Origin of the sequence: Streptococcus sp. CL9.43 (genome assembly GCF_049737935.1) — a bacterium.
GTDB classification, from domain to species: Bacteria; Bacillota; Bacilli; order Lactobacillales; family Streptococcaceae; genus Streptococcus; species Streptococcus infantis_I.
The window spans coordinates 115,099-230,441 of record NZ_JBKOTS010000001.1; the positions used below are offsets into that span (position 1 = coordinate 115,099).

General features: G+C 38.8%; 101 protein-coding genes and 1 other annotated feature (1 of these 102 running past the window's edge). Of the genes, 22 read left to right on the top strand and 79 right to left on the bottom strand.

Features of this window, described 5'->3' with window-relative positions; genetic code table 11:
- A protein-coding gene (gene rplJ / locus ACLNCS_RS00605) for a 50S ribosomal protein L10 (RefSeq protein WP_006152070.1) crosses the window boundary here: on the bottom strand, positions 1–215 show its start. Its footprint begins 286 nt before the window's first position; the window shows 215 of its 501 coding nt (coding positions 1–215); the start codon lies at positions 213–215; its stop codon lies off the left edge, out of view.
- A gap of 37 nt (positions 216–252) precedes the next feature.
- Positions 253–388: a sequence feature (ribosomal protein L10 leader region), on the bottom strand.
- A gap of 634 nt (positions 389–1,022) precedes the next feature.
- Here rplJ and ACLNCS_RS00610 point away from each other — a divergent pair.
- Positions 1,023–1,550 carry an ECF transporter S component gene (locus tag ACLNCS_RS00610; RefSeq protein ID WP_414312465.1) on the top strand — a complete coding sequence of 176 codons (528 nt, stop codon included), beginning with the start codon at positions 1,023–1,025 and terminating at the stop codon, positions 1,548–1,550.
- 10 nt (positions 1,551–1,560) lie between these two features.
- Positions 1,561–2,076, top strand: coding sequence for a transcription repressor NadR (locus ACLNCS_RS00615; protein ID WP_414261687.1), 516 nt, complete (start codon positions 1,561–1,563; stop codon positions 2,074–2,076).
- Here the strand turns inward: ACLNCS_RS00615 and ACLNCS_RS00620 are convergent.
- The 5 genes from ACLNCS_RS00620 to uvrB all read right to left on the bottom strand — a co-directional run bounded on the left by ACLNCS_RS00620 (position 2,073) and on the right by uvrB (position 6,513).
- Complete coding sequence (locus tag ACLNCS_RS00620; RefSeq protein ID WP_424846689.1) at positions 2,073–2,540, bottom strand: 8-oxo-dGTP diphosphatase; 468 nt, start codon at positions 2,538–2,540, stop codon at positions 2,073–2,075. The two genes, ACLNCS_RS00615 and ACLNCS_RS00620, sit on opposite strands and share 4 nt — an antisense overlap.
- A gap of 19 nt (positions 2,541–2,559) precedes the next feature.
- The gene (locus ACLNCS_RS00625; RefSeq protein WP_424846691.1) at positions 2,560–2,994 is read right to left on the bottom strand and encodes a hypothetical protein; all 435 of its coding nucleotides are present in this window, start codon (positions 2,992–2,994) and stop codon (positions 2,560–2,562) included.
- Positions 2,995–2,996: 2 nt separating this feature from the next.
- Positions 2,997–3,518, bottom strand: a complete 522-nt coding sequence (locus ACLNCS_RS00630; RefSeq protein ID WP_424846693.1) for a hypothetical protein — start codon at positions 3,516–3,518, stop codon at positions 2,997–2,999.
- Positions 3,519–3,627: 109 nt separating this feature from the next.
- Positions 3,628–4,482, bottom strand: coding sequence for a hypothetical protein (locus ACLNCS_RS00635; RefSeq protein WP_424846695.1), 855 nt, complete (start codon positions 4,480–4,482; stop codon positions 3,628–3,630).
- A 42-nt stretch (positions 4,483–4,524) separates the two neighbouring features.
- A complete protein-coding gene (uvrB, locus tag ACLNCS_RS00640; RefSeq protein WP_424846697.1) occupies positions 4,525–6,513 on the bottom strand; it encodes an excinuclease ABC subunit UvrB in 1,989 nt (662 codons plus the stop codon).
- 179 nt (positions 6,514–6,692) lie between these two features.
- On the opposite strand from uvrB, the gene ACLNCS_RS00645 reads away from it, so the two are divergent.
- The 3 genes from ACLNCS_RS00645 (at position 6,693) to zwf (ending at position 10,514) form a co-directional block, all read left to right on the top strand.
- The gene (locus ACLNCS_RS00645; protein WP_424846699.1) at positions 6,693–8,138 is read left to right on the top strand and encodes an amino acid ABC transporter substrate-binding protein/permease; all 1,446 of its coding nucleotides are present in this window, start codon (positions 6,693–6,695) and stop codon (positions 8,136–8,138) included.
- Positions 8,138–8,878 (top strand): amino acid ABC transporter ATP-binding protein, encoded by a 741-nt coding sequence (locus tag ACLNCS_RS00650; protein WP_424846701.1) that lies wholly within the window; start codon positions 8,138–8,140, stop codon positions 8,876–8,878. Before ACLNCS_RS00645 ends, ACLNCS_RS00650 begins: the two co-directional genes overlap by 1 nt.
- A gap of 148 nt (positions 8,879–9,026) precedes the next feature.
- Complete coding sequence (gene zwf, locus ACLNCS_RS00655) at positions 9,027–10,514, top strand: glucose-6-phosphate dehydrogenase (protein ID WP_424846703.1); 1,488 nt, start codon at positions 9,027–9,029, stop codon at positions 10,512–10,514.
- A 38-nt stretch (positions 10,515–10,552) separates the two neighbouring features.
- Here zwf and ftsY read toward each other — a convergent pair whose 3' ends face one another.
- From ftsY to rnc, 7 genes are all read right to left on the bottom strand, one after another.
- Complete coding sequence (gene ftsY / locus ACLNCS_RS00660) at positions 10,553–11,911, bottom strand: signal recognition particle-docking protein FtsY (RefSeq protein ID WP_424846705.1); 1,359 nt, start codon at positions 11,909–11,911, stop codon at positions 10,553–10,555.
- A gap of 3 nt (positions 11,912–11,914) precedes the next feature.
- A complete protein-coding gene (locus tag ACLNCS_RS00665; RefSeq protein ID WP_424846707.1) occupies positions 11,915–12,733 on the bottom strand; it encodes a Cof-type HAD-IIB family hydrolase in 819 nt (272 codons plus the stop codon).
- Entirely contained in the window at positions 12,733–13,524 is a 792-nt protein-coding gene (locus ACLNCS_RS00670) for a Cof-type HAD-IIB family hydrolase (protein ID WP_424846709.1), read from the bottom strand. The genes ACLNCS_RS00665 and ACLNCS_RS00670 overlap by 1 nt, the downstream gene beginning before the upstream one ends.
- A gap of 121 nt (positions 13,525–13,645) precedes the next feature.
- Positions 13,646–14,224, bottom strand: a complete 579-nt coding sequence (locus ACLNCS_RS00675) for an HD domain-containing protein (RefSeq protein ID WP_424847159.1) — start codon at positions 14,222–14,224, stop codon at positions 13,646–13,648.
- Positions 14,225–14,404: 180 nt separating this feature from the next.
- Positions 14,405–15,064 carry a trimeric intracellular cation channel family protein gene (locus tag ACLNCS_RS00680; RefSeq protein WP_006148259.1) on the bottom strand — a complete coding sequence of 220 codons (660 nt, stop codon included), beginning with the start codon at positions 15,062–15,064 and terminating at the stop codon, positions 14,405–14,407.
- An 89-nt stretch (positions 15,065–15,153) separates the two neighbouring features.
- Positions 15,154–18,693 carry a chromosome segregation protein SMC gene (gene smc / locus ACLNCS_RS00685; RefSeq protein WP_424846712.1) on the bottom strand — a complete coding sequence of 1,180 codons (3,540 nt, stop codon included), beginning with the start codon at positions 18,691–18,693 and terminating at the stop codon, positions 15,154–15,156.
- Positions 18,684–19,382 carry a ribonuclease III gene (rnc, locus tag ACLNCS_RS00690; RefSeq protein ID WP_070459554.1) on the bottom strand — a complete coding sequence of 233 codons (699 nt, stop codon included), beginning with the start codon at positions 19,380–19,382 and terminating at the stop codon, positions 18,684–18,686. Before rnc ends, smc begins: the two co-directional genes overlap by 10 nt.
- Positions 19,383–19,535: 153 nt before the next feature.
- Between rnc and ACLNCS_RS00695 the strand changes: the two genes are divergently transcribed.
- A complete protein-coding gene (locus ACLNCS_RS00695) occupies positions 19,536–19,868 on the top strand; it encodes a putative DNA-binding protein (RefSeq protein WP_045615678.1) in 333 nt (110 codons plus the stop codon).
- An 11-nt stretch (positions 19,869–19,879) separates the two neighbouring features.
- The gene (gene ffh / locus ACLNCS_RS00700) at positions 19,880–21,445 is read left to right on the top strand and encodes a signal recognition particle protein (RefSeq protein WP_070459557.1); all 1,566 of its coding nucleotides are present in this window, start codon (positions 19,880–19,882) and stop codon (positions 21,443–21,445) included.
- 24 nt (positions 21,446–21,469) lie between these two features.
- On the opposite strand, the gene ACLNCS_RS00705 is transcribed toward ffh, so the two are convergent.
- The 6 genes from ACLNCS_RS00705 to ACLNCS_RS00730 form a co-directional block, all read right to left on the bottom strand.
- Complete coding sequence (locus tag ACLNCS_RS00705; RefSeq protein WP_070459560.1) at positions 21,470–22,363, bottom strand: RluA family pseudouridine synthase; 894 nt, start codon at positions 22,361–22,363, stop codon at positions 21,470–21,472.
- Positions 22,353–22,814: a signal peptidase II gene (lspA, locus tag ACLNCS_RS00710; RefSeq protein WP_070459565.1), complete on the bottom strand. Its 462-nt coding sequence runs from the start codon at positions 22,812–22,814 to the stop codon at positions 22,353–22,355. Before lspA ends, ACLNCS_RS00705 begins: the two co-directional genes overlap by 11 nt.
- Positions 22,811–23,719 (bottom strand): LysR family transcriptional regulator, encoded by a 909-nt coding sequence (locus ACLNCS_RS00715; RefSeq protein ID WP_004252592.1) that lies wholly within the window; start codon positions 23,717–23,719, stop codon positions 22,811–22,813. Before ACLNCS_RS00715 ends, lspA begins: the two co-directional genes overlap by 4 nt.
- Positions 23,720–23,875: 156 nt before the next feature.
- Positions 23,876–24,481, bottom strand: a complete 606-nt coding sequence (gene sodA / locus ACLNCS_RS00720; protein ID WP_004252591.1) for a superoxide dismutase SodA — start codon at positions 24,479–24,481, stop codon at positions 23,876–23,878.
- 69 nt (positions 24,482–24,550) lie between these two features.
- Positions 24,551–25,588 (bottom strand): DNA polymerase III subunit delta, encoded by a 1,038-nt coding sequence (gene holA / locus ACLNCS_RS00725; RefSeq protein ID WP_004252589.1) that lies wholly within the window; start codon positions 25,586–25,588, stop codon positions 24,551–24,553.
- 32 nt (positions 25,589–25,620) lie between these two features.
- Positions 25,621–26,556, bottom strand: coding sequence for a dihydroorotate oxidase (locus ACLNCS_RS00730; RefSeq protein WP_004252587.1), 936 nt, complete (start codon positions 26,554–26,556; stop codon positions 25,621–25,623).
- A gap of 228 nt (positions 26,557–26,784) precedes the next feature.
- Between ACLNCS_RS00730 and gdhA the strand changes: the two genes are divergently transcribed.
- Positions 26,785–28,131 carry an NADP-specific glutamate dehydrogenase gene (gdhA, locus tag ACLNCS_RS00735; RefSeq protein ID WP_424846718.1) on the top strand — a complete coding sequence of 449 codons (1,347 nt, stop codon included), beginning with the start codon at positions 26,785–26,787 and terminating at the stop codon, positions 28,129–28,131.
- A gap of 83 nt (positions 28,132–28,214) precedes the next feature.
- Here the strand turns inward: gdhA and ACLNCS_RS00740 are convergent, their stop codons facing one another.
- From ACLNCS_RS00740 to budA, 14 genes are all read right to left on the bottom strand, one after another.
- Positions 28,215–28,670, bottom strand: coding sequence for a hypothetical protein (locus tag ACLNCS_RS00740; protein ID WP_025170560.1), 456 nt, complete (start codon positions 28,668–28,670; stop codon positions 28,215–28,217).
- Positions 28,671–29,312 (bottom strand): hypothetical protein, encoded by a 642-nt coding sequence (locus tag ACLNCS_RS00745; RefSeq protein ID WP_424846720.1) that lies wholly within the window; start codon positions 29,310–29,312, stop codon positions 28,671–28,673.
- Positions 29,309–29,596 (bottom strand): hypothetical protein, encoded by a 288-nt coding sequence (locus tag ACLNCS_RS00750; RefSeq protein ID WP_004252581.1) that lies wholly within the window; start codon positions 29,594–29,596, stop codon positions 29,309–29,311. Before ACLNCS_RS00750 ends, ACLNCS_RS00745 begins: the two co-directional genes overlap by 4 nt.
- Positions 29,597–29,861: 265 nt before the next feature.
- On the bottom strand, positions 29,862–30,905 hold the full coding sequence (locus ACLNCS_RS00755; RefSeq protein ID WP_025170559.1) for an SPFH domain-containing protein: 1,044 nt from the start codon (positions 30,903–30,905) through the stop codon (positions 29,862–29,864).
- A 192-nt stretch (positions 30,906–31,097) separates the two neighbouring features.
- Positions 31,098–33,716: an alanine--tRNA ligase gene (gene alaS, locus ACLNCS_RS00760; RefSeq protein ID WP_004252578.1), complete on the bottom strand. Its 2,619-nt coding sequence runs from the start codon at positions 33,714–33,716 to the stop codon at positions 31,098–31,100.
- Positions 33,717–33,730: 14 nt separating this feature from the next.
- Positions 33,731–34,216 (bottom strand): LURP-one-related/scramblase family protein, encoded by a 486-nt coding sequence (locus tag ACLNCS_RS00765; protein ID WP_004252577.1) that lies wholly within the window; start codon positions 34,214–34,216, stop codon positions 33,731–33,733.
- 261 nt (positions 34,217–34,477) lie between these two features.
- Positions 34,478–34,741 carry a hypothetical protein gene (locus ACLNCS_RS00770; RefSeq protein ID WP_025170558.1) on the bottom strand — a complete coding sequence of 88 codons (264 nt, stop codon included), beginning with the start codon at positions 34,739–34,741 and terminating at the stop codon, positions 34,478–34,480.
- A 150-nt stretch (positions 34,742–34,891) separates the two neighbouring features.
- Complete coding sequence (locus tag ACLNCS_RS00775) at positions 34,892–35,962, bottom strand: ABC transporter substrate-binding protein (protein ID WP_424846724.1); 1,071 nt, start codon at positions 35,960–35,962, stop codon at positions 34,892–34,894.
- Complete coding sequence (locus tag ACLNCS_RS00780; RefSeq protein WP_424846726.1) at positions 35,959–36,732, bottom strand: ABC transporter permease; 774 nt, start codon at positions 36,730–36,732, stop codon at positions 35,959–35,961. Before ACLNCS_RS00780 ends, ACLNCS_RS00775 begins: the two co-directional genes overlap by 4 nt.
- A complete protein-coding gene (locus tag ACLNCS_RS00785; protein ID WP_000754114.1) occupies positions 36,729–37,535 on the bottom strand; it encodes an ABC transporter permease in 807 nt (268 codons plus the stop codon). Before ACLNCS_RS00785 ends, ACLNCS_RS00780 begins: the two co-directional genes overlap by 4 nt.
- A complete protein-coding gene (locus ACLNCS_RS00790; protein ID WP_424846729.1) occupies positions 37,516–38,673 on the bottom strand; it encodes an ABC transporter ATP-binding protein in 1,158 nt (385 codons plus the stop codon). The genes ACLNCS_RS00785 and ACLNCS_RS00790 overlap by 20 nt, the downstream gene beginning before the upstream one ends.
- Positions 38,674–38,807: 134 nt before the next feature.
- Entirely contained in the window at positions 38,808–39,713 is a 906-nt protein-coding gene (gene murB / locus ACLNCS_RS00795) for a UDP-N-acetylmuramate dehydrogenase (RefSeq protein ID WP_070678065.1), read from the bottom strand.
- A 118-nt stretch (positions 39,714–39,831) separates the two neighbouring features.
- The gene (locus tag ACLNCS_RS00800) at positions 39,832–40,581 is read right to left on the bottom strand and encodes a YhfC family intramembrane metalloprotease (RefSeq protein WP_070678062.1); all 750 of its coding nucleotides are present in this window, start codon (positions 40,579–40,581) and stop codon (positions 39,832–39,834) included.
- 12 nt (positions 40,582–40,593) lie between these two features.
- Positions 40,594–41,322 (bottom strand): acetolactate decarboxylase, encoded by a 729-nt coding sequence (gene budA / locus ACLNCS_RS00805; protein WP_424846732.1) that lies wholly within the window; start codon positions 41,320–41,322, stop codon positions 40,594–40,596.
- A gap of 285 nt (positions 41,323–41,607) precedes the next feature.
- On the opposite strand from budA, the gene ACLNCS_RS00810 reads away from it, so the two are divergent.
- Entirely contained in the window at positions 41,608–42,936 is a 1,329-nt protein-coding gene (locus ACLNCS_RS00810; protein WP_074324890.1) for a PLP-dependent aminotransferase family protein, read from the top strand.
- 117 nt (positions 42,937–43,053) lie between these two features.
- On the opposite strand, the gene ACLNCS_RS00815 is transcribed toward ACLNCS_RS00810, so the two are convergent.
- The 25 genes from ACLNCS_RS00815 to ACLNCS_RS00935 all read right to left on the bottom strand — a co-directional run bounded on the left by ACLNCS_RS00815 (position 43,054) and on the right by ACLNCS_RS00935 (position 69,404).
- A complete protein-coding gene (locus ACLNCS_RS00815; RefSeq protein ID WP_004252563.1) occupies positions 43,054–43,869 on the bottom strand; it encodes an ABC transporter substrate-binding protein in 816 nt (271 codons plus the stop codon).
- A 157-nt stretch (positions 43,870–44,026) separates the two neighbouring features.
- Positions 44,027–44,680 (bottom strand): phosphate signaling complex protein PhoU, encoded by a 654-nt coding sequence (gene phoU / locus ACLNCS_RS00820; RefSeq protein WP_004252561.1) that lies wholly within the window; start codon positions 44,678–44,680, stop codon positions 44,027–44,029.
- 10 nt (positions 44,681–44,690) lie between these two features.
- Positions 44,691–45,449: a phosphate ABC transporter ATP-binding protein PstB gene (pstB, locus tag ACLNCS_RS00825; RefSeq protein ID WP_004252559.1), complete on the bottom strand. Its 759-nt coding sequence runs from the start codon at positions 45,447–45,449 to the stop codon at positions 44,691–44,693.
- Between the two features lie 12 nt (positions 45,450–45,461).
- Positions 45,462–46,265 carry a phosphate ABC transporter ATP-binding protein PstB gene (gene pstB / locus ACLNCS_RS00830; protein WP_004252558.1) on the bottom strand — a complete coding sequence of 268 codons (804 nt, stop codon included), beginning with the start codon at positions 46,263–46,265 and terminating at the stop codon, positions 45,462–45,464.
- Between the two features lie 10 nt (positions 46,266–46,275).
- Positions 46,276–47,160, bottom strand: coding sequence for a phosphate ABC transporter permease PstA (gene pstA / locus ACLNCS_RS00835; protein ID WP_004252556.1), 885 nt, complete (start codon positions 47,158–47,160; stop codon positions 46,276–46,278).
- The gene (gene pstC, locus ACLNCS_RS00840) at positions 47,150–48,067 is read right to left on the bottom strand and encodes a phosphate ABC transporter permease subunit PstC (protein ID WP_004252555.1); all 918 of its coding nucleotides are present in this window, start codon (positions 48,065–48,067) and stop codon (positions 47,150–47,152) included. Before pstC ends, pstA begins: the two co-directional genes overlap by 11 nt.
- Positions 48,067–48,945 (bottom strand): phosphate ABC transporter substrate-binding protein PstS, encoded by an 879-nt coding sequence (locus ACLNCS_RS00845; protein ID WP_424846741.1) that lies wholly within the window; start codon positions 48,943–48,945, stop codon positions 48,067–48,069. Before ACLNCS_RS00845 ends, pstC begins: the two co-directional genes overlap by 1 nt.
- 109 nt (positions 48,946–49,054) lie before the next feature.
- Complete coding sequence (locus ACLNCS_RS00850) at positions 49,055–50,368, bottom strand: RsmF rRNA methyltransferase first C-terminal domain-containing protein (RefSeq protein WP_424846743.1); 1,314 nt, start codon at positions 50,366–50,368, stop codon at positions 49,055–49,057.
- Between the two features lie 6 nt (positions 50,369–50,374).
- Positions 50,375–51,142, bottom strand: coding sequence for an inositol monophosphatase family protein (locus ACLNCS_RS00855; RefSeq protein ID WP_004252551.1), 768 nt, complete (start codon positions 51,140–51,142; stop codon positions 50,375–50,377).
- Complete coding sequence (locus ACLNCS_RS00860) at positions 51,132–51,410, bottom strand: UPF0223 family protein (protein WP_004252549.1); 279 nt, start codon at positions 51,408–51,410, stop codon at positions 51,132–51,134. The genes ACLNCS_RS00855 and ACLNCS_RS00860 overlap by 11 nt, the downstream gene beginning before the upstream one ends.
- On the bottom strand, positions 51,411–51,812 hold the full coding sequence (locus tag ACLNCS_RS00865; RefSeq protein WP_006148218.1) for a Spx/MgsR family RNA polymerase-binding regulatory protein: 402 nt from the start codon (positions 51,810–51,812) through the stop codon (positions 51,411–51,413).
- A 137-nt stretch (positions 51,813–51,949) separates the two neighbouring features.
- A complete protein-coding gene (locus tag ACLNCS_RS00870) occupies positions 51,950–52,582 on the bottom strand; it encodes a TIGR01906 family membrane protein (RefSeq protein WP_074324893.1) in 633 nt (210 codons plus the stop codon).
- The gene (locus tag ACLNCS_RS00875) at positions 52,572–53,345 is read right to left on the bottom strand and encodes a TIGR01457 family HAD-type hydrolase (RefSeq protein WP_074324894.1); all 774 of its coding nucleotides are present in this window, start codon (positions 53,343–53,345) and stop codon (positions 52,572–52,574) included. Before ACLNCS_RS00875 ends, ACLNCS_RS00870 begins: the two co-directional genes overlap by 11 nt.
- A gap of 10 nt (positions 53,346–53,355) precedes the next feature.
- Positions 53,356–54,093, bottom strand: a complete 738-nt coding sequence (locus ACLNCS_RS00880) for an acyl-ACP thioesterase domain-containing protein (protein ID WP_424846747.1) — start codon at positions 54,091–54,093, stop codon at positions 53,356–53,358.
- Between the two features lie 4 nt (positions 54,094–54,097).
- Positions 54,098–55,228, bottom strand: a complete 1,131-nt coding sequence (hemW, locus tag ACLNCS_RS00885) for a radical SAM family heme chaperone HemW (protein WP_074324896.1) — start codon at positions 55,226–55,228, stop codon at positions 54,098–54,100.
- Positions 55,229–55,313: 85 nt separating this feature from the next.
- Positions 55,314–55,709: a YtxH domain-containing protein gene (locus ACLNCS_RS00890; protein WP_074324897.1), complete on the bottom strand. Its 396-nt coding sequence runs from the start codon at positions 55,707–55,709 to the stop codon at positions 55,314–55,316.
- A gap of 14 nt (positions 55,710–55,723) precedes the next feature.
- On the bottom strand, positions 55,724–56,107 hold the full coding sequence (locus ACLNCS_RS00895) for a DUF948 domain-containing protein (RefSeq protein WP_024053556.1): 384 nt from the start codon (positions 56,105–56,107) through the stop codon (positions 55,724–55,726).
- 1 nt (position 56,108) lies between these two features.
- The gene (gene lgt / locus ACLNCS_RS00900) at positions 56,109–56,897 is read right to left on the bottom strand and encodes a prolipoprotein diacylglyceryl transferase (RefSeq protein WP_074324898.1); all 789 of its coding nucleotides are present in this window, start codon (positions 56,895–56,897) and stop codon (positions 56,109–56,111) included.
- Complete coding sequence (hprK, locus tag ACLNCS_RS00905; protein ID WP_074324899.1) at positions 56,890–57,825, bottom strand: HPr(Ser) kinase/phosphatase; 936 nt, start codon at positions 57,823–57,825, stop codon at positions 56,890–56,892. Before hprK ends, lgt begins: the two co-directional genes overlap by 8 nt.
- 179 nt (positions 57,826–58,004) lie before the next feature.
- Positions 58,005–59,870 carry an LPXTG cell wall anchor domain-containing protein gene (locus ACLNCS_RS00910; RefSeq protein ID WP_074324902.1) on the bottom strand — a complete coding sequence of 622 codons (1,866 nt, stop codon included), beginning with the start codon at positions 59,868–59,870 and terminating at the stop codon, positions 58,005–58,007.
- Positions 59,871–60,095: 225 nt separating this feature from the next.
- Entirely contained in the window at positions 60,096–60,272 is a 177-nt protein-coding gene (gene rpsU, locus ACLNCS_RS00915) for a 30S ribosomal protein S21 (protein ID WP_000048054.1), read from the bottom strand.
- Positions 60,273–60,501: 229 nt separating this feature from the next.
- Entirely contained in the window at positions 60,502–62,295 is a 1,794-nt protein-coding gene (locus ACLNCS_RS00920; protein WP_424846751.1) for an Ig-like domain-containing protein, read from the bottom strand.
- 270 nt (positions 62,296–62,565) lie between these two features.
- Complete coding sequence (locus ACLNCS_RS00925; RefSeq protein ID WP_424846753.1) at positions 62,566–65,586, bottom strand: Spy0128 family protein; 3,021 nt, start codon at positions 65,584–65,586, stop codon at positions 62,566–62,568.
- Between the two features lie 278 nt (positions 65,587–65,864).
- Positions 65,865–66,572 carry a glucosamine-6-phosphate deaminase gene (locus ACLNCS_RS00930; RefSeq protein ID WP_074325032.1) on the bottom strand — a complete coding sequence of 236 codons (708 nt, stop codon included), beginning with the start codon at positions 66,570–66,572 and terminating at the stop codon, positions 65,865–65,867.
- A gap of 150 nt (positions 66,573–66,722) precedes the next feature.
- On the bottom strand, positions 66,723–69,404 hold the full coding sequence (locus ACLNCS_RS00935) for a GbpC/Spa domain-containing protein (protein WP_424846756.1): 2,682 nt from the start codon (positions 69,402–69,404) through the stop codon (positions 66,723–66,725).
- Between the two features lie 251 nt (positions 69,405–69,655).
- Here ACLNCS_RS00935 and ACLNCS_RS00940 point away from each other — a divergent pair, with 251 nt between their 5' ends.
- On the top strand, positions 69,656–73,636 hold the full coding sequence (locus ACLNCS_RS00940; RefSeq protein WP_424846758.1) for a glycoside hydrolase family 66 protein: 3,981 nt from the start codon (positions 69,656–69,658) through the stop codon (positions 73,634–73,636).
- Between the two features lie 148 nt (positions 73,637–73,784).
- On the opposite strand, the gene ACLNCS_RS00945 is transcribed toward ACLNCS_RS00940, so the two are convergent.
- The 8 genes from ACLNCS_RS00945 to ACLNCS_RS00980 form a co-directional block, all read right to left on the bottom strand.
- Positions 73,785–80,798, bottom strand: coding sequence for an SspB-related isopeptide-forming adhesin (locus ACLNCS_RS00945; RefSeq protein ID WP_424846760.1), 7,014 nt, complete (start codon positions 80,796–80,798; stop codon positions 73,785–73,787).
- A 379-nt stretch (positions 80,799–81,177) separates the two neighbouring features.
- Entirely contained in the window at positions 81,178–84,354 is a 3,177-nt protein-coding gene (gene carB, locus ACLNCS_RS00950) for a carbamoyl-phosphate synthase large subunit (RefSeq protein WP_424846762.1), read from the bottom strand.
- 448 nt (positions 84,355–84,802) lie between these two features.
- On the bottom strand, positions 84,803–85,882 hold the full coding sequence (locus ACLNCS_RS00955) for a carbamoyl phosphate synthase small subunit (protein ID WP_070677882.1): 1,080 nt from the start codon (positions 85,880–85,882) through the stop codon (positions 84,803–84,805).
- Positions 85,883–85,931: 49 nt separating this feature from the next.
- Positions 85,932–86,855, bottom strand: coding sequence for an aspartate carbamoyltransferase catalytic subunit (locus ACLNCS_RS00960; protein ID WP_074324593.1), 924 nt, complete (start codon positions 86,853–86,855; stop codon positions 85,932–85,934).
- A gap of 17 nt (positions 86,856–86,872) precedes the next feature.
- Positions 86,873–87,394 carry a bifunctional pyr operon transcriptional regulator/uracil phosphoribosyltransferase PyrR gene (pyrR, locus tag ACLNCS_RS00965; RefSeq protein WP_004252509.1) on the bottom strand — a complete coding sequence of 174 codons (522 nt, stop codon included), beginning with the start codon at positions 87,392–87,394 and terminating at the stop codon, positions 86,873–86,875.
- A gap of 209 nt (positions 87,395–87,603) precedes the next feature.
- Positions 87,604–88,233 (bottom strand): endonuclease III, encoded by a 630-nt coding sequence (gene nth, locus ACLNCS_RS00970; RefSeq protein WP_004252508.1) that lies wholly within the window; start codon positions 88,231–88,233, stop codon positions 87,604–87,606.
- Positions 88,234–88,776, bottom strand: coding sequence for a YceD family protein (locus tag ACLNCS_RS00975; protein ID WP_004252506.1), 543 nt, complete (start codon positions 88,774–88,776; stop codon positions 88,234–88,236).
- 120 nt (positions 88,777–88,896) lie between these two features.
- Positions 88,897–89,166: a hypothetical protein gene (locus tag ACLNCS_RS00980; protein ID WP_004252503.1), complete on the bottom strand. Its 270-nt coding sequence runs from the start codon at positions 89,164–89,166 to the stop codon at positions 88,897–88,899.
- 323 nt (positions 89,167–89,489) lie between these two features.
- Between ACLNCS_RS00980 and ACLNCS_RS00985 the strand changes: the two genes are divergently transcribed.
- Positions 89,490–89,819: a hypothetical protein gene (locus ACLNCS_RS00985; RefSeq protein ID WP_004252501.1), complete on the top strand. Its 330-nt coding sequence runs from the start codon at positions 89,490–89,492 to the stop codon at positions 89,817–89,819.
- 242 nt (positions 89,820–90,061) lie between these two features.
- Positions 90,062–91,621, top strand: a complete 1,560-nt coding sequence (locus tag ACLNCS_RS00990; protein ID WP_424846766.1) for an ATP-binding cassette domain-containing protein — start codon at positions 90,062–90,064, stop codon at positions 91,619–91,621.
- 43 nt (positions 91,622–91,664) lie between these two features.
- Here ACLNCS_RS00990 and htpX read toward each other — a convergent pair whose 3' ends face one another.
- Together htpX and ACLNCS_RS01000 are read right to left on the bottom strand one after the other, a co-directional pair.
- Positions 91,665–92,564 carry a zinc metalloprotease HtpX gene (gene htpX / locus ACLNCS_RS00995; RefSeq protein WP_424846768.1) on the bottom strand — a complete coding sequence of 300 codons (900 nt, stop codon included), beginning with the start codon at positions 92,562–92,564 and terminating at the stop codon, positions 91,665–91,667.
- 1 nt (position 92,565) lies between these two features.
- Positions 92,566–93,126 (bottom strand): LemA family protein, encoded by a 561-nt coding sequence (locus ACLNCS_RS01000; RefSeq protein ID WP_004252496.1) that lies wholly within the window; start codon positions 93,124–93,126, stop codon positions 92,566–92,568.
- A gap of 94 nt (positions 93,127–93,220) precedes the next feature.
- Between ACLNCS_RS01000 and rsmG the strand changes: the two genes are divergently transcribed.
- Positions 93,221–93,934 (top strand): 16S rRNA (guanine(527)-N(7))-methyltransferase RsmG, encoded by a 714-nt coding sequence (gene rsmG / locus ACLNCS_RS01005; RefSeq protein ID WP_004252494.1) that lies wholly within the window; start codon positions 93,221–93,223, stop codon positions 93,932–93,934.
- Between the two features lie 312 nt (positions 93,935–94,246).
- Positions 94,247–95,530, top strand: coding sequence for a uracil-xanthine permease family protein (locus tag ACLNCS_RS01010; RefSeq protein WP_004252492.1), 1,284 nt, complete (start codon positions 94,247–94,249; stop codon positions 95,528–95,530).
- A 78-nt stretch (positions 95,531–95,608) separates the two neighbouring features.
- On the opposite strand, the gene ACLNCS_RS01015 is transcribed toward ACLNCS_RS01010, so the two are convergent.
- The 5 genes from ACLNCS_RS01015 to ACLNCS_RS01035 all read right to left on the bottom strand — a co-directional run bounded on the left by ACLNCS_RS01015 (position 95,609) and on the right by ACLNCS_RS01035 (position 101,390).
- A complete protein-coding gene (locus ACLNCS_RS01015) occupies positions 95,609–96,520 on the bottom strand; it encodes a DMT family transporter (RefSeq protein ID WP_424846771.1) in 912 nt (303 codons plus the stop codon).
- A 9-nt stretch (positions 96,521–96,529) separates the two neighbouring features.
- A complete protein-coding gene (locus ACLNCS_RS01020; RefSeq protein WP_074324601.1) occupies positions 96,530–97,462 on the bottom strand; it encodes a serine hydrolase domain-containing protein in 933 nt (310 codons plus the stop codon).
- Positions 97,459–98,184 (bottom strand): CppA N-terminal domain-containing protein, encoded by a 726-nt coding sequence (locus ACLNCS_RS01025; RefSeq protein WP_074324602.1) that lies wholly within the window; start codon positions 98,182–98,184, stop codon positions 97,459–97,461. Before ACLNCS_RS01025 ends, ACLNCS_RS01020 begins: the two co-directional genes overlap by 4 nt.
- Before the next feature lie 148 nt (positions 98,185–98,332).
- Positions 98,333–99,151, bottom strand: a complete 819-nt coding sequence (locus ACLNCS_RS01030) for an endonuclease/exonuclease/phosphatase family protein (RefSeq protein WP_424846774.1) — start codon at positions 99,149–99,151, stop codon at positions 98,333–98,335.
- 52 nt (positions 99,152–99,203) lie between these two features.
- Positions 99,204–101,390, bottom strand: coding sequence for a PTS transporter subunit IIBC (locus ACLNCS_RS01035; RefSeq protein ID WP_424846776.1), 2,187 nt, complete (start codon positions 101,388–101,390; stop codon positions 99,204–99,206).
- A gap of 192 nt (positions 101,391–101,582) precedes the next feature.
- On the opposite strand from ACLNCS_RS01035, the gene ACLNCS_RS01040 reads away from it, so the two are divergent.
- The 5 genes from ACLNCS_RS01040 to ACLNCS_RS01060 are packed head-to-tail and all read left to right on the top strand — an operon-like array spanning position 101,583 to position 106,287.
- Positions 101,583–102,530: a TIGR01212 family radical SAM protein gene (locus tag ACLNCS_RS01040; protein ID WP_390899505.1), complete on the top strand. Its 948-nt coding sequence runs from the start codon at positions 101,583–101,585 to the stop codon at positions 102,528–102,530.
- A complete protein-coding gene (locus ACLNCS_RS01045) occupies positions 102,514–103,071 on the top strand; it encodes a tRNA (mnm(5)s(2)U34)-methyltransferase (protein WP_314944119.1) in 558 nt (185 codons plus the stop codon). The genes ACLNCS_RS01040 and ACLNCS_RS01045 overlap by 17 nt, the downstream gene beginning before the upstream one ends.
- Positions 103,064–103,318, top strand: coding sequence for a hypothetical protein (locus tag ACLNCS_RS01050; protein WP_006151534.1), 255 nt, complete (start codon positions 103,064–103,066; stop codon positions 103,316–103,318). The genes ACLNCS_RS01045 and ACLNCS_RS01050 overlap by 8 nt, the downstream gene beginning before the upstream one ends.
- Positions 103,319–103,329: 11 nt before the next feature.
- A complete protein-coding gene (locus ACLNCS_RS01055) occupies positions 103,330–105,384 on the top strand; it encodes a cation:proton antiporter (RefSeq protein ID WP_247912592.1) in 2,055 nt (684 codons plus the stop codon).
- Positions 105,385–105,423: 39 nt separating this feature from the next.
- On the top strand, positions 105,424–106,287 hold the full coding sequence (locus ACLNCS_RS01060; RefSeq protein ID WP_004252475.1) for a YihY/virulence factor BrkB family protein: 864 nt from the start codon (positions 105,424–105,426) through the stop codon (positions 106,285–106,287).
- 227 nt (positions 106,288–106,514) lie between these two features.
- Here ACLNCS_RS01060 and ACLNCS_RS01065 read toward each other — a convergent pair whose 3' ends face one another.
- Both ACLNCS_RS01065 and ACLNCS_RS01070 read right to left on the bottom strand, forming a co-directional pair.
- Complete coding sequence (locus tag ACLNCS_RS01065; protein WP_424846780.1) at positions 106,515–107,456, bottom strand: ATP-grasp domain-containing protein; 942 nt, start codon at positions 107,454–107,456, stop codon at positions 106,515–106,517.
- 14 nt (positions 107,457–107,470) lie between these two features.
- A complete protein-coding gene (locus ACLNCS_RS01070; RefSeq protein WP_424846782.1) occupies positions 107,471–108,721 on the bottom strand; it encodes a dicarboxylate/amino acid:cation symporter in 1,251 nt (416 codons plus the stop codon).
- Positions 108,722–108,966: 245 nt separating this feature from the next.
- Here ACLNCS_RS01070 and ACLNCS_RS01075 point away from each other — a divergent pair, with 245 nt between their 5' ends.
- The 3 genes from ACLNCS_RS01075 to ACLNCS_RS01085 all read left to right on the top strand — a co-directional run bounded on the left by ACLNCS_RS01075 (position 108,967) and on the right by ACLNCS_RS01085 (position 112,012).
- On the top strand, positions 108,967–109,326 hold the full coding sequence (locus tag ACLNCS_RS01075; protein WP_424847161.1) for a DUF3397 domain-containing protein: 360 nt from the start codon (positions 108,967–108,969) through the stop codon (positions 109,324–109,326).
- 109 nt (positions 109,327–109,435) lie between these two features.
- Positions 109,436–111,106 carry an N-acetylmuramoyl-L-alanine amidase gene (locus tag ACLNCS_RS01080; protein ID WP_424846784.1) on the top strand — a complete coding sequence of 557 codons (1,671 nt, stop codon included), beginning with the start codon at positions 109,436–109,438 and terminating at the stop codon, positions 111,104–111,106.
- Between the two features lie 165 nt (positions 111,107–111,271).
- Positions 111,272–112,012, top strand: a complete 741-nt coding sequence (locus ACLNCS_RS01085; protein ID WP_424846786.1) for a hypothetical protein — start codon at positions 111,272–111,274, stop codon at positions 112,010–112,012.
- Positions 112,013–112,173: 161 nt separating this feature from the next.
- On the opposite strand, the gene ACLNCS_RS01090 is transcribed toward ACLNCS_RS01085, so the two are convergent.
- The 4 genes from ACLNCS_RS01090 to ACLNCS_RS01105 all read right to left on the bottom strand — a co-directional run bounded on the left by ACLNCS_RS01090 (position 112,174) and on the right by ACLNCS_RS01105 (position 115,276).
- The gene (locus tag ACLNCS_RS01090) at positions 112,174–112,488 is read right to left on the bottom strand and encodes a hypothetical protein (RefSeq protein ID WP_424846788.1); all 315 of its coding nucleotides are present in this window, start codon (positions 112,486–112,488) and stop codon (positions 112,174–112,176) included.
- Between the two features lie 188 nt (positions 112,489–112,676).
- Positions 112,677–113,462, bottom strand: a complete 786-nt coding sequence (locus ACLNCS_RS01095) for an ABC transporter permease (protein WP_223333237.1) — start codon at positions 113,460–113,462, stop codon at positions 112,677–112,679.
- Between the two features lies 1 nt (position 113,463).
- A complete protein-coding gene (locus tag ACLNCS_RS01100) occupies positions 113,464–114,282 on the bottom strand; it encodes an ABC transporter permease (protein ID WP_424846791.1) in 819 nt (272 codons plus the stop codon).
- A gap of 1 nt (position 114,283) precedes the next feature.
- Positions 114,284–115,276 (bottom strand): ABC transporter ATP-binding protein, encoded by a 993-nt coding sequence (locus ACLNCS_RS01105; RefSeq protein ID WP_424846793.1) that lies wholly within the window; start codon positions 115,274–115,276, stop codon positions 114,284–114,286.
- Between the last annotated feature and the right edge of the window lie 67 nt (positions 115,277–115,343).

A 115,343-nucleotide genomic window follows, 5' to 3' on the forward strand; every position in this document is an offset into this window, starting at 1 on the left:
TCTTCAAGACCAGCTTTTTCAGCTGCACGACGTAAGATTGAGTTTTTAATAACTTTATACTCAACTTCGCTTCCACGAAGCTCACGACGAAGAACTGTATCTTGTTCAACTGTCAAACCACGAGCGTCTACAACGACGATTGATGCAGCAGCTTTCATTTTCTCAGCTACTACGTCAACTAGTTCCGCTTTCTTAGCAATAATTGCTTCACTCATTAGTGTGTTCACCTCCGTAATTATTTTGCTTGGGAATTTTTCCAAAAGAAAAACGCGCCCAAACCTAGACACGAAAGTACAATACGCTTCTTTTTACATGATACGTTTTGTCCTCGGTAGGATATTTATGAGTCTTGCTCCCCTACTGTCTTAGGCAGTTTTTTCAAACCGTTTATAAGTATATCACAAGAATTCTATCAAAGCAAGTATTTTTTTAAAAAAATTTGAGTTTTTCCTCAATTCTACTGCCACTTAGAGAAGAATATTTAAATATTTTCTCAGTAAATGGAAAAGATTGGTACCAAGGTATTATAGATTAAGAGCGCATGAAAGATCAACATTAATACATGAAATATGAATGGAGTATTTTCCGTGGTTTGAATGTCCTGATTAGATTTTTGACTGTCTAAGAAAAAAGTTAATGACAAGAAAAGTAGGATTATGCCATAAATAATACTAATGTGATAAAGAATGAGCCCTATGATACTGAAATAGAGGAAAACGAAAATGGGAATCGAGAAAACAATCAGAGCTAAGGAACCAAATGCGATACTTATTATCGAAATCATTAAGAAACTATAGGCTGTAAATGTAGTAAATTTTGATACTTGGAATCCTGTTTTTTTCTGCTTGGATAAATAATGAATGATAAAAATCGGATAAAGAATATCTATCATCTCAATCCCCCAATTTCTAAGAAACTATACTATAGTTTAACTATTTTTTCCTCAAAAATCAATTTCTCTCTTGACGAGAAACATTATTTAGTGTACTATACAACTGTATATACACAAAAAAGGAGTTATTATGAATATACAAAAGAAAACCCAATTCATGACTTTAACCGCATTGCTAACCGCTATCGCTATTTTGATTCCCTTAGTGATGCCCTTCAAGGTTGTTATTCCACCCGCTTCTTACACTCTAGGAAGTCACGTTGCAATCTTTATTGCTATGTTCCTTTCTCCTTGGATGGCAATCTTTGTCATTATAGCTTCTAGCCTAGGATTTCTCATGGCTGGTTATCCGATCGTTATTGTACTTCGAGCTTTCTCCCATATCTTTTTCGGTACTTTGGGCGCCTTCTATCTACAAAAACATCCTCAAACCTTAGATAATCCAAAATCTTCATTGATTTTTAACTTTGTACTTGGTTTAGTACACGCTATCGCCGAAGTCTTTGCTTGTATTATCTTCTATGCTAGTACAGGAACAGACCTAAAAAATATGTTCTACGTTCTCTTTGTATTGGTTGGTTTTGGAACTATTGTTCATAGTATGATAGACTATTACTTAGCATTAGCTGTTTATAAAGCACTAAAAAAACGCCATTAAGAAAGAGACTATGACAAAAAATAGAAAAGAAACCCTTTTACAACTCTTAAAAGAAGCTCAAAAACCTCTAAACGGACAAAGCTTAGCAGAACATTTTCATGTCACTCGCCAGATTATTGTTCAGGATATAGCTGTGCTTCGTGCAGATGGTGCTCCTATCCTATCAACCAATCGTGGGTATATCTATAAAGAAAACAAAGCCAATTCTTTTGTTCATAAACTCTTTAAGGTCAAACATAAAGAGGAAGATATGGAGCAAGAATTACTTGCTATCGTTGATAACGGAGGACGGGTTCAAAATATCCTTATTGACCATCCTGTCTACGGGGAAATCGAAACCCTCCTCAAACTAAGTTGTAGACGCGATGTGGAGCACTTTTTAAACCAAGTTAAGACGTCTGATTTTCGCCCCCTATCTGAATTAACAGATGGCGTCCATTATCACCTAGTCGAAGCTGAAAACGAACAAGACCTCCTCTATATTGAGAAGGCCTTGGACAAGTTAGGGTATTTGGTAAAGGATTAAAAAGTTCTTTTTTCCCATCCGTCTTCTGTACGGTGACGGTAGAAAAATTCAGACTTGTCTGGAGCTTCCATCATTTCCATCAAAGGTAACATATCATAAGCCAGATCCAAATTTGGAATCTGGTCTTTTTGTACCCAGGACACTTCTCCTTCTTCAGATGATTGTAGAGTACCAGTAAACTCAGTCGCCTTGTAACAAAAGACAATATAACGCTCACCTGTATCTAAGGGCCAATTTTTAATGCCGACAAGTTGAGGGTTTTGAATCGTCAGACCTGTTTCCTCGTATATTTCGCGAATAACTGACTCTGCAAAAGCCTCTCCGTCTTCGACATGTCCTCCTGGAAAGGCATAGCCAGACCAGCGATTGCTTTCGGGTGAACGATACTGCATGACCACGCGTTGCTTTTCAAGATCTTCAATCATACAAATATTGGTAAGAATGGTTAATTGTGCTCGAGACATAGGATTCACTTTCTAATCTTTAATTTTCTATCTTATACTTAACTTTAGATTTCATAATCAAAGGATTAACTAAGTCATGATATTCATGAATTTCATGGAGCAAGTCACCTCTGATAATTCTAATTTCTTTATCTTTACTATTGACTTGATAGTCTATACTGATAGGCATGGATGAGTCTGGGATGAAAGATAGGAAAAAGAATATTATCAACCAGATTAAAAGAGCGAAAAAGCCACTGAGAGCCTGAAATATTAGATGATACCATTGAAAGATTCTTGTTTTATAAAAGATGGTCCATGGATGGATAAATAGGGTTAAGCAGAGACCAAAAAACCAGACATTCCACAAACCTGGGGTAAAAGCTAAACCAAATAAACCTAGGACAAAATGAATTAAGGCAAATACCAAGAACAGTAGGTAAAGAATTCTAAATATAGTTAGATGTTTTAGCATGATTAACTCCTTTTCTTTTTAACATATTTGGAAATTAAAATGATCAAAGCAGCCACTAGAAAGAAGGTTATATAAGTAAGAATTGGGAACCAAATATAGCGATGATCTAAGGTTAGCAAGGAAGGAATACTCTTTCTGTTTCGACTCGATATTCCAAAAAACAAGTGAAACAACAGACCTACTCCATTTAGGTACAAGAATGGTTCTACAAAATCATGTAATGTCAGCATTCCATCAAAAGTATCTCTAAAAACACCGTGATAAAGCATGTTCGCTAAGAATATAAGATTCAGAAAGAGCGGAAAGACATAATTGAAGTTTTGATAGGGTTTTGGAATAAGAGTTGTTCCAAACAACAAATAGAATACCCCAAAAGCTGATAAAAAAAATATACTACTATCTAATAGAAAAGCTATTTTTGAATGCTGTAGCAACCACAATTTTACTTTATATAGCCAGCTCATTTTTCGATTTGGCATATAGTGTTTTTTTGATTTTTTCTGTGCCGTGACTTTCTTTTTCATTCGTTTCTTAATCTTTCGTTTCAATAACTGTTCAAAGAGATTTACATTATGATTTCATTTTTGAGATATAATCTAATAAGTTTAATTTTATCATCTAAAACCGACCAGTTCAGTTTTTTTCGTAACTTATCAGTTTATGATTCTGAATTTTTAAAGAGACACTGCTTCCTGAACGATATCCTTTAGCACCATAGTAGTAAGAAACCTCATAAAAGGCATCTGGCAACTCAGCATTTTCGATCCCATTTGAAATAAATCCTGTCAGTCCGCCTTCACTATCGAAATAATCTTTCTCACCCTCTTCTAAAACAGTGTCTTTATATCTAACACTTCCTTTAACAATTCCTTTTTCCAGAAATTCATTAATAGGGAGGTCATATAAACCTTGAAAAGCTTTTCCTTCTTTATGGTTCTTTTCGATAAGGGCATAATAGTCTTGGATATTGTCAGATTCAGTATCGACACTCCAGTAACTACTTACGAATTCCAAATTGGGATTTTCATATTGCTTGAAAAAATTCTCCACTTTTTCTTTATTGGAAACACTGTCTGGATGTTGATTGAGTAATTCATCAGCTATCCCAGAGAATTTTCGTAACATCGTTTTAGTAGTTCCATCGTAGGCTAGTTCTTCACTCGTCCGTTTAGAGTTTCCTGGAGATTTAGGAAAATAAATTAAACTGTCACTTACAGTGATTTTCCTACCATTAACTTCTTCAGTGTAATCGTATTCAATTTCATAATCTTCAGAAGGCCATCTATATCTAGAAAACTTCGTCACCTTCACTTCACCTTTAAAGCCATATAAATTCAGTGTTCTGCTTGCTGCCATCTCAATATCTTTTTGATTAGGTCCAGAAAAAGTATTATGAAAATTAACTACCACAATCACTACAAAACTTATAAAACAAACTGAGAGGATAATCCCGATAAAACTGAAATTCAACACTAATGCTTTTTTCATTACTAAATTCTCCTAGTTAAACATATATAAAAATCATTTCCCCTAATCCAACGCCTTGACTTCCAGCATCATATCACGGATTTGAGCTGCCAGTTCAAAGTCAAGCACTTCGACGGCTTCTTGCATTTGCTTTTCCAGTTTCTTAACCAATTCTTTACGTTCTTGTTTGTTAAGGCTATTGATATCGACTTCCTTATCCTCTTCCTTGGCAACTGCCTTGGTTACAGAGATTAGGTCACGGATTTCTTTCTTAATGGTTTGTGGAACAATGCCATGCTCTTCATTATAGGCCATCTGAATTTTACGACGACGAGCCGTTTCATCGATGGCTTTTTGCATAGACTGAGTCATAGTATCAGCATACATGATGACATGCCCTTCGCTATTACGAGCTGCACGACCGATGGTCTGAATAAGTCCACGCTCATTACGAAGGAAACCTTCCTTGTCGGCATCGAGAATAGCAACTAGACTAACTTCTGGCACATCAATCCCTTCACGGAGCAGATTGATTCCGACCAAGACATCAAATACACCCAAACGCAGGTCACGGATAATCTCCGTTCGCTCCAAGGTTTTGATATCCGAGTGCATGTATTTAACCTTGATACCCATTTCTTTGAAGTAATCAGTCAAGTCTTCAGCCATTTTCTTGGTCAAGGTTGTAATAAAGGTACGTTCGTTCTTTTCAACACGGGCATTGATTTCACCCAAAAGATCATCAATTTGTCCCATAGTTGGGCGCACTTCTACTTCTGGATCCAAAAGACCAGTTGGACGAATGATTTGCTCAATAACGGTATCAGTCTGCTCGTGTTCATAATCACCAGGTGTCGCTGAAACATAGACGATCTGGTGAACATGACTTTCAAACTCTTCACGACGGAGAGGACGATTATCCAAGGCAGATGGCAAACGGAAACCATAATTCACCAACATTTCCTTACGAGAACGGTCACCATTGTACATTCCCTTGATTTGTCCCATGGTCATGTGGCTCTCATCAATCATAATCAAAAAATCATCAGGGAAGAAATCAAGAAGGGTGTACGGTGGCTCTCCTTCGCTTCGTCCATCCATGTGGCGTGAGTAGTTTTCAACCCCGTTTGTATAACCCATCTCACGAAGCATCTCCATATCGTATTCTGTTCGTTGTTTCAAGCGTTGCGCTTCGAGGAGCTTACCTTCCTTCTCAAAGATAGCTAACTGCTCTTCCAACTCAGCCTCAATCTTAGCAATAGCTACTTCCATGTGGTCGTCATTGGTCACAAAGTGAGTGGCTGGGAAAATCGCCAAATGATCCACTTCGCCCAGAACTTGACCAGTTAGAGCTTCGACTTCACGAATACGATCAATTTCATCTCCGAAGAACTCAACACGAAAGGCATGCTCGTCACGAGAGGCTGGGAAAATCTCCACCACATCCCCACGGACTCGGAATCTTCCACGTTGGAAGTCAATGTCATTGCGCTCAAACTGAATATCCACCAAATCATTGAGCAGTTTATCTCGAGAAATCTCAAGGCCTGGTCGCAGACTTACGACGCTATCAGCGTATTCTTTAGGGGAACCCAATCCATAGATACAAGAAACAGATGCAACTACAATGACGTCATTGCGCTCCAAGAGTGCTGATGTTGCTGAATGACGAAGTTTATCAATCTCATCGTTGACTGAACTGTCTTTTTCTATATAAGTATCGCTTGAAGGCACATAGGCTTCTGGCTGGTAATAATCATAGTAAGATACGAAATATTCGACCGCATTTTCTGGGAAAAATTCTTTGAACTCCCCATATAGTTGCCCTGCAAGAGTTTTATTGTGGGCGATGACCAGGGTTGGCTTATTAACTTGTGCAATGACCTGGCTCATGGTATAGGTCTTCCCCGTACCAGTCGCCCCCATCAAGATTTGCGCCTTCTCACCACCCTCGATGTTATCCACCAACTGTTCGATGGCCTGCGGTTGATCCCCAGACGGTTGGTATTTGGATACAAGTTTAAATTTGTTGTCTGTAATTCGATTTATCATAATAGCCTCATACACATTTTCTATCCTTCTATTTTACCATAAAAAGGAAAGAGTTTCTGTTTCTCAACAGACCACCTCATTTTGTTCTATGTTATATCTTCTGACATCAAAATATAAAGTATTTGCCGTTCTTCAACTTTTTTGATATAATTTAAAAATAACTTGAAAGGAGACATCACATGAATAAAAAAATTCTAGCTTGTTTGCTTCTTTTATTTCCTATTTTTTCATTAGGACTAGTAAAAGCTGACACAGAAAAAACCAAGTATGTTATCGCCAGTGACTCATCTTTTGCGCCATTTGTTTTCCAGGATTCAAGCAATCAATACACTGGTATCGATATGGATCTAATCAAGGCAATCGCTGAAGACCAAGGTTTTGAAATCGAGATTACCAATCCAGGTTTTGATGCTGCTATTAACGCAGTCCAATCTGGACAAGCAGACGGTATCATTGCAGGTATGTCAGTGACTGATGCTCGTAAAGAAACGTTTGATTTCTCTGATTCTTACTATACAGCAAATACTATTCTTGGTGTTAAAGAATCAAGTACCATTTCTTCTTATGAAGATTTGAATGATAAGACTGTAGGTGTGAAAAATGGTACTGCTTCACAAACCTTCTTAACAGAGAATCAAAGCAAGTACGGTTACAAAATCAAAACTTTTTCCGATGCTGCATCTATGTATGATAGCTTAAACACTGGTTCAATTGATGCCGTTATGGACGACGAACCTGTTATTAAATATTCTATCAGTCAAGGACAAAAGTTAAAAACACCAATCGCAGGTACTCCAATTGGTGAAACTGCTTTTGCAGTAAAAAAAGGAAGCAATCCAGAATTGCTAGAGAAATTCAACAAAGGACTCGCAAACCTTAAGGCAAATGGAGAATTCCAAAAAATCCTTGATAAGTATCTAGCTAGCGATTCTACTACTACAAGTTCAACCGCTGATGAAACAACTATCTGGGGCTTGTTGAAAAACAACTACAAACAACTTCTCAGCGGACTTGGAATTACCCTCTCATTAGCACTTATTTCATTTGTAATTGCGATTTTCATTGGAATTATCTTCGGTATTTTTAGTGTCAGCCCTTATAAATCACTCCGTTTGATTTCAGAGATTTTCGTTGACGTTATCCGTGGTATTCCACTCATGATTCTTGCAGCCTTCATTTTCTGGGGCATTCCTAACTTTATCGAATCTCTTACAGGTCAACAAAGTCCAATCAACGACTTTGTCGCTGGTACAATTGCCCTCTCCCTAAACTCAGCTGCCTACATTGCTGAAATTGTTCGTGGTGGTATCAAGGCCGTGCCTGTTGGACAAATGGAAGCCAGTCGAAGCCTAGGTATTTCATATGGAAAAACCATGCGTAAGATTGTCTTGCCACAAGCAACTAAGCTCATGCTTCCAAACTTTGTCAACCAATTTGTTATTGCATTGAAAGATACAACGATCGTATCTGCAATCGGTCTGGTAGAACTCTTCCAAACTGGTAAGATTATCATTGCTCGTAACTACCAAAGTTTCAAAATGTATGCAATTCTCGCAGTCTTCTACCTTGTGATTATCACTCTTCTAACTAGATTAGCGAAACGCTTAGAAAAGAGGATTCAATAATGGCAAAATTAAAAATTGATGTTCATAACTTACATAAACAATATGGTAAAAACAAAGTCCTTAAAGGAATTTCAGCGAAATTCTATGAAGGAGATGTTGTTTGTATCATTGGACCTTCTGGTTCAGGTAAGTCAACTTTCTTGCGTAGCTTAAATCTCCTCGAAGAAGGAACAAAAGGAAGCATCACAGTTAATGGCTATGATTTGACGGATAAATCTACCAACGTAGACCATGTTCGTGAAAATGTAGGAATGGTGTTCCAGCACTTCAATCTCTTTCCACATATGACTGTCTTGGAAAATATCACTTTCGCTCCTGTAGAACATAAGTTGATGACTAAGGCTGAAGCCGAAAAATTAGGCATGGAACTTCTTGAAAAGGTTGGACTTGCTGACAAGGCAAATGCTAACCCTGATAGTCTATCAGGGGGACAAAAACAACGTGTGGCTATTGCTCGAGGTTTAGCAATGAACCCTGATATCATGCTCTTTGATGAACCAACTTCTGCCCTTGACCCTGAGATGGTTGGTGATGTTCTGAACGTTATGAAAGAGTTGGCTGAACAAGGCATGACTATGATCATCGTAACCCACGAAATGGGATTTGCCCGTAAGGTTGCCAATCGAGTTATCTTTACAGCAGACGGTGAATTCCTAGAAGATGGTACCCCTGATCAAATCTTTGACAACCCACAACACCCTCGTCTAAAAGAATTTTTGGACAAGGTTCTCAATGCTTAAAAAACTGCAAGGTAAACCTTGCAGTTTTTTTCTCACTTGTATTGGAATTTTGGATTTTTTAGAAAATTATGATAAAATAAAGGGTATGAAAATGGGGATTCCTCATGCCTAGGATATCTAGGAAAGTAAATAGAAATTAGGTAGCTGGATGTCATCTAAAGTTATTGTTACAATTTTTGGTGCTAGTGGAGATTTGGCCAAACGCAAGCTCTACCCTTCACTTTTTAGACTTTACAAATCAGGTAATTTGTCTGATCATTTTGCTGTTATTGGAACTGCTCGTAGACCTTGGAGTAAGGAATATTTCGAATCTGTTGTTGTCGAATCTATTTTAGACTTGGCAGATAGCGCAGAAGAGGCTCAAGCTTTTGCTAGTCACTTCTACTATCAAAGCCACGATGTCAATGATACCGAACACTATATCGAATTACGCAAACTTCAGGCTGAGTTAAACGAAAAATACCAAACCGAACACAACAAGCTCTTCTTTCTCTCTATGGCACCACAATTCTTTGGTACCATCGCTAAACACCTCAAGTCAGAGCAAATCGTAGACGGTAAGGGCTTTGAACGTTTGATAGTTGAGAAACCTTTTGGTACAGATTATGAAACTGCAAGCAAACTAAACGAAGAGCTTCTAGCTACTTTTAACGAGGAGCAAATCTATCGTATCGACCATTATCTTGGTAAAGAGATGATTCAAAGCATATTTGCCATTCGTTTTGCCAATATGATCTTTGAAAATGTTTGGAATCGTGACCACATCGATAATGTGCAAATTACCTTTGCAGAACGTCTAGGTGTTGAAGAGCGTGGTGGCTACTATGATGAGTCTGGCGCCCTTCGTGATATGGTTCAAAACCATACACTCCAGCTTCTGTCACTCCTTGCTATGGACAAGCCTGCAAGCTTTACAAAGGATGACATTCGCGCAGAGAAAATCAAGGTCTTCAAGAACCTTTACCACCCTACAGATGAGGAACTTAAAGAGCACTTCATCCGTGGGCAATACCGTTCTGGTAAAGTTGATGGCATGAAGTACATTTCTTACCGCAGCGAACCAAATGTCAACCCAGAATCAATGACAGAAACCTTTGCTTCAGGTGCCTTCTTTGTCGATACCGATCGCTTCCGTGATGTACCTTTCTTCTTCCGTACAGGTAAACGCCTAACTGAAAAAGGAACACACGTAAACATCGTCTTCAAACAAATGGATTCAATCTTTGGAGAACCACTAGCACCGAATGTGCTTACCATCTACATCCAACCGACGGAAGGATTCTCTCTTAGCCTTAACGGTAAAGAAGTTGGAGAAGAGTTCAAACTTGCACATAATTCGCTTGACTACAGAACTGATGCTACAGCTACAGGTGCTTCACCAGATCCTTATGAAAAGCTAATCTACGATGTATTGAATAACGATTCAACTAACTTTAGCCACTGGGAAGAAGTTAGCGCTTCTTGGAAATTGATTGACCGTATCGAAAAGTTGTGGGCTGAAAACGGTGCTCCACTTCATGACTACAAGGCTGGTAGCATGGGACCACAAGCCAGCTTTGATTTACTTGAAAAATACGGAGCCAAATGGACATGGCAACCAGATATCGCCTATCGTAAAGATGGTCGTTTAGAATAATCAAAAACATCCTGCAAGAATTCTTGCAGGATTTTCTTTTATATCAAACCTTCTAGAAGGCCCTTCATAAAGTTTTCAGAGTTAAACTCACCGATATCATCGATTTTTTCACCAAAACCAATTAGCTTAACAGGGATATTGAGTTCCTCACGGATAGCAAGAACAACCCCACCTCGAGCAGTTCCATCAATCTTGGTTAAGACAATCCCTGTAACAGGAGTAATTTTTGAGAATTCTTTAGCTTGTACAAGAGCGTTTTGCCCAGTTGACGCATCAAGAGCTAGGAAGGTTTCATGAGGTGCTTCTGGCACTACGCGTTTGATGATACGACCAATCTTTTCCAACTCGGCCATAAGATTATCTTTATTTTGCAGACGGCCAGCTGTATCAATCATGAGAATATCAATACCTTCTGCTACTGCTCGCTCCATCCCATCAAAGACAACGCTAGCTGGATCTGCTTTCTCAGGACCAGTAACGACAGGAACATCCACACGACGTCCCCATTCTGCTAACTGAGCAACCGCACCCGCACGGAAGGTATCAGCAGCAACAAGCATAACCTTTTTACCAGCTTGTTTGTATCGATTAGCTAATTTACCAATTGAAGTTGTTTTCCCGACCCCATTAACTCCAACAAAAAGCATAACCGTTAATCCATCTTGGAAGTTAATATTTTCATTATATATGCCGTCTTTTTCGTATAGCTCCACCAATTTTTCGATGATAACACGACGAAGGGCATCAGGTTTCTTAGCATTCTCAAGCTTGGCTTCATAACGCAATTCTTCTGTAAGATTTGAAGCCACCTGCACACCAACGTCACTCATGATAAGTAGCTCTTCTAGTTCCTCAAAGAAATCTTCATCGACAGATCGGAAATTTGCAAAGAAAGCATTCAAACGGGCACCGAATCCAGTACGCGTTTTCTTAAGACTACGGTCATATTTTTCTTGTTCAGTCTCTTGGACTTGAGGAGTTTCTTCGATTGCTTGGTTTGCTTCCTCTTCTTCAAAAAACTCTGTTTCTGCTTCGCCTGATTTAGGCTGAACAATTTCTTCCTCGCCACTATCATTTGAAGTTACTTCTTCAACATGAGTCAATTCCTCCTGAGGAATATCGGCTTCTTGGACTTGATTTAACTCTTCTCGAGAAACCTCAACTTCGTCAACTGATTCGACAATAGTTTCTTCGTCAACCTCTGCTTCAAATAAGTCTTCATCATTATCTTCGGCTACGACAGTCCCATCTTGCTCTTTGACTTCGATATTTTCAGATTCTAGCGTCTCAGTTTGCTGGTTATCATCCGATAAATCAATGTTTTCTAGAGCTTCTTTGACAACTTCTTCAATTTTAGGTTCTTCTATTTTTCCAAATAAACGGTCAAATAATCCCATTCTTTAGTTCTCCTTCAGTACATATTTTTCAATTGCCCAGGCGACTGCTTCTTCGTCATTGGTCATTGGTGTAATGACATTGGCAACTGCCTTAACTGCTGGCACAGCATTTTGCATAGCGACACCGAGACCGGCCCATTCAATCATAGAAAGGTCATTAGCCTCATCTCCGCAGGCAATAACCTGACTTTGGTCAATTCCCAGGTGTTCAATCAGTTTAGATAATCCTGTCGCCTTATGAACATTCTTTGGTGACCATTCTAGCAAGAGCTCACGTGATTTAAAAATCTCATACTGGTCGTATAATTCTGGTGAAATCTTCTGAATAGCTGCATCCAAAGGTTCCTGAGGAAAGGCAGTCACACATTTATTGTATGTTACCTGACTAGACAAATCTTCAAAAGCAGTTGGAACAAAAGTTAGAGCCGGGTTAAACTGAGCATATAAACTTTCTTGGTCAGACTGAATCTGGTAAACTGTTCCTTCTGAAATTGCATCTAAGGGGATTCCTAATTTTTCAGTTTCTTCATAAATACGGGTCACATCATCAATTGAAAAAACTGTCTTATCAAGAATCTCACCTGTATTTTTCTGAACCAATCCACCGTTGAATGTGATAGTATATTCGTCATCATGGCCGTCTGTTCCAAGCTCTTTAAGGAAGAAATCCATAGCCTTTAGGGGACGTCCAGTTGTTAGGACTACCTTGACCCCTTGTTCACGCGCAGCCTTTAAAGTTTCCTTGGTACGATCAGTTAATTTCTTGTCTGTCGTCAGCAAGGTCCCATCTAAGTCTAGAGCAATTAATTTAATATCTGCCATTATAACCCCTCCATATAAGCGATAACTGATTGGTCTTTATGGTGACCGATAACTGTTTCGGCAAGTTCCAAAATCTCTGGGCGAGCATTTTCAGGTGCGACTGGGTGCCCTACAACCTGCATCATGTGAAGGTCATTGAGATTGTCACCGAAGGCCATCACTTGATCCATATCCAGATTTAACTTCTTAGCCAATTCGACAATCGCAACTCCCTTGTCCACATAATCAAGAACAATATCAATGGATTCAAACCCTGTCGTCATTGCCTTAACACCAGGAACATGTTCATTGACCCAAGCTTCGCCAGCTTCTACTGTCTCTTCTGTAAAGTTGGTTGTGAATTTGAAAATTTCATCGGTGATATCTTCTAGACTAGCTACTTTTTGAATATTCTCATTGTAATGATGACTAAACATGAGATAGGTTTCATCTACAGTATCTAAAACATAACAAGCTTTCTTACCAGTCATGAGCATCTTCTTTTCATCAAAATAAGGTGAAGTCTTTAGCTTTTCAAAAGTTGATAGGTAAAAATCTCTAGGCATGGTCGCTTCATAGAGGTCTTGTCCATGAAAACGAACGAGACTCCCATTTTCGGCGATAAAAATAATCTCATCTTTGACATCCGCAAAATGCTTTTCAAGCGACAAAAGACCACGACCAGAAGCTACAGCAAAGTAAATTCCTTTTTCTTTATAAGAATGGAGGAGCTTTTTTAAGCGCTCCCTATCAAATTGGCCAGCTTCATCCAAAAAAGTCCCGTCCATATCAGTTGCGACTAGTTTAATCATAAATCCTTCTATTCTCCAGTTGTAAATCTATCTTCTATTATACCATAGAAAAAGTAAAAAAAGACGTGCTGAATTGACACGTCCTTGTATTCTATAAATCTATCTGTAGGGCCAATTGTTATTATAAATATAACCCCCTTTCCACACTTTCCTGAATCAAATCTTCCGTCAGTTTCCATAATTCTTCTGATTCACTTTTTATGAACTTTTTCTTTTCTAATACCATGTCTGCACTGATATTATCAGGGTTATAATTTAATTCTGACACTTCTAAGTGATTTATCAGTGGTACCAATGCATCGATTACTCTTGCATATCTTGATTCAGCACTCTGTCCTTTTTCAAATTCCAACCACAAATTTTTCATATTCAAATATTTATCTTCTGGAAGGAGGCTCATTGTTTTTTCTATAGATTCTAACTCTCTATCATGAGAATGAATCTTTTTTTCATCATCAAAAACCCAAGTATCTCCGGCATAAATCTCACCTAAATCATGAATCAATAACATAGAAATAACTTTTTCCATTTTTAACTTTTCAGGATAATAATCTTGAAGAACTATAGCAGCTATAGCACCTTGCCAAGAATGCTCGGCACTATTTTCAAATCTTCCATCAAGAGTTCTATTAAATCTTGTTACTGACTTTAACTTCTCTATTTCTTTAATAAAATCGACTGAATTCTTTAAATTACTCATTGTAGCTCCTATCTTATTTAAAATTTTAGATATAATACCAAAAAATATTAATTTCATCAAATATTTCCCGTATTTGCAAAAAATAAAATAGCGCCTAATCCATATGAGATTAGACGCCTGATCAAACTTGTAATTTATAAAATATTTATCAGTCGAGTGATTGAACTTTCTTACCATCAATCAATTCCAAGTCTTTTTATCCATATTTGGTAAAGAGAGCTTGAACTTAATAATACATAGTCGAATCACAAAACCGACAATTGAGAGAATGATAAAAGCAGTGATTCTTGGAAAGTGAAGGACAAAGGCCAACCAGTAATAAATAACGCCAATTACAAAAGATAGAAGGGCATATATGTCCTCTTTTAGAACACTTGGGACTTCATTAATCAAGAGATCTCGGATGATACCTCCGCCAGCACCTGTTAAACAGGCCAAAATCCCTGCAGACATCAAGTTCAATTTACTATCAGCTAAGGCGGTAGCTCCAATCAAGGAAAAGATGATTAAGCCAATCGAATCAAAGATAAGATAAGCTTCTCTCAGCCACTTATAGAATTTTTTTTCTTGACTAGCATTGGCTTGTTTTGAAGTCACAAAGGCATACATAATAACAGCTACAAGAATAGAGACATAAATCGGTCCAGGATCTGCGAGAGCGGAGGGAAAACGACTGATAATGGAATCTCTTAAAATCCCTCCGCCTACTGCCGTTACAATTGCCAATAAACTAATTCCAAAAATATCTAAACGTTTACCAAATCCTTTAATGGCACCTGACGCCGCAAAGGCAATAGTCCCAATATAATTACAAATCATTAGGAATAGGTCAAAATCCATATAAGCTCCTCAATTTATTTTTGTAACCTTTCCGACTTCTTGAAGGTCATTCTACATGCTCTAGCTTGAAATGTTATATTGAAAACAAACTAAGCATCCATATTCTCTAAATCTTTTAGTTTAACAGATACAATCTTAGAAACACCAGATTCTTGCATGGTTACCCCATAAATAGAATCTGCTGCTGCCATGGTTCCCTTACGGTGGGTAACAACGATAAACTGGCTATCCTTGTCAAAACGGTTAAGATAATCCCCAAAGCGTTTAACGTTAGCTTCATCGAGTGCAGCCTCTACTTCATCCAAAATAACAAATGGAATGGTCTTGACACGAATGATTGAGAAGAGCAATGCAAGAGCTGACAAAGCCTTCTCTCCACCACTCATGAGGTTGAGAGATTGGATTTTCTTACCAGGAGGTTGAACAGAGATTTCAACACCTGCTGTCAATAAATCTCCCTCGGTCAGGATTAGGTCCGCTTGACCACCACCAAACATCTGCTTGAAGGTTACTTTGAAGGATTCACGAATAGCTTCAAAGGTTGATTTGAATCGTTCCTTCACTTCATCATTCATCTCTGTAATGGTTTCAAGAAGAAGATTTTTGGCAGAAAGAATGTCATCACGCTGACTATTTAAGAATTCCAAGCGTTCGTGAACTTCGTCAAACTGTTCAATAGCATCCAAATTGACTGGACCAAGTGAACGGATAGATTTTTCTAAATCCTTGACCTCTTGTTCAGCGACAGCCAAATCTTCTAACGGATTGGCTTGTTCTAAAGCTTCCGTATAACTAATCTGGTATTCTTCAGTCAGTTGACCTTGAAGATAGCGAAGGCGGTCCGTAATCTTCTCTTTGGTTGCTTCCGCTCGAGTTTGTTTACGAATCCATTCCTCATTTTGCTGACGAGCTTGTTCTAAATGACTAGCTATATCATCCAATTGACCTTCAATATCATCCAGTTCAAACTGCTTACGAATGAGCCCTTGTTGAATTTCTTCCTTCTGATTCTTAGCTTCTGTTTCCTGCTTAGTCAAAAGTTCCGTATCAACCTTTTCAAGATTGTCTACCTTTTCTTGGAGAAGGCGTTCGATTTCATCTTGCTCCATATCAAGGTATTCAAGCTCTTTGTTAATCCGTTCAATATCCGCAACTTCGTAACGTTTTCGCCCTATCATTTCTGTTTTGAGCAGACGTTCTTGGGAAAGTTTATCCTGCAAGTTTTGGTAACGTTCTTGAATCGCATTTTTATTGGACTTGATTTCTTCAATCTCAGACTCCAGCTTTTGCTTTTCAGTTGAAATAACTGCAAGACGTTCTTGGCATTTTTCTTTTTCAGTTTGCCAATCTCCACCTCTTAGATTGTTTAATTCTTTTTCCTGAAGTTCTAAAAGTGTTTCGAGTTCTTCGACTTGTTGGCAAGTTTGTTGATAAGCCAGATATAAGCCTTGCTCCTCTATTCGAGCTTGCTCTCCTTGAGACTTAATAGTCTCCAAAGTTTGACTGAGGGCTGTCAAGCCTTCTTGAACAGATTTCAGATTTTCTTCCTCTTGACGAAGAAGTTTTTCTTCTTGAGCAATCTCTTTTTGCAACTGTTCTAATTCAGGCTTGATGAAAATACTGTTATTTTGACGATTGGCACCACCCGCATAAGAACCACCTGTTCGCAATTCTGTACCATCTAGCGTTACCATTCGAACCTGATAACGTACCTTACGAGCTGCATCACGCGCATGCTCTACCGTATCAAAGATAGCTGTTGTAGCAAGCAAGTTTTTAAAAATAGCTTCATGCTTGGCATCAAAAGTAACCAGTTCATCTGCCATTCCAAGAAAACCTGGACTTGAGGCAATCACATCTTGGTTCTGACTAGAAATGCTACGAGCCTTAATAGTTGTTAAAGGCAGGAAGGTCGCACGACCAGCTCGGTTTCGCTTAAGGAAGTCGATAGCCTTAGTCGCAGCCTCTTCATCTTCAACGATGATATGTTGGCTACTTGCCCCGAGGGCAATTTCAAGAGCTGTTTGATAACGAACATCAAAAGTTAAATGTTCACTGACCGCTCCGACAATACCGCCCAGGCGATCTTTTTCTTGTAGAACACTCTTAACACCCGCATAGAAATTACTATGGTTTTTAAGAATGTTTTCCAGACTTTGCGCCTTGGCCTGCTTGTTTTTCAGACTATCCAAACGGTCAAAAAGTTGATTTTGCTGACTTTGATAAGCCTGCTTTTGTTCTTCTTCCTGTTTAACATGCGTCTGATAGTCAGCAAGCAAGGTCTGCACTTTTTCTTTTGCTGATTTAAGAGCAGTTTCTTGCTCACTAGCCTTAGATTTAGCAGAAGCTAATTGTTCTTTCAAGGACTCCAATTGTTCTTCTTGCTTTTGAGTCTGTTGGCGACTATTTTCAAGATCATTTTCAATCCGTGTCAACTGGTTAGAGACATCTGCTTCTTCCTGCAAGAAAGCAACAAAGCGCTCACGCAGTTGCTCAATCATCTGATCAGGATCATCAGAAAATGCTTCTAACTCAGCTTCTAAACGATTGAGCTCCTTGGTATTGACTGCTAGATTTTCTTCTAACTGACTGAGATTTGCTTCTTTTTCTTCCTTCTCTTGAATAAGAGCATTTCTCTTTTCATCCAAACTAGCTAAACGAGCTTGAGCCTCTTGTTGATTGAGAGCAACCTGCTCAGTTTCTAGTTTAGATAAAGCTAACTTACGTTCTAAATCACTGATTAAACTAGTCAAATCCATCAAACTAGTTTGATCTTTAGCCATCTCTGCTTGTAAATCTTGTCTCTGCTTCTTGAGAGATTGATTTTCAAGTTCTAGTGACTCGCGTTTTTGATAATAACTAGTCAACAGTTCTTGAACTTGGTTTAATTCTTCTTCTGTTAGATCCAATTCAGCCTTATTGGCTTGAATTTGTGCAACTAAAACATCTAAGTAGATGGCTTTACGCTGACCGTCCAAGTCCATAAATTTACGAGCTGTTGCTGCTTGCTTTTCTAAGGGCTTGATTTGATTGTCTAACTCATAGATGATATCTTCCAAGCGGTCTAAATTGTCTTGAGTTTGTTGGAGTTTACTTTCTGTCTCTTTGCGACGAGTTTTATATTTTAAAACTCCAGCTGCTTCTTCAAAGATAGCACGGCGTTCCTCAGGTTTAGAGTTAAAGATTTCTTCGACCTTCCCTTGGGAAATAATGGAGAAGGAGTCGCGCCCAAGTCCGGTATCTAAGAAAAGATCATGAATATCACGAAGACGGACTTTTTTCCCATCAATCTTGTATTCACTATCCCCAGTACGATAGATATGACGCTCCACCTTGATTTCCTGTCCTGCATCCTTGATGAAACCGTCCTTATTATCTAGAGTAACAACTACAGAAGCATAGTTTAATGGTTTTCTACTTTCTGTCCCTGCAAAGATAACATCAGGCATCTTGCCACCACGAAGACTTTTGACACTGGATTCCCCAAGAGCCCAGCGTAAACTTTCTGTGATGTTAGATTTTCCAGAACCATTTGGTCCTACAACCGCTGTAACTCCCTGGTCAAAAACAACCTTGGTCTTATCAGCAAAGGACTTAAATCCCTGAATCTCAATTTCCTTTAAATACATGAATCCAGTCCTTCCTCAACTGCATTTTTAGCGGCTTCTTGTTCGGCCAATTTTTTTGATCGTCCTTGACCCCTACCTAAACTTTGACCCTTGACAAGGACTTCAACCTCAAACATCTTATCGTGGGCAGGTCCGATCTCTGAAATCACCTGATAACGAATATCAACATCACCATTGACTTGGAGTAATTCTTGGAGGTGGGTCTTGTAGTCTTTAATCATCTCAAAATCACCAGCCTCAACCTTAGGTATCATGACCTGGTAGATAAACTCTTTTACCGTAAGTAGATCCTTATCTAAAAGCAGGGCACCCAAGAAGGCTTCGAAAGCATCTCCCAAGATGGTATCTCGATTACGGCCTCCAGATTTTTCCTCTCCCTTTCCTAGCATGATAAACTGATCAAACTGGCAGTCACGGGCAAAACCAGCCAAACTCTCTTCACGTACAATCATGGCACGGAGTTTAGACAGGTCACCTTCTGGTTTTTTAGGATATTTTTTGTACAGATATTCTGAAATCAATAATTGCAGAACAGCGTCTCCTAAAAATTCCAAGCGTTCATTGTGTGAAATTTTTAAGAGGCGGTGCTCATTGGCGTAACTAGTGTGAGTAAAAGCAGTTTCAAGTAATTGTTTATCTGAAAAAACAAGCCCAAAACGTTGCTCTAACACGGTTTCTAATTCTCTCATAAGAACCTCTTTCTAAAACATTATAATACACTCCATTATACCAAAAAATAGAGTCATAGTCAGGAAATAACCGTTAAAAGTCCTTTTTCTGACTTGTGTTTAAAATCAATCCATTACTAGCGGTTCAGGCTATTTTTTGGTATAATAAATCTTATGGAAATTGAAAAAACCAATCGAATGAATGCTCTGTTTGAATTTTATGCAGCACTTTTGACTGATAAGCAGATGAACTATATCGAGCTCTACTATGCAGACGACTATAGTTTAGCTGAAATCGCTGAAGAATTCGGTGTTAGTCGTCAGGCTGTTTATGATAATATCAAACGAACAGAAAAGATACTGGAAGACTATGAGATGAAGCTTCATATGTACTCTGACTACATTGTCCGCAGTCAGATTTTTGATCAGATCATTGAGCGCTATCCAGAAGATGCTTTTCTCCAAGAGCAAATTGAGATTTTAACAAGTATTGACAATAGAGAATAAGAGGAATAAATATGGCATTTGAAAATTTAACAGAACGTTTGCAGAACGTCTTTAAAAATCTACGTAAAAAAGGAAAAATCACAGAGAGTGATATCCAAGAAGCAACCAAGGAAATTCGTCTGGCTCTTTTAGAAGCCGACGTTGCTTTGCCTGTAGTTAAGGATTTTATCAAAAAAATTCGTGAACGCGCGGTCGGGCATGAAGTCATTGATACCCTCAATCCAGCTCAACAAATCATCAAGGTTGTTAATGAAGAATTGACGGAAGTTCTTGGTTCAGACACAGCTGAGATTATCAAGTCTCCAAAAATCCCAACTATTATCATGATGGTAGGTTTGCAAGGGGCTGGTAAAACAACCTTCGCTGGAAAACTTGCTAACAAACTCAAAAAGGAAGAGGATGCTCGTCCTCTGATGATTGCGGCCGACATCTATCGTCCTGCTGCTATTGACCAGCTTAAAACACTAGGACAACAAATTGATGTTCCTGTCTTTGCTCTTGGAACTGAAGTTCCTGCAGTGGAGATTGTTCGCCAAGGTTTGGAGCAAGCTAAAGCCAACCATAACGACTATGTCTTGATTGATACGGCTGGTCGTTTACAAATCGACGAGCTTCTCATGAATGAGCTTCGTGATGTTAAAGCTCTTGCTCAACCAAATGAAATCCTTCTCGTCATCGATGCCATGATTGGTCAAGAAGCTGCTAACGTTGCGCGAGAATTTAACGCTCAATTAGAAGTTACCGGTGTCATTCTTACCAAGATTGACGGGGACACTCGTGGTGGTGCGGCCCTCTCTGTTCGTCATATCACAGGAAAACCAATCAAGTTCACTGGTACTGGTGAAAAGATTACTGATATTGAAACCTTCCACCCTGACCGTATGGCCAGCCGTATTCTCGGCATGGGAGATATGCTGACTCTGATTGAGAAAGCTTCCCAAGAATACGATGAGCAGAAAGCCCTTGAAATGGCTGAAAAGATGCGGGAAAACACCTTTGATTTCAACGATTTCATCGATCAGTTGGATCAGGTGCAAAATATGGGGCCAATGGAAGATTTGCTCAAGATGATTCCTGGTATGGCCAACAATCCTGCCCTTCAAAATATGAAGGTGGATGAAAAACAAATTGCTCGCAAACGTGCCATCGTCTCATCTATGACTCCTGAAGAACGTGAAAATCCAGATTTGCTCACTCCAAGCCGTCGTCGTCGTATTGCAGCTGGTTCTGGTAATACCTTTATCGATGTCAACAAGTTCATCAAAGACTTTAACCAAGCCAAACAACTCATGCAAGGTGTCATGTCTGGTGACATGAACAAGATGATGAAGCAAATGGGCATCAACCCTAACAACCTTCCTAAAAACATGCCTGGTGGCATGGATATGTCAGCCCTTGAAGGTATGATGGGACAAGGTGGTATGCCGGATATGTCTGCTCTTGGAGGAGCCGGAATGCCTGATATGAGCCAGATGCTTGGTGGAGGTCTCAAGGGTAAAATCGGTGAATTTGCTATGAAGCAATCCATGAAACGCATGGCCAACAAAATGAAAAAAGCTAAGAAAAAACGCAAATAAAAAGGACTCAATTGAGTCCTTTTTTTATTGTTCATTTCTAAGTTTTTCCAAGGTTTGCTTGAATATTTCTGGAATATCTGAAGTAAATTCCATAGTTTCACCAGTTCTTGGATGGGTAAAACCAAGCGTCTTGGCATGGAGAAATTGCCCATGTCCCTTTAGGGTTTTACGAGGTCCATAAACCTCATCACCAGCGACAGGATGACCGATATAAGCCATGTGAACACGGATCTGGTGAGTACGTCCTGTTTCCAGCTGCAATTCCAGCAAAGTATAATCACCAAAGCGTTCCAAGACTTGGAAACGTGTCACTGCTGGTTTTCCTTTAGCAGTCACAGCTTGTTTCTTGCGGTCTTTTTCGCTACGACCAATCGGCGCCTCAATGACACCTCTGTCATTTGGAAGATTCCCATGAACGATGGCCCAATATTTTCGAAGAGATTTTTTGTCTTTCAATTCTTGAGCAAGTACTAAATGCGATTCATCATTTTTAGCAATCATGAGAAGCCCAGATGTGTCCTTATCGATACGATGGACAATCCCTGGACGCAGCACACCATTAATTCCTGATAAGTCCTTAATATGATACATAAGGGCATTCACCAAGGTACCACTGGTATGACCAGCACTTGGATGAACGACCATTCCTTGAGGTTTATTAACTACTGCTACATCCTCATCTTGGTAAATAATTTCTAAAGGAATATCCTCTGCTACATACTCCAAAACCTCTGGTTCGGGAATTTGATAAGTGATCATATCTCCTTCTTGGACCGTATACTTGGCTTTCTTGACCTGGCCGTTGACCAAGACTTGACCAGACTTGATTTGTTCATTGGCGAGACTACGAGACAATTCTGTCAATTCTGACAAAGCCTTATCTAGGCGTATCCCACCCGTTTCAATTTTAATTTCCATTCATTTCCTCTTTTAGCATTGCAAGCAATAACACAACGACCCCTACTGTCAGATAACTATCAGCCACATTGAAAATCGCAAAATTGATAAAATCTAAGTGAAACATATCAACGACAAATCCTTGGCTAATGCGATCAATGAAGTTTCCCAGACCACCTGCAATAATCAGAACCAATCCAAAGACTGTCCAGACGGAATCTTCTATATGCTTGTGCAAATACCAGATAGCCCCTGCCATAACTACTAGAGTAATCACCGCAAAAAACCACTGTTGATCTTGAAGCATAGAAAAAGCTGCACCCCTATTTTGCAGATAGGTTAAACTAACTAGATTTGGGATCCATGATTTAACTTCACCTAGAGCAATATTCTGAACGACATAAGCCTTTACCAATTGATCCAATACAATCAAGGCAGCTATAATTCCTGCTACTATTCCTCTTTTTTTCATGCTTTCCTCTTCTGATCAAAATACTCTTGCATGACCTCTACAAATAAAGTCCCTGCTTGACTCAAGTCTACTTCCTCACGTTTCACATAAACCATACGATTATTGAGATTATCATTTAGTGGAATAACGGTGATCCCGTTAACGCTATCGCTATCTAAGAATCCAGAACCAGTCGCATAAGCATTTGTTCTTTCAAGAATTCCATTTAAAGTAGCGCGATCTGTTACGTTAAACATCTGAGAGCTGGCACTTGTATCCACAAAGTTTTCTGAGTAATAGAGATATTCATCCTTTTCTTGCGTGAATCGAACTGTTGGTAAATCTGCCAAATCCTCCATAACCAACTCTTTTTTCTTGGCTAAGGGGTGTCCTTCACGAAGATAGATATGCGTCTGGAAAGGAATCAACTCAATCACTTCAAGGCCTAACTTTTCAACCCGTTGCATGATACCCTTTTGGTTTTGATTGTTAAGGTAAATAATCCCAATCTCACTATGACCTTGGGCTACTTCATCCAAAATCTGAACAGTTGTAGATTCAAAAATACGGAAATTTTTATAGTCTGGATACCGTTGAGAAAAAGTTGTGATAGTCGGTGGCAAGAAATCATAGTGCTGGCTGGCTATTGAAAACTCATCCTTTTCCTCTTCAGGATTGGCATACTGGTTCTGGAAAATATCAAATCCTTTAACCAACTCTTGGGCCTTTTCATAAAATTCCATTCCACGACGAGTAAGAAATGTACCCGAACTAGTTCTACGGAAAATCTTGAAACCTAGCTCTTTTTCCAAGTCTCTTACAGAAATAGATAGACTGGGTTGGCTAACGTACATTTTCTCAGCCGCTTCACGAAAAGTACCACTATTTGCAATAGCAACAACGTAGCGTAATTGTTGAATATTCATGATTTCTCCTTCGATTTCTATCTTATCATTATACCATAAATAAAGCCTATCCAACAAAGGAAAATCATGAGACAGTTACTTCTAAAAAAGGAAACAAAAAAACACCTTTAAAGCTAGACCCAAAATCCAACTAAAAAGGGGTGTTATCAAATGCGATTATTTAGCTGCTGCGTAAAGCTCGTCTACTTTGTTCCAGTTGATAACTGAGAAGAAAGCTTTGATGTAGTCAGGACGCACGTTGCGGTATTTCACGTAGTAGGCATGTTCCCAAACGTCCAAGCCCAAGATTGGTTTTTTACCTTCTGAGATTGGTGTATCTTGGTTTGCTGTTGAAGTCACTTCAAGTTTACCTTCTTTGTTAACAACCAACCATGCCCATCCAGAACCGAAACGAGTAGTTGCTGCTGCAGTAAATGCTGCTTGGAATTCTTCGAATGAACCAAAAGCTTCATCGATTGCTGCTGCAAGTTCTGCTGAAGGAGCTGTTTTTTCAGGGGTCATCAATTCCCAGAAAAGAGCATGGTTCAAGTGACCACCACCATTATTGATAAGCGCTTGACGAATATCTGCAGGGATAGATTCAACATCTGCAAGCAAAGCTTCAAGGTCTTCACCGATTTCAGGGTGTTTTTCAAGAGCTGCATTTGCGTTATTTACATATGCTTGGTGATGTTTGTCATGGTGTAAATGCATTGTTTCAGCATCAATATATGGTTCCAATGCATCGTAAGCGTATGGAAGATCTGGTAAGATAATAGCCATTTGTAATACCTCTTTTTCTTTCTATATAAAAATGATAACGCAAACAACCTTTTTTTTCAAGTTATTTGCTCAATTTGACTGGCTCGCAATCTGCAATAAAGCTTTCTCAAACAAGTACCCTTTTTCGTAAACACCAGTCTTAATTTGATAATCTGCCTGGATGAGATAACGAATAGAATCCTGCAGGAATTTCAGGGACAATCCTCGCGTATCACGAAGAGCAAATTTGATTTGATAGGGATTCGGATTGCGACCAAGATAGTGCCCCAAACCGCTGACCATCTGTGATTCTGTCTGACCAGACTCTTGCAATATTTTTACCTGTGTATAGAGTCTAAACTGCCCCAGCATAATGGCAATCAGTTTAATCTCATCTTCACCCTGTAAGGTCAAATCTTTAACTAAATCTCGTGCCTGATCAATTTTCTTAGTTAATATTAATTGGGTCAAATCAAAAATATTATCCTGTAAAGTCTTTGGAATGGCTTCAACAATATCTTCTTCTGTTATCAAACCACTATCCTTATAAGACAGTAAGAAGAGCAGGTTTTTCTGAATTTCACTGAATTGAAAACTAGATTTGATAAGCAACTGTTCAAAGGAATTTCCATCAAAAGTAAGTCCCTGTTCCTGAGCCAACTTTTGAAAATAGGCTCGCAACTCTTGCTCTTTAGGTTCAAGAGCCTCAAATACTGTCGCATCACGCTTAAGTAATTTGACCAAACGTCTCTTGCTATCTAACTTGCCTTCAGCAAAGATTACTAATTTACTTGAGGGTACAGGATTTTCCAGATAGTCTTCAAAGGCCTTTAGCTCATCATCAGTTAGATAGCGTTTTTTAGCAGTTGTAATATCGAGAAAATGATCTAAAATAACAATTTTTTCATCCGCAAAGAAAGGAAGACTGACCAACTCTAGCTCCAAGCTTTTGTAGTCTACTTCTTTCATGTCAAAATAAGCAAAATTCAAATCTGCAGGATCATATCCGATTTGCTTTAGAACTTGTGCTTTCATGACGTCATACTGTCCTTGATCAGTTCCTGTAAACAGGGTCAAACTAGGAAGGTTCGCTAAGGATAGCTTTCGACTTTCTTCTATGGCTAGCATTTATTCTCCTTTCTTTTTAATTTAGTTTCTTTTTAATCCATATAATTCAATTTTCCACGGAAATCCTCTAGGCTTTGGTATCCTTTTTCCGTCATAATTTCTTTGAGTTCCTTTGTAATACGTTCAAAAGCACCTACACCTTCTTTATGAAGAGTAGTTCCTACTTGTACCATGCTGGCACCACATAGGATATGTTCAAAGGCATCACGCCCCGTTAATACTCCACCAGTTCCGATGATTTGAATTTGAGGATTTAAGCGTTGATAAAAGGCATGGACATTGGCAAGAGCAGTTGGTTTAATGTATTCTCCACCAATTCCACCAAAGCCGTTCTTAGGACGAATCACGACAGACTCATCTTCTATATAAAGACCATTTCCAATAGAGTTGACACAGTTGACGAATTTGAGTGGATATTTGTTGAAAATTTCTGCTGCCTGGTCAAAGTGAACAATATCAAAATAAGGTGGAAGCTTAATTCCAAGAGGTTTTGTAAAGTAGGCAAAGACTTCTGACAAGATACGGTCTGTTGTTTCAAAATCATAGGCAATCTGAGGCTTACCTGGAACATTTGGGCATGAGAGATTGAGTTCGGTTAAACCACGAAAATCACTTTCTTGAACCTTCCTCAAGATGGTATGAGTTTCCTCTGGAGACATCCCAACTAAAGAGAGAAAGAAGGTACGATTTGGTTCCTTTTCTTGCAATTCCAAAAGGTAGTTCAAGTAATAGTCTAAACCATTATTTGGGAGCCCCATAGAGTTAATAGAACCAAGTGGAACATCTTGATAGCGTGGTTCAGGATTTCCCTGACGAAATTCCAAGGTTGCAGTCTTGGTGACAAAGGTTCCTGCTGCTGAATTTTTGACACCTTCCAATTCCTCAATTGTCATACAAGCAACACCTGCTGCATTCATCAAGCAATTATCAAACTCAAAACCAGCAATCTGTGTTTTCGTTGATACCATGATTCTATTCCTCCAAAATCCATTATTTCTTTATTATTATACCATACTTTGGCAGGAGCCTTTTAATAAAACTAACCCTATAAAAAGGTTTCTAATTCAACTAATAAAACTAGCTTATTCAAATTGAAAGAATTTTTAGAAAATTTATGTTTTTTTCTTTACACTGAAAATTTTTTCTGCTATAATGTCTCATGTAATAAAATATGACAACAAAAAAAGGAGAACGATATGACATCTGCTAAAGAATATATCCAAAGCGTGTTTGAAACTGTAAAAGCTCGTAACGGGCATGAGGCTGAATTTCTCCAGGCGGTTGAAGAATTCTTCAGCACTTTGGAACCTGTCTTTGAAAAACACCCTGAGTATATTGAAGAAAACATCTTGGCACGTATCACTGAACCTGAGCGCGTAATTTCTTTCCGTGTTCCTTGGGTTGACCGTGATGGAAAAGTTCAAGTTAACCGTGGTTACCGTGTTCAATTTAACTCTGCTGTTGGACCATATAAAGGCGGACTTCGTTTCCACCCAACTGTAAACCAAGGGATCTTGAAATTCCTCGGCTTCGAACAAATCTTTAAAAACGTTTTGACTGGACTTCCAATCGGTGGAGGTAAAGGTGGATCCGACTTCGATCCTAAAGGCAAAACTGATGCTGAAGTGATGCGCTTCTGCCAAAGCTTCATGACTGAATTGCAAAAATACATCGGACCATCTCTTGACGTACCTGCTGGTGATATCGGTGTCGGTGGACGTGAAATTGGTTACCTTTACGGACAATACAAACGCCTCAACCAATTTGATGCTGGTGTCTTGACTGGTAAACCTCTTGGATTTGGTGGTAGCCTGATTCGTCCAGAAGCAACTGGTTACGGTTTGGTTTACTACACTGAAGAAATGCTTAAAGCTAACGGAAACAGCTTTGCTGGTAAGAAAGTGGTGATTTCAGGTTCTGGTAACGTAGCTCAATACGCGCTTCAAAAAGCAACTGAACTTGGTGCTACAGTTATTTCTGTATCTGACTCAAATGGTTATGTCATTGATGAAAATGGTATCGACTTCGACCTTTTGTCAGACGTTAAAAACAACCGTCGTGCTCGTTTAACTGAGTACGCTGCAGAAAAACCTACTGCTACTTATTATGAAGGTTCTGTATGGACTTACACTGGTAACTACGATATCGCTCTTCCATGTGCGACTCAAAACGAGATCAACGGTGAAGCTGCGAAACGCTTGGTTGCACAAGGTGTTATCTGTTTGTCTGAAGGTGCTAACATGCCTAGCGACCTTGAAGCTATCAAAGTCTACAAAGAAAACGGAATCCTTTATGGACCTGCCAAAGCTGCTAATGCTGGTGGGGTAGCTGTATCTGCTCTTGAAATGAGCCAAAACAGCCTTCGCCTTTCATGGACACGTGAAGAAGTTGACGGTCGCTTGAAAGATATTATGACTAACATCTTCAACACAGCTAAAACAACTGCAGAAACATACGGTCTTGGTACTGACTACCTTGCAGGTGCAAATATTGCAGCCTTTGAAAACGTAGCAAATGCTATGATTGCCCAAGGTATTGTTTAAAAATAAAGATCATTATCAAAAAAGCAACAACTTATTAAGTTGTTGCTTTTTATCATATTCAAATAAAGTATATCAAACTCTTATTAAGAAACGATAAATGTTTCACCACAGTTTTCACAAGTTAAGTTAGTTCCAATTACTCCATCTGTTGATGTATGACAATTAGGACAGTAGGCCCGTTTTGCTGACAATCTATAAGATAATTGATCTTGTAATACTTTTCCCTTTGTTTCTATAACATCTTCTTCAAGTTCTTCAAATTCAAGAACTGTCATCAAACTTTTATTATATTGTTTCATCCTTGGTTGTATTAAAAATAAAATAAATGATATGACAATAAATAAGAAAAATAATATGAATAAAATTGTAACTATCAAAAGCCACATAAAGTAGAAATCGTGAAGTAATCCTTCTTTTTTTCCTAATAACCATCTTATTTCCTTATCTATGGACTGATAAAATTTCAATCCCGAAACAATACAAATGAAAGATACTAGCGGATAAACAAATTTTGATATCATTAAACGATAGCGTCTCATTTATACTTCCTTTCTAGATAACCATGCACCACAATAATCACATGATTTACCCTGACCTAAGTCAAGCAAATTCTCCCCACTGCATGATGGACAAATAACAGGATAGGTGTTTTTATGAATCTTATGCTTTTCTAATAAGGTGAATAATGCTTGTATCTGTTTTTGTGTCTTAATTTCCTCTTCTCTCTTTGATTCTCGGTAAGTTAGGATCAATATCACAATCAAATTAAGCAAATACCAAGGAATTAAAAGAAATAAAAATCGGATAGACCATTCCCTGGATTTTACTTGTTCAAAAAGTGATGAAAAAGTAATTAAAACAAGCATTTGAAGTAGATTCTTTTGTTTCAACTTTTTCAAGGAAAAGGAATCTTTAATTGTTTTTCGGAATAAGAATAAAATAATTAAGGCAATAACGACATAAGAAATATTTTGGAATGCTAAAAACACTAAACTTATAACAATAGGAATCCCGATAACCTTCCCCAAGAGTATAAAATCAAGATTTTTTAAAATAACATTAGTTGGTTCATCTTCGAGAGCAAAGATAGCTAGTGATAGAACTACAAAACAGAGTATTACTATATTTGAAATTAACCAATGAAAGACTTCTTTCCAATTATTCTTAATATACTGTTTCACCTATCTTCTCCTCTAGTTGCTATATATTCTCTATAAAGAGCTTTCCCATTATATATCTCATCCAAAGCTTTGACTTTAATTTTTATATTTTCTAAAACACCAAAGCTATAAAATGCAAAGGAAGACAAAAAGAAACCTGATAAAGAAAAAATAATAGGTGTCACTATTGAGAAAATCGGCTTACCATATCCTAGAAATAGAGTTGCAATCAATAGTGAAATAAAAAATGTTGCACTTGTTAATCCCATAAAAAGTATACTTAATAAACGAAATACTTGATACATTCACAATATCCTCCTATAATAAATTTCCTAACTGTTTAACTGTCTAGTTTTTCTAATTTTCCTTCTACATTGATACAATTTCATAAATTTAATGTTCAAACAAAGAATACATATGTATCAGTATAAAAAATGGGAACTCTGAAAGAAACAGAACTCCCAAAATAAGCTAATGATTGGGATTAGAAACATGATAGAATCAAAATATTATAAAGATTTTTAAGACATATGTATATTTCATCCCACATTTTATTTTAAAATTTAAACTTTATCTAGGTTGACCGCAATTAGAACAAAACTTAGCTTCTTCAGAAAATTCAGCCCCACACTGACTACAGAACTTAGCTAAAGCATCCTCTTTACTTGAATCGAATTGATTCTGTTCGGAACTATTATTAGCTTGGTTAAGTCCTTCGATATTTCCTACAAGGTTGTTAAGTTTAGCTCCTATTCCAAGACCCATAGCAACTTCCATACCTACACCCATTAGTTTTCCATCAGAATTTTCATTTTTCGCTGCTTCTTCTAGAATATCAAATTTTCGCTCCTCCTGATAGTTATATCCTTCGATATCTCGACTTGTAGTCTTAATTTTAGCATCTACAATTTGTTTATGGAATTTGAAAATATCTTTATATCCCTGACATCCTTGATTAACTTTTAGAGATTCAATATTAAATTCTTCAATACGAATACCATACTTATCGAACTGATTCTCTAAAATCTTAGATAGTTCAGAACCAATTTCATTGCTGTGCATTTCAATATCAATAACAGCAATCTGATTACTATAGACAACTTTTGAAATAGCTGAACTAATTAGTCCAATGGTAGCTTGCCTAAAGCGTTTTTGAAAAATATCTACTGTAATAAGATCAGGCTGACTTGGCATAAATTCCAATAAAAATGCTTCCAAGTTTACAATTCGAGGAACAAAATTTCCATGTAATTTCAATTCGACAGGAATATCAGTCTCTGGATCTCGTACTAAAATAGCTGAAGGAGTTCCCCAACCAATGGGTTGTAAATCATACAAATTTACGAACCATAGATTTGATGAATTCTGTAAAACACCACCACTGACAAAGGTTTTAAATTCATCCAATAACTGTGTATCAGAGATTTCAATCTTATGCTTTCCTGCATTAAATCTAGCTAATTCTTTCCCATTTGAAAATAATATTGCACATTGTCCAGGGTTAACAATTAATGTTGAACCAGATTTAATATCCGTTTTAGGATGTCTCCAAGCAAGTATATTTCTGGTATTTTCTCCTTCGTACCGAATAACATCAAACATTTTTAAAGCCATGGTTTCTCCTTTTATAGTTTCCAAAAATTATAATCAATCAAATCTTATTTTCTTACTTATACTTATATTTATATTATATAATCTCGTTATTAAAAAGGCAACTCAAATTATTAAAGGTTATATCAAGCAAATTGAGACTTAATATGAGCTTTATATGTAAAAATACCTATCCAAATGGATAGGTATTTTTAATTACAACTTACCTGCTACTGCATCCAACAATTCTTGGATTTTCGCTTGGTTGCTTCCTCCTGCCATGGCCATATCTGGTTTACCACCACCACGTCCATCGACGATTGGAGCCAATTCTTTGATGACATTACCTGCGTGCACATCTTTTGTCTTGCTGGCTACAAGGACATTAACTTTGTCACCGATTGCTGCGACAAGAACAAGGACGTCTGAGTAGTCTTTTTGCTTCCAGTTATCTGCAAAGGTACGAAGGGCACCTGCATCTGATACAGAAACTTGGCTAGCAATGTAACGGTGTCCGTTTGCTTCTTGAACATTCTTGAAAACATCACCTGCCACTGCTGCTGCTGCTTTTTCCTTCAATTCAGCATTTTCTTTTTGCAATTGACGGAGTTGTTCTTGAAGTCCTTCAACCTTGTGAGGTACTTCTTTGAGTTGAGGAGCTTTCAAGGTTGCTGCGACGGCTTTCAGTGCATCTTCTTGTTCACGGTAGGCTTCGAAGGCTTCTTTACCAGTCACTGCCAAGATACGACGAGTTCCTGAGCCGATCCCTTCTTCCTTGACAATCTTGAAGAGACCGATTTCAGAAGTGTTACCTACGTGAGTACCACCACAAAGTTCAACTGAGTAGTCACCAATCGTTACAACACGGACTTCTTTACCGTATTTCTCACCAAAGAGGGCCATAGCTCCCATTTCTTTGGCTGTGTCGATATCAGTCTCAACAGTCTCCACTGCGATGGCTTCCCAGATCTTCTCATTGACTTGTTGCTCAATAGCACGCAATTCTTCTGGAGTTACGGCTTGGAAATGGGTAAAGTCAAAGCGAAGGAATTCTACTTCGTTGAGTGAACCTGCTTGAGTTGCATGGTGGCCAAGGATATTGTGAAGAGCCGCATGGAGCAAGTGAGTAGCTGTGTGGTTCTTCATGACACGGTGACGACGATTCGTATCAATTGCCAAGGTGTATTCTTTGTTCAAAGTAAGTGGTGCAAGAACTTCAACAGTATGGAGTGCTTGTCCATTTGGTGCTTTTTGAACGTCTGTCACAGTCGCTATGACATTACCTGCCGCATCCAAGATTTGACCATGGTCAGCTACCTGTCCACCCATTTCAGCATAGAATGGTGTTTCTGCAAAGATCAGTGAGGCAGTTCCTTCAGCTACAGCTTCTACTTCTGCATTGTCCGCTACGATAGCCACCAACTTAGAAGGCAATTGGCTAGCATTGTAGTTGAAGACACTCTCAACTGTAATGTTTTGAAGGGTTTCATTTTGCATCCCCATAGATCCGCCTTTGACAGCAGATGCACGCGCACGTTCTTGCTGCTCTTTCATGGCTGCTTCAAAGCCTTCACGGTCTACAGTCATTCCTGCTTCTTCAGCGATTTCTTCTGTCAGCTCTACTGGGAATCCATAAGTATCGTACAATTTGAAGACATCCTGACCAGCGATAACCGTTTGGCCTTTTTCTTTCAAGTCTGCTACGATAGTTTCTGCAAAGTGTTGACCTGAGTGAAGAGTGCGGGCAAATGACTCTTCCTCGCTCTTGACAATTTTTTCGATAAAGTCACGTTTTTCGAGCACTTCTGGGTAGTAGCTTTCCATGATCTTACCAACAGTTGGAACGAGTTTGTAAAGGAAAGGCTCATTGATACCCAATTTTTGACCATGCATAGAGGCACGACGGAGCAAACGACGAAGGACATAACCACGGCCTTCATTTCCAGGGAGAGCACCATCGCCAATAGCAAATGAAAGAGAACGGATGTGGTCAGCGATGACCTTGAAGCTCATGTTGTCGCCATCTTGGTCATAAACCTTACCAGATAACTTCTCAACTTCGCGGATAATAGGCATAAATAGGTCTGTTTCAAAGTTGGTCTTAGCGCCTTGGATAACGGCTACCAAACGCTCCAAACCAGCGCCCGTATCAATGTTCTTGTGTGGCAATTCCTTGTATTCGCTACGAGGTACAGCTGGATCTGCATTAAATTGTGACAAAACGATGTTCCAGATCTCGATATAACGATCGTTTTCGATATCTTCTGCGAGAAGTCGAATACCGATATTTTCTGGGTCAAATGCTTCACCACGGTCGAAGAAGATTTCTGTATCTGGTCCAGAAGGTCCGGCACCGATTTCCCAGAAGTTGTCTTCGATTGGGATCAAATGACTTGGATCTACTCCCACTTCAATCCAGCGGTTGTAAGAATCCGTATCAGCTGGGTAGTAAGTCATGTAAAGTTTTTCAGCTGGGAAGTCAAACCATTCAGGGCTTGTCAAAAGCTCATAAGCCCAAGTAATGGCTTCGTCACGGAAGTAATCACCGATAGAGAAGTTCCCCAACATTTCAAACATGGTATGGTGACGCGCAGTTTTCCCTACGTTTTCGATATCGTTGGTACGGATGGCTTTTTGCGCATTGGTAATCCGTGGGTTTTCAGGAATAATGGTTCCATCAAAGTATTTCTTAAGGGTAGCAACCCCTGAGTTGATCCACAAAAGTGTTGGGTCGTTGACGGGAACCAAGCTAACTGATGGTTCTACAGAGTGGCCTTTACTGGCCCAGAAATCAAGCCACATTTGGCGGACTTGTGCACTAGATAATTGTTTCATTTGTATCTCCTTTTTTAATCTGATTGGCTTTCTAGCATCTCTACATAGTCGATAGCGACACAGAGGGAAATGACTAGGTCTGCATAAGATTCGTCGTAGACGGTCACGGTATAAGTCGAGGTTAAATGGAACAGTTCCTTAGCAATCTCCGCAATTACTTGGTCACGATCGTCCAGCAATTTAAAATTCAAATCCCAGACATTTCCTTCGATACGAAGACCGAGATTGTCAAATTCATACTTATCTCTAAAGAACGTCAACTTCTTCCGGATATAAAAACTATCGCCGTTACTCAGTTGAATTTCAAAACGAGGTAGGAAAGTTAAGACTTCCTTACTAATCTCACTGACCTGTTCACCAGCAACATCATAGATGGTAAAAGTTTTAGGAATCTTAAAAAATGAACCTTCAACCTGATAGGCGACATTGCCCAACTCATCCTTGATATCAAAACGTTCACCACCTAGGCGAAATTTCTGTTTGACAAGAAATGTTCTCATAAACACCTCCAAAAATAAAAGACAAATCCATATCACGAAGGGCGAAAAACCGCGGTACCACCTTCATTCAATGAACTTGTCATTCTTTCGTTCTTATGCAATTGTTAGATTGAGTAGCATGATTTTCTATCTTAGATGGCTCGCAGCACCGCCATTTCTCTGGTCTAAGATGGAGAGAAAATCAATTCTCAACTCTCTTATTATAACGTTTTTTTAAGCTTGCGTCAACTGGAAATAATCCTCATTTAAATAACCAACTCCCTATATCCCTGATGACTTTTTCAGGATATATTTTTTCTTACTGCTATCACTCTTTTTATCCCAACTTTTATCCCACATTTTCGAATTGCTAAAGATAGCTACGAAAATATTTGCAAATATAAAGAACCCTATCACCAAATGTATGGAATCAGTTGTTAGATATTGCCGATCCAAGCCATCCTTTAAATGGAATAGTATAATTGTTTGGTCAACAATCAAAAAGGTTGGCCAGTAACTTTTTTTGAAAAAAGTAGACATTTTCATGATTTGTTTCCGCTTTCTATTATGATAAGATTAGTATACTACTAGGAAATAAAATAAGCAAATAGGATAGTAAAAATAAACAGTTATACAAATTACGATCTATTCAAAAAACGAACCAGATTTACTGATTCGTTTTTATTTTATATACTTCTACTTCCGATACATCTTAAATTGTAGGAAGAGGTCACTGTAGATTCCTGTCCATTGATGGTCAAACTTCTCATAAACTTCGAGGTGTTTCATTGTATCTGCATCTGGATAGAAGGACTTGTCCTCTTTTGTCTCCTCTGGGAGCATTTCCTTAGCAGCATTGTTTGGTGTTGAATAGCCGACATACTCTGCATTCTTAAGAGCATTTTCAGGCTTCAACATGAAGTTGATGAAGGCATAGGCTGCATCTTGGTTCTTGACAGTTTTAGGAATAACCATGTTATCAAACCAGAGGTTGCTTGCTTCTGTCGGTACAACATATTTGAGATTAGGATTCTTTTCCAACATCTGACTAGCTTCCCCTGAGAAGGTCACACCGATAGCAGCATTGTTCTGAATCATGTAACCCTTCATCTCATCGGCTACAATTGCCTTAATATTAGGAGTCAGCTCATAGAGTTTATCAACCGTTTGTGATAGTTGTTGAGAATCTTTTGAGTTGAGGCTATAGCCTAGTGAGTTAAGACCTACCCCAAGTACTTCACGCGCCCCATCAAAAAGCATGATAGAATCCTTGTATTCTGGTTTCCAGAGGTCGTCCCAATGCTCAGGTGCTTCTTCCACCATGGTTTCATTGTAGACAATACCCAAAGTTCCCCAGAAGTATGGGATAGAGTACTGATTGTTTGGGTCAAAGGACTGGTTTAGAAATTCTGGACCAATATTCTCAATTCCCTCGATCTTACTATAATCTAATGGAACTAAGAGGTCTTCGTCCTTCATTTTGTTGATCATGTACTCACTTGGGATGGCAATATCATAGGTTGTCCCACCCTGCTTGATTTTCGTGTACATGGCTTCGTTGGAGTCAAAGGTTTCGTACTGGACTTGAATCCCTGTTTCTTCTGTAAATTTTTCTAGAAGTTCTGGATCGATATAATCTCCCCAGTTGTAGATAACCAGTTTTTGACTATCACGGCTATTGATTTTACTATCAAGATGGTAAGAAATTCCCCATAAGACAAGGATAATGGCTAAAATTCCTGCTAAAAATGAATAGAGTCGTTTCATGCTTGTTCCTCCTTCTCACGTGAAATGAAGTAATATCCGACAACTAGGATAATACTAAAGAGAAAGACCAAGGCTGAAAGAGCATTAATTTCTAGCGAAATTCCCTTACGAGCCCGAGAGTAAATCTCGACTGAGAGGGTTGAAAATCCATTCCCCGTTACAAAGAAGGTCACAGCAAAGTCATCTAAGGAATAGGTGAAAGCCATAAAGTAACCTGCGATGATAGAAGGCGTTAGGTAAGGGAGCATAATTTCCTTAAACATCTGGAACTGACTAGCTCCAAGGTCATAGGCCGCATGAATCATATCCCCATTCATCTCTTTCAATCGTGGCAAGACCATAAGCACTACGATAGGAATCGAGAAGGCTACGTGACTGGACAACACTGTCAGAAAACCAAGAGAGAACTTGAGCTGAGTAAAGAGAATCAAGAAGCTGGCACCAATCATAACGTCTGGTGCAACCATCAAAATGTTATTGAGAGATAGAAAGGCTTCTTGGTACTTTTTACGTGATTGATAGATGTAGATAGCACCGAAAGTCCCAATAATAGTCGCAATCAAGGCTGATAGAAAGGCTAGTAAAAATGTCTGTACCAGGATCAGCATGAGTCTTCCATCGCTAAACATAGCATGGAAATGAGCTAAACTAAAACCTGTAAAACTATTCATATCGTCCCCAGCATTGAAGGCATAACCAATCAAGTAGAAGATTGGCAGATAGAGGACGATAAAGACGAAGGCTAGGTATAGATTCGATAATTTTTTCATCGTTCTCTCCTTTCCTTGGTCACCCACATGGTGATGAACATAGTCAGGATAAGGATCACCCCGATGGTAGAACCCATACCGTAGTTGTCATTGGTTAGAAAGTTCTGCTCAATAGCCGTTCCCAGCGTGATAACGCGGTTCCCTCCAATCAAACGTGTCAACATGAAGAGACTCAAGCTGGGGATAAAGACAGATTGAACTCCGCTTCGCACCCCATTCATAGACAGAGGGAAGATGACATGACGGAAGGTTTCCCACTTGGTCGCACCGAGGTCATAGCTGGCATTGATGAGATTGTTATCCATATCATCCAAGACATTGAAGATTGGCAAAATCATAAATGGAAGCTCGATGTAGCTTGCAACAAAGATAAATGAGAAATCTGTAAATAGCAACTGCTGAGAACCAATTCCGATAAATTCTAGGAATTGATTAATAGAGCCGTTTTGACCAAAAATCCCGATAAAGGCATATGCCTTAAGGAGAAGGTTGATCCAGGTTGGCAAGATGATTAGCATGAGCCAGAGTTGACGGTGTTTGAGACGAGTCAAAAAGAGGGCTGTTGGATAACTGATAAGAAGCGTCACTAGAGTTACAATCCCTGCATAGAGAACAGAGTTGAAGCTCATTTTGAGATAGGTTAAGTTTTGTGACGCAAAATAGGATTTATAGTTTTCTAAACTAAACTGACCTTCGATGTTGAAAAATGATTGTCCAAAAATCAAGACCAGGGGTGCCAATACAAAGAGGGCAATCCAAAGCATGTAGGGCACTACAAAGAGTTTAGAGGTTGTTTTCTTCATCTCTTTCCTCCTCAATAGCGTTAATCAAACCTGCTTCATGCTCTTCGATTTCTACGTATTCTTCGATACGAGCATCGAACTCTTCTTCTGTTTCATTGAGACGCATGATATGGATATCTTCTGGTTCAAAGTCCAGACCGATTTCCTCACCAACGATGGCCTTACGAGTTGAGTGGATCATCCATTCATTACCAAGTTCGTCATAGGCGATAATCTCATAGTGAACCCCACGGAAGAGCTGCGTATCGACCTTCACTTGAAGTTTTCCTTCTTCTGGCAGAGTAATGCGCAAGTCCTCTGGACGAATGACGACTTCGACCGGTTCATTTGACTTCATCCCACCATCGACCGCTTCAAAGCGTTTGCCGTTAAACTCGACCAAGTAGTCCTCAATCATGGTTCCTGGCAAGATATTTGACTCCCCTATGAAGGTAGCAACAAAGTGGTTGATTGGCTCGTCGTAGATATCAACTGGTGTCCCAGACTGAACAATCTCACCGTCATTCATGACAAAAATCCAGTCACTCATGGCCAGAGCTTCTTCCTGATCGTGGGTAACAAAAACAAAGGTGATGCCCAAGCGTTGTTGCAGTTCACGTAGTTCGTACTGCATGTCTGTCCGCAACTTCAAGTCAAGTGCTGACAAGGGCTCATCCAAGAGCACCACTCGAGGCTGGTTGATAATCGCACGCGCAATAGCTACACGCTGACGTTGCCCTCCAGATAGCCTACGGATAGAACGCTTTTCATATCCTTCAAGCTGTACCATCTTGAGAACTTCTAAGACACGTTTTTCGATTTCTTTTTTATCGACCTTTCGCAATCGCAATGGAAAGGCAACATTTTCAAAGACATTCATATGTGGGAACAAGGCGTAAGACTGGAAGACCGTATGAACATCACGTTTATTGGTCGGGATATCATTGATTCTTACGCCATCCAGCAAAATATCACCCGTCGTTGCGTCTAGCAAACCCGCGATAATATTGAGAATGGTTGATTTTCCTGAACCAGAAGCTCCTAGCAGTGTATAAAATTTTCCTTCTTCCAACTCAAAGTTAATATCCTTGAGAACCTTAGTGTCACTATCTTCAAAAACTTTAGAAACGTTTCTGAATTCGATAATTGGTTTTTTCAATTCCTATAAATTCCTTTTTCTTCGTAAATTAACAGATTGGGACCTTGTTAAATGCTAGCAATGACTGTAAGGAATTGACCCAAACCATATCTAGCGATAAAATCCCAATCTTTGTATAATGTTTAATAATAATGTTATTCGTGTTCACCCAAGATACGAACTTCTCGCTCAAGGGTAACACCTGAATGTTCTTTAACTTTTTCAATGACAGACTCAATTAAGTCTTCATAATCTCTTGCAGTCCCATCGGCTACATTAATCATAAAGCCTGCATGTTTTTCTGAGACTTCGACACCACCGATACGGTAGCCCTTCAAACCAGCTTCTGAAATCAATTGTCCTGCAAAATGCCCGACTGGACGCTTAAAGACAGAACCACATGATGGATATTCCAAAGGTTGTTTGAGTTCTCGAAGGTGGGTCAAACGTTCCATTTCTTGATTAATCGTCTCATAATTCCCTGGAGATAGTGCAAATTTAGCTGATAATACTACTGCTCCAGAATCTTGAATAGCTGAATGACGGTAACCAAAGGCTAAGTCCTTGGCTGATAAAGTCTCGATTTCCCCATCCTTGGTCAATACTTTGCAAGATTGCAAAATATTGGAAATCTCACCTCCATAGGCTCCAGCATTCATAAAGACAGCTCCACCGACGCTTCCTGGAATTCCACAGGCAAACTCAAATCCTGTCAAACTATGGCGTAGAGCAATACGAGTGGTCTCAATCAAGTTAGCTCCCGCTTCTGCTTCAATGGTGTAACCATCGACGGAAACATTATTGAGCTTGTCACACATAATGACAAAGCCACGAATTCCGCCTTCTCGGACGATAATATTACTGGCATTTCCAAGAACCATCCATGGGATATTTTCTTGATTAGCGAACTTAACCACATGGGCCATCTCATAATGATTGCGAGGAAAAGCTAAGTAATCTGCCTTCCCTCCGACTTTGGTATAGGTATAAGTTTTCAATGGCTCATCGAATCGAATATCAATTCCTTCTAAGGTTTCTTTTAATTTTTCTAATACAGTCATCTTTCTTATCCTTTTATAAAATTCATTCCATTATACCATTTTTAGCGATTTTTTTCGACGATTTGAAAATCTTTTTTATTCACACAAGTAAAAAAGAGGTCAGACCTCTTTTGCATGATTATTTTTTATACAAGATAGTTTTTGTAAAGTATACAAATAGAACAACTTCCACTGCTAACAATCCTTCAACAAGAAGCGGATTTGAAATCCAACCAACCTGAGATAGACTCGGAGCCAGATCAAAGAAGGCATGTAAACCATAAGCAGTTACTAGATAAATCCAATTCTTTTGACGGACTGCTTGATAAACCCAGAAAGAGAGACCAATTTGCATAACAAGAGCAAGCACACGCTCAACTCCGAGTAAATAAACCTGCCATACAGATAGAGATTGTACTGTTTCAAGTGTATTTTTGGGAAGGAGAGTTGCCAAATCTGGATTTGAAGACTCTAATAACGAAAAGAGGATCAAAAGACTAATCAAGCTTCCCATTCCGAGGTAGAGCAATTCCAAGCCACCATGACCAAGTCCATAGGCGAGGGCATCCGAATCTTCCAAAGCTCTCTTCTTCTCTAACCATTTAAAGAAGACAAGTCGGGCCGTTTCTTCAAACAAAGCAGCCATACAGATCCCGTAAATCACATAGAGAAGGGGATTTTCCGTCATGAGTGGAACTGTCCCATCCTTTTGTGGATGAAGAACTATAAGGTGAACAATTTTCTCCAGTACTTGAGATGAGACAAAAAATGCAACTGCCCCAAGTCCTAAAACTGAAAGGTTAATCTTGTACTTCTTTTTTGAGAACCAAATGGCAGCTATGAGAAATACAAATAAAGCTATCATTGTGATTATTACATGAATTTTCATACTTTTCTCCTTTTATTCAGCTTGATCGATATCTTTTTTCATCTCATCAACATTGAACTTAGCAAAGAGGTACTGACGATCCTGGACAGGGAAACGTTGATCCAACTGATCGACAGCTCCAACCTCTACGATTCCTTCCTTGATGACAAAGTCCATGACGTGACCACCAAAGGTTAGGTCATCTGAAATAAAGTGCAAATGATAGCCTGCGACACTGACACCATGGAAAATTTCAGGTGTCCAGAATCCAACGATAGTCCCAGAGACATTGTCACAGCTATATTCAGGCTGATGAGTCGCAACCTCAGCAAATTTCGTTTCGCTTGTCGATTTTGGAATCATGCGAACATGCATGTGTTTAAAATCACCATGAATCTTAATCGAACGGAAAAGATTTTCTCCATCATAGTAGGACTCAATACGTTTTTCTAGTTCCTTATCAGTCATTTCAAAACGCTGGCGGAAAATAACTTCTGCCTGGTGGGGTACAACTGCCGCATAAGGAATCAGTGCATCTGGTGAAACTTCAACGATTTCAGGCTTCTCACCTGAACCCTTAGCTTGATAGGCTTTACCATCTAAGACAATTAACTCCCCATCAATAGAGTCCAAGGTTCCTAGCCCTAAATCTCCATGTTCAAGTAACTCACCAACTGTCATAGTCCCGCCGTAAAGTCCTGCCATCAAGGCTCCCAAAGTATTATATTGGAATAATTTAACTGGTTCTTGCACCTTTATCATCTCACTCTTCTTTGAAAATTTTACTTTCTAAGTATATCATATTTCTTCTTAGAATTGAACGCTAGACTGCCGTTTAAAACTCAATGAAAATCAAAGAGCAAACTAGGAAACTAACCGCAGGTTGCTCAAAACACTGTTTTGAGGTTGTGGATAGAACTGATGAAGTCAGTAACATATATACGACAAGGCGACGCTGACGCGGTTTTAATTTGATTTTCGAAGAGTATAACATTGTCAAAAGTCTAAAAAAAAGGTACAATGTAACAAAATCAAGAGAGGTCTGGAATGAAGCAAGAAAGTAAGTACGAACAAGTTGTTCACTATCTAAAAGAAGAGATTGAATCAGGAAAACTTCAAACAGGAAGTCGTCTACCTTCTATCCGAAAACTCAGTCAAGACTTCCACTGCAGTAAAGATACTGTGCTGCGTGCACTTTTGGAACTCCGATACGAGAAATACATTTACTCCAAACCTCAAAGTGGCTATTATGTTTTAGAACAACAAGCTAGCCACGAAGACCTCGTTATCTCGGTCAATGACGAACATGCTGCTGCCTATGATGATTTTCGTCTTTGTGTCAATGAAAGCTTGATCGGTCGAGAAAATTATCTCTACAACTACTATGAACACCAAGAGGGGTTGGAAGAATTACGAAAGTCTGTTCAGAAACTACTGTTTGAGCAAGCTATCTATAGTAAACCCGACCAATTAGTCATGACAACTGGAACCCAGCAAGCACTGTTTATTCTTTCTCAAATTGACTTTCCAGGTAAGGGCCAAGAAATACTGGTCGAACAACCAACCTATCACCGAATGAACCAACTTCTGCTGGCTCAAAATCTTCCCTATCAAACCATTGAGCGTCGCGTGGATGGCATTGACCTGAAAGAACTTGAGAAACATTTTAAAAGTGGTAACATTAAATTTTTCTACACCATTCCTCGATTCCACTATCCTCTGGGTCATTCATATTCTGAAGAGGAGAAACGTGCTATCCTTGATCTAGCAGCCAAATATCAAATTTATATCGTTGAAGATGATTATCTGGGAGATCTAGATCCTAAAATGGGACAAACCTTTCATTATTTGGACCAAAATGATTTGGTCATCTACATCAAGTCTTTTTCAACAAGTATTTTCCCCGCACTTCGAATCACTGCTCTCATACTTCCAAATGTTATGAAAGATGCTTTTGTCTCTTATAAAAACATTCTGGACTATGATAACAACCTCATTATGCAAAAGGCTTTATCACTCTATATTGATAGTCAACTATTTGAAAAAAATAGAGTAGCAAGATTGGCACTACAAGAGAAAAGTCAAGACTTCATTCATAAGCTATTAAAATCTTATCCCCTTTCCCTACCAAACTATCCTCTCCATGATGGACTTTTGCTTGATCTCAGGAACTATCCTAAGATTGCAAGCCTCAAACATAGCTCTTTAAATCTAGACTTTTTCGAATCGTCCTACATTGAGACTTGCCCTTATCAATTTGCTAAGGTTCCTTTAGAAAATCTTGAAACAACATTAAATTACTTAAAAACAGAGAGTGGGACAGAAATCGGTAATTCGTTAGAATTCGATTTCGTCGTCCCACCTCCGCACAGTTGAGTAAGGCTGTAAAAGCTGATGAAATCAGCGTAGTAGAGCCCACTCAACCACTGCGTCTTGCTTGATAATCCAATGACAATTGAGAGGCTAGGACTTTTGTCCCAGCCTCTGTTTTTTTTATTGTTCTACTTCTGTTAATTTAGCGGCTTTTTCAAGATATGTTTGATAAGTACCGTCATCTTTTAGTTTTTGAATAACCTTATCAACTACTTCCTTCAAATCTGAGTTGCCTTTCTTGATAGCAACTGCATTTTCTTCGCCTTCTTTCATAGTTAAGCTTACTGTTGCGACAGCCAAGTCAGCATTTTTTGTTGCATAGCTGAGTGCTACTGGCTCGTCCATATGAACAGCATCAACCTTACCTGATTGAAGTTCATTAACAGCTTCACCCATATTTGTCAATGAAGTCAACTGCGCTTTAGGAAGTTGCTCTTTGACCATAGATTCAGGAACAGTTCCTTTTTGAGCTGCAATATTTGCACTTTCTAGAGAATCCAAATCTTTGTATTTTTCAAGATCAGTTTTTCTGATTAGGAAACTAATCTTGTTCTCATAGTAAGGAATTGAGAAATCAAAGACTTCTTTTCTTTCTTCAGTTGCACTGATTCCCGCAATGGCCAGATCTGCTTTCCCTGTTTGAAGGCTGGTCAAGACATTATCAAAACTCATGCTTGAAACTTCCAATTTCACTCCAAGTTCGTCAGCGATAGCTTGTGCCATATCAATATCAGCACCGACGACTTGGTTCTTGCCATCCACAAGTGCTTGAAACTCAAATGGTGCATAGTCTGGGCTAGTTGCGACCACTAATTTACCTTTTTGTTTGATTGCCTCTACTGCAGACTGTGAGCTTGAGCTAGATGATTGGCAAGCAACTAAAAAGAAACTTGCAAGAAAACTACATAAGACAAATATCCATTTTTTAAATTTCATAAATAAACAACCTCTCTGTCAATTTTGTATAATTATAACTCGGCAAACCTCGTTTGTCAAGTGTGAATTTAATATTTATTTATTTTTTCATTTTCTTAAACAAAAAAAGAAGCTTTTATTCATTATTCGGCTCCTTTTTCTGTATATTTAATCAATTTTACAATTCTACAATTTTACCTGTTTCAAAGTAAACAACCCATTCACAGATATTCTTTGCATAGTCACCGATGCGCTCCAAGTATGAAATCACTTGGAAGTAATCACGACCTGTGACAATAGCATCTGGATTCTTTCTGATTTCTTCAGTTGCCAAATCACGAATATTTTCAAAATAATGGTTGATTTTTTCATCCATGGTTGCAACTTCATAGGCCTTATCAACGGATCCGTTTAGGTAAAGTTCAAGGGTTGTTTCTACGAAATCTTTAACATCACGTCCCATTTTTTTGATTTCTTCTTCGACTGCTGGGATGCGTTGTTCACCCTTCATACGAATGGTTGCCTCAGCAATGGATACTGCGTGGTCCCCCATACGTTCCAAGTCTGAAACAGCCTTTAGAACTGTTAGAACTGTACGTAGGTCTTGTGATACTGGCTGTTGAAGGGCAATGATTTCAAATGATTTCTTTTCAAGTTTCAATTCGTATTCATTGACTTCTGCGTCTTGCTCGATGACTTCTTTAGCCAAGTCACGGTCATGAGTGACAAAAGCACGTACAGTACGATTGATTTGGGAAAGAACTTCTTGTCCCATAGCGTAAAATTGGTTATGCAATTTCTCTAAATCTTCTTCAAATTGAGATCGTAACATCTTTTTCTCCTTATCCAAATTTACCTGAAATGTAATCTTCTGTTTCCTTATGTTGTGGATAGAGGAACATTTCCTTGGTATCGTTAAATTCAATCAAATCTCCATTGAGGAAAAAGCCTGTTTTATCAGAGATTCGAGATGCTTGCTGCATGGAACGAGTAACCAATAGCATGGTGTACTTGTCCTTAAGACTATATAGTGTTTCTTCGATTTTCCCAGCTGAAATAGGGTCTAAGGCTGAGGTCGGCTCATCCAAAAGGATAATCTTTGGACTAGTCGCCAATACACGGGCTACACAAACACGTTGTTGTTGTCCACCTGAAAGTCCAATAGCTGAATCATGCAAGCGGTCCTTGACCTCATCCCAGATTGAAGCACGCTGTAAAGCTTTCTCCACAGCTTCATCCAAGACTTGCTTGTCTTTCTCTCCATTAATTCTTAGTCCATAAACAACATTTTCGTAGATAGACATTGGGAATGGATTGGGTTGTTGGAAAACCATCCCGATTTCCTTACGTAATTCAACCGTGTCGGTACGCGGACTATAGATATTGTGCCCATTATAAACCACTGATCCAGTTGTCGTCACTTCAGGATTAAGGTCACCCATTCGGTTAATAGCCTTAAGAAGTGTTGATTTCCCAGACCCTGACGGTCCTATAAGTGCTGTAATTTCCTTGGGTAGGAATGATAAGGAAACACTATTCAAGGCCTTCTTTTTGTTGTAATAAACAGACAGGTCTTTAACCTGTAAAATCGGTTCTGTCATACTGTTTCCTTTCTAACCAAAGTGTCCAGTTACATAGTCATTGGTAGATTGTAGCTTGGCATTTTGGAAAATGTTTGACGTTTTATCGTACTCAATTAAATCACCCAAGTAGAAAAATCCAGTGTAATCACTCGCACGCGCAGCCTGTTGCATACTGTGGGTCACGATAATGATGGTAAAGTCCTTCTTCAACTCAAGCATGGTTTCCTCTAGCTGAGCTGTCGCAATCGGATCCAAGGCTGATGCCGGCTCATCCATCAAGAGAATGTCTGGTTTTACAGAAATAGCACGAGCGATACAGAGACGTTGCTGTTGACCACCTGAAAGCATCAAGGCTGACTTGTGAAGGTCATCTTTGACCTGGTCCCAGAGGGCAGCCTGGCGAAGTGAGGTTTCTACAATTTCATCAAGGACCTTCTTGTCCTTAACTCCTGCACGTTCATGTGCAAAGGTAATGTTGCGGTAGATTGATTTAGCAAATGGGTTTGGACGTTGGAAAACCATTCCGATGTGTTTACGCATTTCATAAACATTGATTTCAGGACGGTTAACGTCAATTCCTTGATAGAGAATTTGTCCTGTAACCTTAGCAATATCAATGGTATCATTCATACGATTGAGACTGCGTAGGTAGGTTGATTTCCCAGAACCTGATGGACCAATCAAGGCCGTAATTTTATTTTTTTCGAATTGCATATCCACGCCCTTGATGGATTCATTCTTACCGTAGTAAACATGTAAATCCTTCGTAGAGAGGGCCACTTTTTCTTCTGGAAAAGTAATGATATGCCTTTCATCCCAATTATATTTTGACATGGCTTCTCCTTTAGGCTGCCGTTAATTTCTTATGTAGATAGCTTCCGAGTTTACGTGCTCCAAAGTTAAAGATCAAGATAAAGATTAGGAGCACCGCTGCAGAACCTGCTGAAACCAAAGTTCCATCAGGAATAGTTCCTTCACTGTTGACTTTCCAGATATGGACAGCCAAGGTTTCTGCTTGACGGAAGATTGAGATTGGACTACTTACGCTGAGAACATTCCAGTTAGACCAGTCAAGAGCTGGCGCAGATTGACCCGCTGTGTAGATAAGGGCTGCAGCCTCACCAAAGATACGACCTGAAGCAAGCACGATTCCCGTTACAATACCAGGTAGGGCTTCAGGAATAACGACATGAAGGACTGTTTCCCAACGAGAAAGTCCAAGCGCCAAACCAGCTTCACGTTGCGTATGGTGAACGTGTTTCAAACTGTCTTCAACGTTACGAGTCATCTGTGGAAGATTAAAGACGGTCAAAGCCAAGGCACCTGAAATAATGGAAAATCCATACTCGAACTGGACTACAAAGATGAGGTAACCAAAGAGACCTACAACAACGGATGGTAGAGAAGACAAGATTTCAATACAGGTACGGACAAAATTTGTAATCCGACCTTTTTTAGCATACTCTGCTAGGAAAATTCCAGCCCCCATTGATAGAGGTACAGAGATAAATAAGGTAATCACCAAAAGGAAAAAGGAATTATAAAGCTGAATTCCAATACCGCCACCTGCTTGATAAGAAGATGATTTTCCTGTCAAGAAAGACCAAGAAACATGAGGTAAGCCTCGAACCAAGATATAAAGAATCAAGGAAGCTAGAATGGTCACAATGATTCCTGCGATGGTATAGAGGACAGCTGTTGCAAGTTTATCTAATTTCTTAGCGTGCATAGTTTTTCTTTCCTCTCTCTTTTGTAATCAATTTAATCACACTGTTAAAGGCCAAGCTCATCAAAAGCAATACTAAGGCCAGTGACCAAAGAACATTATTATCAACAGTTCCCATAACGGTATTACCGATTCCCATGGTCAAAACAGATGTCAGAGTCGCTGCTGGTGTCGTCAATGAAGTTGGAACAACTGCTGAGTTACCAACAACCATCTGAATAGCCAGGGCTTCACCAAAGGCACGCGCCATTCCGAAGACTACTGCCGTAAAAATACCTGAACGAGCAGCCTTCAAGGTTACACGCCAGATAGTTTGCCAACGAGTAGCTCCCATGGCTAAACTAGCTTCACGGTAGTGACGAGGAACTGCACGTAGGCTATCTGTTGTCATGAAGGTTACAGTCGGCAAAATCATAACAAAGAGAACGAAAATCCCTGATAAAATACCAAAACCTGTTCCACCAAAGACAGTACGTACAAATGGTACTACGACCTGCAATCCGATAAATCCATAAACTACTGAAGGAATCCCAACTAAGAGTTCAATAGCCGGTTGCAAAATCTTGGCTCCTTTTGGTGACACTTCTGTCATAAAGACTGCAGCGCCAATGGCAAATGGTGTTGCAATCAGAGCTGATAAGATGGTCACGATAAAGGAACCTAGAATCATTGGAAGGGCACCAAATTGTTTACCTGACGGATTCCAAGTTGCACCAAAAAGAAAATCAAAGATATTCACACCATTAACAATGAAGGTCGATAAGCCTTTCTGAGCCACGAAAATCAAAATCATAGCAACAATGATAACAATCAAAGAAAGGCAGGCAAAGGTTAGCCCTTTTCCTAATTTCTCAAGACGAGAGTTTTTTGAAGGAGAGAGCAATTTTTTTGATAATTCTTCTTGATTCATTATTGGCTCCCTTCTACCGCTGTCACAGTACCTACAGCATCTTTTTCGACCTTCATTTCCTTAACAGAAATATAGCCCATACCTTTAACAATTCCATTTTGCGCTTCGTCCGAAAGAACAAAGTTTAAGAATTCGGCAACCAATTCATTTGGCTCACCAAGTGTATACATGTGTTCATAAGACCACAAAGGCCAATTGTTAGTGGTTACATTCTCTGAAATTGGTTCATAGCCGTTAAGTTTGATGGTCCCAACAGAATCATCAACATAGGCGAAAGCTAGGTAGGAAATAGCTCCAGGTGTTTGGGAAACGATGGACTTCACCATACCGTTTGAATCTTGCTCCTGACTTTGTACCGCTGACTGACCATTCATAATCACACTGTCAAAGGTAGCACGAGAACCTGAGCTCGCAGCACGGTTGATAATAGAAACAGCTAAATCCTTACCGCCGACTTCTTTCCAGTTGGTAATTTCACCTGTAAAAATTTTGCGAAGTTGTTCTGTCGTAAGATTATCAACATCTACTTCTTTGTTGATGATAACAGCTAATCCAGCAACAGCAACCTTATGGTCAACTAGCGCGGACGCATCGATACCATCTTTCTCTTCAGCGAACACATCAGAGTTCCCAACATCAACTGCACCTGACTGAACTTGAGATAGTCCAGTACCAGATCCACCACCTTGAACATTGACTGTTTTACCGATGTGAGCTGACGCAAACTCATCTGCTGCCGCCTCGACTAAAGGTTGAAGGGCAGTTGAACCGACAGCCGTCATAGACTCCCCACGATCAATCCAACTTGCACATCCTGCTAACGAACCAGCAAGTAAAAGAGTTGCAAGAGAGATGGTGAGTTTTTTAAATTTTTTCACTATTTGTCTCCTTGAAAATAATGATGAATAGCTTGAATTTTTGCCCTTATTTTCTATTGTTTTCAGGGAAAATCCATACTTCCACTATAACATAGAATACAGTTTTTGACTAGTTTTTCACCTGAAACCTCAAGCCCTTGGGAAAATAATTCTTCAAGGTATTTCCGGTTACTTTTGCAAAACCTAGACCATTTCCACCAACCAAAACTTGGTACCAACCATTTGGAAGAGTTTCAGCTAATTGGACCGTTTCACCAGCCACATATTTGACAAAGTCTTCTTGATGAATTTCGATTCCTTGCTTGACTTGGCTTGGTTTTAAAGCTAAGCCAAGAGAAAAACTTGGTTCAAAACGTTTTTTCTTAAAAGTTCCAAGATGAAGACCATTACGAGCTATCTTGAGTTTTCCTATATCAGGTAGGACTTCTGGCAAGAGATAAAGCTGGTCTCCAAAAACTTGTAGGACACCGGTCAGTTTTTCTTTAAGGTGTTTTTTCTCAAAATCCTGCCATAAGGAAATCTGTTCACGAGATAGGTTGGATTTAGAAGGTTTAAACTTCCCAGTCTTGTTTTGACCTTTAAACTGAAGATGAGCCACGAACTGACCTTCTCCCTTAAAGTGATGAGGGTACATTCTAGCTGTTTCAGGTAAATCAATCCCAGGTACCATTCCATTGATATGTTGGATTGGAACTAATTCAAAATGATAGCTATCCAGTAACCATTGGACGATTTCTTCGTTTTCTTCTGGCGCCCAGGTACAGGTTGAATAGACTAGTCGACCACCATCAGCCAACATGGTAACAGCATCTGCTAAAATTTCACGTTGTAAACTAGCGCACTGGCTAGGATAATCGACACTCCAATAATCCATAGCGTCAGGTTGTTTACGAAACATCCCTTCACCTGAGCAAGGTGCATCTAAAACGATCAGGTCAAAATAGCCTTTAAAAACCTTGGCTAAACGGTCTGCAGATTCATTGGTCACAACGACATTAGTCGCACCGAAGCGTTCCATATTTTCAACTAAAATCTTTGACCGTTTGCTTGAAATCTCATTTGAAACAAGAAGACCGTCTCCTGCAAGATAGGAGGCCAGTTGAGTGGATTTCCCACCGGGAGCCGCTGCCAAGTCTAAGACCTTCATACCTGGCTTTGGCTGGGCTACTTGAGCGACCATTTGTGCGGCAGGTTCTTGTGAATAGACCAAGCCAGTTACATGTTCTGGTGATTTCCCTGAAACCTTCCCATAGTAGCCCCAGGGTGTATTGGGAATAGCATCTGAAAAAGAAAGCTGTCTTTCTTTTAAAGGGTTGATACGAAAAGCAGAAACAGCCTCATCATCAAAAGAGGCAAGAAAAGCTCTTGCCTCATCTCCCAATATTGTTTCGTATTTTTTTACAAATCCATCCGGAAATTGCATGTAGGTTTATTTCCTTTCATAGATATAGGATTGAATCTCATCTTTCATCTCGACTGGCACCATCATAACGGCCTGTCGTGTTTGAAAATCGACTTCCTCGCCAGCAATCGTAAAAACCTTATAACCCAAACTCTCACCTAGAATACTTGCAGCCGCATAATCCCAAGGTTGTAAATAAGTGATATAAGTTAAAAGTCGACCTGACAGCACCTTAGCAAAACTAATAGCGGCGCTGCCATAAACTCGTGTCCCAAGTGCAGCATTTCCCAAATCCGCTAAGCCCCATTCGTTAGTCGCTAACATTCCAGAATTACCAGCTACCAAAAATTCTCTCAAGGGTTTCTTTTTAAAGAGTGGTAAAAGTTCGTCATTGCGACAGGGCGGGAAGTCTCCTCCACCATGGTAACAATCACCCTTCATAACATCATAAATAATACCAAACTTACCAACACCATCCTCAAAATAGGCCAGCATAACAGCAAAATCTTCACCTTGTGCTACGAAGTTGTTGGTTCCATCAATAGGATCAATAATCCATACAGAACCTTGTCCTACTGCTGCACGCACGCAGCCTTCTTCTGCACAAAATAGATCATCTGGATAGCGAGAACGGATTCTTTTAATAAGTAAGTCTTGAACTTCTTTATCTAACTTAGTTACCAAATCTGTAGGGGAAGACTTTTTCTCAACATGGAGATCTTCTTTCATATGCTGGAGAATGTATTCCCCAGCTTCCCTGACAATTTCTTTGGCAAATGTAAATTTATTTTCCAAGTGAAATCTTCCCTTCTCCTTTTTCTTTGGCCAACTGGACTGCACGGTAGAAAGAGTATCCACTAACTGATTCAAACTCACGTCCCAAACGTTTTTCTTCGCTCTTGCTAGGCACAACTGACTTGAATACCTTGTAGGAATCTAATAGTTTCTTAGCATCTACCTGTGTCTCATAGGCAGCTTCAACATCATTAAAAAAAGAAAGCACTGAAGCAAGTTCTTCAGTGCTCCACGACAAATCTAGTGGGTAACTATACTGTTTATTCATCTAATTAATACCAGCTCTTAATGTAGCTTCTTTCAATTCTTGCTTACGATAACTACGAGGAAGAAATGCACGAATCTCATCTTCATTAAAGCCAATCTGCATACGTTTATCATCAATGATGATTGGACGACGCAAAAGACTAGGATATTGCTCAATTAAATTAAGCAACTCTGTCACCGAGATACTTTCCACATCGATATTTAACTTTTGGAAAATTTTTGAACGAGTTGAAATGATGTCATCGGTACCGTTTTCGGTCAAGGAAAGAATGTGTTGCAATTCTTTTCTTGATAAAGGACTGGTCATAATGTTGTGCTCTTGGAAAGGCACTTTATGATTATCAAGCCAGGCCTTTGCCTTACGACATGATGTACAACTCGGTGATAAAAATAGTGTAATCATGCTATTCTCTACTTTGCATACTTTTCTAACTCTATTATACAAAAAAATAAAGCGCTTGACTAGTTATTTCCGTAAAAAAACCTACTTTTTAAAGAAAAATAAGTTTTTCGTAAAATTTTTAAAACATTTTTATGCATTTATTCTCTTTTCGGTAATTTTTTCCAACTTAGTAGATAAACGAATCCAAAAATTAACTCATACAAGCAGAAAAATAGGAGAAAGGCATGCAGGAAAAAATCCTCTGGTAAAATAAGAATGACCGAATCTTTAGCGGGATCAAAAAGCCAGGTATCATCACCTACAAATAGAATCTGATGAAACAAGGTAAAGAATTGTTCAAAACCAATGAAGACGCCAACTAAACCAAGAACCAAAGGTAAAGACAGCATAATCAAGAGACCCCTGCGATATAGAGACAGAAAACCTTTCTGAATGACTTGCTTCCAAAAAAGGTAGAAAATCGGTAGAGTTACGATTGCTACTCCTTGCGCTAGGTGAAAGAGTCCCTTTACAACCACAAAGTGGTGAATTCCAGAAGCAGACGAAGGAAAATCTGGCATTGCTAATACTTGACTCAATGGATTGGTCAAATAATCCATCAAAACATTAAAGTTATGTTGGATGGTCTGAGGTTGGACATGAACACGACTAGTCAAGTTTAACCAAGAAATTTCCAGAGGGTAAACCAACCAAGACAGGTAGATGGTCAATAAAATTGCAAGCGAGAGGAGAAAGAGAAGACTTCCTACAAAAGTAAATTTAGTTTTCATCGAAATTCCACTCCGCTAAACTTGAGAGGACATGGGTTGGGGCGATTGGTAAATCCGCTACTTCTTCAGGTTTTGTAAATCCTGTCGTCACCAAAAGGCTAGGGATCCCATTGTCAATACCAGCTCGAATATCAGTAAGATAATTATCCCCCACCATGACAATTTCTTTGCGTTCAAGTCCTAGGTGTTCAACAGCCTTATCCATAATAATCGCGTTTGGTTTTCCAATATAAACTGGTTTTACGCGAGTTGCTGCCTCAAGAAGAGTAATCAGTGAACCAGCACCAGGTAAAAGTCCACGTTCTGTTGGAATATTTAAATCTGGATTGGTGCCGATAAAATGAGCCCCTTTATGGATAGCTAGGGTTGCAGTAGCAAATTTTTCATAGTCAACTTGCCAGTCCAAGCCTACAACCACATAGGCTGGATTTTCTTTATCTTCAACATAACCAGCTGCTTGAATAGCTTCCTTGAGCCCTGCTTCTCCAATCACATAAACGGTCTTTTCAAGTCCCAGGTCATTCATGTAATCAATGGTCGCTAAGGTTGCAGTATAGATTGTCGATACAGGTGTGTCGATATTAAACTGATTTGCCAACATCTCTTGGACACTTTCAGGTGTACGAGTAGTGTTGTTTGTTACAAAAAGATAGGGAATCTCTCTTTTCTGCAGCTCGTGAACAAAAGCTTCTCCCGCTGGAATTCTATCTTTTCCTTTATAAATTGTACCGTCTAAATCAATTAAATAGCCTTTATAAGTCATATATTACTTTCTAATCTGTGTTAATTTCTTGCCAAATTATCTTTGCCTGAGCATTGATATCGCCATCACTTGTGACTTGGTGATTGCTTTCTAGTTGATTCAATTCGTAACTAGAAGTAATCATACCACCTGGTCGAACTTCCTTGACATACTTGAGGTTGATTTTTTTAGGAATATGATTGGTTAGGAAATCTGCCCCCATGACCTCAAAAATCCAGTCTAGGTATTTGCTGTTATTGACGTGGCCATTCATATCCAAGTCGTAAAAACGAACATGGTAATCTTTGCTAATCGCTTCTTCCAGCTCTGCGTATTTTGGCCCGCGAAGGAGTTTCTTAGAAAACTCAGATTGATAAGGAGCGACAATTTCTGGTTCTACAGGGTGGACCTTACGACTCTCACGATCCATAAGGACAAAGGTAGCTACCATGCGAATGATTTCTTGACCATCTTCATCATAAATAGTAAATCGGCGGTAGCAAAATAGACGATTGTAAGTCAAGGCTTCCGTTTCAATTGTGATTTCCTCAGCAAACCGAGGAAGTCTAATCACATCGATATCATAATCAGTGATAATCCAGACTAGATTATACTGTTCTAAAACATCCTTGTCACTCACTCCTAGATTAATTGATTGCATTCCTGATACTTGCAGGGACAACAAAATAACATCTGGCAACTTGATATGGCCATTCATATCAGCCATATCAAAAGGAATTTTCATCTTCATTTGATAAGTTAAGCCCATAATTCTACTCCAATATAAATCGTTCTGCTACTGTATCTCCTAAAAAGAGACCTTTTTTTGTCATTCGTATTTGTTGACCTTCTACTTGTAAAAGACCTTGATGACATAAATCTCTTACAACTTGACCATATAAATTTTCAAAAGATGTGCCAAATTTTTCTTCGAATCTTGCTTTTGAAACTCCTGTATTCTTGCGAAGTCCAAGAAACATCTCTTCTTCCATTTGTTCCCTTAGACTCAGGTGTTCCTCATTGATGCGAGCATTGCCTTCTTCTACTGCCTTTAGATAATGGCGGATTGGCCCATGGTTTTTATAGCGAACACCGTTTACATAGCCAGACGCACCTGCACCTATACCATAATACTCAGCATTATCCCAGTACATAAGATTGTGACGACTTTCAAAGCCAGGTTTTGAAAAATTTGAAATTTCATAATGCTCAAAACCAGCACGCTCTAATTCAGCAATGATATATTCGAACATTTCAGCTTCTACTTCTTCTTTAGGAAGTGGTAATTTCCCACGACGCATACGATTCATAAAGACCGTATGGTTTTCTAGAATCAAACTATAAAGGCTCATATGAGGTATATCAAGAGCGATGGCCTTGGCAACATTGTCCTTGACCTGGTCCATAGTCTGACCAGGAAGAGCGTAGATCAAGTCAATGGAAATATTATCAAACCCTGCTAACTTGAGACGATCTATATTTTCATAGATATCTTTCTCTAAATGACTACGACCAATTTTTTTCAGCATTTTATCATCAAAGGTTTGGACGCCCAATGAAACACGGTTGACTGCTGAATTTTTCAAAACTGCAATCTTATCCTCATCCAAATCACCAGGATTAGCCTCAATGGTTAATTCTTCTAAGACTGACAAATCTAAGTTTTTAGTCAATCCATCCAGAAGCACCTCTAACTGTGGCGCAGACAAGGCTGTCGGTGTACCTCCCCCAATATAGAGAGTACGCAACTTCTGAATGTCATAAGAATGAAATTCTTGCAGTAGATGTTCTAGATAGCTGTCTACTGGTTGATTTTTAATAAAGACCTTAGAAAAGTCACAATAATAACAGATTTGTGTGCAAAATGGAATGTGCACATAAGCTGATGTTGGTTTCTTCTGCATAGTATTTATTATACCACAAAGACTTCCCTCAATAAAAAAATCACCATCTCCGACTCTAAGGGAATCAAAAATGGTGATTTCTATTTTAATCTTCTTCGATTTCGATGATGATTTCTTGACCGTCTTCTGGGTCTTCAACAACTACTTTTTCTTCCAATTGTTCCTTGAGATTGTTCAAGGTCTCTTTTGAAGCTTCAGTCGCTTGTTGAGCTAAAGATTTAGATTTTTCAAGAACTGAATCCAAAGTAATTTCGCCTGATTCTACTTGTTCTTTTGTCTTTAGAACAAAATCTCTGGTTTGTTCTTTGACTTCTGTCAATTTTTCAAGAGCTTGTTCCTTAGCATATTCTGGATCTTCTCTCAGATCTTCAATAAAGTCTTGTGCTTGACTAGTAACACGTTTCCCTTTTTCACTTGTTAGAAACAAAGCAACAGCTACACCTGAAACAGTTCCTAAAAGGATTGATGATAATTTACCCATGAGTTATCTCCTTTTTATTTTTTGAAAAACTTACTTGCAATACGAACGGCAGATAAGCCTGCACTAGTCTTTAATGTTTTTGAACCTGCAGATGATGCTTTTTTACTCAAGACACGAGCCTGCTCATTTAAGTCAGAGACAGAAACAGAAAGGTCTGCAACTGCTGTAAAGAGTGGATCAATGGTTGCAACTTTGATATTGATATCATCAGCAAGAACATTGACCTTGGCAAGAAGTTCGTTTGTGTGATGTAGAGTAACATTTACATCTGAAGTTAGCGTTTTAACAGTATTTTCAGTTTCATCGATTACACGTCCAACTTTTTGAAGGGTAATAATCAAATAAACAATAAATACAATCAAGGCAATAGCCACAATAATATAAGCAACTTCTAACATTTTAATTCTCCTTTTTTACATTATAAAATGGTGCTTTTTTCCGATTTTGATAAACGATAATATAAATACCAAGTCCAATTAATAGAACAGACAACCACTGAGATACTCGAAGTCCAAAGAACATGAGACTATCTGTACGCATTCCCTCAATAATCATACGTCCAAAACCATACCAAATTAAGTAAAAGGCTGTGATATGACCACGACGAATGCCATTTAATCGGCGTCTAAAAATAACAATTAAAGCAAACCCAATCAGGTTCCAGATAGATTCGTATAAGAAGGTTGGTTGACGATAAGAACCATCAATATACATCTGATTCTTAATAAAACCAGGTAAATAATCAAGGTTTTCTACAACTGCTCCGTAAGCTTCTTGGTTAAAGAAGTTCCCCCAACGTCCTAGACTCTGAGCAATCATTACACTCGGAGCTGCAATATCCAAGAAATCCCAGGTATTGATTAATTTACGGTCTGCGAAAATATAAAGTACAATCGCTCCGGTAATTAGACCGCCGTAAATAGCAAGACCACCATTCCAGACAGCAAATATCTCCCCTAAATGTTGGCTATAATAGTCAAATTTAAAAATAACATAGTAAAGTCTCGCGCCGATGATTGACAAAGGGAAAGCCACTAAGATAAAGTCCAGAATATCTTCTGATAAGATTTTCTTTTTAGGAGCTTCTTTACTTGCCAAATATACCGCTAAGATAAGGCCTGAAACGATACAAAGTGCATACCATCTAATGGCAAATGGACCTATTTGAAAAGCAACTGGATCAATCATTTTGCACCTCGTTCTTTTCAATTAATTTCGTCAATCTTTCTTCAAACAGACGCGTCGCATCAAAGCCCATGTCTTTTGCACGATAATTCATAGCTGCCGCCTCGATAACAACAGAAATATTGCGCCCTGTTTTAACTGGGATGCGGATACGTGGAATGGTAACTCCAGAAACTTCTAGTTCTTCAGCATTATTTCCTAAGCGATCAAAGGTCTTATTTGTATCATAATTTTCCAAATAAACAGCTAGCTGAACTTGTGAAGAATCCTTAACGGCACTGGCACCGTATAGACTCATGACATCGATGATCCCTACTCCACGAATTTCGATCAGATGTTTCAAGATTTCAGCAGGTTCACCCCAGAGAGTCATTTCATCCTTAGAATAGATATCTACCCGATCGTCTGCTACCAAACGGTGACCACGTTTAACTAGTTCTAAACCTGTCTCACTCTTACCGATTCCACTATCACCTTGAATCAAAACACCCATACCATAGATATCCATTAGGACCCCATGTACACTTGTACGTTCCGCTAAACGTGAATCAAGATAGCTAGATAGTTCTCCAGACAAACGACTGGTTGCTGTACGACTAGTTAAAATCGCAATTTTACATTCTCTAGCAGCCTTCAACATTTCCTCTGGAACCACCAAACCACGGGCAACGATGACCGCAGGTGTTTCTGGTAGGAACATTTTTTTCAAAACAGTATAACGGTTGTGAGAAGACATACTGATCAGATAAGACCATTCCTTCATCCCCAACAATTGAATACGCTCTGGAGTATAGTAATCAAAATAGCCTGTCATTTCAAGACCAGGTCGCGTTATATCTGCAGTATTAATTTCCTTTTCAAGTAATTCAGGCTCCCCATAGACAATGTCTAATCTAAGCTTCTCAATTACTTCTTTTACTGAAACCGACATATATTTCTCCTTAAATCGAGTTCTCTTACTATTATATCAGATTGTAGGAAGAAGTTTGTATTTTTTACCGTGTTTACGCTATTAATTTATCTGATAATATTTGAACGATACAAAAAAGGATTAAACAATAAATTGTTGTCTAATCCTTCTGACTATTATTTCATAATAGATAATGCACTTTAGTTATCTTGTTTCTTTAAGCCCAAGACTCCAAGACCAGCTACCAAGAGTGCTACACCAGTTGCAAACAATGATTCTTTAGAACCAGTATTTGGCAATTCCTTTTTAGGTTCAGATGTTGTAGACGTAGTTTCAGGTCTTGTTTCTTCAGTTGTTTTACCTGAAGGAGTTTCTTCACTTGATTTACCTGGAGTTGTCTCAACTGTTGTAGTAGTGGTAGTTGATTTTTCTGTTGTTGTAGTTGTTGAAGTAGTCGTTGGCTCTTCTGTCGTTGTCGTTGTTGAAGTAGTCGTTGGCTCTTCTGTTGTTGTCGTTGTTGAAGTAGTCGTTGGCTCTTCTGTTGTTGTCGTTGTTGAAGTAGTCGTTGGCTCTTCTGTTGTTGTCGTTGTTGAAGTAGTCGTTGACTCTTCTGTTGTTGTCGTGGTAGTTGTAGTCGTAGTACTAGTTGTTGTCGTAGTTTGTTCTACTTTTTTATACCAGTGGATACGATTTCCTTCACGATCTTTTTCTGTTTTTACAAACTCATAACCATCAATAGTAGCTGGATCCTTCCACCCCTTATCTTGTGGCTTAAGAGTTTCTTTTGTATCGATATCCTTGTACTCTGTCACAAGCGTATCAAGAACTAATTGTGCACCTGCAGAGTCATTAATGATACGGTAAATATAGATACCCTTTGAATCTTTCCTATCAATAGTTGCCGTAGCTACTTTCGAAACATCATATTGCATTTTTTCAAGATCAATCTTAGATTTATCGATGATATTAATACGGTTTTGACCAACACCGAAGAATACTCCTAATTCTTTTGGAACATCTCCTGAAATCATTTCCATTGTAATTTTCTTTTCAGAAATAGAAGTTACTTTGAATGTTGGCTCAACACCTGTCGGGAATACATATGCGCCATATTCATTGACTTCATATGTACTATATACAGGCAAGATAAATCTTGAAGTAAAAGTATCTCCAACTTTGAGTGCAGTATCACCACTTGTTTTCCACTCAATTCCTGAAGCATCGTTTAATTCTAGTTCAACAGTTGAACCAACCTTCATCCCTTCTCTTCCACGAACTTGGAATTCAGTATAAGTTTCATATGAACCATCAGCTTTGAATTTAATTGTGTTTCCAGAAGGTGTGAAGTTGATTGAATTTGTTTCATTAGCAAATTGTTCTACTTTCGGAATATCTACTGTACTTGTCACAGAAGAAGATCCCACTTTAATCACTTGGTTTAAAGTGTAGTCTTTATTTGCGATTACAGCTCCATTATAAGCGTTATCTGATTTAATTTGGAACTTGACTTGTTTCAATATATCTGGTTTTTCAGCTTCAATAGCTTTCGTAAATGTAATTTTTAATGTCGCGCGTGTTGATTCCAATTCAGCTTGTCGCATTTGAGCTGTATCGTTTGAACCTTGACGTGCTTTATTGACGTTTTCAAACGAAACAATTGAAATTTTACCAATTGTCTTACCTTCGTAAGTGACATCCTTGCCATTTAATTGATTTAAGATAGCGACGTTTTCTAATGTAACTGTAACATAGTCGCCTTCTTTCACATCATCTTCTGTAATTGAAAAAGAAAGGTCTACATCTGTATAGTATTCATAATATTTAATGTCATGATTTTTAATAGTACCAGTCACTTCTGCAGCTACTTCTCTAGCTTCACGTGCAGGAGTTTCTGTAGTTGTTACAGCTTCAGCAGTAGTTGTTGCTTCAGCACTTGTTGTAGAAATTTGCTCAGCTGTCGTTGCTTCTTCAGCAGTAATAATTTCTTGACTTTGAAGTGCAGCCAAAAGCACTCCAGTAGACAACAAAGTGATCAATAATTTTCCAAACCTTTTCTGGTTTTTCATCCCCATTTACCTCCGTGTAAAATTACACCATTTTAATATGATTTTACTATATTTGTCTATTTAATTCAACTAAAATACATAATTTGTTTTATAACTAAAATAAAAAGATTTTTTACTATTAAGTTTGAACTTTTTCCAATTCATAAATAATCATTGAAACATGTAAAATTATTCGGGTCTTAAGAATACAAAAAAGACTAGACAAGTCTAGCCTTTCATTTTAAATTAGAATTTTTTACGTTTACGAGCTGCTTCTGATTTACGTTTACGTTTTACAGAAGGTTTTTCATAGAATTCACGTTTGCGTGTTTCTTGAAGAGTACCAGCTTTAGTAACCGCACGTTTGAAACGACGAAGTGCATCGTCAAGAGATTCATTCTTACGTACTACTGTTTTAGACATTTTTTTCACTCCCTTCAAGTTCAAGATCTATTCTATTTTACATGGATAAGAGCTATTTGTCAAGACTAAAATGCTTTATTCCATGAATTTCCACTATTAATTTCAAACTTGATATTATCACTTTTTTATAAAAAATAATTTATTAAGTAGGAAGATTTATATACACTCATTAAATTGAAAAGAGAGCCTTTCGGCTCTCTTTAAGATAGTGTAGATTTTCTAAAAATTATTATTTAGTAAATTTACGTTTCATAACAACTGTTCCTGACATGATTACCACACCAGTTAATACAAGTACTAGGCTTGTAGCCTCACCAGTAAATGGCAGACTTGGTCGCTCTTCTGTAGTAGTTGTTGTATCTGCAGGTTTTGGAGCTTCAGTCGTTGTTGTATCTGCAGGTTTTGGAGCTTCAGTCGTTATTGGAGCCTCTGTTGTTGTTGGAGCTTCAGTCGTTGTTGAAGCTTCTGTTGTGGTTGGAGCCTCAGTCGTTGTTGGAGCTTCTGTTGTGGTTGGAGCTTCAGTCGTTGTTGGAGCCTCAGTCGTTGTTGGAGCCTCAGTCGTTGTTGGAGCTTCTGTTGTGGTTGGAGCCTCAGTCGTTGTTGGAGCTTCTGTTGTGGTTGGAGCTTCAGTCGTTGTTGGAGCCTCAGTCGTTGTTGGAGCCTCAGTCGTTGTTGGAGCCTCAGTCGTTGTTGGAGCCTCAGTCGTTGTTGGAGCCTCAGTCGTTGTTGTGGTTTGTTCTTTTGGATTGACAATTGTTTTGGTAACTGACTTATCTGCTCCAAAATCTGTTGCATTTACTTCTGTATCTGCAGCATTCATAACATAACCTTTTGGAGCTTCAACCTCTGTGAGAATATACTTATCTTTTAAAAGACCAGTTACTGTAATTTTTCCTTCAGCATCTGTAACGTATTCTCCAATAACTTGATTATTAGCTTGTCGTACGACTTTAAACTTAACACCAGCTACTGGTTGATTTTCATCATCAACTTTATGAATATTAATTGTAAATACGTAACCAACCCCTGAACCACCTGCTACTTGAACGACAGTGGATTGCTCAACATATTTAACAGCCTTCCCTTTACCTTTTAACACAGCATCATTATTTAATTTTTCTCCGTCTGCTGGTGAATAATTGGCTTGAACTTTATATTCAATTCGATATTGATCTGACTCTGTGATGTCACCAAGTTGTACAACAAATGATTGGCCATCTTCACTTACTGTAACAGTATGTTGGTCTGTCACATCTGTTCTATCAGTAAATTCCCAAAGACCATTGACATAGTCAAACTTACCTTTGATTACTCGAATGCTATCTTTGATATAAGTTGCATTAGAAAACTTCAATGTATCTTCTACTGTAGCATCTTGAAGACTTTCCTTAGTACGGTTGATTGAAATGGTATAAGAGAGTGTCTTTTGATCTTCACTACTTACCCATCCTGTTTTAGAAAACAACACAGGGTTTCCATCTCCAACACCGGTGAAGTTAACTTTTCCAACTACTTGTGCTTTCCCATTAATCGTTACCTCGACAGGGATTTCTCCTTCTTCAGGGTGTTTTTGGAAATCTACTCGAGTATAAACATAGAAAGAACCTTTGGTATCAGAGTGTTTTTCAACATAATCAGTATAGGTTAAGACGATATGTTTTTTTGTTTCATCAATCTGAGCATTTGCGATAATTTCATTTGTTTTCTCATCACGAATTTCAAAGTTTTGGGATTCTATATATAGAAAATCTGATAAATCAACTGTAGTTGTATCGCCAGCTTTAACATTTTTATCTGTTAAGTCATAATTTGCATTTAGCTTAAATGTAACCCACTGCTGCAAATCTTTATCAAGATTACCACCTTTTTCATTCGTAATATTGAGTGAAGTAATTGTGTCAACAGTCTTACTATTAGACGTAGTAGCCGATGTTTCAGCAGCAGCTTTTGTTAAGCTTAGTGAAACAAATACAGTTAATATACAAACAATGAAAAAGATAAACGATAGTTTTTTCTTATTCATTTTCATGTCTCCTTTAAATTATTAGTTTATTAAAACTAGTACAGTATACCAATATTTACATTCTATGTCTACTTTTATAACTAAAATAAACCAAAAAAAATTATCAAGATTACTTTTAGATATTAAATATGTCTTTTAAATCTAATAATAATATAAATCTATTATTGAGAATCGTTTCTTACAACCTTTTCATTTAAAATAGATAATCATTGTTTGTAAATAAAAAGGAGAGAGCAATGCTCTCTCCTCTCTAAAGAAACTTATCTAATATTATTTAGAAAATTTACGTTTCATAACTACAGTTCCTGACATGATTACCACACCAGCCAATACAAGTACTAGGCTTGTAGCTTCACCAGTAAATGGAAGACCTGGTTTGTCTTCTGTTGTTGTAGAACGAGCTGGTTCTGGAGTCGTAGTTGAACGACTTGGTTCTGGTGTTGTAGTAGGACGACCTGGTTCTTCATTAGTCGTTGTTGTTGTAGTTGTTGTAGTTGTTGTAGTGCCGCCGTTACCACCACCGTTTCCTGGGTAATATGGGATTGTCGTAGTTGTTGTAGTTGGTGTTGGGGCTTCAGTTGTTGTTGGAGCCTCAGTTGTTGTTGGAGCTTCAGTTGTTGTTGGAGCTTCAGTTATTGTTGGAGCCTCAGTTGTTGGAGCTTCAGTCGTTGTTGGAGCTTCAGTTGTTGTTGGAGCTTCAGTCGTTGTTGGAGCTTCAGTCGTTGTTGGAGCTTCAGTCGTTGTTGGAGCTTCAGTCGTTGTTGGAGCTTCAGTTGTTGTTGGAGCTTCAGTTGTTGTTGGAGCTTCAGTTGTTGTAGTGTAAGTGTTTGTGAACTTACGAGTTGAATCTGCTTCTTTAACAGTTGAAACTAGTTTACCTTCGCCATTATCTACTACTAAGACATGGATTGTATAACTTTCAGTTGAGTATGTAACTCCTTCTTCTGAACCAGCTTTTTCTGTCAACACGTATTCGTGCTCGCCTGCTTCAGTGTATGAAAGTTTGAAGGCTACTTCGTTTGTTGCAACTTCAACACCCTCAACTTGTTTACCATTTGATGATGTTGCGATGACGTTTCCGCCTTCACTCAATTCAAACTCAAATTGTTCTTTAGCAAGTTCTTTACCAACTAATTCTTTAGTTGCTTTGATAACAGCTTCTGCTGGAGTTGCTTTATATGTGTTTGTAAACTTACGAGCTTCATCTGCTTCTGTAACAGTAGCTACGAGTTTACCTTCACCGTTATCTACAACTTTAACATGAACTGTATAGCTTTCTTTAGAGTATGTAACTCCTGCTACTGAACCAGCTTTTTCTGTAATGACATATTCGTGCTCTCCAGCTTCAGTGTAAAGAACTGAGAAGACTACTTCATTTGTTGCAGCTTCAACACCATTGACTGTCTTACCATTTGAAGACGTTGCAATGACGTTACCACCTTCGCTCAATTCAAATTCAAATTGTTCGTTAGCAAGTTCTTTACCAACCAATTCTTTAGTTGCTTTGAATGTAGCACGAGCTGGTGATGGCTCATATGTGTTTGTTAAAGTTGGTGCTTGAGTTGTAACCTCAGCTTTAAGTGTTCCACCTTCAGCTTTAACAACGACTGTTACTTCGTATGAGTTTTCATCAAATGTGATACCTGGAACTTTTGTTTCAGTATTTTCTTTGATGACATAGTTGTAGGTACCAGGACCTTTAGCTTTCAAACCTTCAAATGTGATGCTTCCATCTGCTTTGTTTGTTGTTGAAGCAATTGGAGTAGTCAAGTTATTTGCATTGTACAAATCAAACTTGAACTCACCATCTTTCAAGGCTACTGGACGATTTCCAGCAATTACTTTCTTAGCAGTGATTGAGAAATCTGCTGCGATTGGTTCGTCTTGAAGGTTAATCTTAGAACCTTCAGCTCCAAGAGTTACCTTGTATTCTGTTTCATCAAGAGTATATCCAGCAGGAGCTGTTTTCTCTTTAATGATGAATGTCTTACCGACATATTTCTGATCAAACTCATCAGAGATTGCCACACCTTTTTCATTTGTAGTCAATTCTGTAGAGATAGTTCCATCTTCTGACTTCACTGTATAAACAGCGCCTGCAACTGGAACCAATGTGAAGGCATTTGTCTTGTTGATCTTAATCTTGAAGGCTGTAGAAGCTTCGATTTGTCCTTTTACAAGAGATACACGTTCAGCTTCGAACTTTAAATTTGTACGATTACTACGATAAGTAAGTGGAGTTCCATCTGCTGTAGTCAACTGGATAACGTTTTGAACTTTTCTTCCGTCACCAGGTGTAGTTGTATGGTACTCAACCCAGTATGATTTAGAACCATCTGCAAAGATAAGCTTGAACTGAGTATAGTTCTCATTCCAAGCTACAGTATAGTCCGTACCTTCTACCATTTTCTTAGCATCATCAGGAACTTGAGAAGTACCATCGTTCAATGTGGCAGAAGAATAAACTACCAATGACTCTGGGATATACTGGATAGGAGCAAACTCAGATGTATTTGGAAGGAAGTCATTCAAAACTAAGTTCTTACCATAGTCTTGTCTTCCTGTGTTAACACGAATTCTCCATGGAGAGTATACGTCACCTTTACCTACTGAACCAATTGCTGCTAACTTTGCTGAAGTCCATTCTTTACTTACAACATCGTTACCAACCTTAGCATAGTTTTCGAAACCTTCTTGTTTGCTGTCAACTGTCTTAGATGTAAAGGTATGTGTGATTGTTTTACTAACACCCTTGTTTTCAAAAGTTAGTGGTGTTGCTGTTTGGTCACTCTTGAACAAGAAAGTAATTGCATAATTTCCTTTTACGCCTTTAACGATATCCCCGCCTGTTTTAGCTTGGAACTCATCAAGGTTCTTCAAAGTAACACGTGCCTTACCACCTTGGTTATCACCATTAGCAGTAACAACTACTGTACCGATATTAACTTTTGTTTCTTTATCGTACAATTCAGTAGTCCCGTTATATACGGTTACTGGTGTAGGAATATCTACATCAAAGTAATCGCCATTGGTCAATTTTCCATCATATTGCTTGAGGTCAAATTGAACAAAGAACTGATTTGTACGATTGGTAATAATCTGATAAGTACCGTCACTATTCGGTTCCAATTTGGAATCCGACATGTTGAGGACACTTATATCAGTTACTACACCCGTTAGTTCTTTTCCATCTGCATAAGCGACATTGGTCGATAAGAACAATACACTCAAGAAGGTCAGAACTGATACAAAAAATATTAGAAACGGCTTTTTCTTAGACTTTTTCACCATTAAATATTTCCTTCTTTCCCTATTTTTTTAAATATATTGAATTATTGACTAACTCACCATCATAGTACTAAAATATAATCTAAAAGTCAATGAAAACGAGGCTCGGAAGCCTCATTTTTAATAAATTACAAATATAATTATTTTATTTCTTTACAATTATAAGTTTTATATTTATAATGTACGTTTTTATTATAATTTTACTTTTTTATATACATGAATTTTCATAAAGTTACAAAAACCATTCAAAAATTTTTGAATGGTTTTCATTTATACGAGAACTATTTTTTCAATAAGCTAAGTGCTCCAGCATCCGCAATAATAGTTACATCTGGATGGTTTTGCAAACTACTTGCTGGAAGACTTTCAGTAACTGGACCTTCAACAGTTCCAGCGATGGCTTCTGCTTTAGATTCACCATAAGCAAAGAGAAGAATAGATTTTGCATCTAGAATATTTTTAATTCCCATTGAGATAGCTTGTGTTGGTACATCTTCAATCTTATCAAAGAAGCGAGCATTTGCTTCAATAGTAGACTGATCAAGATCTACAAGGTGGGTTTGACTATCAAATGGAGTTCCTGGCTCATTAAAGCCAATGTGACCATTTCGACCAATTCCCAAGATTTGTAAATCTACTGGATGATCTGCAAGAATTTGATTATAACGTTCTACTTCTTCTTCTGCATTATCTTTTACACCACGCGGTAAAAAGCTTTCTTTGAATGGCTTTTTATTGAATAGATTTTCTTGCATAAAGTAACGATAAGATTGTGGGTTATCTCCATCAAGTCCTACATATTCGTCCAAGTTAACGCTAGTAAGATTTGAAAAATCAAGATCACTCTTAACGATTTCTCCATAAAATTCGAGCGGACTGCTACCTGTCGCAAGTCCTAATGTTTGAGCACCGTTTGCTAACTTTTCTTTTAAAATTTCAAAAGCTACTTTTCCACCTTCTTCAGGATTTTTCACTTTAATAACTTTCATAATTGTTCCTCCGTATTTCTTTATTTCATTATATGGTATAGACCAATTTTTGTCAAGTGTAAACGGTTTAATATTTTAAATTTCATAGGATAAAGTTAAGTAAAAAAAGAAGACTAAACTAGTCTTCTCTTTTTAAACTGTCAGAATGAATTAGTCTTCTTTTTTCTTTCTTGACAAAGCATAACCGGCAGTAGCTAAACCAATAAGTGCTGAATAAGTCATGAATGATTGTTCAACTGAACCAGTATTTGGCAATGATTTCTTAGATGATTCTGGTTTTGATTCTGGCTTAGGCTCTGGTTTTGGTTCTGGCTTAGGCTCTGGTTTTGGTTCTGGCTTAGGCTCTGGTTTTGGTTCTGGCTTAGGCTCTGGTTTTGGTTCTGGCTTAGGCTCTGGTTTTGGTTCTGGCTTAGGTTGTGGTTTTGGTTCTGGCTTAGGTTGTGGTTTTGGTTCTGGCTTAGGTTGTGGTTTTTCATTTTCCTTGATAAGCACAACATTTTTATTCCATTCAACAACTGGTTTTTCTGTTTCTTTCTTAACAGGATCCTTCACCAACTCAGGTGCTTCTGGTTTAACCGGTTCACTTGGTAAGACAGGTACAGTTTTATATTCTGGTTCTGTCGGTGGAACTGGTTTTTCTTTAACAGTTGGTACTTCTGTCAATTCTGGTTTTTCAGGTTTAACTGGAGGTGTTGGTTCTGTTGGTTTAACTGGCTCTTCACCTGGATCTTGAGGGAAGCCAACATTTGAGTTGATAGAGAACCAATAGAGAGTTGCTTCGCCTGTTGCGTTAGCACCTTTTGCTGTAAATTCAAGATGACCATCTTTCAAAATAACAGCAGCACCACCATAGTAAAGGTAAGGGCTCTTAGGATCATCCCAACCCTTAGTTTCACTTGAAGAGTCTGCATTAAATGTAGCACCTTGATCCATGTATTGGTTTTGTTCTTTAGCAGATACTTCTTTTGTCGATGAATCTTGGTCTACACTTGAATTTGGAAGTTTAATAAACTCTTTGTCACCAATGTTTACAGACTCAACGTGAGGAGTATCTTGGTGCTTCATTTTTGGTGTGTATCTCAAAACACCAGATGTAGCGTCTACAGTGTAAGAACCGATAACGTCTGATTTATCACCGAATGTGTAATCTTCAGTACCAACTGAGTGACCATTTCCGCCACCAGATGCGTTCACTGTTGTAGCATCAACTGCTGTTTCTCCAGTTACTTTGAAGGCATCATCAACCCATGTTGCTTTTTGAGCAACAATTTTCAAAGGATTATCAGCATTGATATCAACTTCTGCACTACCGAAGTCAGCCTTACCGCTTTTCACAACAACGTCTGCACCATCAAGTTTTGGTTCACTTCCATCTGAATATGGATCCCAAGTTCCACGAACTGTATTGCCTTCGCTATCTTTAGCTTCAACAACTAGAGGACGAGGTTTGTCATTTTCAACATAAGATGCACCATTCCAGTGGTTAAGTGAGTTAAGGGCAAGGATTGCATTGTGTTGTGACAAATCAATCAATTGGTCATTTTCATCATAAAACTCAATGTCAACACCAACTGTAACTGGGTTTTCAGTATCAGTTGAGCTACCAATTGTCATTGTAACCGCTGGATCGTTATAAATTTGAACGATTCCTTTTCCATCTGATGATGGAAGGCTCTTCACATCGTATTTATAAACAACTTTTGCAATACGTTTTTCTTCGCTACCTTTTACAATTTTAGCTTGAGTAAGTCCTGTGTATGTCACATCAAATTTATCTCCGACTTTTACAACTCCCCACTCAATTTCATTTTTAGCATATGGGTTTGTAGTTGTCAAATCAGAATCTTGTAGATTCTTTGTTTCATACATTTTAGTAGCTTTACCATCACCGTACATACGAGATTGACCTTCTTTTGTCAAGTAAGTTGTTAATCCAGTTGTTTGGTGTGTGATTTTAGTTGTTTCGCCATCAGCAAGTTCTTCAGAGAGGAATGTCAAATCTTGTTTGTATTTCTCAGGATTTCCACCACGCTCTGCAACCATCTTATTGAAGGCATCTTTAGCATCATCGTATTGTGCTTTTTTCTTGTTGTAAATTTCGAGCTCAATCAAGTAAGCAGCTTGTGCTTCATCATAAGCAGCTTTTTTAGTCTTGTAGTCAGCTAATTTAGCTTCATATTCTGCTTGAGCTAATTTATTACTTTCAGCAGCTTCTTGATTTGCTGTTACAGATGCATTGTATGCTGCAAGTGCTGTGTTATATTCTTCAAGAGCTTTTTCATAAGCAACACGTGCTTCTTCATTACTCTGTTCTACTGCTGTTTTTTCTGCTGTTTTTTCAGTCAATTCTTTTTCGTAAGCAGTAAGTTTTGCGTTGTAAGCCGCAAGCTCTTTATCGTAGTTTGCTTGTGCAGCAGCATTTTTAGCATCAACTTCAGCTTTTTCTTTTTCGAAAGCTTCTTGATTTGCTGTTACTTCAGCTTTATAATCAGCTACAGTTTTATTAATATCAGTAACTTGTTTTTCGTAATCTTTAGCAGCGGCCTCCTCTGAATCTTGCTTTTTAGTCTCAGTTTCTTTAACTTCAAGACCTTCATTTGTGGCAGCAGTTTTAGCTTCTTCCAACTTCTCTGGAACTGCAACTTCTTTTGTTTCTTCTCCAGCTACTGTTGTAATTGAAGTAACCGGTGTAGTTGCTGATGAAGTTTCATCGGCAGATACAGTCGCAATACCTGCAGCAGCAATCACTGTTGCGACCGCAACAGAACCAAAAGCAACTGAGGTTTTTCTCAAGGCATACTTAATCGTTTTATTATTCTTTAACGATGACATGACAAACTCCTTTTTAAATGTTTTTTATTTATGCTTCTCAAGCAAAAAGAATTTTTGTTCTTCGAAGTCAGAAAAATCGTAACAAAAATAATTTAAAAAGTCAAGTATTTTTATATGTTTTTTTCAAACTTTTTTCACTTTGTTTTCAGGAGTTTTTCATTTTGATTTCAAAAAATTTACGTTTTTGTTGACATTTTCCTATGATATGTCGTATAATTTCAACTAACAAAATTTAATGATTGGGGGATATAATGAAATCTTCAAATAACTTTTCTCAAGAAAAAGGTCACGGCTATTTCCGTAAGCGGAATAAAGTACTTGTATCTATGATTACGGTCTTTGGTTCTTTAATGTTAAGTTCTGTTGCTATGGCAGATGAAGTTGCTTCAACTACAACTTTATCTACAAACGTAACTACATCAAGTCAACCAGCCACTAGTACTGAGACCACTAGTGAGCAACCTACTACAACAACTAGTGAGGAAACCCCAAAGACTTCTTCAAGTGAAGAGACATCATCTTTGCCTCAAACTGCAAGTGCAACTGAACCAACAACTCGTAGTACTTCAGTGGCAACAAGCACTTATAACACACCAAAAATCCAAAACGATGTAACATTTAACAAAGCCACATATAAAAGTGGCGAGGATGTTAGCATCTCAATCAATAATCCAAACGTAACTTCATCTGATTTGACAGTATCTCATTTAGACAAAGTCATTTATGAGTTGAAGAATACTCCAGGAAATTCACTTGTCATTCCAAACTCTGTTTTTTCTCCAAATTCTGGTTATCTCATTGACGTCATCGGAAAGAATGCTGATGGAAAACAAGAACTTCACAAAGTAGCTGGTCTATCAGTCGAAGATGATTGGACTGTATATCCACGTTATGGTGTTGTTGCAGGTTCAAAAGACAATCACAATTCAATCACAAAAGATCAAGTGGAAGGATATAAAAATAGTATTGACCAATTGGCCAACATGCACATCAACAACTACTTCTTCTACGACGTTTACAATACTCCTGCTAATCCATTCCCGGCTAATGTTGAACGATTCACTCAAGATTGGGCTACTTTCTTGATTCCGAAAGATGAAACAGATCCCGAAAAACGTAAAACATACTTACCGGTTATTGACACAGAAGCTGTAAAAGAGTTGGTTTCTCATGTTCATTCAACTGGTGCTAAAGCTATGCTTTATAATATGATTTACGCTGTGTCTCTTGACGAAAAAATCCCAGACCAAGTAAAAAGTGCGATCGTACGCAACTTGCAAGATCACTTCAACTTTGGAAAGACTGGTGATGTTACAGCGACTGACATCCAACAATTTCTAGATCCAGGAGATCCAAACTGGCAAAACTTTATCATCAATGTGATGTTAAAAGCCATGAAAGAAGGCGGCTTCGATGGTTGGCAAGGGGACACTATGGGGACTAACTTGGTTGAAAAAGTTAACGAACCTGGAAAAGCTTTCTCTTTAAGTGAAAACTATCCAAAACTAGCCGCAGCTGCAACAAAGGCCCTCAAAAAAGAAGGCTATGACTTCATGATCAACGATATCTCTACTGGAGATGCTGATCGATTAGGAAAAACAAATGTCTCTGCACCATACGCGGAAGTTTGGGGAGATAGCATCGCCTATGATTCTACCTATCAAGCCTTAACACGTTTGACTGAGCGTATGCGAGATTTATACAACGGAAAATCTCCAATTATCGCTGCTTATACTCACCGTGAAAAAAATGCAGCAAAACTCAGCAAAGACAATGAATTGCTAACAGATGCAATTATTGCAGCAAGTGGTGGTTATCATATGACCACTGCTGCTCTCAATACATCTCAAGATGAAAAAGGTTTTGGTGTTATTCAGGCTGAATGGTACCTCAATCAAAACTTACCAGTCAATGCTGATTTTGCTAATGCAGAATTCAACTACCAAGAATTTATCGTTGCCTACCAAGAACTCCTTCGTGGACGCGAAACTTTAGCACATGATACTCGCCGTATTGGAGACAATACAAATGTTCTTGTTGATGGTAACTTTATCGGTTCTAATCTTGATAATTCAGATGGTGTTCAACCTGGTACCGTTTATACCATCACAAAAGAAACTAAAACTGGTGACCGAATTGCTCATTTGATTAATTTAGTTGGAATTACTGAAAACAAATGGAATAGTGCTGTTAATTCCACTACGAAACTGACTAACATCCAAGCTTTTGTACCACTCGGTAGAATTTCAAAAGATCAGGCCGAACATGCGAATATCTATTGGGCTACACCAGATGCTGTAGAAGGAAAATATAATATTCAACTTCGTGAAACTACTGCCAATGTATATTATGACAGCGGGGCCGGTCAATGGATGGCTGCAATTGATGTTCCTAACCTAGATGTATGGGATATGCTCTATGTCAAACTTAATGAAGTTGCCCGTGTTCTTTATCAAGATGAAACTGGTAAAGAACTGGAACGTTCAAGCGACTTTGTTGGACATACTGATGAAAAGATTGACTACTCAACAAAAGATACGATTGCTAAATACCTAAAACAAGGTTATAAACTAGTTGAGAACGAATTTGATAAAAATGGACCAGCAAAATTTGACCGAGATGCTTCAAACATTAATGGTGATGGCATCCAGGAATTCATCGTTCGCTTTACACCAAAAATTGTAGATTTTTCTGAGACACAACCAATTCAAGTTGGCCAAGTTGTTCCAGGAGATACCGATGGTAGCCTCTATCCAACTCCTAAAGCTCCAAATGGAAAATCTATTAGTGATCTCAATCATTTATCAGAAAAAGTAACTCGTACTATCACCTATGTTACTGAAGATAAGAATGGTAACAATCGTCAAGAAGCTGACATCGTTTCAAAAACAGATAGTTTAAACTTTAGCCGAAAAGGAACTATCAATTTGGTAACTGGAGAAACAACACTTGAAGATTGGGTGTCTAAAGACGGTACTACTTTCGCAGATTATGAAAATCCAGTCAAAAATGGATATGTTGTCGTATCTAAAGAATCAAATGCAACAATCTCTCCTGATCTTAATAAATCTGGAGGTCATACTGGAATCCTAGCTGAATCTGATGACATTTCTGATATTGTTGTCTACCGACCAGTCGGTGTTTATACAATTAGTTATGCATCAGGAAAAGAACCATCAAATGCTATTAAAGAGATTGCATATTTAAATGATCCTTCTAATCCAACTGCTATTTCAGCGCCAACTGCAACTCTACCATATATTGAAGGGTTAGAACCAAAAGATGCAACTGGAAAAATCTTAACCTTTGTAGATCCACTTGATGAAACAAAGGGATACCTTCTTCCTACTGCAACTTCTGCTACTAATGATACAGTAATTACTTATACAATTTCTCAAGGATCAGTGACGGTACAATTCCTCATTATAGGCAGTGATACCGAATTACAAGACTCTCAAACAGTTTCTGAAAACGCAGACTTTGGTACGAACTATACTACAGATGCACCAAAAGTAATTACAAAAGACGGTCTAGTCTATAATTTAGTTGGTCATCGTGAGGGTTCTGCTGATGTTTCAGGAACAGTATCTAAGGGAAATAAAACAGTAATTTATGACTACAAACTTGCTTTAGGAAATGTAATAGCACGATTTGTCCTTCAAAACACCACAACTGAATTGCAACCAGCTATCGTTATTGCTTCAAATGCAGATAACGGTTCTGCCTACATTGCTGTTGCACCGGACGAAATTTCTTATAATGGTCAAACATACGAACGTATTAGCAGTGCACAACAATCAGGCCAAGTCGGAGTAGGAACTACAGATCTGATTTTTGAATACAAAGTCAAAGAATTACCAACTCCTCAACCTCAAACTCAGCCTCAGCCTCAGCCTAAACCTCAAACTCAAACTCAACCTCAAACTCAAACTCAAACTCAGCCTCAAACTCAAACTCAGCCTCAAACTCAAACTCAGCCTCAACCTCAAACTCAAACTCAAACTCAGCCTAAACCTCAAACTCAACCTCAAACTCAAGTTCAACCTCAAACTCAAGTTCAAGTTCAAGGTTCTGAACGCCAAAAAGAGTCAATACAATCAGAAAGAACTTTGATTAAACCTGGTAGTCAGCTACCTGCAACAGGAGAGCAAAATTCCCAATTAGCATATCTTGGATTTGCTTTTCTCACTGGATTTGCAGGTCTTGTCGGTTATAAAAAGAAACAAGATTAAACTACTATAATTTTAAAAACCCAAGGAATAAGTCCTCGGGTTTTTTTATAAGAAAATAACAAAGAGGCCTTGCTCTTACGAGCAAAGCCTCTTCATTTTAGAGCTAAAATTGTTATTTCAACACCAAAATATTGATGTCATCACAATCTTAGTCTTCACGTCTTTTTGGTTTTGCAATTAAACCAAGTCCTACTAGACCAAGGGCTGCACCTAGAGCAACTACTCCAACTGTAGATTGCTCACCAGTATTTGGCAACTCACGACCTTTAGGTTTTTCTGGTGTTAGTGGTGTTACTGGTGTTGGTGGTGTTGGCGGTGTTGGCGGTGTTGGCGGTGTTGGCGGTGTTGGCGGTGTTGGCGGTGTTGGTGGTGTTGGCGGTGTTGGCGGTGTTGGTGGTGTTGGTGGTGTTGGTGGTGTTGGTGGTGTTGGCGGTGTTGGCGGTGTTGGTGGTGTTGGTGGTGTTGGTGGTGTTGGTGGTGTTGGCGGTGTTGGTGGTGTTGGTGGTGTTGGTGGTGTTGGCGGTGTTGGTGGTGTTGGTGGTGTTGGTGGTGTTGGTGGTGTTGGTGGTGTTGGCGGTGTTGGTGGTGTTGGCGGTGTTGGTGGTGTTGGTGGTGTTGGTGGTGTTGGTGGTGTTGGTGGTGTTGGCGGTGTTACCTTGTTGTTAAACTCAGTATCTTCAGGCATTTGTGAAGTAAGAGTTAATACTTTACCGTCCTTCGTCACAGTAACTCCAACAGTCGCTACCATCTTATCGTACTCAACTCCAGCCTCTGTACCTTTCACTTCTTCTACATGATAAATATAAGTACCTTCTTGACCACGTTTGAATTCAAGAGCTGAGAACTTGATCTTACCTTCAGCATCATTGCTTACGGTTTCAATCACGTTACCATCTTTGTCCTTCAATACGAAGCTGAATTCACTAGCTTTCAACGCACGACCTTCTAATTTCTTCGTGAAGTTGAATTCAACTTTCACTGGAATATTAACAACACGTTTTTCAGTTGGTTTTTCTGGTTTTTCAACTGATTTCTTAGTTGGATCATATTGGTGAACAATTTGAGAAGCTGTATTTTCAATATCTACACCTTCTTTAGCAGTTCCCTTGATACGTGCTAGAATATCAAACTTGTAGTAACGTCCAAATGCTAATTTAGCAGTGTCGATTACTTGAGTATTTTCTGCATCTCCAAGAGACATAGTCAAGTCAGCCTTAGATGTAGCAGTAATGACACCATCCACAATTGAAATATCAAACTTAGCTGTTACATCTTCACCAGTTACTGAATCGTAAGCTTTAATATTAGCTACATTAACATCCAAGTTTTCACTGTCATATTTATCTGTAATTCCAACAGATTGAATATTGTGAGCTTCTGTAAATTTAGTTGTATCAAGCCATACTTGGTAAACAACCTTATCACCTTTATGGAGTGTTTGAGTATTGATATTTTGCTTTTCATTATTATCAACATTGTCCACATATGGATCTTTGTTGGTATCAGCTACTTTATCAGTTAACTCTTTATCATCATCCAGAAGTTTAGTTCCAGTAATGTCAAATTTCTCTTCGTTAAGAATATATTTTTCTGGGTTAAACTCAGGAGTTTCTGGAGGAGTCACAGTGTTATTGAACTCTTTATCTGGAGCATCAGTTAGTGTCTTCACAAGTGCTTTAGCTGTACCATCGTATTTAACTTCTACTGTGATTTCAGCCTTCATAGAGTCGTAAGTGACTGTCGCATCAGATCCTTTAACTTCTTCTACAGTGTACTTATGAGTTCCAACTTGGGCTTTAGTGAATTCAAGTTTAGCGAATTTCACCTTGCCATCTTTATCGTTCTGAACCGTTTCGATTTCAGTACCTTTAGAGTCTTTCAATACGAAGCTGAACTCACCAGCTTTCAATTCACGGCCTTCCAATTTCTTAGTGAAGTTGAATTCGACTTCAATTGGAACTGAGTTGACACGTTTTTCAGTTGGTTTTTCTGGTTTTTCAACTTTCTTCGTAGATGGGTTGTAGAAGTTTACAATTTGCGCTGCTGTATTTTCGATGTCTACTCCACCTTTAACGTCTGTTTTAACAGTGGCTGGGATATCGAATTTATAGTAGCGACCAAACTCGAATTTAGTTGTGTCGATGATTTGTGTATTGTCTGCGTCTCCAAGTGACTTCGTGAAGCCAGCTTTAAGCGTTGCGGTCATAACACCAGCTTCAACTGTGATGTCGAACTTGTCAGTCACATCCGAACCAGTTACTGAATCGTAAGCCTTGATAGCTGAAGAGTCTACATTAACCTTCGTTTCATCGAAGTCATCAGAAATACTTACTGATTGGATGTTATCCTTGTTGTTAGCGTCGAATTTAGTTGTATCAAGCCATACTTGGTAAACCAATTTCGCACCAGGTTTCACAGTCTTAGTATTCAAGTTTTCTGCTTCGTTGTTGTCAGTCTTATCTGCGTATGGATCTTTATTGGTATCTCCGTACTTGTCTGCCAACTCAGAATCATCATCGAGAAGCTTGTTGTCAGTAATTGAGTATTTCTCTTCAGTTACAACGTATTTCTCTGGTTGGAACTTAGGTTCAGTTGGTGGTGTTACCACGTTGTTAAACTCTTTATCAGCGATATCGCCAAGTTTAGCTACTAAAGCTTTAGCTGTTCCGTCATGTTTAACTGTGATGGTTACAGTTGCTTTCATTGTGTCGTATGTCACAGTAGCATCTGTACCTGCAACCTCTTCAACAGTGTAGTTGTGTACGCCTTCTTGACCCTTCTTGAATGTAAGAGCTGAGAATTTCACATTACCATCTTTGTCGTTGGTTACAGTTTCAACTTCTTTACCATTTGAATCTTTCAATACAAAGCCGAATTCGTTCTCTTTCAATTCACGTCCTTCTAGACGTTTAGTGAAGTTGAATTCAATAGAGATTGGTACTGAGTTTACACGTTTTTCAGTTGGTTTGCTTGGTTTTTCAACTTTCTTCGTAGATGGGTTGTAGTAGTTCACTACTTGAGCCGCAGTATTTTCGATGTCTACTCCACCTGCAACGTCTGCTTTAACAGTTGCTGGGATATCAAATTTGTAGTAACGTTCAAATGCAAATTTTGTTGTGTCAATGATTTGAGTTTTTTCTGCATCACCCAATGACTTCGTGAAGCCAGCTTTAAGAGTTGCAGTCATCACACCATTTTCAACCTTGATGTCGAATTTGTTTGTTACATCGTCACCAGTTACTGAATCGTAAGCTTTAATTTTAGAAGCAACGACATCAACCTTCGTTTCATCGAAGTCATCAGTGATTCCTACTGATTGAACGTTTTCTTTGTTAGTTGCTGAGAATTTAGTTGTATCCAACCATACTTGATAGTAGATCTTATCTCCGCGGTTAACAGTCTTGGTATTGATGTTTGCTGCTTCGTTGTTTGAAGTTCCATCAACATATGGATCAGTATTTGTTTCACCATATTTATCAGTCAACTCAGAATCATCATCAAGAAGTTTGTTATCAGTGATTGAGTATTTTGCTTCATTCAATACATACTTCTCTGGTTGGAACTTAGGTTCTGTTGGAGGAGTTACTGTATTGTTGAACTCTTTGTCAGTTGGTTCAGTTACGTTAGCAATCAATGCTTTTGCTGTTCCATCGTGTGATACTGTTACAGTTACTTCTGCCTTCATAGTATCGTAAGTGACAGTTGCGTCTGTACCTTTCACCTCTGTTACAGAGTAAGTATAAGTACCTTCTTGACCCTTCTTGTATTTAAGGGCAGTGACTTTTTCACCAGCTTTATTTGTGTACTCTACTGGAGAGAATTTAATCTTACCACCTGCATCGTTGGTTGCAGTCGCAATCACAACATTGTCGCTGTCTTTCAACTCAAATGTAAATTCGCCAGCTTTAAGCTCACGACCTTCCAAACGTTTTGTGAAGTTGAATTCTGCAGTAATTGGTACACTGTTCACACGTTTTTGAGTTGGTTTTTCAGGTGTTTCTACAGATTTACTTACTGGGTTGTAAACATGAACGATTTGGTTGGCTTTATTTTCAATATCAGCTCCTGCCTTAACTGTGTCTTTAACAGTGGCTGGGATATCGAATTTATAGTAGCGACCAAACTCGAATTTAGTTGTGTCGATAACTTGAGTATTATCCGCATCACCTAAAGACTTGTTCATAGAAGACTTGGAAGTTGCTGTGATTACAGCATTTTCAACCTTAATGTCAAACTTATCAGTTACATCTTGGCCAGTTACACTGTCATAAGCTTTGATGTCAGCAGCGTTAACTGTTACTTTTTCAGCATCATATGTATCAGAAATACCAACAGATTGGATATTGTTCTTATCTGAGAAGTTTCTAGTATCTAACCATACTTGGTAAACTAATTTATCGCCACGTTCAACTGTCTTAGTATTGATGTTTTCTGCTTCGTTATTAGTAGTTTTATCAGCGTACGGATCAGCATTGGTTTCTGTATACTCATTAGTCAATTCGTTGTCATCATCGACTAATTTAGTACCAGTGATGTCATACTTTTCTTTGTTAAGTACAAATTTTTCTGGTTGGAATACAGGCGTTTCTGGAGGAGTAATCTTGTTGTTGAATACTTTATCTTCACTACCATCAGTTGATGCTCCATTATCGTCCACACCGCCAGCAGAAACTACGTTAGTTACTGTTGTTAATGTGTGACCTTTTTTAGAAACTTCTACAGTAATCGTAGCCTTCATAGAATCGTAAACCATTCCAGCTTCTTTAGCTGCAGGGACAACTTCTTCTACAGTATAGGTATGTGTGCCAACTTTAGAGTTGTCAAACGCTATTTCTGTGAATGTTACAGTTCCATCCTTTTTGTTGGCTACAGTCTCAACTTCTTGACCGTCAGAATTTTTAAGAACGAAGTTGAATTCTCCATCTTTAAGAGCGCGTCCAGCCAATTTTTTCGTGAAGTCAAATTTAACTTTTACTGGTGCTACAACATAGTTGTTGAAGATTTTATCATCATCACTTGATTTGAATCCACCTTCAGCACTGTATTTAACTGTAGCTCCTAGGTCACCTTTAGAATTCTCAGTTACAGTAACTGTCATGGTAACAGTCATTGCATCGTAGTCAACATCTGTATCAGAACCCTTTTGTTCAGTGATCTTGTATTTATAAGTACCAGCTTTGTTAAAAGTAAGCTTGCTGAATGTAGCTTTTCCATCCTTGTTGGTAACAGTTTCTTCGTGCTTATCAGGAGTACTTTTCTCTTCTGTTAATTTGAAAGTAAACTCGCCGTCTGTCAAGACACGTCCTTCAAGTTGTTTTTCAACTTCTGGAATGACTTCAACTGGCTTTTGTTTTACATAGTAATAAATTGGTTGCTTGTATGGTGTCAATGAGTTGAGCAAGTCAACGTTTGTACCTATTTGTACATATGCACCATTTTCTAATTGACTATTTGGTGAAAGGTGTCCGATACCGTCTCCTAAGAATGGTACGAATACCGTTTTATACGGTGTATATCCAGCAGCTTTTTGGAAATCAAATGTAACTTCTTTACCGTTTGGATAATTTACACCTTTATTATCAGTGAAAGCAATTGTGTTAAGAGGTGATTTCTTAACATTTAATTCTTGTTTGTTATAATCACCAGGTTTAATCGGCTTGGTTTCTGCCAACAACATGTAGCCATCAGTGCTCAATGTACCATCAGAACGTTTGCTTTGTTGTTTTGGATCTAGAAGATAAACACGAACGACTACAGTTCCATCTTCACCTACGATTTCCTTAATACGCTTAATTCCTGCACGCTCCGCGTCCATGAATTTGGTACCAACAATATAAGGACGGCTTACATAACCAGATGTTGAATCTGGATCTGCCGTTTGATACAATTTGTAGCCATCAAATTGGCGCTCACCAGATGCTGTGAAGTTTTGTCCTTCCATGGCTTTAGTTGTATATCTAGCCAAGTCTACTTCATTACCATTTGGTACGTAATCTTGAACAGTTTTATCTGTTTTATTAGCGTTAAATGTTGGGTTATTTTTATCAACTACTCTGTAGTAAGTTGTTTTATCAACGAATATTGGAATTTTAGCGTTTGTATCTGTGATTGTACGACCATTATAAGCTGGTTCTACAACGTTAATAATATCTCTTGATGTACGAGCGTTATAAACATCTTGATATAATTTTTGTTCAGCTTCATTCTTTGGATTTACTAAAGCTTGAATACTTGCACCAACTTCATAACCTAATTGGATAAATGGTTGGTCTGTTTTACCAGGTCCAGCTCCTGTACCTGGGTTGTAATCAACTTGCCAAGTTAATTCACCATTTGATGCCGTCTTAGTAGTAGTGAATTTTTGAATTCCACTTGTTGCTGTGATTTTTCTAGTCTCTACTACATTACCAGTCGTTTTATCAATCAATTCAACCGTTGTGTCTGTAGTAACATCAAAATTCTTATATGCACGTGTATAGTAGTTTGTATTATAACGTTCGTTGAAGCGAGTAAGGTCTACGATACTATAAGTATAGTAATCACCTTCTTTTCTTGCATATCCAGCTGGTACAGTTTGAGACCCAACCGTAGCTCCATTTGGGTTTTGTATAGTTGGATCAACTGTTTCACCATCTTTTAGATATGTACTAACACTGACTGGCTTAGAGTTGTGATCGCCAGAAACTGCATCTTCAGTTGTAGCACGACGATTACGAACTTTAGGTTTATCACCTTCTGAAACAGCTGGCTTAGTTTCTTCAGCTTTTTCAACCGGCTTAGCAGTTTCCTTATTAGCAACCTCAGTCTCAGTTGAAGCAGGTTTTGCTTCTTCTGCTTTTTCTGAAGACACTGATTCAGATTTAGCTTCTTCTGTTTTAGCCTCAGAAGCTGCTTTCCCTTCTTCTACCTTGTTTGTCTCAGCAAGTTCAGTTGTTGCAACATTTTCTACAACATTCTCTTCCTTCTTAGAGGAATCCTCGCTGACACTATCCTTTTTCACCAACTCTGTTTTTTCTTCAGAACTTGGTTGTGTAGGAAGTTCAGAAGCTTTTACCGCACCTCCATTTGTTAACATAAAACTAAGAGTTGTTCCCAAAAATACGGATGCAACACCTACCTTATATTTCCTCAAAGAAAAACGTTGTTGTTCCTTTCTTATCATTTTGATAAGTTCTCCTTTTATATTATTTCACTATCAGCAGAGGAATTATACTATATTTGAATCTAGAATACAATATTTTTCTCTAACTTTAGCCCTTATATCATACCATAAGTCTGACCTAACTTCAAATAATTATGTGCTCCTGAAATCGTTTACTTTATTATATTTTAGGCCATTTTAACACCCTGTGATTTGTTATATATAATTATATGTAAATGTGCACTATCCTATATTATGTCTATCTTTTAAAATTAATTAATTTAAAATTATACTATTTTTATATATTTACTTAGGTTCAGGTTTTGCATTTAATTATTTGTGAAAAATGATAGCAACGCTTTCATAATAAAAAAGATTCTCAAATGAGAATCTTTTTTTATTAAATCGCTTCTGTAACAAAACTTCTGCTTTCTAGTACTTTTAACATTGCATCTGCTGTATCCAAAGCTGTAAAGAGAGGAACTCCATGTTCAATTGCTGAACGTCTGATTTGCTCACCATCTTCATCAGCTGTCCGTTTGGTACCAACTGTATTGATGATTGCTTGAATTTTTCCTTTGCGGACGTAGCTTGGAATATCGTGTTCATCATCACCAATCTTTCCAACGACTTGTGCCTGCAATCCATGACTTGCAAAGAACTCTGCAGTTCCTTCAGTAGCAAGGATTCCGTAGCCAATATTTTGGAAACGACGAGCCAAATCTAGTGCTTCTTCTTTTGCATCATCTGCGATAGTGAAGACAACATTACCAAAGGTTGGTAAGTGAAGATAAGAAGCTTCAAAGGCCTTGTAGAGAGCTTTTTCAAGAGTGGTATCAGAACCCATGACTTCCCCTGTTGACTTCATTTCAGGTCCAAGCAGGCTGTCTACCTTAGCTAGCTTGGTAAAGGAGAAGACTGGTGCCTTGATATGAACGCGACTACTTTCTGGATAAAGTCCATCTTGGTAACCAAGTTCTTCAAGACTTTGACCAAGAATCAACTTAGTCGCTACCTGTGCCATAGGGATATTGGTTACTTTAGAAAGGAATGGAACAGTACGACTGGCACGAGGGTTTACTTCAATGACGTAGACTTTCTCATCCTTGATAACAAACTGAATGTTCATCATCCCAAGACAGTTGAGGCCGATTGCAAGGCGTTTGGTGTAGTCTGCGATCGTTTCTTGCACTTTTTGCGACAAGGTTTGAGGAGGATAAACCGCCATGGAGTCACCTGAGTGGACACCAGCGCGTTCGATATGCTCCATGATACCTGGGATGAGGACATTTTGTCCGTCTGAAATGGCATCGACTTCACACTCTTGTCCGACGATATAAGAGTCAACAAGAACAGGGTGGTCTGGACTTGCCTTAACCGCAGTACGCATGTAAGAACGAAGATCATCTTCATTCTCAACGATTTCCATAGCACGTCCACCCAAGACATATGAAGGGCGAACGAGAACTGGGAAACCAATTTTACGTGCAGCAAGTACTGCTTCTTCTTCATTGGTTGCAGTCTGTCCAGGAGGTTGTGGAATATCCAAGTCTTTGAGGGCTTGTTCGAAGAGGTCACGGTCTTCCGCACGATCCAAGTCCGCAACTTGAGTACCAAGGATAGTCACACCAGCTTTTGCTAATGGCTCAGCTAGGTTGATAGCTGTTTGACCACCGAACTGAACAATAACACCTTTTGGTTGCTCCAAATCGATGACATTCATCACATCTTCAAAAGTCAATGGTTCAAAGTAGAGTTTATCTGATACAGAGAAGTCTGTTGAAACTGTCTCTGGGTTTGAGTTCATGATGATGGCTTCATAGCCAGCTGCCTGGATAGCCTTAACCGAGTGAACAGTCGCGTAGTCAAACTCAACCCCTTGTCCGATACGGATTGGACCAGAACCTAGGACAAGTACAGATTCCTTATCAGACTTGATAGACTCATTTTCCCATCCATATGTTGAGTAGAAGTACGGAGTTTCTGATTCAAATTCTGCGGCACAAGTATCTACCATCTTGTAAACTGGGACAATCTTGTTTTCTAAACGAAGTTGGCGAACTTGATCAGCTGTAGTTCCCCAAAGTTCTGCGATTTTACGATCTGAGAAACCATTGAGTTTTGCTGTTTTCAGGACATCGACATCCTGAGGATGTGCGCCCAATTCTTGCTCAATCTCAAAGATATGCAAGAGTTTATCAAGGTAGAAAATATCAATCTTAGTTAAGTCAGCAATCTCTTCTGGTGTATAACCACGACGAATAGCTTCTGATACGTAGAAGAGACGGTCATCTTGTGCCTTAACAACTTTTTCAATCAAGGCATCATCTGAAACATCTGCAAGTTCAGGCATTTCATTGTGATGGACACCAATTTCTAGAGAGCGACAAGCTTTAAGGAGAGATTCCTCGATGTTTCGACCGATGGCCATGACTTCTCCAGTCGCCTTCATCTGGGTACCAAGACGACGTTCCCCTTTTTCAAACTTGTCAAATGGGAAACGTGGAATCTTAGCCACAACATAGTCAAGAGCTGGTTCAAACATAGCATAGGTTGAACCTGTAACTGGGTTAATAACTTCATCCAAGGTCAACCCTACAGCAATCTTAGCAGCCAATTTGGCGATTGGGTAACCAGTTGCCTTAGAAGCAAGGGCTGAAGAACGAGATACACGAGGATTTACTTCGATGACATAGTACTTAAAACTGTGTGGATCAAGCGCAAGCTGAACGTTACATCCGCCTTCAATCTTGAGAGCGCGGATAATGCTCAAACTAGCATCACGAAGCATTTGGTTTTCATAGTCGGACATGGTTTGCGCAGGGGCAAATACGATAGAGTCTCCTGTGTGAATTCCAACAGGGTCAAAGTTTTCCATGTTACAAACAACAAGGGCATTATCAGCTGAGTCACGCATGACTTCGTACTCGATTTCCTTGAAACCAGCAATGGAACGTTCAATCAAACACTGGGTAACAGGTGACAACTTCAAACCATTCTCAGCAATTTCTCGCAATTCTGCTTCGTTGGCACACATACCACCACCAGTACCACCTAGAGTAAAGGCTGGACGGACGATAACTGGGTAGCCAATTGTTGCTGCAAAGGCTACGGCTTCTTCAACTGTGTTGACAATTTCAGATTCTGGAATTGGTTGCTTGAGTTCTTCCATCAATTGTTTAAAGAGATCGCGGTCCTCTGCTTGGTCGATGGCAGACAATTTGGTACCAAGAAGTTCTACTCCAAGCTCATCCAAGATACCATTTTTTGACAATTCCATTGCCATATTAAGCCCTGTTTGACCTCCAAGAGTTGGGAGCAAAGCATCTGGACGTTCCTTACGGAGAATACGAGTCACAAACTCAAGTGTAATCGGTTCGATGTAAACCTTGTCTGCAATCTCTTTATCTGTCATGATGGTTGCAGGATTTGAGTTAACCAAGACAACCTCATACCCCTCTTCTTTCAAAGACAAGCAGGCCTGGGTCCCAGCATAGTCAAACTCAGCAGCCTGACCAATAATAATCGGACCAGAACCAATCACCATAATTTTTTGAATATCAGTACGTTTAGGCATTTATAAGATATTAAGGGCGTCAAGCGGACAAAGCTAAAATAGGAGTTATGACGAAGAACTGTTAGTTCTAGGAATAACTATCTTTTTAGCACCGTCCGTAGCCCGTATTCAGTTCACCAAATACGAACTACCCTTCTCCTTTCTATTCGGCAACTCTCTGATTGCCATTAAATAAATTCTCCGACGATTTTTTAGCGAAACGATCATTTTCGGTAAAAAATCTAGTGCAGGGAGTTTTTAGTTCGCCATATAGCGACTAAAAGAAACGACCTGCCTTTCTATTCGTCGCCTCACAGAGCGACATTAAATAAGATACAAAGGACGATAAGAAAGCGACTGAATTTTAGGAAACCAAGGAAGGATTGACAATCCAAGTTGGTTTCTCTAAATTCCGAGCTTTCCGATCGTGTTCAATTCCATAAATTCTCCGACGATTTCTCACTCGTCTTTAGTTTGCTTGTTTAAAAGCTTCCATCATCTCGATGAACTCATCAAATAGATAACTTGCATCATGTGGCCCAGGAGCTGCGTCTGGGTGGAATTGCACAGAGAAACCTGGTAGATATCTGTGACGTACGCCTTCAACTGACTTGTCATTGATTTCTTCGTGCGTGATGATTAAGTGCTCTGGTAAATCCTCACGGTTAACTGCATAACCATGATTTTGACTTGTGAAGTCCACGCGCCCAGTTGCAATTTCACGAACAGCATGGTTAAAACCACGGTGACCAAACTTCATTTTATAGGTCTTAGCACCATTTGCCATTGCAAAGAGCTGGTGCCCCATACAGATACCAAAGATTGGAATTTTCCCGAGAATACCACGGATCATCTCAAGAGCTTCTGGTACATCTTCTGGATTTCCAGGACCATTTGACAACATAACTCCGTCAGGGTTTAAATGCAAGATTTCCTCAGCCGTAGTTGTGTATGGAACTACAGTCACGTTACAATCACGTTTAGATAGCTCTCGTAAAATAGAGTGTTTAAGACCGAAGTCTACTAAAACAACGCTCAAGCCAACTCCTGGAGCCGGATAAGCAGTCTTTGTAGAAACTTGTCTGATATTATCAGTCGGTAAGACAGTTGCTTGAAGTTGATCTGCAATGTGATCCATACTATCGCCAGCATGTGTTAGAGTCGCTCTCATGGTACCATGTTTACGAATAATCTTTGTAAGAGCTCGAGTGTCAATGCCTGAAATTCCAGGAATCTTCTTAGCTTTCAGGAATTCATCCAAGGTCATTTGGTTGCGCCAGTTGCTGGCTCTACGAGCCTCTTCGAAAACCACAACTCCCTTACAAGTAGGACTGATAGACTCGTAGTCATCACGGTTAACTCCATAATTCCCTACTAGTGGATACGTGAAGGTCAAGATTTGTCCATTATAAGATTGGTCTGTAATGGATTCTTGATATCCTGTCATCCCTGTGTTAAAGACGATTTCCCCTGTTACATCAATATCTGCACCGAAGGCCTTTCCTTCAAAAACTGTGCCATCTTCTAAAACTAGAAGTCTTTTTGTCATATTTTCACCTCTCGTGGACGCTCACTGGCGTCTTTTAACGTTTTGTGTCTTATTTGGCTTTTCTACTTGCCAATACGGATTCTAAAATAGCCATTCTTACAAATACACCGTTGGTCATCTGCTGAACAATACGTGATTTTGGTGCTTCAACAAGATGATCGGCAATTTCCACATCCCGATTCACAGGAGCCGGATGCATAATGATTGCTTCTTCTTTTAAGCGATTATAGCGTTCTTGGTTCAAGCCATGTTGAGCATGATACTCTTCTTTTGAGAAGACTGCTCCACTTTCGTGGCGTTCATGTTGAACTCGAAGCAACATCAGAACATCCACCTGGTCAACAATCTCGTCAATAGTTACAAACTGACCATAATCTGCAAATTCTTGACTTCTCCATTCCTCAGGTCCTGCAAAGTAAAGTTCAGCACCTAAACGTTTCAAAATCTGCATATTGGACTTGGCAACACGTGAATGGTCCAAGTCACCAGCAATGGCAACCTTGAGCCCTTCAAAACGGCCAAATTCTTCGTAAATTGTCATCAAATCAAGCAGACTCTGACTAGGATGTTGCCCTGAGCCATCACCACCATTGATAATCGATGTCATAATGGTTGGGCTCGCAATCAATTCCCTGTAATAATCAACCTCTGGGTGCCGAATAACACAGATATCTACACCAAGTGCAGACAAGGTCAAGATTGTATCATAGAGTGTCTCACCCTTGTTTACAGAGCTTGTATTCACATCAAAGTCAAGTCGTTCCAATCCCAGTTTAATCTCTGCAACTTCGAAGGATTTATGCGTTCTTGTCGAATTTTCAAAGAAAAGGTTGGAAACAATGGGATGGTCTTCGTAGGGCAACTGGGCTCCATTTTTAAACTCGATCCCTCGTTTAATCAATTTTATAACCTGATCTACAGTAAGATCTTCCATGGACACCACATGTTTGAGTGCTTGTTGATTTTCTGACATGGCTACTCCTTTAGCTTTTAAGCTTCTTCAGTAATCAAAACTCTATCTTGGCCATCAAGTTCCGTCATCTCAACGATGATTTCTTCAGAACGACTAGTTGGAATATTTTTCCCAACGTAATCTGGACGAATCGGCAATTCTCTGTGCCCACGGTCCACTAATACTGCTAGACTCACACGGGCAGGGCGACCATGTCCGACAATGTTATCGATAGCGGCACGAATTGTACGACCTGTGTAAAGAACATCATCCACCAAGATAACTTCGCGGTCTGTCACATCAACAGAAATCAAGGAAGTATCTTCACCACTTTTGACATCGTCACGGTAAGGTTTGGTATCTAATTCTACAACGGGAACAGAGATGTTTTCCAATTGTTCCAAGCGCTCTTGGATGCGGTGGGCGATAAAGACACCACGTGTTTTAATTCCCGCTAAAATGATTTTGTTCAAATCTTTGTTGCGTTCGATAATTTCATAAGTGATACGCGTAATTGCTCGCTTGACGGTTAATTCGTCTACAACTTCTTTTGTCTTCATGACAAACCTCCAAAAAGAAAAGTCTCCTTAGACAAGGAGACTTGAGAATGTATCATTAAGCGAGCCATACTGGAAACAGCATAGACTTACCCTTCTACTTTATCGAGCTCCTTGCCTGCCTCACGGGACAGGTTTAAAGGAATATTTTATTGTTCTTACTATAACACAAAGCCCAGTTCAAAGCAAGTAAAAACATTCAATGTTTGACCTTATAATGAACTAAAATCATACAATTGTGGATAGTGTTCGCATTCTGGATTTTTCGGATGACAGATAGCACGACCAAAGTAAATCATGGCTTGATGCGCCGCCAACCACTTTTCTGGTGGCAAGACATCCATGACACGTTTTTCAACTTCAAGTGGAGTTGCCGATTTTTTAACAATATCATGGTGTTTGCAAATGCGCTCCACATGAGTATCTACCGCAAAAGCTGGAATTCCAAAGCCCACACTCATGACTACATTAGCTGTTTTACGCCCAACTCCCGCCAAACTTTCTAATTCTTCTCTAGTCTGAGGAACTTGACCATCAAAATCTTCTAATAACTGTTGCGCACATTTTTTAAGAAATTTTGCTTTATTTCGATACAGACCTAAACGAGAAATATGTTTTGCAATGTCCTTCTCACTAGCGTCTGCCATGGCTTGTGGTGTAGGGAAGGCTTCAAAAAGAGCTGGAGTCGCCTTGTTTACTGCCGCATCTGTCGTCTGAGCAGACAACATAACTGCAACTAAGAGTTCAAAATGATTGCGAAAATCTAGACTAGGTTTTGCATCTGGAAAAAGAGCTATGATTTCCTCAATGACATGACGGGCACGTTTCTTGGATAAAACCATCTATTCGTCTCCATCAAACAGCCCTTGTAAACCTGCAAAAGGACTACTTGCTTCTTTTTTGACTGCTTGTTGAGCTTGATATTCTTCCTCAGTCATGATTTGCCAGTCATTTCCAGAAACAAATCCCTGACCTGCTTCTTCTTCTGCCGTTAAGACCTTGATTGGAATGTTTAGCAAGATATTATCCGAAACACTTTCAGCCAGGTCGATTTCACCATTTTCGATAGATAAAACCAAGTCATCATCAAGAACTTCTTGATCCAGTTGATTGGTAGCACCTTCCATAAAGACTTCTGTCACTGGATAAGACTCTGCTAACTCAACAGGTTCCATACTACGACTAGAAGCAAGTACGATGGTATAAGACAGTTGATAATCTAGGAAAAACATACGGTCTTCATACTGAACCTTCCCAACTGCGACAATATCTTTTACGTCTAAAATTTCTTGGTTACGCTCACGTAAGTCAGCTGACATGTCTAGAGTTTGCTCAAAATACAAACCTTCAGGCTGCTTACGAACTTCTTGAATATTTAATTTCATACTTCCTCCATAAAAATTTACTTCCTTGATTATACTATGTAGTATAGATATATTGTACCATAGAACGCGTAAGCTTTATAGGGTTACGACCTCAAAAAGTAATTACATTGCCCTAGGTTCTCAATAATATAACTGTAACAATGTATCAAAGTCATCTCTATCCACTTTCTGACTGTTTTGTTTTATTTGTTTAATAATTTCATTCCTTGTTTTGATATCAAAAGGTAACTCTTGAAATACTTCCTCTTTAACTAAGAATTCCCCGTTTTCTCCTTGAAATTGTCTAGTGATTTTTCTAATATCTGTTTCAAGTTCAATAGATTGAATGATTTCATAATCGACATTATCTTCAATTGCGTCTAGCAACAAACTAATTGATATCTTAATCATCTTTACTCACTTTCGTAAACTTAATCGTAAACATCCTATCATTATATACTACTATCTAGAAGGCTAACAAAAATTTCTCCATTAAAAGGCGCTAATAATTAGTTGAATCATAAGAAATAACAATATTTTTTTTCAACTCATTATCCTCTGTCAACGGATAAATGTCAAATATTTTTAAGAATTATTTACCTCTGCTTCAAAATATTTCTAGACTTTAATTATGCTATCTAGAGAATTATTATTTTTTGATATATTTATTATGACAAATTTATTTTTTGTGCTATACTATAGGCATCAATACATGAGCAAAGGAGGACGCTCATATGGAAGACAAAGCTCTTTTAACAGAAGCCTATCAGCTCGTTTCAAAATTAAACCAAACAATACAAAGCTGTAAACAGGGATTACCTGATGATCTACGCTTACAGCAAAATATAGACGAAATTCTCAGAGCACTTAAAAAAGCTGAGAAAGTAGACAACGCCATCTTAATTGAACTGGAATCTTTTTACCAACGGACTAGTCTTTTGATCGGACTTGGTTCACTGAAATTAAATGACCAAGCCCGCACTGCTTGGAGAAACTATGACAAGTTTCACTACGATCACGTTAAACATACGTTGACACTCTATGGACCTGTTTTTGGGTTTTAAAATAGAGGATTATCTGGCTTAATCTTGACAAATTTTCTCAAAAAGAGTATGATGATTGCAACAATATTCGGAGGTAAGGGAGACATGAACAACTAAGTCTATCAAATAAAGAACCTTTATTTAGTAGATCTTGTTTCTGTCTCTTTTTTGTCTGCTCTTTTTCTGCTGGATTTTCAGCCCTTTTAAAAGAGTTTTTTTGACATAGACGATTGGCTCTACTAGGTAAAGTAGAGCTTTTTGTTATGCAATATGGACATTCTAGAAAGGGCAATAATATGATAAAAATCAATCATCTGACCATCACACAAAACAAAGATTTAAGAGACCTTGTTTCCGATTTAAACATTACCATCCAAGACGGAGAAAAGGTCGCTATTATAGGCGAAGAAGGAAATGGAAAATCAACCTTACTTCGAACTTTAATGGGAGAAAGATTAACTGATTTCTCTATCAGGGGAGAAATCCAATCTGACCTTCAGTCCCTGGCCTATATTCCCCAACATCTTCCTGAAGACCTGAAAAAGAAAACTTTACATGACTACTTCTTTTTAGAGTCTACAGATTTGGACTACAGCATTCTCTATCGCTTGTCTGATGAATTACACTTTGACAGCAGTCGTTTTGCAAGTGATCAAGAAATTGGTAGTCTCTCGGGTGGTGAAGCTTTGAAAATTCAGCTCATCCATGAATTGGCCAAACCCTTTGAGATTTTATTTTTAGATGAACCTTCAAATGACCTGGATATAGAGATGGTTGATTGGCTAAAAAAACAGATTCAAAAGATGAGGCAAACCGTTATTTTCATTTCTCATGATGAAGACTTTCTCTCTCAAACGGCAGACACCATTATCCACTTGCGACTGATCAAGCACCGGAAAGAAGCGGAAACGCTAGTCGAGCATTTAGACTACGATAGCTATAGTGAGCAGAGAAAGGCTAGTTTTGTCAGACAAAGCCAGCAAGCTGCCAATGACCAACGAGCCTATGATAAAACCATGGAAAAGCATCGCCGAGTCAAGCAAAATGTCGAAACTGCACTTCGAGCTACCAAAGACAGTACTGCCGGTCGCCTATTGGCTAAAAAGATGAAGAATGTTCTTTCTCAAGAAAAACGCTACGAAAAAGAAGCTCAGTCCATGACCCAAAAGCCACTTGAAGAGGAACAAATCCAACTTTTCTTTTCAGATATAGAGCCATTAGCGGCTTCTAAAGTCTTAGTTCGACTAGAAAATGAGACTTTATCCATTGGCCAACGAATTCTGTCTCAAGGGCTACAATTAACTGTCCGTGGTCAAGATAAAATCGGCATTATCGGTCCCAATGGCGTTGGCAAATCCACTCTTTTAGCAAAGTTACATCAACTACTAAGCGGCAAAAGAGAGATTTCGCTTGGATTTATGCCACAAGATTACCAAGAAACATTGAATTTGGATCTATCTCCAGTAGAATTTCTCATCCAAACTGGACACAAAGAGGAAATACAGAAAATCCAATCTCACTTAGCCAGTCTTAATTTCAGCTATCCAGAGATGCACCACCAAATCCACTCCTTATCTGGAGGTCAACAGGGGAAACTCCTTCTTTTGAATTTAGTTCTGCAAAAACCAAACTTTCTCCTTCTGGATGAACCCACACGAAATTTTTCTCCAACTTCTCAACCAGAAATCAGAAAACTCTTTGCCAATTATTCTGGTGGTCTTGTCACTGTTTCGCATGATCGACGTTTCTTAAAAGAAGTCTGTAGGAGTATCTATAGTCTGACAGATCATGGTTTAGAAGTAGTCGATTTACAAGATCTTTAACTTTTGAAAATAAAACATCCAGAGGAAAACCCCTGGATGTTTTTTACATATTTTTCAAACGCTCAATTCGTTCTGAAATAGGTGGATGCGTATAAAATAGTTTTTTCAAGAAACCTGGTTTTTGAGGATCGTTAATATAAAGTGCACTACTAGCATCATCCACATGATGACTCATGGGTTGACTATTTTCTAATTTTTGTAAAGCATTGATCATCCCTTGCGGATTGCGTGTTAATTCCACACTTGAAGCATCCGCTAAAAATTCTCGTTGGCGAGAGATAGCTAACTGCACCAAAGTTGCTGCAAGAGGCGCTAGAACGATGGCTAGGAGTGAAACAACTAACATAATCACTTCAAGTCCTCCACCATCACGGTCATTACTTCTACGACTACGACTAGCTCCACCCCACCACATCATACGACCTGCCATACTCGATAAAAGGGTGATGGCACTGGCAAGAGCAACAGCAATGGTAGAGATTCGAATATCTAAGTTGCGAATATGACTAACTTCATGCCCGATTACAGCTTCTAACTCCTCACGATTCATGATCTCTAAAAGTCCTGACGTAGCAGCAACAGCAGCATTTTGAGGATTCGAACCGGTGGCGAAGGCATTCAAACCCGGGTCATTAATTACATAAACTCGTGGCATAGGAATCTGCGCCACCATTGCCATATCCTCGACAACATGATAGAGAACCGGTTCTTCGTTTCTATCAACCTCACGCGCACCATTCATGCTCATGACAATCTCTGTAGATTGAAAAATCATGGTCAAGGCATAGATGAAACCTATAATCATAGCTACAGTCACGCCCCAGATACCTGAGTTCATGAACAGAAAACCAACCGCATAACCAACTATGGCTAGCAAAAGAAAGAAGACAATTAAAAGAATCCAAGTTTTACGTTTATTACTAGCGATTTGTTTGTACAGCATCTTAGTCACCTAAACCACTAAAATCAACTCTAGGAACAGCCTTTTCTTCTTCTGGAGTCTGAAGGAAATCCGCCGCCTTAAAGCCAAAGATAGCCGCAACCAGATTACTTGGAAAAGTTTCTAATTTAACATTGTAGTTGCTAACGACACTGTTATAAAGTTGGCGAGAATATGATATTTTGTTTTCTGTGTTAGTCAGTTCTTCTTGTAAGTGAGCAAAGTTGCCACTAGCCTTCAAGTCAGGATAGTTCTCTGCAACCGCAAAGATACCAGATATCTGACGTGTCAGTGCATCACTGGCCTTCATGGCTTCTGCAGGTGTTGTTGCTGTAGCTACTTGTCTACGGAGTTCAGTCACCTTTTCAAGAGTAGAACTTTCGTATTTAGCGTAACCTTTAACTGTTTCAATTAAATTTGGTAAGAGATCATTTCGACGCTTCAACTGAACATCGATTTGGCTCCAAGCCTCCTTGGTCTGCATACGATTTTTCACCAAACCGTTATAGCTAACAATCACAAAAATAACAATCAGAGCCAAAACTCCAAGAATAATCCAAGTCATAATCTTATTCCTTTCTGCTTTTAGATTAGTACAAGTATATCAAATTTCCATGTTTTTGTGGTAAAATAAGATGATATATAAGAAGGATATAACTATGAAACCAGAAACTTTTTACTCATTACTTGACCAACAGAATATTAATCTTACTGATCAGCAAAAATTTCAATTTGAGCGCTATTTCGAACTCTTAGTTGAATGGAACCAAAAAATCAACCTGACTGCAATTACAGAAAAGGAAGAGGTTTATCTTAAGCACTTTTATGATTCTATCGCTCCTATCCTACAAGGGTTGATAGAAAACCAAGAAATTAAGTTACTGGATATTGGCGCTGGTGCAGGATTCCCAAGTCTTCCTATGAAGATTCTCTACCCGCAGCTAGATGTGACCATCATTGATTCTCTGAACAAGCGCATTAACTTCCTTCAGCTTCTGGCTGAGGAGCTTGATTTAGAAGGGATTCATTTCTACCATGGACGCGCCGAAGACTTTGCCCAAGAAAAGAACTTCCGTGCCCAATTCGACATTGTGACAGCTCGTGCAGTTGCACGCATGCAAGTTCTCTCAGAGTTAACCATTCCCTACCTTAAAGTTGGTGGAAAACTTTTGGCACTTAAAGCCAGTAATGCCCCTGAGGAATTGACAGAAGCCAAAAATGCTCTCAACCTTCTCTTTAGCAAGGTTGAGGACAACCTTAGCTACACACTTCCTAATGGAGACCCTCGCTACATCACCATTGTAGAAAAGAAAAAGGAAACTCCAAACAAATATCCACGTAAGGCTGGTATGCCAAATAAACGCCCGCTTTAGGATATTTTAAATAGATACTCACAAGATTATACCTCGCGTCTTTATTTCCTTGCTCGGGAAAAAATGATTTACAAAATCATGCCTCACTCTCTTGTTTCAAGGCTCGGGAAAAAATGATTTACAAAATCATTTTTTTCTGCTATACTATCACAAGCAAAGGTTTTTAATGTCATCCCGTGAGGTGACGAAGACGCAGATATATATGAAAATTTTTAAATATTGGGATAACCATGTTTTAAAGATGTCTTACTCTGAGAGCCTATTGCTGTAAAATAATGGGCTCTTTTTTGATGCCCAAAAAGTGAGGTATTTATGAAACAAGAATCAACTGTTGATTTGTTACTCGACGTTGACCAACGTCCTTCTTTTGGTAAGGGAATTCTACTCAGCTTCCAGCACGTGTTTGCCATGTTTGGTGCTACCATCTTGGTGCCACTGATTTTGGGAATGCCTGTATCTGTTGCCCTGTTTGCATCAGGTGTCGGAACACTGATTTACATGGTATCTACTGGCTTTAAAGTTCCGGTCTATCTCGGTTCTTCTTTTGCCTTCATCACTGCAATGTCTCTTGCTATGAAGGAAATGGGTGGCGATGTTTCTGCTGCTCAAACAGGGGTTATCTTAACTGGTTTAATCTACGTTCTTGTTTCAACTAGCATCCGCTTTGCTGGTACAAAATGGATTGATAAACTTTTACCACCAATTGTTATCGGACCAATGATTATCGTTATCGGTCTTGGTCTTGCAGGTTCAGCTGTAACAAATGCTGGTCTTGTTGCTGATGGCAACTGGAAAAATGCTCTTGTAGCTGTAGTTACCTTCCTCATCGCTGCCTTTATCAATACAAAAGGAAAAGGATTCCTTCGTATCATTCCTTTCTTGTTTGCCATTATCGGTGGATATATTTTTGCAGTCTTTCTTGGTTTAGTAGACTTCACACCTGTTCTTCAAGCTAACTGGTTCGAAATTCCAGGCTTCTACCTACCATTTAGCACAGGTGGTGCCTTCAAAGAATACAACCTTTACTTCGGCCCAGAGACAATCGCAATCTTACCAATCGCGATCGTAACAATCTCAGAACACATTGGTGACCATACAGTATTGAGCCAAATTTGTGGCCGTCAATTCTTGAAAGAACCAGGTCTTCACCGTACCCTTCTTGGTGACGGTATCGCAACATCTGTATCTGCCTTCCTTGGTGGTCCTGCTAATACAACCTACGGTGAAAATACAGGGGTGATCGGTATGACTCGTATCGCTTCTGTCTCAGTCATCCGTAACGCAGCCTTTATCGCAATTGCCCTTAGCTTCCTTGGTAAATTCACTGCTTTGATTTCTACAATCCCTAGCGCCGTACTTGGTGGTATGTCTATCCTTCTTTATGGGGTTATCGCCAGCAACGGTTTGAAGGTTTTGATCAAGGAACGTGTAGACTTTGGTCAAATGCGTAATCTTATCATCGCAAGTGCAATGCTCGTGCTTGGACTTGGTGGAGCAATCCTTAAACTTGGTCCAGTTACACTTTCAGGTACTGCCCTATCAGCAATGACAGGTATCCTTTTGAACTTGATCTTGCCATACGAAAATAAAGACTAATGTAAAAAAAATAAAATCCACTCTCTTGAGTGGATTTTTTATATTCAATACTAACTTTTTGATAAGGTAACATAACATCTACGCTGATTTCTTTCTCTTTTCTAGCATTAAATCCTTTAAAGAAATAATAGTCACAGCCAATAAAATCATTGCCATGCCAAGAAAATCTACAGGATAAAAGATATCTCCCATAATCATGAAGGCAAAAAATACAGCAGATATTGGTTCAATAGAGGCCAAGAGACTAGATTTGACTGGCCCAACCAGACTTGCCCCCTTAAGAAAGGCCGTATAGGCAAAAACAGTCCCGATGAGAATAATTCCAGCAAATGCTAAGAAAATATCAAAAGACATAGGTAGAATAGCACCGATAATCCCAGTAAATGGCACTGCTACAAAACCTGAAATGGTCATACCGACACCAATAACCAGAATGCTCCCCCATTTTTGAATGAGCTTAATGGGTAAAATGATATAAAGAGCATAGGTTAAAGCAGAGAACAAGCCCCAAAAGAGACCTGCTGGTGTCATAGAGAGCTGATCCATTTGACCGTGAGTCGCAATTAAAAAGGTTCCACCTATTGCTAAAATCATAGAAAGGATTTCGGCTATAGTAGGTGCTACCTTATCCTTTATACATGTGTAAGCCAAGATTCCAACAGGACAGACATACTGAAGCACCGTCGCTGTACCTGCATTTGTCTCCTGAATAGCCGATAAATAAGCCAATTGATTCAGAAAGAGGCCAAATAAAGAAAATAGTAAGAGAGAAAACAGACTTGATTTATCTTTTAGAAAAGCCAAAAATTGTTCCTTAGACTTTATATAGGACAAGAGAACTAAAAGCAAACCTGCAACAATCAAACGGATATTAGTTAGGACTAGAGCCGATATCCCATGAACCATTAGGTACTGACCACTGGTCCCAGACAAGCCCCAAGCAATACCAGCAATCACTGTAAAAAGAGTTCCTTTAAGAGCTTTTGACATGCTTCCTCCCTAGTCTGCTTCACGAATTAGGTCCATGACCTGATTACGGTCTAGGATCCACTGGGCACGCTCGTCTTTTTCGTAGGTTCTATTGGACAAGAAAATCGCAGCTTCCTGCTTCTTACGATTCCACATGATAAAGGTTCCAGTATAGCCTGTATGGTCTAGCCAATCACCTTCAAGATTCCAGGCCAAGGAGCGTTCCTTATCACTCAAATCTGAAAAATTCTGGCTTAATCCGTCAGCAAAATCATCCTGTAAATAATGCTCAAGGAAGATTTTTAAATCCTTCACAGTTGAAAACAAGCCTGCACTTCCAGCATGTTTACCTAGTAAACGTGCCTTAGGATCATGCACCACTCCTGCTTTCTGTCCCCGAACTGTAGGAACAGCACTGCTAACTGGTCCAAACTGAGTTTCCTTCATCTTCCATGGATCCAAAACTTGCTCTTGTAAAATCTGTTCTAAATCTTTTTCAAAGTAGTTCTCTAGGAGAAAACCGAGCAAGAGAAAGTGCACATCCGAGTAGAGAAAGGCTCTCTTCTCTCGTCGATTCAAATGAAACATAGCTTCTTTCAATTCTTCTGCATTCAACTGGTCTCTATTGATAATAAACGGGTCCAAGTCCGTAGAATGTGTGAGGAGTTGACGAATAGTGATATCTGGATAATCCGCCTCTGGAAGATAGGTCTTTATGGATTGATTGATCTCAATCTTGCCTTGTTTCCACAAGAAGGTTAAGACAGTTCCAACTCCAACAACTTTGCTCACACTTGCCAAATCATAGACTAAACCTTGACAAGTCTGCTCTCCAATTTCTGGATTTGCTTCTCCGAGGTAGCAATCAGACCATTCACCATCCCGATAATACGCAAAAGAGGCACCAGGATAAATCCCTGCCTCAATTTGTTGCTCTATTTTTTGAATGATTTCTTGTTTCATACTTCTTCAAACCACAATTCGATATTGTTGGCATCCTTGGTTAGGAAAAACTTCTCAGACTTAGGAATAAAGTAACCTGCAGTTTCAAAACGTTGACGGAGACTAGCCAATTCAAGTTCTTTTACCTGGAATTTCAACATAGACAAATCCCAAGTTACATTATTTTCAACAAGCAAATCACTACCTTGGGCTTGTTTAAAAGTTATGCTAGTTTCGATTTCCTCTTTTTCAAGCAGGCTCGTCGTTTCAGCAGGCAAGTTAATTTCTGCTGAAATATCAAACGCTGTTAAATATTGCAGTTTCTCATCTTTTGTGAAAGTAACAGTTTCATCAAACTTTCTCAAATCTTTGATGTCATCTTCTGAATGGATTAGGACAAGATCCCCTTCTGGTGAAAAGATTTCAAAAGCATATCCCTTGTTTCCTTTATAGAGTTGAGGAAGTTTTTCCATTCTAGCTAGCAGTGCTTCAACCTCGGATGGATTCGCTACTTTTACAATCAATCTAGCTAATTTTTTGATCCCTTCAACCTTACGGCTTCTCATACTTGGTGATTCTTCTAAAACCAATTTTTCAATGCCTGACTGGTCTCCTAGCGATAAGAAAGCAGACTCTTCAAGCAAGGGTTTCATACCCAAGGTTTGGATATAAAACAATTCATTTAATCTTCTATTATTTATTTTAAGCGTCGGGATTATACGCACAATTTGATTTACATTCATAAATTCCTCCAACACATTTTATTTTAAAGGATTTTATTTCATTTTACAAGTTATTCAACTAAAAACTTTAACTATATTAACCCCTTGAATAAGGAACCCCCTTCGCATATCCGAAGGGGGACTCGTTTTATTTTAGTAAAATTCTTTGTTAGTTCTTCCAAGAAAGTTCTGCTTGAAGACCAAAGTGATCACTGACCTGCGGACTTGCTTGGCCATCAAAAACTACCTGTAACTTTTCTACCTGAAGATCTTTTGTCGTAAAGACGTAATCAATTCGAAGAGGTTCTGTATTCCCCTTCCAACCATCAATTTCTGGAGGAACAGTGTAGCTTCCACTTCTCTCTTTTGCAACTTCATAGGCATCCTGTAATCCTAGCGGACTAGTTAGGATAGCTTGATATCCTTCCTGACCTGCAGGGTTGTTGAAATCTCCTGCTAGTAATAGAGGTTTATTCAACTCTTTTAGAACTGCTTCAAATCTTGCCCATTCCTCTTGGAATCCTTTATCCCACCAAGAGAGATGCACACTCGCAACTGCAAGCTCTTTACCTTCTACTACTGTTTCTACTAGTGCAACTCGACGAGTGTGATAATCTGTCGGATCATCTACATCTGAAACCAAAATCTCACGTGCTTCAATTGGTGTTTTAGATAGGATTGCAACACCTTCATGATAGCGGTCATAACCGACATGGTTGTAAGCCCATGTCCAATAGTATTTCAAACCTTTCTCAGCTAATTTCTCTACCAACAGACGAACATAATGGTCTTGGTGAATTGGTTCTGATGAAGGCAGGGGATGATAAAGAGGACCTGCTTCTACTTGGGATGAAGTGATTTCTTGGTTAATTTCTTGAAAACAAATCACATCATAATTGTTTTCAAATATATCTTGCAACAAGAGCTGAAATTTTTCTTCAGGATTTTTTTCCATCCAACTATGAGTATTGAGTGTTAAAAATTTCATACTTTTCTCCTATAAACAAGAGGTTGGAAAATCACTTCCAACCCCTAATCGATTACAATTCTACTTTAGCAACTGGTGTGTTAGCTGGAAGAGAACCTGTTTGTTCCAATTTAACTGACTTGATAGCATCTCCATTTGTAAAGACTACTACAGTTGTAGTTTCACGACCTGCTGCTTGAATAGCACCAAGGTCAGCTTTGACCAAGAGATCACCAGCAGCTACTGTTTGACCTTCTGAAACCACCACTTCAAATGGTTTTCCTTCAAGACTTACAGTATCAAGACCAATGTGAACAAGAACTTCAAGACCTGCTTCAGTTACAAGACCAAGAGCATGTTTAGTTGGGAAGACGCTTGATACAGTACCAGAAACTGGAGATACAATGTTTCCGTTTGCTGGTTCTACTGCAAATCCATCACCCATCATTTTTTGTGAAAAGACTGGATCCTTAACTTGTTCCAATTCAATGACTTGACCGTCAGCAACTGAATAAACTTCTTCAGTTACACCTTTGTAGACAACAGTATCTTTTTGAGCTGCTGCCATTTGACTTGGAAGAGTTTCAGGAATCACTTCTCCAGAATCAAGAATATCTTGGATATCTGATTTCAAAACGTCAGCTTTAGGTCCGTAGATAGCTTGGACACCTTGTCCTTTCATGACAAGTCCCATAGCTCCTTCAGATTTCCATTGTTCTTCTGTTCCAACTTTTTCTGCATCTTTTACAGTAACGCGAAGACGAGTCATACATGCGTCGACATCAACGATATTCGCACGTCCACCGAGAAGGTTGATGATATTAACTGCTTGAGAAGCTTCTGCAACTTTAGTTTCACCGGCAGCTGAAGATTCAGAAGAACCATCTGCATTTTCGTAGTTACCGTTACGTCCTGGAGTTGCATAGTTGAATTTCTTAATCATGAAGTTAGCGATGAAGTACATGATAAATCCAAAGAGCACTGTCACCCAGATAAAGTTAACAATATCCATACCAATACCAGCGTTGATAGCTAGCGGAGTACGAGTCAAGAATTCGATTGAACCGAATGAGTGTACACGAAGGTTCACAATATCAGCCATTGCAAAGGCAGCACCTTGAACAAGAGCGTAAACAAGGTAAAGAGGTGTTGCGATGAACATGAACATGTACTCAATTGGTTCAGTTACCCCTGTCAAGAATGTTGCAAGAGCAGTTGCAATCATCATACCTTTGTATTGGTGTTTCTTATCTGGATCAACGTTACGGTAGATAGCCACAATGACACCCATCAAGATACCAAACGAACCAATCATTTGTCCAACTTTGAAACGAGCTGGATGTACTGTATCTAACAAGTGTTGGTATTGAGCTGCGTCAGTACCTTTAAGGTTTACAAGGTCAGTTACCCATGCAAGCCAAAGTGGATCTTGACCAAATACTTGAGTACCTTTTGCTGCACCAGTCATGACATCATAAGTACCACCAAGAGCTGTATAGTTCATTGGGATAGTCAACATGTGGTGAAGTCCAAATGGCAAGAGTAAGCGTTCCAAAGTACCATACAAGAATGGTGCTAGAACTGGAGCCGTTTCTTGAGAGTTGGCAATCCAGATACCAAAGCTGTTAATACCTGTTTGAACAAGTGGCCAGAAAATTGAAAGAAGGATTGCAGCGATTGCTGAACGAAGGATAACAACAAACGGTACAAATCGTTTTCCGTTAAAGAAAGAAAGTGCATCAGGAAGTTTACGGAAATTGTAGTATTTGTTAAAGGCAGTTGCCCCTACAAAACCAGAAATAATCCCTACAAACACACCCATGTTAAGTGCTGGAGCTTCAAACACGCTGATAAAGTAATCAGAAACTTTGATAGAGTTACCAAAGATTGTTGAAACCATAGCATTAGGATCTTTCAACATATCACCACTAACACTAAAGATAGCACCAGTGATACGGTTAATCAAGATAAAGGCAAGTCCTGCTGCAAAGGCACCACCTGCACGTTCTTTAGCCCAGCTACCACCGATAGCAAGAGCAAACAAGATATGTAGGTTACCGATAACTCCCCAACCAATTTGCTCAAGGATTCCACCTGTAACAACAAGTGGAGCAAAGTTAGGGTTAATCATTGCAAGTGTCTTACCGATTGAAATCATCAATCCAGCCGCTGGCATAACAGCGATAACCACCATTAGAGCCTTACCGAATTTTTGCCAAAACTCGAAAGACAAAACATTTTTGAATGTATCTTTCATCATTCAAATCTCCTTATTTTTATTTTAATGCAAACGATTTACGAAAACGTTTGCACCAATCGCACCTATATTATACCACTTTAAATTTTTTTGTAAAGGATTTATATAAGATTTTTTGATTTTAAAAATTTCTTACTTCTCTTCAATTGTTTACTAACTTTGAGTTTACTGGGGTTTTCTGATATAATATTAGCTATGAAATCCTATAATACCTTGAATGATTATTATCGAAATTTATTCGGAGAAAAAACTTTCAAAGTTCCTATCGATGCCGGATTTGATTGTCCCAATCGTGATGGTACAGTAGCTCATGGAGGTTGTACTTTCTGTACGGTTTCTGGATCTGGTGATGCTATTGTTGCGCCTGATGCTCCTATTCGTGAGCAATTTTATAAAGAAATTGACTTTATGCACCGCAAATGGCCAGATGTAAAGAAATATCTAGTCTATTTCCAAAACTTTACTAATACTCATGAAAAACTTGAAGTCATTCGTGAACGCTATGAACAAGCTATTAATGAACCTGGTGTGGTTGGAATCAATATTGGTACACGACCAGATTGCCTGCCTGATAAGACTATCGAATACTTGGCAGAACTGTCAGAACGAATGCATGTTACTGTAGAGTTAGGTTTACAAACTACCTATGAAGAAACTTCTGAATTGATTAACCGTGCCCACTCCTATGAACTTTATGTGGAGACAGTTAAACGCTTGAGAAAATATCCCAAGATTGAAATTGTTGCCCATTTGATTAACGGCTTGCCAGGTGAAACTCATGACATGATGGTGGAAAGTGTTCGTCGCTGTGTGACTGATAATGATATTCAAGGGATTAAACTTCACCTACTTCACCTTATGACAAATACTCGGATGCAACGTGATTATCACGAGGGTAGATTGCAGCTTATGAGTCAAGATGACTATGTGAAAGTTATCTGTGACCAACTAGAAATTATTCCCAAACATATAGTCATCCATAGGATTACGGGTGATGCGCCTAGAGATATGCTAATAGGTCCTATGTGGAGTCTCAATAAATGGGAAGTTCTAAATAGCATAGAAGCTGAAATGAGACGTCGAGGTAGTGTCCAAGGATGCAAGGCTGTAAAACAGGAGTTTATGAATGAAAAAACCACTTGAAATGGCGCATGATTTTCTTGCCCAAGTCATCACAAAAGATGATGTTGTTGTAGATGCAACAATGGGAAATGGACATGATACACTTTTCCTTGCCAAATTAGCTAAACAAGTCTACGCTTTTGATATACAAGAACAAGCTCTTGAAAAAACAAGTCAACGTCTACAAGATGCCGGTTTGACCAATGTCGAGTTACTTCTACAAGGTCATGAAACCGTAGATCAGTTTGTAACTGAGGTGAAAGCAGCCATCTTTAATCTAGGTTATCTTCCTTCTGCCGATAAGTCTATCATTACTAAACCTCACACAACCATTGAGGCACTTGAAAAACTCTGTCAGATGCTCGTTAAAGGCGGACGAATTGCCATCATGATTTATTACGGACATGAAGGCGGAGATATAGAACGGGATGCAGTTATGGATTATGTTAGTCAGTTACCGCAACAAGAATATACTGCTACTATCTATCGCACCCTCAACCAAATTAACAATCCACCATTTTTAGTTATGATTGAAAAATTAGAAAGGTATCGACATGGATAAACAATACCTAAAAGATAAAATCGAAGCTCTTCGTCACAACTTTGTCGAGTCAACCCAACATGAACGTGCAGTTGGTATTTTGGATGAAGCACATATGAGTAAAAAAATGCTGAAAATCAAGAAGAAAATGATTTCACTTGAAATGGAGCGTTGTCAGAAGAAAATCGAGCATAAGGACTGCTCAAAGATTGATCAAAGAATCCAAGAACAAAAGGAACTTTTTGAAAATTGTCGTAAACAAAAATAGGGAGGTGGAAAATGAATTTACTTTTTTATCTCTTGGTATTTTTACTAGTTCTTATTGTTTCTAGTACGACCAATAAGCTTCTGCCCTTTTTACCCATGCCTCTGATTCAAATTTTGTTAGGGATTGGAATTGGACTTTGTTTACCCAACAACCAATATCATTTAGATACTGAGTTATTCCTAGCTTTAGTCATTGGGCCGCTACTATTCCGAGAGGCTCAAGAAGCAGACATTACTTCTATCCTAAAACACTGGCGGATTGTCCTCTACTTGATTTTCCCAGTTATCTTTATCTCAGCTCTGAGCATGGGGGGAGTCGCCCATGTCCTTTGGGCTAGCCTACCATTAGCCGCCTGTGTAGCAGTTGGTGCCGCCTTAGGGCCAACAGACCTAGTCGCCTTCGCTTCCCTTTCTCAACGCTTTTCCTTCCCAAAGCGGGTTTCTAATATCCTAAAAGGAGAAGGTCTTCTGAATGATGCTTCCGGACTAGTAGCCTTTCGTATGGCTCTCATCGCTTGGACAACAGGAACATTTTCGCTCACCCAAGCAGGAACTTCATTAGCCATTTCCATCGTTGGAGGATTTGCAGTCGGCTTTATAACGGCCCTAATCAATCGCTTCCTCCATACTTTTCTACTCAGTGTCCGAGCAACAGATATCGCAAGTGAGCTCTTATTGGAACTTAGTTTACCTCTCTTGACTTTTTTCATAGCCGAAGAAATTCATGTTTCAGGCATCATCGCCGTTGTTGTTGCTGGGATTCTGAAAGCCAGTCGTTTCAAGAAAATAAATCTCCTTGAAGCACAAGTTGATACAGTTACTGAGACTGTTTGGCAGACTGTAACCTTTATGCTCAATGGTTCAGTATTTGTCATTCTTGGGATGGAACTGGAAATGATTGCGGAACCAATTCTTAAGAGTGCTTTCTACAACAAAGTTCTTCTCTTACTCAGCGTTTTCCTCTTGACCTTCCTGCTTTTTGCTATCCGCTTTGTCATGATCTATGGATTTTACGCATTTCGGATTAAGAAGCTTCATAAAAGTTTGGACAAATATGTCAAAGACATGCTCCTCCTTACCTTTTCTGGTGTGAAGGGAACTGTATCCATTGCCACTATTCTTTTGATACCGTCTAATCTGGAACAAGAACACCCTCTTCTTCTCTTCCTCGTAGCTGGTGTAACTCTGGTAAGTTTCCTGACGGGATTACTAGTACTCCCACACCTTTCTGAAGAGAAAGAACCATCTAAGGATCAGCTCATGCACATCGCTATCTTAAACGATGTCGCCATGGAATTAGAGAAGGATTTAGAGAACACAAAAAACAAGGTTCCACTCTATGCGGCTATTGACAATTATCATGGACGTATTGAAAATCTTATTCTTAGTCAGGAGAACAAGGAGATTCAGGAAGACTGGGAAGCTCTTAAACTCTTGATTCTCAGTGTTGAAAGCGATGGCTTGGAACAAGCCTATGAAGAAGGAAAGATTGGAGATCGTGCTTATCGTGTCTACCAACGCTATTTGAAAAGCATGGAGAAAAATATTAAGCGAAACTTTGCTTCTCGACTAACCTACTACTTCCTTGTCTCCATACGCATTCTTCGTTTTCTACTTCATGAATTGCTCACATTTGGGAAAACATTCCGTTCGTGGAAAGACAAGGAAAAACAGAGACTTCTTGCCATTGATTATGACCAGATTGCTGAACTCTACCTAGCCAACACTGAAATTATTATCGAGAGTTTGGAAAACCTCAAAGGGATTTATAAGAGTTCTCTGATCAGCTTTATGCAGGAATCTCGTCTTCGCGAAACCAGTCATATTACGAGTGGTGCCTTTGTGGAACGGGTTATCAATCGTATCAAACCCAATAACATTGATGAAATGCTTAGAGGATACTACCTTGAGCGTAAGTGTATCTTTGAATACGAAGCTCAAAAACTCATCTCAGCTCAATATGCCAAAAAGCTACGCCAAAATGTCAATAATTTAGAAACTTATTCCTTAAAAGAATCTGCTAATACCTTACCTTATGATATGATGGAATTAGTTCGAAGAAATTAAAGTCTATAGAAAACAAGAGAAAAACTGGAGGATTGTAACATGAAAAAGTTGTGGAAACAGCTGACTGATAGACCCTTATTAAAAGCTTTTTTGCACTACTATCAAGCCTCCGATAGTGAGTTAACTAGCGTTGCTGTTGCATACTATTGGTTGATTTCAATCTTCCCTTTACTTATGATAGTGGTCAATATCTTACCCTACTTTCAAATTCCCATCTCAAACTTTCTATTAACAATCAAGGAATTTTTACCAGATACAATCTATGAAGTTGTTGCAAAAATTGTCAGAGAAGTTCTGACTCAACCATCAACAGGTTTACTAAGTTTTGCTATCTTATCAGCTCTTTGGACTTTCTCCAAATCCATGGATTTTCTTCAGAAGGCCTTTAATAAAGCCTATGGAGTTGCAAAAAATAGAGGAATTATCTCACACCAGCTGATGAGTCTCTTGGTTAGCTTTGGCCTTCAAATTCTCTTTGCCCTTGCCTTATTCCTCAGTATGTTCGGCCATATGTTATTGGACCTGCTTAAAAACTACTGGAAATCCGAGAGTGCTCTGTTTTCTTATCTACAGGATTTTACAGGACCGCTGATCTATGCCTTTCTTTTTGCTACCGTGATTATGCTCTACTATTTCCTACCAAATGTTAAAGTAAGTCGGATTCGATACGTCATACCTGGAAGTCTCTTTGTACTAGTTAACACTATTGCATTATTAAACATCTTTGCAGCTTATTTCAACAATTATGTCAATTATCTCGTTGACGTCAGATTTTTCAGTTCTATCGTCGTTGTTGTGATGATGTTCTGGTTCATTATCATTGCCAAGATATTGATCATCGGTGCTGTCATCAATGCCAGTGTTCAAAGCCTAAAAGACCCCGACTTTAAAGCAAATCAATAATTTTTTATCGATTAATACTCAATGAAAATCAAAGAGCAAACTAAGAAGCGAGCCGCAGGTTGCTCAAAACACTGTTTTGAGGTTGTGAATAGAACTGACGAAGGCAGCTCAAAATACTATTTTGAGGTTGCAGATGGAAGCTGACGTGGTTTGAAGAGATTTTCGAAGAGTATAAACAAATTAATCCCCCAGTCATTCTCTACTGGGGGATTTTTGAATTTGCTACTTTATTGTCCACTCGTTAGGGCTTGCAATTCTGTTTTTAGATATTGAGCCAAATGTTGGTGAGCAAAAATATTGGCATTTTTTTCTGCGGTAGGATTGTAGTTTGTGTTGGTATTTACATCATAAACATAAATATCACCACTCTCTGACTGAACCCATTCAATAGCAGCAACTTCAATCTGAGCATTCTTAAGGAAATTTTCATAAGCTTCTCTTCGAGAATCTGGTAGAGGTTCTGTAATCTGGAATTTTTCAGACGTTTCTAGTTGTTCTGGTCTCTTGCCAATTTGACAACCATCTGCTGGGCACAATTGGAAACCATCTGAAGAATCGATTGAAACAGTATAGAGAAACTTCTGATTGATAAACTCTGAACGACGGATGCGTCCATCACTTGGTTTGATGTAGGCTTGTAACAAGGTAATCCCGTCCACTGATGGTTCAAAGAGAGGACTATTGACATAAGCTTCCAATTCTTCTTCATTTTGGAAGAGTTGAACGCCTAACCCCTTACCTGCTCGATTGTGCTTGGTAATCAATGGATAGATGTTCAATTTTCTGGCTGCTTCAATGATATTTTCTTGGCCCAAAACTGCAACTGTCGAAGGAGTCTCAATGCCAGACTCGTTTAACTTCAAATATTGTTTGACTTTACTGATTTCTAGATTGATGGCACCAGTTCCATTCACAACCTTGCGTCCGTGGGCTTCTAACCAAGTAATCACCTGCTCTGTAAATTCTGGCGCATAGCGATGTCCTCTGGTGTGAGAAGACGCAGACATACGATTGTAGAAGATACCCTGTGGCGGTGGACTTTGCAGATCCAAAATTCCACTAGACAAATCCCATAATTCATAAGGGACTTCTAATTCTTCCAACCATTTGACCAAATGCTGGGTCCATTCTAGATTCTCATGAATCACATAAACTTTTGCTTCACTCATTACTTATAAACTCCTTAAGAAAAGCTGACTGATAGTTGGCTTTCCTTTTCTTCTTCTAAAATATATCCTTCTGTTTTTTCGATAACGCTAACTGTTAAGATTTGACCCAAAACATTGATCATGGTACGGCCAGCATTGACAAAGAAATCAACTGCAAAGATCAAGGCTACTCCTTCTACTGGCAAGCCTAACTGAGGTGCTGCAGCTAGTAGAACTACGATAGCTCCTGATGGTACGGTTGCCGCAGTTTTTCCAATCAAAGTCAACAGTAAAACAGTAAACAAGAGACTTGATAATGAAAATTGAATGCCATAGGCATGGGCGATAAAAATCGTCGCTACTGAGAAGTAAACCGCTGCTCCCTCTAAGTTAAAAGTATATCCTAAAGGAACAACTAAATCAATCGTATGCTCGTCATGCCCCTGTTTTTTCAAATCTTTAAGAAGGGAAGGCAAGACAACACTAGAACTACCCGTAACAAAAGCCAGGGTCAAGAGACTCCAATTTTCACGAAAGGCTGACAAATACGGTACTTTAAAGAAGACAGCAATCAAAGGGAAAATAAGGAGAACCAAAACAGCATAAGCCAAGTAAGTTCCGATTACAAATTGACCAAGTCCAATCAATTTGTCAACACCAGTAGTTGCAACATCTTTGGCGATAAATCCAAAAATCCCAATCGGTGATAGTTTAACAATCACTGCAACAATCTTGTAGATAGCTTCAATCCAGATTTGGAAACCTTCGATAATTTTCTGAGATTTCTCAGACTTAAGGTTACCAATTCCATAACCAAGAAAGATAGCGAAAACGATAATTGGTAAAAGAGCACCTTCTGAAAGAGATTTGACGATATTTGATGGAATAAAACCAAGGAGAAATTCGCTAAATTTTACATTATTGGCAATTCCATCAAGGTTTCCACCAGTTTGACCAATGTTCACACCTTGTCCAAATCCCAAATAGTAACTAGCAAATACAAACAATAGGGTTATAGCAGTTGTTACTGCGAAAAAGTAAACCAAGCTCTTGGTCAAGATTTTTCCAAAAGATTTTTTCCCGATAACGCCAGCTACAGCAACAACGATAGTCGGGAAGATTAGTGGAATGATAACCATATTGATCAATTTAATAAAGGCTTGACCTAAAAATTGATAAAAACCTGCAAATTGTGGCCAGATGACCGCAGCAATCACACCCAAGACCAAAGCCACCAATAATTGGATTCCTAGTGAGAGTTTTGACCATAACGTAACTAATTTCATAAGAAACTCCTTTGTTTTATTTGCTACTCATTCTACTACTATTCTTGCTTTCTGACTAATATATATTTTCTATGGTCACCATAAAAAAGATTTATATTGAAGACTCAAACTATTACATTTTTTGTATCCAACATACACTGAATTTGTATAAAGTATAAAAAATCAGTTTCTAAACAAAAATTTTTAGAAAAACACTGTTAAATCAAGGAATATGCTTTCCTATTATTCAAGTTTTATGATACAATATTGTTATGATTTTAATGAAACTCGCTTCCGTCTTGCTTTTGGTATTAACCTTGGCTTTAGCAATTATTCTGAGCAGATTCTTTAAGTTAAAGAAAAGAGGCATCAACTTTGCTGATTTGGCTTTTCCTTTTCTAATTTTTGAATATTATTTTATCAGTGCTAAGGTTTTTACACACAATCAACTTCCCGTTTTGGGGGCAGCATTATCCTTGCTAGCTATCATTCTAGCCTTTTTCTTCTTGAGCAAAAAACGTAGTTTTTATTATCCAAAATTCCTGAAATTCTTTTGGAGAGCTGGATTTCTACTCACATTGCTCATCTACATCGTTATGATTGTTCAAATCTTCATGATGAAATAAAATTAAATCATGCCAGCACCTCAACAGTTGGCGACTAGTTCTTCCACATGAGGTGCTTTTCTAATGACATTTTAAAAAGAGATTATTAAAAAAATAGGAGATCAAACAAGTGAAAAAAATGCTCTTGGCAAGTGCCATCACGCTTACTTACCTAGGAATCACAACAAACCCAGCTTTAGCTGAAGAAAGTAAAGTACAAACTACTTCAGCAGAAACAACGCAACAGCCTACAACAGCTAACAAGGTTGAAACGAAAGAAGCAGTTCCTTCTACTGAAGCAAGTTCAAGCGTACCAACAACTTCTACAACAAATCCAAGTGAAACTCCAGCTAAGAAAGAGGAAGACAAGGCTCCAGAAGTCAAAAAAGAAAGTTGGGTATTAGAGGAAAACCACTGGCGTTTCTATGAAAACAATGCCCCTGTTCTTAACTGGAAAAAAATTCAAGGAAAATGGTACTACTTCAACAAAGATGGCATCATGCTGAGCGATACTATTTTTGACGGATATATCCTGACTAGTAGCGGGGCTATGGTCGATTCTGGTTGGAGTAAACTCCAAGATAAATGGTATTACGCTAACGCTTATGGAAAAATTTCTCAACAAAAATGGGATAAAATCGGTGGTGTCTGGTACTATTTTGATCAAGACGGAGTCATGCTCAGCAACACCATTTTTGACGGTTATCTCTTTACCAATAGTGGCGCTATGGCTGAGAATTCTTGGGTAAAACAAGATGGACAATGGTACTATTCCCTTTCTTCTGGTAAAGTAATCAAAAACAAGTGGGATAAAATTAGTGGTACCTGGTACTACTTTAACAAAGATGCTACTATGGCAAGTAACCAATGGCAAGGTAGCTACTACCTAAAAGCTAGCGGGGCCATGGCTGAAAAAGAATGGATTTTCGATAAAAATTATGATAGCTGGTTCTACTTGAAATCTGGTGGTGCTTACGCAGCACGTGAATGGATTGGCTCCTACTACCTCAAGGCAGGTGGCTACATGGCTAAGAGCGAATGGATTGACGACAGCTACTATAAAGCCCGCTACTATGTAGATGAAAATGGAGTCTATGTTACAGGGATCCATAAAATCGATGGGCAAACTCATCAATTCCAAAGCAATGGGAAGTGGATTGGTGAAACTTCTGTGAGTCGTGGTTTTGAAAAAGGGAAATATAACAATATTATCTTCCTAGATCCTGGCCATGGTGGTAAAGATCCTGGTGCATCTTATTATAACATCACTGAAAAAGAACTGAATATGCAAGTTTACCAAAAGCTACGAAAGGAACTTGAAGGACTTGGCTATACTGTTCTTTCTTCAAGAGACAGTGATGTCTTTGTAGACTTTGTCACCGAACGTTCAAGAATGGTTAATAAGACTGATTCAGATATCTTTATTAGTATTCACTTCAATGCTAGTGGCAGCCCTGCTTCTAACCGTTCTGGTATTCAGACCTATTCTTACGAAGAAGCTGCTGGTTATCCTTCTAAGATTAATCCATACTGGCATAACCATCCCGACCGTATCAGTGAAAGTAATCGCCTAGCTGCAGATATCCACTCTTCCCTATTAGCTGAAACTGGTGCTAAAGATGCAGGACTCCTACAAAGTAGTTTTGCGGTCCTTCGAGAAACTGATAAACCAGCCGTTCTATTGGAATTGGGATATATTGACAATTTCAATGAAAACCAACAAGTTCGTAGTGATGCTTACCAAAATAGATTGGTAGCAGGGATTGTCAAAGGTATTCAAAAATATTACGCAGGTAAATAAAGTAAAAGTCTCGAGAAAGCTCGAGACTTTTTGTGTATAAGAATTCTGAATGAAAATATTTTTTTAAAAATTATAAATACTTGACAATATATACATATATGATACAATAAAGACAATAAGGTTCGCCTTAGAAAAATAATGAAAAATTAAAGAGGAGATAAAACAATGAAAAAAGTTTTATTAACAAGTGTATTGGGATTATCAGCGATTGCTAGCGTTTCTTATGCAGCTACTGAAGTTCCTTCTATCCCAGGAGTAACTGCTTCAACTGCTGGGACAGTTACAGTAGCAAATGCTAAGAATAACCATAACAACCGTTTTGGTTATGCTGTTTCTCCATTAAGAAAAGAAAAAGCTATTAATTTTGCAGGTGCTAAGACTTATCCAGCTAAACCATATCCAGGAACAGACGGTAAACCTTTGAATGATTCAACTCGTGAGTTTGGACACAACACTCGCTTTGGTGCAGGTTTTAACGCTACTAAATCAGCTACGCCAGCTAAGCCAGCTACTCCAGCTCCAGCTAAGCCAGCTACTCCAGCTCCAGCTACTCCAGCTCCAGCTAAACCAGCTACTCCAGCTCCAGCTAAACCAGCTACTCCAGCTCCAGCTAAGCCAGCTACTCCAGCTCCAGCTACTCCAGCTCCAGCTACTCCAGATCCAAAAGCAATTCCAGGTGTAACACGTCCAACTACAGAAATTGTTACTGAAGCAAATGCTGCTAACAACCACAACAACCGTTTTGGTTATGCTGTTTCACCACAATATAAAGATGCTTATAGTGTATCAGGTGCTGAAACTTATAATACATCTGCTCCAATTGAAGGAACAGATGGTAAACCTTTGAATGATTCAACTCGTGAACTTGGAGATAATACTCGCTTTGGTGCAGGTTTTTCAAAATAATCTAAGGAATTTATCAATTTTATTTAACTTTTAAATAAGTTAAATAAATATAGGAGAAAACCAAGTTGGTTTTCTCCTTTTTCTTTTTTTGAAAAATGTTCAATTTTTTCATAATTTTGGCTTTTACTTTAGTGATATTATTTTTTCATATTCAGGTTAAATTACCTTGCTTTAATATTTTTTTCTGGAAATAGAAATCCAATCCCCACACAAGCCAGAACACCAGCACCGATTACCAACCCACTTGAAAGTGGCAAAATATCAAGAATAGCATTTGCAATAATAAAAGCAATAATCAAGCTCATGAGACTGGCCTTATAATCTTTTTTAACAAAATTCTCAAGAGTAAAGAATAAGAATAAACCTACTGGAAAGAGTGCCCAGATGTTAACATCCAAACTTGGCCATCCAACTAAACCAAAATACAAAACTGCTACTGCAAGGACTAAAAATCCGATACCTACTACTTTTTTCATGATATAACCTCATTTTCTATTTTGTTAGGAAGCTTTATCTCCCCCTTGACAATTACTACTATAACAGAAATAAAAATCGCAAACAATAGGTTTTGCCTATGTGGTAGTCATGATAGACTATGTGGTCAGAATTTTATAAGAAAGGAAAAAAAAGCCTGTCCTAAGACAAGGCTTTGAGATTATTCCTCTTAGGATCCCGCACTTTCGTAGGCATCTAAGCCCTTGTCCCATAGTTTCAAAGAAATGACAAAGAAAACAAGGGAAATCAGAATCAAACCACCAATATTAAAGAGTCCATCCTTGTCCTGCAAGAAATAGCTGGCAGGATAGTAGGCGGTAAAGGCGAAAGGTACAATAAAGCTAATCAACCAACGAAGGAGCGAATTGTAAATGGAAATCGGGTACTTGGCAAAATCATTAAACATATAGAAAATGTAAATCATGGCGCCTGACTGCTTGGTCCAAAAAGCGATACTGGCAGTCGCGATTTTCAAGGAAGTATAGATCAAGGTCGCAAAAGGAATACAAACTAGAAAAATCAGGAATTTTGGAAGAGTCCAAGCAATGCTAGTCGCCGTTGTCGCTAGTAAGATTCCACCGACCAAAAGTTCACCCAAGGCATCAATCTGAAAGGTCTCAACGAGGATGTGAAAGAGAGGATTGATAGGACGAGTCAGATACTTGTCAAACTCCCCTTTTCGAACTAGTCGTTGACCTAAAGCCCAGAGATTGTCAAAAAAGAGATGATCTAATCCCTTTGGAATTAAGGAAAATCCATAGATAAAGGCAATCTCTTGAAAGGTCCAACCTTCTAGCGAGGGGATGTGTTGAAAGAGTACATTGAGAAATAAGAGGTTTAGGCCTTGAGTCAGAAAGACTCCCAAGACACCAACCACAAAATCCACCTTGTATTCCATAATTTGCTTGATGTATTGTCTGATAAAAATCAGATGCATGCGTTGATATTTTTTCATCCTAACCTCCCTGAATGGTGATGAATGTCTGGACTCGTTTCCAAATCAACTGAGACAAGCCCACCATCACTATAAGCCAGAAAAACTGAAGCAAAAGTGCTTGAAGAATCTGACTGGTATCGTATTTCCCAAGAATAATCATGACCGGAGTGTAAATTAAGGATGAAAAAGGCAAGAAGGAGAGAATATCTGAAACCACCTTTGGAAAAAAAGCCAAAGGAATCAAACTGCCAGACATAAAGGATACTAGTGAAGCCTTAAATACTTGAGAACCCCATAAATTTTTAAATACAAAGGCTGAAAATCCAAAACAGATATTAAAGAAAAAGTTAATCAGATAAGCCAGAGTTAAGCTAAAGAGATAAAGGATAGTTAATCCCAGCACCTCTAGAATCCCTTGCCCAGATAAGATTTTTATCAAAACAATGACACTTAAAAATGGCAGTCCAACAGAGATAAAAATCAACCACTTGGAACCAAGCTCAGTAAAGAGATAAGAGGCCGCAAAATGCACTGGTCTCAGCAAGCGCATGATAATGGAGCCATCCTTGACTTCCTCCCCAATCATAAAGGAGCTATCAGACCTGGTCAAAAGATTGGTCACAAAACTCATGATGATGTAGAGAGTGATATCTGCCATGCTGAAGCCCTGAATCAAAGGCTCCTGGGAGGAGTCAAAGACTGCCTTCCAGAGATAAAAGGCCACAAAAGCACCCATGACATCGCCGATCCGATAAAGAATAAAGTTGACTCGATAGGTAATCAACTCCTGAACACCTGCATTGATAAAGGGTTTATAACGTCTCCACAATTTGACCATCTTAGAGCTCCTTTCGATAGAAGCGACGGATAATATCCTCAATATCCGTATCTACCATCTTCAAATCACGGACTTCAAAATCAGACAGGGTTTGTTTGATAATATCGGCCGACTGGTAGCGGGAACTATCGAATTCAATATTGAGAGTATTTCCTTGTCTATCAATGGATATATCAGGCAAGCCCTCATAATGAGAGATGGGATGACTTTGACCTGGCGTCAGCTCAAAGGAAAGAGTCTTCATCTTGCCAAAGGTCTCCTTGAGCTGGCTCACCGTTCCATCAAAAATCTCTTGCCCCTTGTCAATCATAAAAATCCGATCACAGAGTTGCTCAATGTCACTCAGATCGTGAGTGGTCAAGAGAATAGTTGTTTCTTCCTCTTGATTGATTTGAGTAATAGCCCGGCGAATGTTATCCTTGACCGACACATCCAAACCAATGGTCGGCTCATCTAAAAAGAGAACTTTGGGATTGTGAAGCAAGGAAGCTGCAATATCCGCCCGCATCCGTTGCCCCAATGAAAGAGTCCGCACAGGATCCTTGATAAATTCCTTCAAATCCAAAACTTCATTCAAAAAGTCCATGCGCTTATGGAAAAGCGAGTCTGGCACATCGTAAATCTCCTTCAAGACCGTGTAGGTCTCTTGCAGTGCCAAATCCCACCATAGCTGGGTACGTTGTCCGAAAACGACTCCAATATCCTTGACATAATCTTGGCGATTATCCTGGGGAATCTTGCCGTTAATCCGACAATAGCCAGATGTCGGCTTTAAAATCCCTGTCAGCATTTTGATGGTTGTCGACTTCCCAGCACCATTTGCCCCGATAAATCCTAAAATCTGCCCTTTTGGAACTTCAAAGGTTAAATCCTTGACCGCTTCAAAGGTCTGCTTTTCAGGATGAATAAAGGAGCGCAAAGCTCCCTTCAAACCAGGTTCCTTCACAGTCTTCACAAAATTTTTCTGAAGATGTTGCACTTCTATCATTGCCATATCTATCTCCCTTTAGTAAGAAACAACATTGTATTTTTGACTACAAATATTCTAAATCCTTACTTTC

What these genes read in the sequence shown, in the direction of transcription:
- ACLNCS_RS00670 (WP_424846709.1), bottom strand. Translation starts at nt 13,524, where the DNA reads ATGATTAAACTAGTCGCAACTGATATGGACGGGACTTTTTTGGATGAA.
- ACLNCS_RS01045 (WP_314944119.1), top strand. Translation starts at nt 102,514, where the DNA reads ATGAAAAAACCACTTGAAATGGCGCATGATTTTCTTGCCCAAGTCATC.
- pyrR (WP_004252509.1), bottom strand. Translation starts at nt 87,394, where the DNA reads ATGAAGACAAAAGAAGTTGTAGACGAATTAACCGTCAAGCGAGCAATT.
- ACLNCS_RS00615 (WP_414261687.1), top strand. Translation starts at nt 1,561, where the DNA reads ATGACAAAAAATAGAAAAGAAACCCTTTTACAACTCTTAAAAGAAGCT.
- zwf (WP_424846703.1), top strand. Translation starts at nt 9,027, where the DNA reads ATGTCATCTAAAGTTATTGTTACAATTTTTGGTGCTAGTGGAGATTTG.
- pstB (WP_004252559.1), bottom strand. Translation starts at nt 45,449, where the DNA reads ATGACAGAACCGATTTTACAGGTTAAAGACCTGTCTGTTTATTACAAC.
- ACLNCS_RS00765 (WP_004252577.1), bottom strand. Translation starts at nt 34,216, where the DNA reads ATGAGAACATTTCTTGTCAAACAGAAATTTCGCCTAGGTGGTGAACGT.
- ACLNCS_RS00960 (WP_074324593.1), bottom strand. Translation starts at nt 86,855, where the DNA reads ATGTCAGAAAATCAACAAGCACTCAAACATGTGGTGTCCATGGAAGAT.
- ACLNCS_RS01090 (WP_424846788.1), bottom strand. Translation starts at nt 112,488, where the DNA reads ATGAAAAAAGTAGTAGGTATCGGATTTTTAGTCCTTGCAGTAGCAGTT.
- ACLNCS_RS00750 (WP_004252581.1), bottom strand. Translation starts at nt 29,596, where the DNA reads ATGTATCAAGTATTTCGTTTATTAAGTATACTTTTTATGGGATTAACA.
- ACLNCS_RS01105 (WP_424846793.1), bottom strand. Translation starts at nt 115,276, where the DNA reads ATGGCAATGATAGAAGTGCAACATCTTCAGAAAAATTTTGTGAAGACT.
- ACLNCS_RS01070 (WP_424846782.1), bottom strand. Translation starts at nt 108,721, where the DNA reads ATGAAATTAGTTACGTTATGGTCAAAACTCTCACTAGGAATCCAATTA.
- ACLNCS_RS01035 (WP_424846776.1), bottom strand. Translation starts at nt 101,390, where the DNA reads ATGATGAAAGATACATTCAAAAATGTTTTGTCTTTCGAGTTTTGGCAA.
- ACLNCS_RS00780 (WP_424846726.1), bottom strand. Translation starts at nt 36,732, where the DNA reads ATGAAAAAATTATCGAATCTATACCTAGCCTTCGTCTTTATCGTCCTC.
- nth (WP_004252508.1), bottom strand. Translation starts at nt 88,233, where the DNA reads ATGGTTTTATCCAAGAAACGTGCCCGTCATGTCATTGAGGAAATCATA.
- ACLNCS_RS00990 (WP_424846766.1), top strand. Translation starts at nt 90,062, where the DNA reads ATGCAATATGGACATTCTAGAAAGGGCAATAATATGATAAAAATCAAT.
- ACLNCS_RS00785 (WP_000754114.1), bottom strand. Translation starts at nt 37,535, where the DNA reads ATGAAGAAAACAACCTCTAAACTCTTTGTAGTGCCCTACATGCTTTGG.
- ACLNCS_RS00850 (WP_424846743.1), bottom strand. Translation starts at nt 50,368, where the DNA reads ATGCAATTTCCGGATGGATTTGTAAAAAAATACGAAACAATATTGGGA.
- pstB (WP_004252558.1), bottom strand. Translation starts at nt 46,265, where the DNA reads ATGTCAAAATATAATTGGGATGAAAGGCATATCATTACTTTTCCAGAA.
- phoU (WP_004252561.1), bottom strand. Translation starts at nt 44,680, where the DNA reads ATGTTACGATCTCAATTTGAAGAAGATTTAGAGAAATTGCATAACCAA.
- ACLNCS_RS00880 (WP_424846747.1), bottom strand. Translation starts at nt 54,093, where the DNA reads ATGGGCTTAACTTATCAAATGAAGATGAAAATTCCTTTTGATATGGCT.
- ACLNCS_RS00975 (WP_004252506.1), bottom strand. Translation starts at nt 88,776, where the DNA reads ATGAAATTAAATATTCAAGAAGTTCGTAAGCAGCCTGAAGGTTTGTAT.
- ACLNCS_RS00810 (WP_074324890.1), top strand. Translation starts at nt 41,608, where the DNA reads ATGAAGCAAGAAAGTAAGTACGAACAAGTTGTTCACTATCTAAAAGAA.
- ACLNCS_RS00730 (WP_004252587.1), bottom strand. Translation starts at nt 26,556, where the DNA reads ATGGTATCAACGAAAACACAGATTGCTGGTTTTGAGTTTGATAATTGC.
- ACLNCS_RS00800 (WP_070678062.1), bottom strand. Translation starts at nt 40,581, where the DNA reads ATGAAAATTCATGTAATAATCACAATGATAGCTTTATTTGTATTTCTC.
- htpX (WP_424846768.1), bottom strand. Translation starts at nt 92,564, where the DNA reads ATGCTGTACAAACAAATCGCTAGTAATAAACGTAAAACTTGGATTCTT.
- ACLNCS_RS00895 (WP_024053556.1), bottom strand. Translation starts at nt 56,107, where the DNA reads ATGTTAGAAGTTGCTTATATTATTGTGGCTATTGCCTTGATTGTATTT.
- ACLNCS_RS00650 (WP_424846701.1), top strand. Translation starts at nt 8,138, where the DNA reads ATGGCAAAATTAAAAATTGATGTTCATAACTTACATAAACAATATGGT.
- ACLNCS_RS01060 (WP_004252475.1), top strand. Translation starts at nt 105,424, where the DNA reads ATGAAAAAGTTGTGGAAACAGCTGACTGATAGACCCTTATTAAAAGCT.
- ACLNCS_RS00740 (WP_025170560.1), bottom strand. Translation starts at nt 28,670, where the DNA reads ATGAGACGCTATCGTTTAATGATATCAAAATTTGTTTATCCGCTAGTA.
- ACLNCS_RS00930 (WP_074325032.1), bottom strand. Translation starts at nt 66,572, where the DNA reads ATGAAAGTTATTAAAGTGAAAAATCCTGAAGAAGGTGGAAAAGTAGCT.
- ACLNCS_RS00935 (WP_424846756.1), bottom strand. Translation starts at nt 69,404, where the DNA reads ATGTCATCGTTAAAGAATAATAAAACGATTAAGTATGCCTTGAGAAAA.
- ACLNCS_RS00775 (WP_424846724.1), bottom strand. Translation starts at nt 35,962, where the DNA reads ATGAAACGACTCTATTCATTTTTAGCAGGAATTTTAGCCATTATCCTT.
- ACLNCS_RS00645 (WP_424846699.1), top strand. Translation starts at nt 6,693, where the DNA reads ATGAATAAAAAAATTCTAGCTTGTTTGCTTCTTTTATTTCCTATTTTT.
- ACLNCS_RS01065 (WP_424846780.1), bottom strand. Translation starts at nt 107,456, where the DNA reads ATGAGTGAAGCAAAAGTTTATGTGATTCATGAGAATCTAGAATGGACC.
- hprK (WP_074324899.1), bottom strand. Translation starts at nt 57,825, where the DNA reads ATGTCGGTTTCAGTAAAAGAAGTAATTGAGAAGCTTAGATTAGACATT.
- ACLNCS_RS00675 (WP_424847159.1), bottom strand. Translation starts at nt 14,224, where the DNA reads ATGAGTAATTTAAAGAATTCAGTCGATTTTATTAAAGAAATAGAGAAG.
- ACLNCS_RS00715 (WP_004252592.1), bottom strand. Translation starts at nt 23,719, where the DNA reads ATGAATATTCAACAATTACGCTACGTTGTTGCTATTGCAAATAGTGGT.
- ACLNCS_RS00985 (WP_004252501.1), top strand. Translation starts at nt 89,490, where the DNA reads ATGGAAGACAAAGCTCTTTTAACAGAAGCCTATCAGCTCGTTTCAAAA.
- ACLNCS_RS00920 (WP_424846751.1), bottom strand. Translation starts at nt 62,295, where the DNA reads ATGAATAAGAAAAAACTATCGTTTATCTTTTTCATTGTTTGTATATTA.
- ACLNCS_RS00860 (WP_004252549.1), bottom strand. Translation starts at nt 51,410, where the DNA reads ATGAATAAACAGTATAGTTACCCACTAGATTTGTCGTGGAGCACTGAA.
- ACLNCS_RS01085 (WP_424846786.1), top strand. Translation starts at nt 111,272, where the DNA reads ATGAAAAAAGTTTTATTAACAAGTGTATTGGGATTATCAGCGATTGCT.
- carB (WP_424846762.1), bottom strand. Translation starts at nt 84,354, where the DNA reads ATGCCTAAACGTACTGATATTCAAAAAATTATGGTGATTGGTTCTGGT.
- smc (WP_424846712.1), bottom strand. Translation starts at nt 18,693, where the DNA reads ATGTATTTAAAGGAAATTGAGATTCAGGGATTTAAGTCCTTTGCTGAT.
- gdhA (WP_424846718.1), top strand. Translation starts at nt 26,785, where the DNA reads ATGACATCTGCTAAAGAATATATCCAAAGCGTGTTTGAAACTGTAAAA.
- ACLNCS_RS01020 (WP_074324601.1), bottom strand. Translation starts at nt 97,462, where the DNA reads ATGAAACAAGAAATCATTCAAAAAATAGAGCAACAAATTGAGGCAGGG.
- ACLNCS_RS00665 (WP_424846707.1), bottom strand. Translation starts at nt 12,733, where the DNA reads ATGGCAGATATTAAATTAATTGCTCTAGACTTAGATGGGACCTTGCTG.
- ACLNCS_RS00955 (WP_070677882.1), bottom strand. Translation starts at nt 85,882, where the DNA reads ATGACAAAAAGACTTCTAGTTTTAGAAGATGGCACAGTTTTTGAAGGA.
- pstA (WP_004252556.1), bottom strand. Translation starts at nt 47,160, where the DNA reads ATGCACGCTAAGAAATTAGATAAACTTGCAACAGCTGTCCTCTATACC.
- alaS (WP_004252578.1), bottom strand. Translation starts at nt 33,716, where the DNA reads ATGAAACAATTATCTAGTGCACAAGTCCGCCAAATGTGGCTTGATTTC.
- ftsY (WP_424846705.1), bottom strand. Translation starts at nt 11,911, where the DNA reads ATGGGATTATTTGACCGTTTATTTGGAAAAATAGAAGAACCTAAAATT.
- ACLNCS_RS00705 (WP_070459560.1), bottom strand. Translation starts at nt 22,363, where the DNA reads ATGGAAATTAAAATTGAAACGGGTGGGATACGCCTAGATAAGGCTTTG.
- sodA (WP_004252591.1), bottom strand. Translation starts at nt 24,481, where the DNA reads ATGGCTATTATCTTACCAGATCTTCCATACGCTTACGATGCATTGGAA.
- ACLNCS_RS00620 (WP_424846689.1), bottom strand. Translation starts at nt 2,540, where the DNA reads ATGTCTCGAGCACAATTAACCATTCTTACCAATATTTGTATGATTGAA.
- rpsU (WP_000048054.1), bottom strand. Translation starts at nt 60,272, where the DNA reads ATGTCTAAAACAGTAGTACGTAAGAATGAATCTCTTGACGATGCACTT.
- ACLNCS_RS00770 (WP_025170558.1), bottom strand. Translation starts at nt 34,741, where the DNA reads ATGAAAATGTCTACTTTTTTCAAAAAAAGTTACTGGCCAACCTTTTTG.
- budA (WP_424846732.1), bottom strand. Translation starts at nt 41,322, where the DNA reads ATGATAAAGGTGCAAGAACCAGTTAAATTATTCCAATATAATACTTTG.
- ACLNCS_RS01055 (WP_247912592.1), top strand. Translation starts at nt 103,330, where the DNA reads ATGAATTTACTTTTTTATCTCTTGGTATTTTTACTAGTTCTTATTGTT.
- ACLNCS_RS00865 (WP_006148218.1), bottom strand. Translation starts at nt 51,812, where the DNA reads ATGATTACACTATTTTTATCACCGAGTTGTACATCATGTCGTAAGGCA.
- pstC (WP_004252555.1), bottom strand. Translation starts at nt 48,067, where the DNA reads ATGAATCAAGAAGAATTATCAAAAAAATTGCTCTCTCCTTCAAAAAAC.
- murB (WP_070678065.1), bottom strand. Translation starts at nt 39,713, where the DNA reads ATGACTGTATTAGAAAAATTAAAAGAAACCTTAGAAGGAATTGATATT.
- ACLNCS_RS00630 (WP_424846693.1), bottom strand. Translation starts at nt 3,518, where the DNA reads ATGAAAAAGAAAGTCACGGCACAGAAAAAATCAAAAAAACACTATATG.
- ACLNCS_RS01015 (WP_424846771.1), bottom strand. Translation starts at nt 96,520, where the DNA reads ATGTCAAAAGCTCTTAAAGGAACTCTTTTTACAGTGATTGCTGGTATT.
- ffh (WP_070459557.1), top strand. Translation starts at nt 19,880, where the DNA reads ATGGCATTTGAAAATTTAACAGAACGTTTGCAGAACGTCTTTAAAAAT.
- lgt (WP_074324898.1), bottom strand. Translation starts at nt 56,897, where the DNA reads ATGATTGATCCAGTTGCTTTTCAAATAGGTCCATTTGCCATTAGATGG.
- ACLNCS_RS00755 (WP_025170559.1), bottom strand. Translation starts at nt 30,905, where the DNA reads ATGGCTTTAAAAATGTTTGATGTTATTCGGTACGAAGGAGAAAATACC.
- ACLNCS_RS00680 (WP_006148259.1), bottom strand. Translation starts at nt 15,064, where the DNA reads ATGGATTTTGACCTATTCCTAATGATTTGTAATTATATTGGGACTATT.
- ACLNCS_RS00635 (WP_424846695.1), bottom strand. Translation starts at nt 4,482, where the DNA reads ATGAAAAAAGCATTAGTGTTGAATTTCAGTTTTATCGGGATTATCCTC.
- ACLNCS_RS00910 (WP_074324902.1), bottom strand. Translation starts at nt 59,870, where the DNA reads ATGAAAAACCAGAAAAGGTTTGGAAAATTATTGATCACTTTGTTGTCT.
- ACLNCS_RS01100 (WP_424846791.1), bottom strand. Translation starts at nt 114,282, where the DNA reads ATGGTCAAATTGTGGAGACGTTATAAACCCTTTATCAATGCAGGTGTT.
- uvrB (WP_424846697.1), bottom strand. Translation starts at nt 6,513, where the DNA reads ATGATAAATCGAATTACAGACAACAAATTTAAACTTGTATCCAAATAC.
- ACLNCS_RS00925 (WP_424846753.1), bottom strand. Translation starts at nt 65,586, where the DNA reads ATGGTGAAAAAGTCTAAGAAAAAGCCGTTTCTAATATTTTTTGTATCA.
- rnc (WP_070459554.1), bottom strand. Translation starts at nt 19,382, where the DNA reads ATGAGAGAATTAGAAACCGTGTTAGAGCAACGTTTTGGGCTTGTTTTT.
- ACLNCS_RS00815 (WP_004252563.1), bottom strand. Translation starts at nt 43,869, where the DNA reads ATGAAATTTAAAAAATGGATATTTGTCTTATGTAGTTTTCTTGCAAGT.
- hemW (WP_074324896.1), bottom strand. Translation starts at nt 55,228, where the DNA reads ATGCAGAAGAAACCAACATCAGCTTATGTGCACATTCCATTTTGCACA.
- ACLNCS_RS01030 (WP_424846774.1), bottom strand. Translation starts at nt 99,151, where the DNA reads ATGAAATTTTTAACACTCAATACTCATAGTTGGATGGAAAAAAATCCT.
- ACLNCS_RS00695 (WP_045615678.1), top strand. Translation starts at nt 19,536, where the DNA reads ATGGAAATTGAAAAAACCAATCGAATGAATGCTCTGTTTGAATTTTAT.
- ACLNCS_RS01050 (WP_006151534.1), top strand. Translation starts at nt 103,064, where the DNA reads ATGGATAAACAATACCTAAAAGATAAAATCGAAGCTCTTCGTCACAAC.
- ACLNCS_RS00890 (WP_074324897.1), bottom strand. Translation starts at nt 55,709, where the DNA reads ATGGGTAAATTATCATCAATCCTTTTAGGAACTGTTTCAGGTGTAGCT.
- ACLNCS_RS00870 (WP_074324893.1), bottom strand. Translation starts at nt 52,582, where the DNA reads ATGAAAACTAAATTTACTTTTGTAGGAAGTCTTCTCTTTCTCCTCTCG.
- ACLNCS_RS00610 (WP_414312465.1), top strand. Translation starts at nt 1,023, where the DNA reads ATGAATATACAAAAGAAAACCCAATTCATGACTTTAACCGCATTGCTA.
- ACLNCS_RS00625 (WP_424846691.1), bottom strand. Translation starts at nt 2,994, where the DNA reads ATGCTAAAACATCTAACTATATTTAGAATTCTTTACCTACTGTTCTTG.
- holA (WP_004252589.1), bottom strand. Translation starts at nt 25,588, where the DNA reads ATGCTAGCCATAGAAGAAAGTCGAAAGCTATCCTTAGCGAACCTTCCT.
- ACLNCS_RS01010 (WP_004252492.1), top strand. Translation starts at nt 94,247, where the DNA reads ATGAAACAAGAATCAACTGTTGATTTGTTACTCGACGTTGACCAACGT.
- lspA (WP_070459565.1), bottom strand. Translation starts at nt 22,814, where the DNA reads ATGAAAAAAAGAGGAATAGTAGCAGGAATTATAGCTGCCTTGATTGTA.
- ACLNCS_RS01025 (WP_074324602.1), bottom strand. Translation starts at nt 98,184, where the DNA reads ATGAATGTAAATCAAATTGTGCGTATAATCCCGACGCTTAAAATAAAT.
- ACLNCS_RS00945 (WP_424846760.1), bottom strand. Translation starts at nt 80,798, where the DNA reads ATGATAAGAAAGGAACAACAACGTTTTTCTTTGAGGAAATATAAGGTA.
- ACLNCS_RS01000 (WP_004252496.1), bottom strand. Translation starts at nt 93,126, where the DNA reads ATGACTTGGATTATTCTTGGAGTTTTGGCTCTGATTGTTATTTTTGTG.
- ACLNCS_RS00980 (WP_004252503.1), bottom strand. Translation starts at nt 89,166, where the DNA reads ATGATTAAGATATCAATTAGTTTGTTGCTAGACGCAATTGAAGATAAT.
- ACLNCS_RS01095 (WP_223333237.1), bottom strand. Translation starts at nt 113,462, where the DNA reads ATGAAAAAATATCAACGCATGCATCTGATTTTTATCAGACAATACATC.
- ACLNCS_RS00875 (WP_074324894.1), bottom strand. Translation starts at nt 53,345, where the DNA reads ATGACTTATAAAGGCTATTTAATTGATTTAGACGGTACAATTTATAAA.
- rsmG (WP_004252494.1), top strand. Translation starts at nt 93,221, where the DNA reads ATGAAACCAGAAACTTTTTACTCATTACTTGACCAACAGAATATTAAT.
- ACLNCS_RS01040 (WP_390899505.1), top strand. Translation starts at nt 101,583, where the DNA reads ATGAAATCCTATAATACCTTGAATGATTATTATCGAAATTTATTCGGA.
- ACLNCS_RS00940 (WP_424846758.1), top strand. Translation starts at nt 69,656, where the DNA reads ATGAAATCTTCAAATAACTTTTCTCAAGAAAAAGGTCACGGCTATTTC.